Origin of the sequence: Sandarakinorhabdus sp., assembly GCF_040398665.1 — a bacterium.
Lineage (GTDB): Bacteria > Pseudomonadota > Alphaproteobacteria > Sphingomonadales > Sphingomonadaceae > Sandarakinorhabdus.
The window spans coordinates 489,332-596,137 of sequence record NZ_JBBATQ010000001.1 but is presented as its reverse complement, the minus strand read 5'-3'; the positions used below and the strand labels follow the sequence as shown (position 1 = coordinate 596,137).

Here is a 106,806-nt window from a genome sequence, read left to right as displayed (position 1 = left end):
CCCTCCAAAACAGGACAGAAGTGAATCATATCAGCAGAATAATGCAACGATCCCCCCTCAGGGGAGGTGGCGCCGAAGGCGACGGAGGGGTGGCGCCAGGCCCAAACTCAGTCGCTCACGCCGCGCTCTTCCTTCGCGCCGCAAACAGCTTCAGCGCATGGTCCAACCGGGTCAGCACCTCGCCATGCAGCGCCGGGGTTGCCGCTGCGATGCCGTGGATGATCGGGGAAGGCCGGTTGAAGGCCAGCGGCGCGCCGTGGCGGTCGGTGGCCAGGCCGCCGGCTTCGGACAGGATCAGGCTGCTTGCCGCGACATCCCATTCGGCGATGCTGCGCCCTTCCAGCCAGGCGTCGGCCTCGTCGGCGGCGATCATCGCCATGCGCAGCGCCAGGCTGTTCGGCTTGGCGACGATGCGGCCGGGCCAGGGGCTGGGCCAATAGCTGGCGGCCAGATTTGCCGCATCGATCGGCAGGCGCACGCCATCCAATGTGGGCAGGCCCGAAACGCGCAAGGCGCGGCCGTTCAGCACGGCGCCGCCGCCCAGGCTGGCGGCATAGAGGCGTTTTTGTGCCGGCGCGTTCAGCACGGCGACCGTCACCGCGCCATCCTCCACCAGCGCCACCGACACCGCCCAACCGGTGCGGCCGCGCAGGAAATCGCGGGTGCCATCGATGGGATCGACCACCCACACCCGGCGCTTGGCCAAGCGCGCGGCGCTGTCGGCACATTCTTCCGACAGCCAGCCGTCCGCCGGCCGCGCCGCAGCGATCACGCCTTTCAGAAACTGGTTCACCGCCAGATCGGCGGCGCTCACCGGGCTGCCGTCGGCCTTGTCCCAATATTCAAGCTGCTTGGCCGGGCTCTGGCCGAAATGCGCCATGGCGATATCGCCGGCGTCCGAAGCGATTTCGGCGGCGAGCGCCAGATCGGCGCTGCGGTCATCCATGATGCGTCCGCTTCAACTGCCGGCCACGGTCATGCCATCCACCCGCAGCGTTGGCGCGTTGCTGGCATGGCGGAAATGCAGATCATTGGCGGCGGCCAGATTCCGGAACATGGCGACCAGATTGCCGGCGATGGTGATTTCCGCCACCGGACGGGTGATCTCACCATTTTCGATCAGGAAGCCGCTGGCGCCCCGGCTGTAATCGCCGGTCAGGCCGTTGACGCCCATGCCGATCAATTCGGTGACATAGATGCCCTGCTTGATATCGGCGATCAGTTCGGCCGGCGTGACCGTGCCGCCTTCCAGATGCAGGTTGCTGGTGCCGGCACCGGGCGGCCCGGAGGTGCCGCGGCTGGCATGGCCGGTGGGCGCCAGGCCCAATTGCCGGGCGGAGGCCGAATCCATCAACCAGTTGGTGAGCACGCCCTGCGCGATGATCGCCGTGCGGTGCGCCGGCAGCCCCTCACCATCAAAGGCGCGGCTGCGAAGCCCGCGCGGGCGCAATGGATCATCGATGAGGCTCAAGGCCGTGGGCAAGATGGCCTGACCAAGCCTGTCCTTGAGGAAACTCGTGCCGCGCGCAATGGCGCTGCCGGTGATCGCACCCACCAGATGGCCAAGCAGCGAGGCCGATACGCGGGGATCGAACACCACCGGCATGGCCGCCGACGCCAGCTTCAGCGGGTTCAGCCGCGCCACGGCGCGTTCCCCGGCGCGACGGCCAATGGCTTCGGCCGATTCGACATCCGCAAGATAGCGCGCGCTGTGCCAGGCATAATCGCGCTGCATGTCGCCGCCGGTGCCGGCCAGCACCGAGGCCGACAGGCCATGGCTGGTCGAGCGCTTGCCGCCGCGAAAACCGGTGGAGGTCGCCAGTGCGGTGACCACCAGCCCGGCCGACGCGCCGCCGCCTTCGCTGTTGGTGACGCCAGGAACGCTGCGCGCTGCATCCTCGGCTGCCGTTGCCCGCTCCTTCAGTTCGGCGGCGCTGATTTCGGTGGCATCGTGAATATCGAGATCGGGCAGGAGGCCGGTGGCCAGCAGATCGGCCGGCGCCAGGCCGGCATAGGGGTCTTCCGGGGCGAGGCGGGCCATGGCGACGGCGCGTTCGGCGGCTTCGCGCAACGCGGGAATCGTGAGATCGGAGGAGGAGACACTGGCCGAGCGGCTGCCGACAAAGACGCGGATGCCGATCTCCTCGCCTTCGGCGCGGCCGATATCCTCCAGCTTGCCGAGTCGCACGGACACGGAGGTGGCGCCGTCGCCGACATACATGGCGTCCGCTGCATCGGCGCCGGCCCCGCGGGCGGCGGCAAGGGCGGCATCAAGGCGGATCAGGGCATCATCGGGATTGAGCATGATGATGAGATAGGCAGTGGCCGCCGCACTGTCACGGCCTATTCACGCGCAACGTTGCCGCGTGTGTGGCAGAGAGCATGGGCGCCCGCCAGCGCCGGATCGAGATGAGCGCGGGGCTGGGTCCAACCCGGTCCAGCCCCGCAGCCCTTCAGGCCAGCCCCACCGCCGCGCAAGCCGCGACCCAGAGCGCACCGGCGGCACGATTGCTGCGAAACAGGTGCAAGGCGATGGCGGGATCGGTGGCGCGCAATTTGGCCACCTGCCAGGCAAAATGCGCCGCCAGGGGCAGCAAGGCCACGACGGCCAGCCCTGCATTGGCCGCGGAATACAGCGCAAACGCCCACAGGGTCAGCGCGCTTGCATAAAAGATTGCCACCCCGGCGCGTGCGCGCCTGCCCAGCGCCCGGGCCGAGCTCTTGATGCCGGCGAGCGCGTCATCCTCCAGATCCTGCAGCGCGTAAATCGTGTCATAGCCCAGAGTCCAGGCGATGCCGCCGGCCCACAGCAGCAGCATCGGCAGCGACGGGTCTGCCACCGCCGTCCAGCCGACCAGCGCCCCCCAATTGAAGGTGAGGCCCAGCCAGGCCTGCGGCCACCAGGTGATGCGCTTCATGAACGGATAGGCGGCAACCGGGATCAGACTGGCCAACGCGACGAGCTGCGCAAGGCCGCGCAGTTGCAGCAGGACCAGCAATCCGATCAACGACAAGGCCACCGCAAAGGCCATCGCCGCCTTCACGCTGACCCGGCCACTGGCCACCGGGCGGTCACGGGTGCGTTCCACCTGGGCATCGAGATCGCGATCGACGATATCGTTCCACACACAACCGGCGCCGCGCATGGCGATGCTGCCGATGCCGAACCAGGCGATCAGTTCGGGATGGTGCGCGATGCCACCCGACAGCGCCAGGCCGGCAATGCACGGCCAGAACAACAGCCAGGTGCCCGCCGGGCGATCAAGCCGCGCCAGCCGGGCATAAAGCTGCGCACGCTGCGGCAGCCGGTCGATCCAGCCCTTGACGGCATCGGGCGTTGCGTTGGCAGAGGCAGGCGGCGTAACCACGGCGCCATGAACGAACATGCGCCCGCCTTGTCAACGCCCAGCTTGTCGTCAACGCCGCGGCTGCATGTGGCGCAGCCGCTGGCGGCCGGCGCTGCGGTGACGTTGGAGGGCGGGCAGGCGCATTATCTGGGCAGCGTGATGCGCCGGCAGCCGGGCGACTGGGTGCGGCTGTTCAACGGCCACGACGGCGAATGGGCCGCGCAGGTCACCAATGTTGCAAAGCGGTCGATCACGCTCAATCTCGGTCACCAGAGCGGCCGCCAAGAGATCGTGCCCGATCTGTGGCTGTGCGCAGCTCCCTTGAAGAAGGGCCGCATCGACTGGCTGGCGGAAAAGGCCTGCGAGCTCGGGGTGGCGCGGCTGCTGCTGGTGACGACGCAGCGCACGGTGGTGGACAAGCCCAATCTCGATCGCCTGGCCGCCCATATGGTGGAAGCCGCCGAACAATGCGGGCGCACCAGCGTACCGGACATCGCCGCCCCGGTGTCGCTGGAACGCCTGCTGCGCGACTGGCCAAGCGACCGTGCGCTGATCTTTGCCGATGAAACCGGCGGCGCGCCGCTGGCCGAAACCAAAGCGCCAGCGCCGGCCGCAATCCTGATCGGCCCGGAAGGCGGCTTCACACCAGCGGAACGCGCAGGGATCCGCGCCTGTCCGCAGGGCGTGGCCGTCAGCCTTGGCCCACGAATCTTGCGCGCCGACACTGCGGCCGTGGCCGCCATTGCGGTCTGGCAGGCGATTCAGGGCATTTGAAGCACGATCTTGCCGACATGCGTGCCGGCCTCCATCCGCGCATGGGCGGCGGCGGCCTCGGCGAGCGGCAACACCATGTCGGTAACGGCAAGCAGGCGCCCGGCTTCGAAGGCCGGCCAGATCGCCCCCTCCAGCGTTTCGGCAATCGCGGTCTTGAAGGCGATGGACCGTGGGCGCAGGGTTGAACCGGTCAGGGTCAGGCGCTTGCGCATCACAATGCTCAGATTGATCTCCGCACTGAGGCCGCGCTGGAAGGCGATGGACAGGTGGCGGGCATCATCGGCCATGCAGGCCAGATTCTTCGGCACATAATCGCCGCCGACCATATCAAGCACGAGGTCCACGCCGCGCCCGCCGGTAAAGGCCAGGGTTTCGGCGGCGAAATCCTGCGTCCGATAATTGATGGCATGGGCGGCGCCATGTTGGCGGGCGGCGGCGCATTTTTCATCGCTGCCGCAGGTGGCGATCGCCGTCAGCCCGATTTCCTGCGCCAGTTGCAGCGCCGTGATGCCGATGCCGCTGGTGCCGCCGTGGATCAGGATGCTTTCCCCGGCGCGCGCGTGGCCGCGGTCCATCACGTTCGACCAGACGGTGAACCAGGTTTCCGGCAGGCCGGCGGCATCCACCATCGCCATGCCGGCGGGCACCGCCAGGCATTGGCCCGCTGGCGCCGTGCAATATTCGGCATAACCGCCGCCCGCCACCAGCGCGCAGACGGCGTCGCCGATGCGCCAGCGCGTCACCTCGTCGCCCACGGCCACCACGGTACCGGCGATTTCCAGCCCCAATATGCTCGGTGTGCCCGGCGGCATCGGATACAGGCCGAGCCGCTGCAACACATCGGGGCGATTGACGCCGGCCGCTGCCACCTTCACCAGCACCTCGGCTGGCCCCGGTTGCGGCACCGGGCGGGTGACGGGCACCAGCACCTCCGGCCCGCCGGGCGCTGCGGGATCGATGGCGGTCATGGTGGTTGGGATGGTCATGCCGACGAACATGGCAGGGACAGGGCCTCGGCGGCAAGACCAGTTTCATCTTTCGACCTGCGGGTGATCGCCCGGTTCGTGTCGGCCATGCTTGCATCATGCCAGCGCAGCGCAGCCGCCACAGCGATTGACAGTGCCGGCCGTGGCGCGGCAGCGTGGCGGCCATGTTCGATGACAATGATCTGCCGAAACGCAAAGCCGATGTGATCGCCGATCTGGCGCGCGAGGATCTCGACCGCTTGTCGATCGCGGAGCTGGATGCCCGCATCGCCGCGCTGGAAGCGGAACTGGCGCGCAGCCGCACCAAGCGTGCCGGCGCCGCCGATTTTCGCGCTGCCGCCGATTCGCTGTTCCGCAAATAGCCGCTAGAGCCTGACCGCCACGACCAGGCTGCCATAGCGGTGGATGCCGCGCTGGCCGGTGAATTCGCGGCTGCGCCAGTTGTGCAGATAGGAAATCTGCGCGCCGCGCCAACGGGCGACCAGGCCCGCGCGGGCCTCACCCACCAGCGTTTCCCGCACCGCACCGCGGCCATCGGTGAAGCTGTTGCCATCGATGAACAGATTGCGCGCCACCACGCGGCCATCGATTCCGGCCACCAGATGCAGCGTCAAGCGCCGCGATCGGGGCAGGCCCGGCACACCCGATTGCACCGGATCGATGGCACCGGGCAGCAGATCGCCCAGCCCGGCGCCGATGCGCAAGGTGGCGCCGGCTTCGGCATGGATATGGACATTGCCCAGCGCCGCGCCGGCGTGCGGTGTCAGATCAAACTGCCGCCCACCGAACCGCCAGCCCCGCCGCCAGGCCAGGTTCACCGCTGGCTCGGTGCCCAACTGGCTGCCCCAGCCCAAGGGTTTGGTGAAACCGCCGATGCGGTGCACCAGCCGCTGCGCTTCGCCAGACAGCGCTGCCGGCCCGATAATGCCCAGGGTCAGCGTGAGTTGATCGATGCGCTGCGCGCCAGCATCGGCACGCGGCGCGATGGCGGTATAGCCCATGGTCAGCGCCGTGATGCCGGCATAGGGCCGATCGCCCGGGGCCGGCCGCAACCGATTGATGCGGAAGGGCACGAACATCAATTGGGCCAGGCCGGTTTCGGGAATCAAGGCGGCACCCGGCGCAAAGATCGGCATCCGGTCCAGCCCGAGGCCGCCCCAGAATGGCCGGCTGCCGGGGCTGCCGCGCAGCGCAAAGCGGGTGCCGTGCGTATAATATCGATCGGTGGGCTGATAGCTGAACCGGTCATTGTCCAGGGCCAGGGCCAGCACCGGGCGATCCTCGCTGGCCGCTGCCGGCGCCGCCAGCAACAGGGCCAGCCCGATCATCCTGTTCATGGCAATTCCGATCCGTGCGACAGCTTGCCATGGCGATATCGACAGGACAATTGAAGGCTACAACACCGGCGGAGGCATTATGGCCCAAGGCACGCATGATTTCATTCCCGATCCGCGCAACGAAACCATCCTGATCAATGTGAACGGCCAGTTGCTGCGCCGCGCCGATGCGATGGTCAGCGTGTTCGATTCGGGCTTCATGCTGGGCGACGGCGTGTGGGAAGGCCTGCGCGTGCATGCGGGGCGCGTCGCCTTTCTGGATCAGCATCTCGATCGGCTGTGGGAAGGCGCCAAGGCGATCTTCATGGATATCGGCATCAGCCGTACCGAACTGGAACGGCGGCTGCATGAAACGATCGATGCCAACGGCATGACTGCCTGCCATGTGCGCCTGATGGTGACACGGGGCCTGCGATCCACCCCCTATCAGGATCCGCGCGTGGTGGTATCGCCCGCCACCATCGTCATCATTGCCGAGCACAAGGACCCGTTGCCCGCCACCATCGAACGCGGCATCCGCCTCGCCACCGTGCATGTGCGCCGCGGCCATCCGGACGTGCAGGATCCCAAGCTGAACAGCCACAGCAAATTGAACTGCATCACCGCCTGCATCCAGGCCACCCAGGCCGGCGCCGACGAGGCGCTGATGCTCGATCCGCACGGCTTTGTCGCCACCTGCAATTCGACGCATTTCTTCATCGTCAAACGCAATCGGCGCGGGGTGGACGAAGTGTGGACCAGCAGCGGCGATTACTGCCTGGCCGGCATCACCCGCGGCAATGTGATCGCGCTGTGCGAGGATCATGGCGTCCCGGTGTTCCAGCGCAATTTCTCGCTGACCGACGTCTATTCGGCTGATGAGGCGTTCGTGACCGGCACCTTTGCCGGGGTGGTGCCGGTGACCAGCATCGACGGCCGCAAACTCACCGACGCGCGCGGGCCGATGGTGGAACGCTTGCAGGGCCTGTATCGCGCGCTGATCGAGGCGGACGTGGCGCGCCGGGGCCGGCCGTGACGATGCGGATTGCCCAGCCCCTTCGCATTGCCCAGCCTCTTCGCATTGCAATGTGGTCCGGCCCGCGCAATCTTTCGACGGCGATGATGCGCAGTTTCGGCAGCCGCGCCGACACTATTGTCAGCGACGAGCCCTATTACGGCGCCTATCTGCAACAGACCGGCGATGATCACCCGATGGCGGCCGAGGTGATGGCCAGCATGGACTGCGATTGGCACAGCGTCACGACGGCGCTGTCCGGGCCATGCGACCGGCCGATCTGGTATCAGAAGCATATGGTGCATCACATGGTCGGCCCGGTGGCGCTGGCCGACCTGACCGGGTTTCGCCACGCCTTCCTGATCCGCGCGCCGGAACGGGTGATCGCCAGCTATACCGAGAAGCGCGAGACGGTGACCGCGGCCGATCTGGGCTATGAAGTGCAACGCGACTGGTTCGACCGCGAGGCCGATCGGCTCGGTCGCGCGCCGCCGGTGGTCGATTCGGCCGATGTGCTGGCGGACCCTGCCGGCACATTGTCCCGCTTGTGTGCGGCGCTGGGTATCCCATTTGATCCGGCCATGCTTGGCTGGCCTGCAGGGCCGCGCAGCACCGATGGCGTGTGGGCCCCGCACTGGTATGGCCGGGTGCTGGCCTCCACCGGCTTTGATGGCCGGGAAGGGCCGTTGCCCGGGCTGACGGGGGAGCAGGGGCGGGTGCGCGATGCGTGCCGGCCGCATTACGAACATCTTGCGGCGTTCAAATTCTAGCCGTCACCCCGGCGAGCGCTTGTCATGTGGGCGCACCGGGTCAAAAGCGACAGGTTGCCGAAGGCCGGCGCGCGCGTAATCTCCGCCGCAACCAGAGTACCGGAGACCCCCCATGAATTTCGATTTTTCCGACGAAGCCAAGGCGCTGGGCGATCAGGCGACACGATTGTTCGCCGAGAAGGCCGGCACCGGGCCGGCGCGCAAGGCGATGGCGGCCGACGCGCCGGCCATGGACGCTGCGCTGTGGGCCGAAATCGCCGAACTCGGCTGGACCGCGGCGCGCGTGCCGGAGGAACATGGTGGCCTGGGCCTGACCATCGAGGAAACTGCGCAATTGGCGCAGGCCGCCGGCGGCGCGCTGGCGCATGTGCCGCTGGTCTCCACCCTACTGGCCACCGAGGCGCTGGTGCTGGCCGGTTCGGCCGAACAGCAGGCCAAGTGGCTGCCCGGCATTGCCAGCGGCGCCGTGATCGCCACGGTGGCGTGGAGCGAGCCGGGCGCGGTGAACCCGGCGACGGTGAAGACCGCCGCGAGCAGCAACGGCCTGACCGGCGTGAAGCAGCCGGTGCCTGATCTGGCGGTGGCGCATCTGGCCATCGTGGTCGCCGCCGGCGCCGATGGCCCGTCGCTGTATCTGGTCGATCTGGAGGATGCCGGCACGGCTGCGGTGGAAACGCTCGATCTGGTGCGCCGCCATGGCACACTCACGCTGAACAACACGAAGGCTGAGGCGCTGGGCGATTCCGGCACGTACCAGGATTGGCTGGACCGTGCGGCGGTGATCCTCGCCTATGAAGCCATCGGCACCGCCGCCGCCGCCATGGCGATGAGCGTGGAATATGCCAAGACCCGCGTCGCCTTCGGCCAGAAGATCGGCCGTTATCAGTCGGTCAAGCACAAGTGTGCAGACATGTATATCAAGCTGGAGCTGGCCCGCGCCCACGCGCTGCACGGCCTGGCCATGATCGGCACCAACGGCGCCGAACTGCGCCAGGCCGCCGCCGCGGCACGCGTCGCCAGCCTGGATGCGCTGGCCTTCTGCGCCGAAGAAAATGTCCAGCTGCACGGCGGCATCGGCTTCACTTGGGAAAGCGACTGCCAGTTTTTTTATCGCCGCAATCGCACCTTGGTGTCGGCACTGGGCCCGCGCGGCTGGTGGGCGGAGCGGCTGGTGCGCGCGCTGGAGCAGCGCAACCGCCCAGCGGCTTGAGGTTTGGCGTGACGTTTCGCGCGCTCGACACGGGCGCGCTGCCTGATCGAAGATACCCAGCAACGGGAGAGTGACCATGGATTTCAACGACAATGCCCACGAAGCCGAATTTCGCGCCAAGGTGCGCGCCTGGCTGGAAGACGCCGCCGCCGATTATCGCGAGCCGCCGCCGGAAGGCATGAAGCTGCCGGAATTCATCGCGCGGTCAAAGGCCTGGCAGGCGAAGAAGCACGCCGCTGGCTATACCGGGATCACCTGGCCCACCATGTTTGGCGGCCAGGGCCTGACGCCGATGCATTCGATCATCTATGGCCAGGAAGAAAGCCGCTTCCACGTGCCGTCGGGCCTGTATTCGATCGGGCTGGGCATGTGCATCCCCACCGTCTTCACCCATGGCCAGCCCGACGCCATCCAGCGCTATGTGCCCAAGGCGCTGCTGGGTGAGGAAGTCTGGTGCCAGTTGTTCTCCGAACCCGCCGCAGGCTCCGATCTGGCCGGCATCCGCACCAAGGCGGTGCGGGATGGCGATGAATGGGTGATCGATGGCCAGAAGGTGTGGACCAGCTTTGCCCACGCCTCCGATTTCGGCATCGTCGTGACCCGCACCGATCCCAGCTTGCCCAAGCACAAGGGCCTGACCATGTTCATTGTCGACATGAAGGCGCCGGGCGTGACGGTGAAGGGCATCAAGCAGATGTCCGGCGGCAGCGATTTCAACGAAGTCTTCTTCGACGGCGTGCGCGTGAAGGACACGCACCGGCTGGGCGCGGTGGGCGATGGCTGGAAGGTGGCGCTGACCACGCTGATGCACGAGCGCCTCGCCGTGGGCGGCAAGCCACGTTATGCGCCGGGCTATGAAACGCTGATCAAGCTGGCCAAGGGCGTCGATGCGCCCGACGGCAATCCGGCCATTGCCGCGAGCGACGTTCGCCAGAAGATCGCCCAGACCTATATCAACGATCAGGGCATCAAGCTGACCCAGATGCGCGCGCTGTCGGCGCTGTCCAAGGGCCAGGTGCCGGGGCCGGAACAGTCGATTTCCAAGGTGGTGGTGGCCAAGACCATGCAGGATCTGGCCAGCTTCGCGCTCGACATGGCCGGCGGCGATGGCTTTGTGGCCGGCGCCGATGCCGATCCGGAACTGGCCAAGTTGCAGGGCAGCTATATCGGTTCGGCCGGCTTGCGCATTGCCGGCGGCACCGATGAAATCCTGCGCAACATCATCGCCGAACGCGTGCTCGGCCTGCCCGGCGACATGCGGCCGGACAAGGACACGCCGTTCAACCAGGCGGTGCCGGCCTGACCCTTGTTGCCCGGCGATTCACGTCGCCGGGCAGCCTTCCGGCACCGGCGCCAGCGTCAATTCCGCCTTCGCCTTCAACAGATCGGCCTTGTAATCGGCGGTATCGGCGATCTGCTGATAAAGCGCCGTCGCCATCAGCCGGCCGCCGGTGACGTCTGATGCCCAGTGTACCCGGCAGGCGATGCGCAGATCGCCGGTGGCCTTGCCGAATTTCAGCACCTCGGCGCTGCGTTCGGCGCGCACATCGGCCAGGATCAGCCCCCACAACCAGCCGACACCGGCATGGCCCGACGGATAGGCAAAGCCCAGCCGCTTGCCGCCATCGACGGCGGATTCCGGATCGCAGGCCTTGCCCCGATCTGTGGTGAACGGCCGTGGCCGCTTGTAATAGTCCTTGGCCGCCGTGACCGCGCGGGACAGATCGGCACCGGCGCGGATCAGCAAGGTCATGGTGGCGGGGGTCGCCTTATAATTGATCGTGGCCCCCACCGCGCAGGCCACCGCCTTTTGATATTCGGCGCTGCCGATGCCGAGCTGGCCCTGCGCCTTGCGCCATTCCGGGCCGCCGATGCCGCGCCGGCTGTCGCGATACAGATAGTGATCGGCCTTGGCTTCGCTGCTGCCGGCATCGGGCGGCGGCGGCAGCAGGCGTAGCAGCGACAGCAGCGGCCGATCCGCGACATAGCCGGGCAGCGGCAGCGGCGTGGCGGGCGCGGCCTGCACCGTCATGGCTTGCGGCGCAGGCTGTGCGGCCAGTGGGGCTGCGGCCAGCAGCAGAACGGAAAAACAGGGTCGCATGATGGTCTCCAATGGGCGCCATCATGGCCCGCCCGCCGCGTCGGCGCAAACCGGTTCAGCAATTGGAGGGCGCCGCCGCCCCGGCCAGTCCGGCCTTTGCCTTGCGAAGATCGACCCTGTCGGCCGGCGTGGCCAGGTTCAACGTGCAAATCATGCCCGCCAATTGCGCAGCATGATGCTGCATCACCGGCTGACGTCGCCAGGTTCAATTTCCAGCGGTCGCGGTCAAATGATCAGTACATCCCCACCTGTGCGTCGATGCCACATACAATAATCGTAGGGTGGGCCGTTTGCCCCTTGATGTTTGCCAGTGCGAGGCAGACATTCCCCAGAGGCCGAGCAACAGGCCCGGCCGGCAAACGGTGCGTCTTCGTCCCACGAAGGCGGCGCCCCGGAGAATTTGATGCCTTCGTTCACGCGCGAACTCGAAAAGACCCTGCACAATGCGCTGGCCGAAGCTGCCCGACGCACCCATGAATACGCCACGCTGGAACATCTGCTGCTGGCGCTGACCACCGACAATCACGCCGCCCAGGTGATGAAGGCCTGCAATGTCGAGCTGGAAGAACTGCAGAGCCAGTTGATCCGCTATCTGGATACCGAGCTGTCGGCCCTGAAGGCTGATTCCAGCGTCGATCCGTCGCCCACCGCCGGGTTCCAGCGCGTGGTGCAGCGCGCCATCCTGCACGTCCAGTCGAGCGGCCGCGAGGAAGTGACCGGTGCCAACGTGCTGGTCGCGCTGTTTTCCGAACGCGAAAGCCATGCCGTGTTCTTCCTGCAGCAGCAGGACATGACCCGCCTGGATGCGGTGAGCTTCATCAGCCACGGCATTGCCAAGTCCGGCCAGTCCGAAGCCAAGCCGCCGAAGGGTTCGGCCGGCGGCAATGAACGCGAGGAGCCGGAGGAAAAGCCGGCCAAGGCCGAGAAGGCCGACAAAAAGGGCAATGAAAGCGCCCTCAAGCAATTCACGGTCAATTTGAATGAGAAGGCCAAGCTGGGCAAGGTCGATCCGCTGATCGGCCGCGGCCCAGAGGTTGATCGCACCATCCAGATCCTGTGCCGGCGTTCGAAGAACAACCCGCTCTATGTCGGTGATCCCGGCGTCGGCAAGACGGCGATTGCCGAAGGCCTGGCGCGCAAGATCGTCGAAGGCCAGGTGCCCGACGTGCTGCTGCCGGCGGTGATCTACAGCCTCGACATGGGCGCGCTGCTGGCCGGCACCCGCTATCGCGGCGATTTCGAGGAGCGGCTGAAGAATGTCGTGAACGAGCTGGAAAAGCTGCCGCATGCCGTGCTGTTCATCGACGAAATCCACACCGTGATCGGCGCCGGCGCCACGAGCGGCGGGGCCATGGACGCCTCCAACCTGCTGAAGCCGGCGCTGTCTTCGGGCGCGATCCGTTGCATCGGTTCGACCACCTACAAGGAGTTCCGCAACCATTTCGAAAAGGATCGCGCCCTGCTGCGCCGGTTCCAGAAGATCGACGTGAACGAGCCGAGCGTGGAGGATGCCATCAAGATCCTGATGGGGCTGCGCGCCAGCTATGAAGAGCATCACAAGCTGAAATACACGCCCGACGCCATCAAGGCGGCGGTCGAGCTTTCGGCGCGCTACATCAATGATCGCAAATTGCCCGACAAGGCCATCGATGTGATCGACGAGACCGGCGCTTCGCAGATGCTGCTGCCGGAAAATCGTCGCCGCAAGGTGATCGGCGTGAAGGAAGTGGAAGCGGTGATTGCCACCATGGCACGCATTCCGCCGAAGAGCGTTTCCAGCGATGACAAGGCGCAACTCGCCACGCTGGAAGCTGATCTGAAGCGGGTGGTGTTCGGCCAGGATGCCGCCATCGACAAGCTGGCCAGCGCCATAAAGCTGGCCCGCGCCGGCCTGCGCGAGGCCAACAAGCCGATCGGCAGTTATTTGTTCAGCGGCCCGACCGGCGTCGGCAAGACCGAAGTCGCCAAGCAGCTGGCGCATATCCTGGGCATCCCGCTCACCCGCTTCGACATGTCGGAGTATATGGAGCGGCATTCGGTCAGCCGGCTGATCGGGGCGCCTCCGGGCTATGTCGGGTTCGATCAGGGTGGCCTGCTCACCGATGCCGTCGATCAACAGCCGCATTCGGTGCTGCTGCTCGACGAGATCGAGAAGGCCCACCCGGATCTGTTCAACATCCTGCTGCAGGTGATGGACAACGGCAAATTGACCGACCACCACGGCAAGACGGTCGATTTCCGCAACATCATCCTGATCATGACCACCAACGCCGGCGCGGCCGACATGGCCCGCGAAGGCATCGGTTTCGGTTCGACCAACCGCATCGGGGAGGACGAGGAAGCGATCAAGAAGATGTTCAGCCCCGAATTCCGCAACCGCCTGGATGCGATCGTGCCATTCGCCTATCTGCCGCCATCGGTGGTGGCGATGGTGATCGACAAGTTCGTGCTGCAACTGGAAGTGCAGCTCGCCGATCGCGACGTGCACATCAGCCTGACCGAAGACGCCAAGGCCTGGCTGATCGAGCGCGGCTATGATCGGCTCTATGGCGCCCGCCCGATGGGCCGCCTGATCCAGGAGAAGATCAAGCAGCCGCTGGCCGAGGAACTGCTGTTCGGCAAGCTGGTCGGCGGCGGCGAAGTGCGCGTGCACATGAAGGACAATGAACTGGCCTTCGAGATCGTGTCGGCGGTGAAGAAGCCCAAGGCCAAGAAAGCGCCCAAGGCGTTGCCGGCCCCGAATGAAGCCTGATCACCAAGCCTGATCAACCCGAAAACGAAAAAGCGGGCGGTGCCATCTTGCGCCGCCCGTTTTTCGTGAGCGTCAGTAACGCACGGTCACGCCGCCTTGCAGCATGAACGGCTGGCCGGGCAGCGCGCCGCGGGCACGATCGATCACGAACAGCCGACCCGTCAGATTGCGCGCCGAGACAAAGACCTCCCATTTGCCCTGCGGCGGACCATAGGCGAGCGCGACGTTCAACTGCGCCCAGCCGCCGATGCGACCCCGCTGGCCATCGGGCGTCACCGGAATCAGGTTCACATCGTCGGCAAACATCGAAGATTGGCCAACCAGCTCGACCTGGCCGGTGAAGCCCCGGTGTTCGACCCCGACCGCGCCGGTGACCAGCCATTCCGGCGCGTAAGGCAGGCGGTTGCCGCGCACATCGCGGGCCTGGCCGCAGGGCACCGGTCCCGATCCGGTGAGCACCGGCGTGCCGGGGGTCGCGCCGTCAAAGCAGGGCGCAATGCCGATGCGCGTGCCGCTGTAGCGCGCATCGGCAACCCAGGTGGTGGCCAGCCGGGCATAAAGATCCGTCTCGGCACCGGTCCAGCCGGCGTCGCGTGACGACAGGGTGAGCGAGACTTCGCCGCCACGGTGCAAGGTGCGCCCCGCCGACGTCAGCGTCGTGCCGACACCGCCGGCCACCGATTGCGGCACGATCTGGTTGGAAAAATCCATGACAAAGAAGGTCGCGTCGGCCTTCAGGCCCTTGATCAGGCTGCCGCGTACCCCGGCTTCCCAGTTCCAGCTCAGCTCGGCATCCAGATCGACCCCGCCGCCGGTGGCCGTGATGATGTCCTCGACCCGCGGCGGTGCAAAGCCGCGATGCACCCCGCCATACAGCGTCACCGACTTGGCGACGTCCCAGGTGACGCCGACTCCCGGCAAAAGCTTGTCGACACTTTGGCGGGCGCTGCTTGGCGCGGTCTGGGCGCCGGTGGGGCGACCCCCGGCGATCACATCCAGCGGCAAATTGCGCCGTTCATAATCGATGAATTCGCCGCGCAGGCCAGGAATGATGGCCACCGGGCCGAATTCCAGCCGCGACTGCACGAACGCCGAGAAGGCCGATGCGTCGCGTTCATTGTTCTCGCGCACGCCGCCGTTGACGCCGATGCCGGGCGTGCGGGCCGTGGGCGTGTCGCCATTCCATTGGCGCCGGCGCTGACGCTCCTCGTGGAACCGCACCCCGAATTCGGTTTCGCCGCCAATGCCCAGACCAAGCAGGTCGTGATCGAGGCTGACCCGGCTTTCCACGCCCCATGTATCGTAATCGCGCAGCCGGCCTTCGTTGCCGCAGGTCGTGGCCAGATTGGCAAGGCCGCCGCAGGCCGGGTCGCTGGAATCGTTGGGGCGCTGGCCGCTGTTCGACGATTGCCGCCACCAGTCGCGGGTGAAGTGATGATAATAGGCTGTGGTCTTCAATGTCGCGGCGTCGGCCAATCGCCAGCGGTGCGACAGCGTGGCGTTCAGGCGCGCGGCCTGGAAATCATCGTTCACGAACGCATTGCCGCGCGGATCGGCGGCAAATTCGGCGCGGGTCAGGCCGGAATAGCTGACCTGGCTGTCTTCGCGGAATCGCGAGAGCTTCAGCGTCAGGCCATGATCGGCGCCCAGTTCCCAGCTGCCTTTCAGGAAGATGTCGGTGAAGCGCAGGTGCTGGTTGTCGCGGTTGCCGTCGGTCTGCTTGTGGTTGACATGCAGCAGCAGGCCGCCACCGAGCGCGCGGCCGCCGACAACCGCGTCCACATTCGCCGTATCGCGATTGCCGACACTACCGGTGACGCGCGCGGTGAAGGCCTCCGGCGCGTCGGGGGTGATATAGTTGATCACCCCGCCGATCGTCTGCGGTCCGAACCGGACCTGGGCGGCACCCTTCAACACTTCGATGCGACGGAACCGCTCGATGGGCGGGTGATAGTAACTTGCATTGTCGCCATAGGGTGCGAAGCCGAGCGGAATACCGTCTTCCAGCAGCAACACCTTGGTGGACCGCACCGGATTGAGGCCACGGATGCCGATGTTCGGCCGGGCACCGGCGCCTTCTTCATCGCGTGGAAACACGCCGGCGACCTGGCGCAGGGCGTCGTTGACGGTGAACACCCGGCTGCGCTGAAGATCGGTTTCACTGACCAGCGCGGTGGAGCCGGCGATGCGGCCGGCGCGGATCGCATCCCCCACCACGATGATTTCGGCATCGGGAGCAATCGCATCGGCGGTATCGGCGGCCGATGCGATCACCAGGGATGCGACTGGCGCGGCCGCACAGACGGGTGCAGCGAGCGCCGTGGCACCGGCCAAAGCCAAGCGACGCAAGCGCCTTGTGAACAGGGCGGTTTTTGCCAAACCAGCATATGTCACCTGCACGCCAGATTTCCTTACTGCAAATCATTCGCAATCTCCTTAGCAATCGGCGTCCCGCTAATCAATATTGCAAATCATTCCTAAGTGCAGTTTCCGAGGCGGCCCTCAGCCCCGTTCATGCGTCGCTCAGAATATGGCCGGCATAGGATCGGTGGTTGCGGTCGCACGCTTGGACGGGTGTGGCCGCAACGATCGGGGCAATTCGGGCGAAAGACGACCGGGAGCGGGGCGATGGTGAACGGGTGGACAGCGCAGCTTGGCATGGCGCTGCTGGTGATCGCGGCAATTGTTGCAGCGCAGCCGCGCCTGCATCTGGCGCTGGAAGATCAAGGCGACCCACGACCCCGCCAGTTCGCCCTCTCTGGCGAAATCATGGGCCAGGCGCTGGGCCTGGTGATCAGTTGGTCAACGGGCGACCGTCGACAACTGCATTGAGGCCATTGTTCAGCCTGGCTCATCCACGCTGAGGGCTTCGGCGGCGGCCACGGACCCGGCGGCGAGCACGCGCCGGGCCACATCAAGGCTGTGGCCGGCGCGCAGCATCGCCGCCAGCGCCTTCTGGCGCAGTTTCTGATCATCACTGACGGTGCGGGCAAAGGGGCCCAACCGCTTGCGCCGCGCGAAGGCGACCGCAATTTCCAGCGCCTGCGGTGCATCAGGCCCGTCACCGCGATCATCGGGCGCCACCCCGGCCGCCGCAAGCGCTTCGGCTACGCGCCGCGACCCCAGCCCGCGCGCCGCCATGGCGCGGCCCTTCATCGCCGCGAAGGCCGCATCATCCACATAGCCCAGCGCAGCCAGCCGATCGATCAGCGCCGCAACATCGGCCGGTTCTGATCCGGCCCAGCCGCGCGCCTTCAGCTTGCGCGCCAGATAGCGCGCCAGCTTGGCCCGCGTGGTGGCAAAGCGCGCCGCATAGCCCAGCGCGAGATCGTTCAGGCGGGCCTGATCGAGCGGCGGCGGCTCTTGCCGTACCCGCGCTTTCGTCGGCTTTGGTGGCCTGCTGCTGTCACTTTCACCCTGCATGCCACGTTCCTGCCACTTTCGGGCCGGAATTTGAACGCCCCGTTGTGCAACAGCCATAGTGTAGAAATTTGCCGTCCTCTGCCAGACGGGTCGCTTCAGGCAGAGTGGAAGGGAGAAAATCATGGCTGAAACAGCACCGCAAGGCGCGCTGCGCTCCACCCCAACCGATGATGGCCGGCCGATGCGCAACGCCGATTTCGGCACGCTGGTGGAGGCATTGGATTATGCCGCCCAGGGGCTGAAAGGCTTTAACTTCCACGATGCCCGCGCCGATCTGGTGCGCGTTTACCCCTATTCCGAACTGGCCGCCGATGCCCGCCGCCATGCCATGCACTTCATTGCCGAGGGCGTACAGCCGGGGGACCGCATCGCCCTGATCGCCGAAACCGGTGCTGATTTCATAGCGGCTTTTTTCGGCGCCGTGTGTGCCGGCGCCTTGCCAGTGCCGCTGCCGCTGCCTACCAGCTTTGGCGGGCGTGAGGCTTATGTTGGTCAGATCCGCGTGCAATTGACCAGCTGCGATCCGGTTATGGTGCTGTCGCCATCCGGCCTGTTCCCGATGGTGGCCGAATCCGCTGCCGGCCTTTGCGCCGCGCACGATTGGTCGATCCGGTTTCAGGGCGATGCCCCGGTGGTGGCGCTGCCGCAGGCCAATCCGGGCGATGTCGCCTATCTGCAATATTCGTCGGGTTCCACCCGCTTCCCGCACGGCGTTGCCGTCACCCACGAAGCCCTGCTCGCCAATCTGGCTGGCCATGGCATCATGATGAAGGTGGGCGAAGGCGATCGCGGCGTGAGCTGGCTGCCCTGGTATCACGACATGGGCCTGGTGGGCTGCGTGCTGTCGCCGCTGGCCAACCAGATGTCGGTGGATTTCCTCGCCACCGAAGATTTCGCCCGCCGGCCGCTGTCGTGGCTCACGCTGATCAGCCGCAACAAGGATGCAACGCTCAGCTATTCCCCCACCTTTGGCTACGACATCTGCGCCCGCCGCATTTCGCCGTCGATTCCGGTCGCTGAACGCTATGACCTGTCGCGCTGGCGGCTGGCCGGCAACGGGGCCGACATGATCCGCCCTGAAGTGATGCAGGCCTTTGTCGACATCTTCGCGCCGGCCGGGTTCAAGGCATCGGCCTTCCTGCCCAGCTATGGCCTGGCCGAAGCCACGCTGGCGGTCACCATCATGCCGGTGGGCGAAGGCATTCAGTGCGACCTGATCGACGAGCGCACCCTGTCGGGCGCCACGGAACCGCGCGCCGATCATCGCTTGCCCACCCGGTATCGCGCCATCGTCAATTGCGGCAAGGCCATGCCCGGCCTGACCATCGAAGTGCGCGGCGAACAGGGCCAATTGCTGCCCGAACGCAAGATCGGCCGGGTGTTCGTGCGTGGCCTGGGCGTGATGGCCGGCTATTTCCGCGATCCCGAAGCCACGGCGGCAGCGCTCTCGCCCGATGGTTGGCTGGACACCGGCGACATGGCTTATCTGAAGGACGGCTCGCTCTACATCGTCGGCCGCGCCAAGGACATGATCATCATCAACGGCAAGAATCACTGGCCACAGGATATCGAGTGGGCGATCGAGCAATTGCCCGGCTTCAAGGCCGGCGACATCGCCGCCTTTTCGATCACCACGCCGTCGGGTGAAGAGGCTCCCGCCGTGCTGGTGCAGTGCCGCACCAGCGACAATGACGAGCGCCTCAAGCTGCGCGACGCGATCCGCACCAAGGTGAAGGCGATCACCGGCATGAGCTGCGTGGTGGAACTGGTGCCGCCGCGCACACTGCCGCGCACCTCTTCGGGCAAGCTGTCCCGCTCGAAGGCGCGTCTGCAATATCTGTCGGGCGAAATTCAGCCCTTCGAGGTCGCGGCTTGAACCAGCCCGCCCCCCCGCGATGCGCCGCAGGGGAGGTGATCGCCATCACCGGTGCCACCGGGTTCGTCGGCAGCCGCGTGGCGGCGCTGGCCGGGCAGCCCGTGCGCGCGCTCACCCGCCGGCCGCGCGCCGCGCAGGCCGGCATTGAATGGGTGGTCGGCGATCTGGACGATGGCGCGGCGTTGGCCCGTCTGTGTGCAGGCGCATCCGCGGTGATCCACATTGCCGGCGTGGTGAATGCGGCCGATGCGGCCGGGTTCCGGTCAGGCAATGTCAGCGGCACCGGCAATGTGCTGGCGGCCGCAACGGGCGCAGGCGTGACGCGATTTGTGCAGGTCTCCAGCCTGGCAGCGCGAGAACCCGGTCTGTCGCTTTATGGTGCTTCGAAAGCGGAAGGCGATGCACGGGTGATGGCAAGTGGGCTGGATTGGGTGATCGTGCGCCCGCCCGGCGTCTATGGGCCGGGTGATACCGAGATGCTGGAGATTTTCCAGGCCGCCGCCTGGGGGTTGGGACTGGCCCCCGGTGGGCCGGATGCGCGGATCAGCCTGATCCACGTCGATGATCTGGCGCGGGCGTTGCTGGCGCTGGCCGAGGGCGGTCCGGTGCACCAGATCCTGGAGCTTGATGACGGCATGGGAGATCGCGGCGGGTACAGCCACAAGGAATTTGCCGGATTGATCGCGGCGGCATTGGGACGCCGTGTGTGGACGCTGCCAATTGCGCCGTCTGTGCTGATGGCCGGCGCCGTTGTGGCAACGCTGGTGGCCAGGCTGCAGGGGCGCCTGCCCAAGCTCAGCCGTGACCGGGCGCGTTACCTGGCGCATCCGGACTGGGTGGCGCGCGGCGGCAATGCCCGGCTTGCCGGCCGCTGGGTGCCGCAGATCGACGCACCCGACGGGCTGGCGGCGACCATCGCCCATGCCCGCAGCCAGGGGCAGTTCACGGCCTAGGTTGCAAACTCGATCAGCAACGCGGCCAGCGTCAGCACGATCCCCAGGATGAAAATCCGGTAGGCATAGCCGAGGAACCGATATTTCTTTGTCTTCAGCACCAGCCCCTGCTGATGCACATCGCGCAGCATAGCCTGATAGATTGATTCGTCATCGCCCATGATCGTGCGCATCTGCGCCTGGAATTCCATTTCCGACAATTCGGCAAAGACACCGAAAAACAGCATGTTGGGCTCGAACCCAGGCGCCACGATCTTGGTTGGTGAGCGACCGAAGGCCGGCACCACGGCCAGCATGCAGCACAGGGCGGCGAGGAAAGCAGAGACCGATAGGATCAGCATGGGCGGCTGCAGATTGACCAGCGTGCCGTTGCGCACCACCAGCGCCAGCATCACCGAGCACACGCCCAGCAGCATGTTGGCCTTCTGGTCAGCCATGGCCGACAGGGACGTGTGCTGCTGCTGCATCGTGCGCAGCAGATAGATGGAGTGACCATGGGGCTTCGGCAACGCGTCGTTCATGGTGCCAATAATAGCATTATCATGACGGATTGATTGCAGCGATTGACGTGTGTGGCCTGCGGGCCCGGATTGCCCCCATTTGGCCACACAGTGGTGCAATAGGGCGGCAACCAACACGGAGCCCTTATGACCGACCGCGCCAGCGTTTATGCCCGCATCATAGAATTGATCGAGCCCTTGAACGCCAAGAAGATCGCCCTGGCCGAATCCACCAGCTTTGCCGGCGACATGGAAATGGATTCCCTGACGGTGATGGATCTGGTCGCCAGCATGGAAGACGAATGGGACATCATGATCCCGTTGAACATGCTGCCCGATCTGGAAACCATCGGGCAGGTTGCCGATGCGGTGCACGGCCTGGTTGTGAAGAAGGGCTGATCATGATCGATCTGTTGGCAAAATATGATCCGTTGATCGCCGAGCATGCCGGCCTGCTGGCCACCGGCGTCCGCGACCCGTTCGGCATCGTGATGGAGCAGGTGCTGTCTCCCACCGAGGCCATCATCAAGGGGCGGCATACCATCCTGCTGGGCACCTACAATTACATGGGGATGACGTTCGATCCCGATGTGATCGCCGCCGGGCATGTCGCCTTGCGCGATTTCGGCGCCGGCACCACCGGCAGCCGTGTGCTGAACGGCACGTATCAGACGCACAAGTTGTGCGAAGACGCGCTGAAGGACTTCTATGGCATGTCCCACGCCATGGTGTTCTCCACCGGCTATCAGGCCAATCTCGGCATGGTCTCCACGCTGGCCGGCAAGGGCGATTTCATCATCCTCGATGCCGACAGCCACGCCAGCATCTATGACGGCTGCAAGATGTCCAATGCCGATATCGTGCGGTTCCGCCACAATGACGCGGTCGATCTGGAAAAGCGGCTGAAGCGCCTGCCGCCGGAGGCCGGCAAGCTGGTCGTGCTGGAAGGCGTCTATTCGATGCTCGGCGACATCGCGCCGCTGCCGGAACTGGTCGCCATCGCCAAGGCACATGGCTGCATGGTGCTGGTTGATGAAGCGCACGGCATGGGCTTTTTCGGCGAGCATGGCCGCGGCGTCTATGAGGAAGCCGGCGTTGCCGACGATGTCGATTTCGTGGTCGGCACCTTTTCCAAATCCGTGGGCACTGTTGGCGGCTTTTGCGTGTCCAACCACCCCAAATTCGAAATCCTGCGCCTGGTCTGCCGGCCCTACACGTTCACGGCGTCGCTGCCGCCCGCCGTGGTTGCCTGCGCCGCCACCTCCATCCGCAAGCTGATGACCGCGCACGACAAGCGTGCCCGGCTATGGGACGCGACGCGGCGCCTGCACGGCGGCCTGAAGACGCGCGGTTTCAAACTGGCCACTGATACGCCGGAAAGCGCCATCGTCTCCGTGCTGATGCCCGATCAGGAAACCACAGCGCGCATGTGGTCCACGCTGATCGAACTGGGCGTGTATGTGAACATGAGCCGGCCGCCGGCGACACCAGCGGGTGTGTTCCTGCTGCGCTGTTCGATCTGCGCGCTGCACCGCGACGATCAGATCGATACGGTGCTGGCACGCTTTGACGAAGCGGCGCAAATCTGCGGCCTGCCGCTGGCCGTGCCCGCCTGACCGACGCCACCCACGTTTTTCCATGACCGGCGCAGGCGGGGCGGCTATAGGCTCTGCATCCGGTCGCCCGCCTGACGCCCGGCAGGGAAGTTTGCTGCGGCGTGATCAAGCGCATTGACCGATATTTGTTCGGCCTGATTCTGGTGCCGTTGATTGGCACTCTTGTCGTGGCCGCCATGCTGCTGGTGCTCGATCGCATGCTGCGGCTGTTCGATTTCGTGGTCAACGAAGGCGGGCCAGTCTCCGTGGTCTGGCGCATGCTGGGCAATCTGCTGCCGGAATATCTGTCGCTGGGCATCCCGATCGGCGTGATGCTGGGGATCTTGCTCGCTTTCCGGCGGCTGGCGATGTCGTCGGAACTGGATTCGCTGCTGGCGGTGGGCGTTTCCTACGGGCGGCTGCTGCGGGTGCCGTTCCTGTTTGCCGTGGTGTTTGCCGTGGTGAATTTCGGCATTGTCGGCTGGCTGCAACCGGTTACCCGCTATGCTTATGAAAATCTGCGGTTCGAATTGCGGTCCGGCGCCTTGGGCGCGTCGATCAAGGTCGGCGAATTTGCCGATCTGGGCGGCGGCATGACCTTGCGGGTGGAGGAATCCCGCAAGGGCGGCGCCGATCTGCGCGGCCTGTTCGTGCGGGCGGTGGCGCGCGACAAGGATGGCAAGATTGGCCAGACCATCGCCGCCACGGCCGCACGCGGCACCTTCCTGGCCACCGACGATCCCGAATATATATTGCTGCGTCTCCAGGACGGCACGCTGGTGCACAGCCCGGCACCGGGATCAACACCGCGGGTGCTGGCCTTTGCCCAGCATGACCTGCCGATCCGGCTGCCGGAAATGGCGGCGTTCCGCAAACGCGGCGAAGGCAATCTGGAGGCCGTGCTGCCCGAATTGCTGCACACCATGCTCCATTCCGAAAGCGCCGCCGAACGCCGCGGCGCCAGCGCCACCTTCCATCGCCGCATCATCCAGTGCCTGGTGATGTTCACCTTGCCCTTCCTGGCGCTGGCGATGGCCGTGCCGCCCAAACGCTCGACATCGGCGCTGGGCGTATTCCTGTCGATCATTGCGCTCGTCACCTTTCACAAGTTCACCGAATATGGCGAGCGCATGGGGCAATTGGGCCGCATCGATCCGGTGCTGGCACAGTGGGTGCCCTTCGTCTTGTTCATGGGCGGCTCGCTCTGGCTTTATCACGTGCTGGGCCGACCGGGTGGCCAACCGATCGGCGCGCTCGATCGCTGGTTCGGCAAGATCACCGCCTTCGTCTCCGGGATTGCCGGCAAGCTGGTCAAGCGGCAACGCTGGTCCGACGACGTGCTGTCGGCTGGGTAACCCTGAACATGGCAATTTTTCCTTCGCGCACCATTGCCTGGTACACGGCACGGATGTTTCTCGTGCGGGTGGCGGCCTTCATGATCGGCCTGACGGTGATCCTGCAGGCGCTCGATCTGTTGTCGGAAAGCGGCAAGGTGCTGGCGGCGCCCGGCAACACCGAGGCCGATCTGTGGCTCTATGTCTCGCTGCGCGCGCCGCAGATCATTCAGTTGTTCCTGCCGTTTTCGGTGCTGTTGGCCACGCTGGTGACCCTGGCGACGCTCAATCAGAACAGCGAGGTGGTGATCTTCAAGGCCGCCGGCCTCTCCGCCCACCATATCCTGGCGCCGCTGATGCTGGCAGCGCTGGGCGTGGCCATCGCCAATTTTGCCTGGAATGAACGCGTAGGCACCAGGGCAAGTGCCACGTTGAAGGCGTGGCAAGACAACGAATTTCGCAAATTGCCGGTGGCCGCAGCCAAACCCGGACAAAGCTGGGTGCGTGGCGGCGATGATCTGTTTCATGCCGAACGGGTGACCGGCCGCGACAATGCCACAAATCTGTCCGGCGTCACCATCTATGACCGGCGCGACAATCGTCTGGTGCAGGTGGTGATGGCCGCCAGTGCCGTGCCGATGCGCGGCGGCTGGCGGCTGGCCGACGTGCGGCTGTTCGATGTGGCCAGCGGCGGGCTGGAAACCCGGCCGCGGCTGGATTTCGCCACCGATGTTGTGCCGCGGCAGTTCACGACGATCAGCATCAATCCCAATTTCATCGCCCTGTGGGATCTGTGGCCGCAAATCAGCGAGCAGCGCGCCGCCGGCAAGCCGACCGACGTGCTGGAGGCGGCAGCCTGGCACAAGATCAGCGGACCACTTTCGGCTGTGCTGATGCCATTGCTCGGCGCAGTGGCGGCCTTTGGGCTGGCGCGATCGGGCAAATTGTTCGTGCGCGCCGTGATCGGCATGGCGCTGGGTTTTGCCTTCTTCGTGGCCGACAATTTCATGCTGGCGATGGGCAATTTCGGCACGGTGCCCCCGGTGATGGCCGCGTGGGCGCCGTTTCTGCTGTTCCTGCTGATCGGCGAAGCCGTGCTGATCCGCACCGAGGAGTGATCGCCGCCAATTTGCCGCAAATCGCGATTAACGGATCGGCATGACCAGCGCCATCATCATCAAGCCCGTCGAAACCAAAGCCGACCACAAGGCGTTTGTGGAGCTGCCCTGGCAGCTTTATGCCAAGGATCCGCACTGGGTGCCGCCGCTGAAATCGGAAATGCACGGCCTCATCGGCGGGCTGAAGACCAATCCGTGGTTCGAACATGCCGAAGCCGCGTTCTGGCTGGCCTATCAGGGCAACAAGCCTGTCGGCCGCATTTCGGCGCAGGTCGATCAACTGGTGCTCAAGCACATGGGCGCCGGCACTGGCCATTGGGGCATGTTCGAATGCATCGATGATCCGGCGGTGGCAGACGCCTTGATGAATACTGCCGAAGCCTGGCTGCGCACGCGCGGCATGACCCGCGCGCAAGGCCCGTTCAGCCTGTCGATCTGGGATGAGCCCGGCCTGCTGGTGCAAGGCTTCGAAGCGCCGCCGACGGTGATGATGGGCCATCATCTGCCCTATTACGAACGGCTGATCACCGCGCATGGCTATGCCGGGGTGAAGGACCTGCACTGCTGGTCCTTGCCGATCAAGCAGCCGCTGCCGGAGATCGTGCAGCGCATCGTGGCGGCGTCCGAACGCAATGCCAAGCTGGTCACGCGCCCGGTGGACAAGACCAACTTCGACGCTGAAGCCGCCTTGATCCTCGACATCCTGAACGATGCCTGGGCGGACAACTGGGGATTTGTGCCGCTGACACCGCTCGAAATTGCCTATGTCGGCAAGAAGCTGAAGCCGATCATCTTCAACAATCTGGTGCGCATCGCCGAATATGAAGGCGAACCCGTCGGCTTCATGATCACCCTGCCGGATGTCAACGAGCTGACCCGCGATCTGAATGGCGAACTGTTTCCATTCGGTTGGGCGAAATTGCTGTGGCGCCTGCGCAAGCCGCAAGTCAAACGCATGCGGGTGCCGTTGATGGGCATCCGCAAATCCCTGCAAGGCCAGCGCGTGTCCAGCCTGATGGCCTTCCAGATGATCGAATATATCCGCCGCAGTTCCATCGCGGATTTCGGCGCGTCCGAAGGGGAGATCGGCTGGATCCTTGACGACAACGGCCCGATGCGATCGATCGCCGATGTCATCGACAGCCACGTGACCCGCACCTATCGCGTCTTCGAACGGCCCTTGTAGACTCGATTGCGCTTTGATTGAGGCACACCGGCTCCCTCCCCCTTGCGGGGAGGGCGACACGACGCCAGCCGAGCAGCCTGCCCCGGACCTGATCCGGGGGGGTGGGGGTTCCTGCCTTTGGTAATATAGAGCGCAACCCCCACGGGCCTCGCCTTCGGCGTCTCTCGCCTTCCCCGCAGGGGGGAGGGCGTTGAACGCTTCAGCTTGAGCGCAATCCACCCCAAGCAAAAAAAGGGGGGCGGTCTCCCGCCCCCCATTCCTTCATGCGTCCGGGCTTATTTGGCCGGCTTGTCAGGCAGCAGCTTGATCCCGCGATAGGTGGGCGGGGTGTTGCCGCGCTGCACCAGCATCAGCACCGTGTCCTTGCCGGCCTTGCGCTCGGCATCCACCGCGGCGGCGGCTTCGGCCGGGTTGGTCACCGGCTTCTGGCCGATCTTCACGATGATATCACCGCGCTGCAGGCCCTTGGCAGACGCGTCCGATGCGGGGCTGATGCCCGCAACCACCACGCCCTGCACCTTGTCGTCGATCCGCAGTTGCTGGCGCAGTTGCGCGGTGAGCGGTTGCAGCGTGATGCCCAGGCTGGCGCGCGCCGATTCGATGCCCGGTGCCTTGTCGTCTGCGGCCGGGGTTTCATCGTCATCGGTCGGCAGGCCGGCCCGTGCCTGGACGATATTCTCGGCCGGGCGCTGCGCGATGGTCGCCATCACCTTCACCCGCTTGCCGTCGCGGATCAGTTCGATCGGCACGGTGGTGTTGATCGGCGTGGTGGCCACCAGATACGACAGGCTGTTGTCATAATTGACCTGGCGCCCCGCCACCGACAGGATCACGTCGCCCTGGCGGATGCCGGCGCGCGCCGCCGGGCCGTTCGGTTCGACATTGGCAACGATCTCGCCCGTGTCCTTGGGCAGGCCCAGGCCGTCGGCGATGTCAGAGGTCAGCCGCTGGATGGCGACCCCCATGTAGCCGCGCTTGACCGCACCGCTGGCCTTCAGCTGATCGATGACCGGCTTGGCCAGTTCGGCCGGAATGGCAAAGCCAAGGCCGACGTTGCCACCGGTCGGTGAGAAGATCGCGGTGTTGATGCCGATGACATTGCCAGCCAGATCGAACAGCGGCCCGCCGCTGTTGCCCTGGTTGATCGACGCATCGGTCTGGATATAGCGATCATATTGGCCGGAGCCGATATCGCGGTGCAGCGCCGAAACGATGCCGGCGGTCACCGTGCCGCCAAGGCCGAACGGATTGCCGATGGCGATCGCCCAATCGCCGACCCGGATCTGCTCGCTGTTGCCGAACTGCACGAAGGGCAGGCCGGTGGCTTCGATCTTCAGCAGCGCCAGATCGGTGAGCGTGTCGCGGCCGACAACGCGCGCCTTGTATTCCCGCCGATCCGACAAGGTAACCGTGATCGATTCGACCGGCTTGTCACGACCCTCGCCAGCCGAAATCACGTGATTGTTGGTGACCACATAACCATCGGCACCGACGATGAAGCCCGAACCCAGGCTGGTCGCCTCGCGCGTGACCGGTTCGCCACCGTCCTGCTGCTCCTGGAAGCGGCGGAAAAATTCCTCCAGCGGATTGCCGCCGGGCTGCCCGGGCATGCGGCGCATGCGGCCGACTTCCACTTTCTGGGTGGTCGAGACGTTGACGACGGCCGGTGCCAGCCGTGCGGTCAGATCGGCAAAGCTGCGCGGTGCGCCGCCGGGCGGCTGGATGGCGACGGCCGGTGCCACCGCATTCTGGGCCTGCGGCGCGGCAGGCGCCTGCGCCACAGCGATGGCGGTGAGGCCGGTGGCAAGCACGGCGAGCGGAACCAGGTGACGGAAGCGCTTTGACGACATGTGTCTCTTTCTACTGATCGTGCGACGGACGGACGAAGACCCGGCTTATGCGAACAGCACGACTAACCGTGCATGAACGAAGCTCACCGGTTGGTGCGACGCCCTTCGAATTCGCGCAGGAATTCATTGTTCGGACCCAGGATCACCGTGCCGGTGCCATCATCGAAGGTGGTGCGATAGGCCTGCATGGCACGGTAGAAGGCATAGAATTCCGGATCCTTGCCAAAGCTTTCGGCATAGATCTGCGCCGATTGGGCATCGGCCTGGGCGGTCACCAACTGCGCCTGCTTGTTGCCCTGCGCGCGAATGGTCGCAGCTTCCTGCTGGCGCGCCGATGCCATGCGGGCATAGGCGGCTTCCAGCGGCGGCCCCGACGGCAGATCGGCGCGCTTGATGCGCACATCGATGATTTCCGCACCATATTGCTTGGCTTGGCGGTTCACCGTCAGCTGGATTTCGTCCATCAACTGGCCACGTTCCGGGCTGAGCAGCGCCGCAAAGGGCTGCTTGCCGAGTTCGTTGCGCAGCTTGGACGCCAGAATGCGCTTCAGGGCATCGGCGGCGTTCTGTTCGCTGCCAACGGTTTGCACCATGCGCAGCGGATCGACGATGCGGAACCGGGCAAAGGCATCCACCACCAGCCGCAACTGATCGGTCGACAGCACGGTCTGGGCATCCATGTCGAGATCGAGGATGCGCTTGTCGATGAACTTCACATCCTCGATGAACGGCACCTTCATCGTCAGGCCCGCACCGGTTTCCCCCAGGCCCGCCTTGGGATCATAGGCATTGACGATCCGCTCCGGCTTGCCCAGCCGCAGCACGACCGCCTGCTGGGTTTCGGGGACGGTGTAGAAACTGCCCATCGCGAGCACGACCAGGGCAAAGCCGAAAGCCGCCAGCAAGGCAGGATTGCGCATCAGAATCGCCATCATTCAGTCCTTAACGCTGCGGGGCGGTTTCGGCGGCCGGCGCGGCCGCGGCCGCGCGGCGGCGCACTTCAGGCAACGGCAGATACGGCGTGACGCCGGGAGCATCGATCACCGTCTTGTCAACCTTGGCCAGCACTTTTTCCATGGTTTCCAGATACATGCGCTTGCGCGTCACTTCGGGGGCCAGGCGATATTGCGCATAGACGGCATCAAAGGCCGCCGCATCGCCCTGCGCCCGCGCCACCAGCGCCTGGGCATAGGTACGCGCGCGGTTCAGATATTGCTGCGCATCCTGCTGGGCTGCCGACACATCCTTGAACGCACTGTCGATGGCGACGGGCGGATCGGCCTGCTTGATGTCGACACCACGCACTTCCACCCCCGACCGATAGCTGTCGAGCAATTCCTGCATGCGTTCGCGCACCTGTTCGGCAATCTGGGCCCGCTGCGGACCCAGCGCATCGTTCAGCGTCGCGCTGGAAACTTCGGCGCGCATGGCGCTTTCCGCCACTTCGCGCACGGTCTTTTCCGGGTCCGACAGTTCATACAGATAGGATTCGGGCGCCTTGATCTTCCAGCGCACCGTGTAGGCCAGATTGATGATGTTCTGATCGCCGGTGAGCATCAGATTTTCACTGGCGCCCTCGCTGGATGAAATGTCGATGATGTTGATCTGTTCGACCTTGCGGCGCTCCACCGCATCGATCGGCCACGGCAGTTTCAGGTGCACGCCCGGGCCGGTGGTGTCCTGATAGGCGCCAAAGCGCTGCACAACCGCGCGTTCCTGCGCATCGACCCGGTAGAAGCTGGTAAGCAGCAACCACGCCGCGACGATGGCACCGCCGGCCCACACCACCCAGCGACCATCGCCGATATCCATGCCGCCGCCGCCGCCCGGGCCGCCGCCGAACTGGCTGCGCAGGCGTTCCTGGCTGCGGCGGATCAGATCATCGAAATCGCCGCCGCGACTTGGACCCTTGTTGCCCATGGGACGCCGCACCGGGCCTTCGCCCCACGGATTGGCCGGCCGGTTCTGCGGCCCGCGTTCGGGCGGCCGTTCGGGCGGCGTTTCATTGCCTTCGCCGCCACGATTGCCCCAGGGGCCGTTGCCGCTATCGTCGGAGTTGTTCTGCCAGGGCATGGGAATGCTGTTCCAGACCTTATCACGCATCAAGAAACCACTATATACGAAGCTCGAACCGCGATTGCGAGGGCATGCGGCACCGCAGCAGCGTTTGTTGGCCATTGCGCTTGTCGCATCGGGCGCAATTTGGGGAAAGCAGCTGGGAATGTCGTTGAAAGACAAGGTCACAATCGCCCTGGCCGCCGTCGCGGACCCCGCAGGCGGAGATGTGATCGCATCGGGCCGCGCCGCCGGCATCGTGGTGAAGGATGATGGACAGGCCGGGCTGGTGCTGGCCATCGATGGCCTGGATCGCACCGCCGCCGAACGGTTGCAGGCGGCTGTCGAAGTCGCCGTGAAGCGCGTGCCGGGCATCACCGCAGCGCGCATCATCCTGACCGCCGATCGCACATCCGCCCCCGCCAGCGCGGCGCGCCCGGCCGAATCCACCGTGCCCGGCATCCGCAAGCTGGTGGCGGTGGCCAGCGGCAAGGGCGGCGTCGGCAAATCGACCGTGGCCGCCAATCTGGCCTTTGCGCTGGCGCGGGCCGGCCAGGCGGTCGGCCTGCTGGATGCCGATATTCATGGCCCCTCGGTGCCCACCTTGCTGGGCATCACCGGGCGGGCGCGGGTCGAGAATGACCGGCTGCAACCCGAAACAAGGTTCGGCATCAAGGCGCTTTCGATGGGCATGATGACCGATCCGAACAAGGCCATTGTCTGGCGCGGGCCGATGGCATCGTCGGCCCTGGTGCAGATGGTCGAACAATGTGATTGGGGCGCATTGGATGTGCTGGTGATCGATCTGCCGCCCGGCACCGGCGATGTGCAGTTGACCCTGGCGCAGAAGCTCAAGCCCGATGGCGCGGTGATCGTATCCACGCCGCAGGATCTGGCGCTGATCGATGCCCGCCGCGCGGTGGCCATGTTCAACGATGTCGGCGTGCGCGTGTTGGGCGTGGTGGAAAACATGGCCGGCTATTGCTGCCCGGCGTGCGGCCATGTGTCTGATCCGTTCGGTCGTGGCGGCGCCGAGGCCGAAGCCGCGACCATGGGCGTGCCCTTCCTGGGCCGCATCCCGCTGCAGATGACCGTGCGCGCCGCCGCCGACGCCGGCCAGCCGGTGAGCGGCGACAGCGCGGCGATTTTCGACGAGATTGCCGCCGGCGTCATCGCCACGACCGGATTGTAAGCCGTGCCGCTGACCCGTGATGCCGATATCGCCCGGCTGCTGCGCGAAACCCGCACCATCGCGCTGGTCGGCGCCAGCGACCGCCCCGAACGCGCGGCGCACGAGGTGATGGCGGTGCTGCTGGACCACGGCTATCACGTCATTCCGGTCAACCCGCTGCTCGCGGGGCAGACCATTTTGGGGCAGGCCGTCGTGGCCCGCCTTGCCGACATTGCGGCGCCCATCGATCTGGTCGATGTGTTCCGCCGCAGCGAATTTGTTGCCGAGGTGGTCGATGAGGCGATTGCCGCCGGCGCCAGGGCGGTGTGGACGCAATTGGGCGTGATCGACTTGGGCGCGGCGGCGCGCGCCGAGGCGACAGGGCTGCAAGTGGTGATGGACCGCTGTCCCAAGATCGAGCTCAGGCGGCTGGGCCTGCCCAGCATCAACTGAACCTCACCTCTCCCCGCCGGGGAGAGGTCGAGAGACGCCGCAGGCGGCCCGGGAGAGGGGCCGGGCGCACCTTGCTGCCACACGCGACCCCTCTCACGCCGCGCGTGCCGCGCGAGTCGACCTCTCCCCAAGGGGAGAGGTGAACATGTGAGCTGGTGTCGTCTAAGCTGCCATAATGCGTCCAACCCCGGGGAATTTCATGCGCCACGCCATTTTCGCCGCCTTGCTGCTCACCGCCGCGCCGGCCGCTGCCGAAACCATCGCCATCCGCGCCGCGCGCGTGATCATTGATGCCGCCAAGCCGGCGTTGGGGGCGTCGACCATCATCGTCACCGATGGCCGCATCACCGCCATCAATCCGGCCAGTGCTGCTATCCCAGCCGGCGCGCGGGTGATTGACCAGTCAACGCGCACGCTCAGCCCCGGCCTGATCGACGCCCATGTCCACCTGACCGGCGATCCGGGCACGCCGTTCTGGCGCGAAGCGATCGACAGCGCCGAACTGTCGGTCGCCTATGGCCTGAAAAATGCGCGGGCAACCGCCAAGGCCGGGTTCACCACGGTGCGCGATCTGGGCAGCGCCCGATTGGCTGGCTTTGCCGTGCGCGATGCCATCAACAGCGGGATGTTCCCCGGCCCGCGCATCCTGGCGGCCGGCACCTCGCTGTCGATCGTTGGCGGCCACGGCGATGTGTCGGGATTCGCGCCGGCAGTGAACGACGCGCTCGACCAGGGCAACACCTGCACCGGCGCGGTCGAATGCGCCGCCCGGGTGCGCGAAGCCAGCCAGCGCGGCGCCGATGTCATCAAGTTCACCGCCACCGGCGGCGTGCTCAGCCAGCAGGGCCGCGGGCTCGACCAGCATTTCAACGACGAGGAAATGCGCGCCATCGTCACCACCGCACACAGCCTGGGCCTGAAGGTCGCCGCCCACGCCCACGGCCCGCGCGGCATCGAAGCCGCCGCCCGCGCCGGAGTCGATTCGATCGAGCATGGCACCTTCGCCGACGAGGCCGGCGTGAAGGTGATGGCCGCCAACGGCAGTTGGATGGTGCCGACCCTGCTGGCGTTCCGCGCCACATCCGAACAATTGGGCAGCGGCGCCTACACCCCGGTGGTCGAAGCCAAGATCCGCGCCATCCTGTCGCTGCGCGGCAAGCAGATCATCGCCGCCCGCAAGGCCGGCGCCCGCATCGCCTTCGGCACGGACAGTGGCGTTTCCGCGCACGGCCGCAACGGCGAGGAAGCCGCCGACATGGTGGAGTTTGGCGGCATGACCCCGCGCGAAGTGCTGATCAGCGCCACCAGCGCCGCCGCCGAGCTGCTCGGCCTGGCCAGCGAGACCGGCACGCTGGAAGCCGGCAAATCCGCCGACATCATCGCCACCGATGGCGACCCTTCGGTGGACGCCAAGCAACTGGCGCAGGTGCGCTGGGTGATGGCGCGCGGGAAGGTGGTGGAGTGAGCGGTCTGTTGAGGTAGAAAGGCGGCCTCCGGCGGGCAGGGCCTGAGGCCCTGCACCCACTTTCGTCTTCGGGCGCGCTGGTTGGAAGTGTGTCCGCTTACGCCCTAAATTCGGTCATTCACGCACGATCAAACGCTTCATGGTAGCAGCCGTTCGTTCATCTTCGACCGGTTGTAGTGCAATGGCCGCCTTTGGGACTTTTCGGTCATTCCGCACGATGACTTTAAACTGAGCAATGCTGGCCGGTGGCCTGCTGACTGGCATTGCATGAGAGACGGGAAGAGCCGTCATCGAACAGATGATCCATAACCATCAGGCCCTGTTTCAAACTAAAATCGCCTAACCCTATCCAACGCTGCAAATGGATGCGCCACCTGCATCACTTTATCAGCACGCCCACGATGATGCCGGCGATCGCGGCCAGAGCGACCTGGATGGCATTGTTGCGCTTGGCCACCATCAATGCCACGAGCTCACGGATCTCCTGCCGCAACCCGACGATCGGGTCGGGCATCGGCTCGACGTAATCGTCATCGTCCCGATCCTCGTCGGCGAACCAGTCAGGATGCTTGGCCTGCAGTTCCTCGATCCGCTCCTCGTAGAAGCCAATCGTCACCAGTTCGTTATCCTTTTTCGACCCATGCCACAGCATGCTGTTGAGGTTAGACCGACCCCGCGCCGAGGCCCAGACCTTGTCGTTGACTGAAATGTCGAAATATATCTTAGGGTCCCGGTCAATCCACTCATTCCAGTCGAGTTCGCGAAACGCCTTCGCATCCGGGTCGAAAGACCGATAGAAGGCCTGGCGGAGGGAGGGGTCGGCGTGGTTCAACTGCTCGACCGATGGCTTCATGAACCGCGCAGCGATGGCCTCACGGACGTAGCGGGTGGCTGCATATTCACCCTCATCCGCCGGGCGCCAGCGATCCAAGACGGCTTCAAGATCACTGATGCAATCCCACGGTGCGTATAGTTTGACGTACAGTTTGGCTAAAGCGTTCGCCCAATCTGGCGTAACCGGCGCTTTCTCGGTGAGTTCCCACGCTCCCATATAAAATTCATTATAATTATACTCGGCGAACCCATCCAGGTAGTGCCGCTCAGTGCTTTCCTTGCGGCTTTGTGAGATGCGAGGGTTTGCGGAAAGAAAGTTAAGGACCGCGATGTAGCGATCCTCAGGGAGGTAGCGCTTGTCCTCCTTACGGTCATCCTCTGGCTGCCATGCACCGATGAGCGCACCATAGAAGCCGGCACTCAGCCCTGGATTCTCGCAGATGGCTCGCAGTTGGGCGATCGGACCGTCGAAAATGAGGTCCCAGAGCAGATTTTCTTCATGTCGCTGGAAATCGGCGAAAGGATTCTCGTCATGTCGCCAGAAATTGGCGAGGGAGCCGCCGTTAAAGAGCGAAGCGTTTGTGCAGGCAGTGACCCTGACGGCGTCTGAGGAACGGCGATACACGCGGCGGAGGATCGTCTGGGAGCGACCATACTCGGCTAAGGCGAGATCGATTGCGGCGCTCCGCCGACGGAACAAGATGTATTCGAGGATATGGGCGTCAAGTGGCGTGTCGACGGTGCCTATTACCGAAGAGATGGTGACAGGCCGATCACGCAACCAAGCTACGGCGGCGTCCTCGCTGCACGACGCCAAGAATGCCGCGTTCCGATAAAGAGCCGGTGCCCGCGTGGTTCTAGTGTTCATGTGCGACAAGCCATCTTCCTCAGCCCCTCGCCATCAAGGGCCGCCGTTCGTTGGCTACCACAGATAAAGCCGAACAGCAGTTCCTGAAAATGACCGGGTTCCGGCGAGCAGCCGACCGTCCTTGGACCGAGAAATGGCTTGAACTCGGTTGATTCCCGCCATTCGCTTGTCAATCTGAGAGGCTGCGCTGCCGATTCAGTCACGCAAAAGCAACTAGTCTGCAAGCCACCCCATAGCTGCCCCCAGCCACATAGCGCAAGCGACAGGTGTGGGCTGCACTGCCGCCCTGTCCTACACGGGCAAAGCCTGACATCCTGTTGTTGACGGCTGCTGATGCGCAGCCCCAAAAAAGAGGAGAAAAAAGCCTGAATCCCGCCGGATTCGTCAAAGGCGTCAAAACTGGTGCGGAACAATTTGTCATGGGATGCCGCAAGTTCGGGCCATCCGCGCGACAATCTGCTCGTTCTCAGATCGGGAATGGCCACATCGCAAAGGCCGCCCGAAAACTTATCGGGTGCGCAGGTCTGCGACCCTGCCCACGTCACCCCGGACTTGATCCGGGGCGGAGGCCCTTCTGACTCCTCTTCAGTGGCATTGACTACACCGCCCAGCGTCTTATTGCAGCAATACGGTCCCCTTGGAGTTTTGATGATGCGCGTTGCCGTTGCCCTTCTGCTCGCCACCAGCCTGTTCACCGCGCCGCTGGCGCTGACGCCTGCCGCCGCGCAGCAGGCCGCCGCAGCGCAATCGCCGTCCGCCCGGTTGAGCAGCTTGTTTGCCGCCAGCGATGCGGACAGTTTGAAGCGCAATCCGCTGAACGCGCTGTTTCGCGGGGACACGTCGCGCGCCGATCAGTTGGGCGAACTGATCACCGATGCCGCCTGGATGGCCGAGAAGCGCGCCGCCGAGGCCGAGCTGAAGGCGCTGGCCGGCATCGACCGCGCCGCGCTGACGCCCGACGAGCAGGTGAGTTACGACACGTTCAAATGGCAGCGCGAAACCGATCTGGCCGGCTATGCGCCGGCGCTGCTGGCGGCCACGTTGCCACGGCCGATCGATCATTTCTTCGGCTTCCACAATTTCCTCGCCGAGTTGCAATCGGGCGAAAGCGTCGCACCGTTCAAGACGCTGAAGGATTATGAGGATGCGTTGAAGCGCAGCGACCAGTTCGCGCTGCTGATCGATCTGGCCATTTTGCGCTTCCGGCAGGGCATGGTCAGCGGCGTGGTGCAGCCCAAGCTTGTGGTGCGCAATGTCGTCGATCAGCTCAACAACCTCACCGCCGGCGGCACTGACGCATCGATCATGATGAAGCCGGTGCAGAAATTCCCCGAAGGCTTCAGCGCCGCCGATCAGGTCCGGTTGAAAGCCGCCTATACCAAGATGATCGGCGAGCGGGTGAACCCGGCCTTGCTGCGGCTGCGTGATTTTCTGAACAATGAATATCTGCCGGTGGCGCGCGACAGCGTCGGCCTGGCGGCGATGCCGGGCGGGCCAGAGCTTTATCGCTATCTGGTGGCCAGCACGACCACCACCGATCTGACGCCGGACGCGATCCACAACATCGGCCTGAGCGAAGTTGCCCGCATCCTGAAGGGCATTGACGAAGTGCAGGCCAAGGTCGGCTTCAAGGGCGACCGCAAGGCGTTTTTCGACTATTTGCGCAGCGATCCGCGCTTCAAGTTCGCCTCTGCACAGGCGATGGGCGATGCCTTCCGTGCTACCGGCACCCGCATCGACAAGGTGGTCGGCAATTTGTTCGCCACCCTGCCCAAGGGCGGCCTGGAAATCCGCCCGGTGCCGCCGCACCGCGAGAAGACCGATGCCGCCGGCAGCTATCAGAACGGCACGCCGGACGGCAGCCGCCCCGGCGTGTTCTATTACAACGCCTATGATCTGCCATCGCGCAGCACCACGGGCGTGGAGACCTTGTTCCTGCACGAAGCCGTGCCTGGCCATCATTTCCAGATCAGCCTGGCGCAGGAGAATGAGAAACTGCCGGCATTCCAGCGTTTTGGCGGCAATACCGCCTTTGTCGAAGGCTGGGCGCTCTACGCCGAAAGCCTCGGGCCGGAACTGGGCATGTTCACCGATCCCTATCAGTTGATGGGCCGGTACAACGACGAGATGCTGCGCGCCATGCGGCTGGTGGTCGATACCGGCCTGCATTCCAAGGGCTGGGGTCGTGACCAGTCCATCGACTATATGCTGGCCAACAGCAGCATGAGCCGCACCGATGCCACCATCGAGGTCGAGCGCTATATCGCCATTCCGTCTCAGGCGCTGGCCTACAAGATGGGTCAGCTGACGATTCGCCGGCTGCGGACGAAGGCGGAAGCGGCACTGGGGCCGAAGTTCAACATCAAGGGCTTCCACGCCCAGGTGCTGATGACCGGCGCGCTGCCACTGGCAGTGCTGGAGGCCAAGATCGACCGCTGGATCGCAGCGGGCGGGCCGGCGTAAGGCGTTACGCCTTCACCAGCCCCTTTTCGATCAGGCTGTTGGCGCAATCGAGGATGGTGGTTTTCTCGTCGCGGGTTTTCCAGCCCAGCCGCTGCAGGGCGTGGGCGGCGCTGGCTTCGCGGCGGCGGCCGAGTTCGGGCACCACCATCTTCACCGTGGCATCGAAATTGGCGAGCAGTTTCAACAACCAATTGGGCAAGCCGCGGCTGGGCACCCGGCGCGCTTGGCTGCCCAGCCCGGCCTGCAACACTTCGGCAACTTCGCGCATCCGCAGGAAGCGGCCTTGCGCGATGAAGCGTTCACCATCCAGGCCAGGCTCGGTCATCGCCCGCACATGCAGATCGGCGACATCGCGCACATCCACCACGCCAAAGCCCAAGTTCGGCAGGCCGGGCAGTGCGCCATCGAGCAATTTCTTCACCACTTCCAGGCTGGTGGAAAAATCGGCGCCCAGCACCGGGCCGAGCACGGCTGCCGGGTTGATCGAGACATATTCCATGCCCTTCCCGTTTGCCGTCATCCAGTCGCGCGCTGCGCGCTCGGCCAGCGTCTTGGACTTGATATAGGCATAGGCATCCAGGCTGTTGACGTTGGACCAGTCGGCTTCGGTGAACGGCGTGTGGCCGTCACCATGACCATAAGCGATGGCCGCCATGCTGCTGGTCATCACCACCCGCTTCACGCCGGCGGCGTGGGCAAAGCGCAACGCCCTGAGCGCGCCTTCGCGGGCCGGAATGATCAGATCGTCGGGGTTCTTGGGTTCACCGGCGGGAATTGGCGAGGCGATGTGCTGGACATGGTCGATCCCGGCCATGGCTTCGGCCCAGCCGGCATCGCTCATCAGGTCACAGGCCACCAGTTCCAGATCGGGCAGCCCGAGCGTGGCCCGCACTTCCGCGGCCCGCGCCAGATTGCGGATGGTGCCGCGCACCTGCCAGCCATCGCGCACCAGCGCCTGAATGATGAAACCGGCGATATAGCCCGATGCGCCGGTGACCAGCACCTTGCCCTGCGTTTGTGACATTGCCACGCTCCTGCTTGTCGATTCCCGCTTGATCGTGATACAAACTGACAAATGTCGTCTGTTTTGTCAAACCTGCCGATTGAAGACCGCCGCGCCCGGGTGGTGACAGCGGCCATCAGTGCCTTTTCCCGTCATGGTTACCGGCGTTGCACCATGGCCGATATTGCCGCGGCTGCCGGCATGTCGCGGCCGGCGCTCTATCTGCTGTTTCCCGGCAAGGAAGCGGTGTTCCGCGCCGTGGCCGAAGCGCTGCTGGCCGATGCCGCCATCGCCGCCGAACAGGCATGGCCCGAAGGGGCGGATCCGGTGGACGGTCTGTTCGGTGCCATCGTGGCCAAAGACCTGCCAATCCACCGCCTGTGCCACGCCAGCGACCATGCCGATGAAATATTGGCCGTTGCCGCCAGCCTGACCGCCGATCTGCACCATGCCAGCGCGGCCCGGTTCGAAGCGTTGCTGGCAACGCGGTTGGCCAGGGCGGGGCAGGCGGATGCGGCCGGCCTGGCGCGCATGCTGGTTGCCGCCGCCACCGGGCTGAAACATGCTGGCCTGCCCGAAACGGATTATATTGCGGATGTGCAGCGGTTGGCCGGGCTGATTGCGAAAAAGTAACGGGTTGGCAGCGGCGCGCCGGCAGCCCATTAGCGAGCTGTGCAAACCCGAAATCCTTTTGCCGGTCTTGGCGCCTCTTCACTGCCGCGTCGCGAATTCGCGGTGGTGTTTGCCGCGCTGTTGACCGTGGCAGCCGGCAACACCGCGCTGCAGACGGTGCTGCCGGCCATCGCCCGCGTCATCCACTTGCCCGACATGCTGGTGGCGGTGATCTTTTCCTTTTCGGCCCTGTTGTGGACGTTCAGCGCCCCTTATTGGGCCCGGCAGAGTGACATCCGCGGCCGGCGCCGGCTGATGCTGGTCGGCTCGCTGGGATTCATGGTGTCGATGGCGGGCTGCGGCATCGCCATCTATGCCGGGCTGAACGGCTGGCTGGCGCCCATCGCGACCTTTGCGCTGTTTGCCACATTGCGCAGCCTGTTCGGCATCTTCGGTTCGGCGGCCAACCCGGCGGCGCAGGCCTATGTGGCCGGCCGTACCGACGAGCAGGACCGCACCGCGGCCCTGTCCAGCCTGTCATCGGCGTTCGGCCTGGGCACCATCATCGGGCCGGCCGTGGCGCCGCTCTTCATCCTCGCCCCGCTCGGGCTTTCCGGGCCGATGTTCGCCTTTGCCTTCATTGCCCTGATCGTGATGGTGGCCGTGGCCCGTGTGCTGCCGGATGATGATCCGACCCACGGACCGGGCCAGGTGCAGAAGGGCAGCGGCGCGCCATCGTCGGAGCCGAATCTGGCCGGGGCTACGACCGGGGCCAGCGTGCGCGCGGCGGCCGCCGGCCGGCCCCAGCGGCTGAGCGTGAGAGACAGCCGCATCCTGCCCTTCATGATCTTCGGTTTCGTTTCGGGTTCCATCCAGGCCGCCACCGGCCAGGCACTGGGCTTTCTGGTGATCGACACGCTGGGCGGCGATGCCTTGGCCTCGCAACATTCGATCGCGCTGATCTTCATGGCTGGGGCGTTTTCAACCCTTTTGGCGCAGTGGGCGCTGATCCCGCAATTGCGGCTCACCCCGCCGGCCCTGATGCGCTGGGGCACCGTGATTGCGGCCGCCGGCACGGCTGGCATCGCCCTGTCGGGCAGCCTTTATGCGCTGGTGCTGGCCTTTGCCCTGATGAGCATGGGCTATGGCCTGGCGCGGCCCGGCTTCACTGCGGGGGCCAGCATCGCTGTGTCCCGCGCCGAACAGGGCGGCGTGGCGGGGGCGGTCACATCGGTCAACGGCAGTTGCTTCATCTTTGCGCCGGCCATCGGTATCGGACTTTACCAGATTGGCCACACTGTCACCTATTGGCTTGGCGCTGCGGCACTGGCCTGTCTGGCGGTCTATGCCTTCACGCAACCGGCGCTCGGCCGTGAACCCGGTGACCACGCCGAGGAATAGGCCGTATCAACGCGGCTGGCTGAGCGCGATGCGATTGCCTTCGCTGTCTTCGAATTCGGCCACCCAGCCGTTGGCGCCGATAGCCTTCTTCGCATAAAGGCTGCGGCCGCCGGCGGTCAGGGCGCGTGCCAACACCGTATCGATATCGGGCACGCGGAAATAGAGAATCGGACCGGCCTTGCCGGGCACATAGACATCGCCCTTCACCAACGCCCCACCCGGCGTTCCGTCGCCGGGGAAGATCGCCATGTCATAGCCGTCAACCGTCTCGACGGTCATGGCAATGCCGAACACCGCCTCGTAAAAGCGGCGGGCACGGGCCAGATCGGTTGCCGGGATTTCGAACCAGCTGATCATCGGTCGGATGGCGGCTTGCGGTGCAGTGGTCATGGATTGTGCTGTGGCCGGGGTCGCTGCGATCAGCGCCCCGGCCAGCAAGAACCAGCGGCTCACGCGCCGGCGGGTGCCTCACCCAGACCGGTGCCGCGGCGGCCGGCCTTGGGAATGGCGGATGCGCCAGAGGTCGGGCGCGCCACCGGGGTGGTGGTGGCGGAACCGCGATCGATCGAGCCGCCGTCCATCACCTTCTTGATCTCGTCGCCCGTCAGGGTTTCATATTCCAGCAGGGCACCGGCAATCGCGTGCAGTTGATCGATATGTTCGGTCAGCAACTGCTTGGCGCGATAATAGCCCTTGGTGACGATGGAGCGCACTTCTTCGTCGATGAGCTGCGCGGTCTGCTCGGAGATATTCTGGGTCTTGCTCACGCTGTGGCCCAGGAAGACCTCTTCCTGATTTTCGGTATATTTCAGCGGGCCCAGCTTGTCGGACATGCCCCACTGCGTCGCCATCGAGCGGGCCAGATCCGTGGCATAGCTGATGTCGGACGACGCACCCGAACTGACCTTGTCATAACCGAAGATGACTTCCTCGGCGACGCGGCCGCCCATCGACACCGCCAGATTGGCGTACATCTTGTCACGGTGATAGCTGTACTGGTCCCGCTCCGGCAGGCGCATCACCATGCCCAGCGCGCGGCCACGCGGGATGATCGTCGCCTTGTGGATCGGATCGGATGCTTCCTCGTGTAGCGAGACGAGTGCGTGGCCAGCCTCATGATAGGCGGTCATCTTCTTTTCGTCTTCGGTCATCGCCAGCGTCTTGCGCTCGACACCCATCAACACCTTGTCCTTGGCGTCTTCGAATTCGCGCATGGACACAAGGCGCTTGCCGCGACGCGCCGCCAGCAGCGCGGCTTCGTTGACCAGATTGGCAAGATCGGCGCCGGCAAAGCCGGGCGTGCCGCGCGCAATGGTGCGGGCGTTCACATCCGGCGACAACGGCACCTTCTTCATGTGCACGGCCAGGATCTTTTCGCGGCCGTCGATGTCGGGGCGGCCAACCACCACCTGGCGATCAAAGCGGCCGGGACGCAGCAAGGCCGGATCGAGCACGTCGGGGCGGTTCGTCGCGGCGATGATGATGATGCCTTCATTGGCATCGAAGCCATCCATTTCGACCAGCAACTGGTTCAATGTCTGTTCGCGTTCATCGTTGCCGCCACCCAGGCCGGCACCGCGGCTGCGGCCGACCGCGTCGATTTCATCGATGAAGATGATGCACGGCGCCGATTTCTTGCCCTGTTCGAACATGTCGCGCACGCGGCTGGCGCCGACACCGACGAACATTTCAACAAAATCGGAACCGGAGATCGAGAAGAACGGGACATTGGCTTCGCCGGCGATGGCGCGGGCCAGCAGCGTCTTGCCCGTGCCCGGCGGACCGACGAGCAGCGCGCCCTTGGGGATCTTGCCACCCAGGCGGCTGAAGCGGCTGGGGTCTTTCAGGAAATCGACGATCTCCTGCAATTCCTCGCGGGCTTCATCGATGCCGGCGACATCGTCGAACGTCACGCGGCCTTCCTTTTGCACCAACAGCTTGGCGCGGCTCTTGCCGAAACCCATGGCGCCACGGCCAGCGCCATTCTGCATCTGGCGCATCACGAAAATCCAGATGCCGATCATCAGGATGAACGGCAGCATGTTGAAGAACAACTGTACCAGCACCGACCGGCTTTCTTCGGGGCGGGCATCGAAGCGCACACCCTTGGTGCGCAGGCGTTCGATCAGCTGGGTATCGCCGGGATTGAAGGTGCGGAATTCTTCATCATTGCTGGTGCGGCCGATGATTTCATCGCCGCGGATTTCCACCGATTTCACTGCGCCATCATCGATGCGGGCGAGGAAATCCGAATAGGCGACGGCATCGCCGCTGCGTGTGCTGCTCGGCCCCTGCATCAGGTTCACGACCACGGCCAGGCCGAGCAGGATGACGACCCAGAGGCCGAGATTCTTCATCCACGGACTGGGGGGGCGTTTGTTGGGACCTTCGGACATCAACACTTCATCCTGCACACGCAATCGCGCCCGTCAGCGGCACGAATTCCAACCGCCAAGATAAGCCGGTTTGCCGTGGTTGCAATCAGCCTGTGCCATTCTGCCTCTATCCTGAGCCGAATCAGACACTTTGGTAACCATTTTTTCCAGCCCCGTTGCCGCTTTGCACGACATTGTGGCGATTTGCCGGCCCCAGCCGCCACACCGGCCCCGGCCGCGCCACCACCCCGGCCAGCGTGCCGGCTTTGCCACCACTGAGTCGTGCCGCCAGCCGCGCCACATCATTGCCGCGCGCGGCGCTGGTGCCGAGTTCGGCCACGGCACGCGCCAGGAGGCGCTGCACCAGCGCCGCCGGCAGGCCACGCACGTCGAGCAGCAACGCTGCGCCGTCACCCGCATTCTGCGGCTGCACCCGCCCCTGCCAGGCCAGATCGGCCGCCCATTCCAGCGCTGCCGCATCGTCGGCCAGATGCGCCGCCGCCTGCGCCAGCGCCGGCACATCAAGGCCGCTGCCCGCCAGCGCCGCCCGCATCCGGCTGCGATCATGGCGCGGATCCTGATTGGACGGATCCTCCACCGCCTGCCAGCCGGCTGCAGCCGCGATGGCGACCAGTTCGGCCTTGCGCCGACCAAGCAGCGGCCGCACCAGCCACACGCCGGATGCCAGGCACCGCGCCGCGCGGATGCCGGCCAGGCCGTCACTGCCACTGGCCCGGTTCAGCCGCATCAGCAGGGTTTCGGCCTGATCATCAGCATGGTGCGCGGTGAGCAGCAGGCCATGGCCATGCGCCGCACACCAATCGCCGAGCAAGGCATAGCGGGCGGCGCGGGCCTGCGCCTGGACATTGCGACTGATGGCGGCATCATCGCGCCGCAGCGTCACATGCGCGATGCCGCGGCCGGCGCATTGGGCCGCCACCCCGGCTGCTTCAGCGGCCGAATCGCTGCGCAGGTCGTGATCGACGGTGATCGCCGTTACGCGCCCGGCAAAGCCTGCCTGCGCCAGATGCAGCAGCGCCAGACTGTCCGGCCCGCCCGACACCGCCACCGCGATGCGATCGGCCGCACTCACCGGCCGCCCCAGCGCCGCAAGAATCAGTTCGGGCAAATCCGGCAGGTTCGGCGGATCAGGCCGCACATTTGGCCCTTGTGCGCTGGCGGCCCGCATCGGCTTTCTGCGTGTCGGTCAACTTGGCACCATAGGCGGTGTCGAGTTCCCCGAGCACTTCGCAGGCCTTTTGCGGTTTGGCCATGGCATTCAACGATCCCGCCAGCCCGATGAGCGCATCGGGTGCGGCGGAGGCCCGCGGCGTCGTCTGATAGACTTCCAGAAACGCCTGTGCTGCCTGCGCATGCTGGCCCCGTGCGGCATGGCTGCGGCCGATCCAGTATCGGGCCTGACCCACCCGCGTCGATTTCGGCCAATCCGCAACGAATTTGCCCATCAGGCTTTCCACCGCCGGCCAATCGCGGCCGGTCACCTTGGGATAGGCCAGCGCCCACGCCGCATCTGCGGTGGCGGGGGGCGCAGTGGCAGGAGTGACGGCCGCGGGCTTGGTTGCCGGCGGTGGCGCGGCGGAGGTCGCGGGTGCGGCCGCTGGCACGGCCGCCGGTGCATCGCCGGGCGCAGCGCCGCCGGGATTTTCCCCGGGGCTCTCCAATTTGTTCAGCCGAAATTCGACATCGCCCTTCAACCGGCGCTGGCCGTCTTCCAACTGGCGCAATTTATACTCGATCGCCTCGATCTGGCCGGTCAAGCCGCGCACGCTGGATTCCAGCGCATCAACCCGCGCAGACAGATCGGCAATCGGCGTGGTGGCCGGCGCCGCCGCCGGGGCCGGTTCCGGCACGGCGGCCTGGGCCGGAATTTCGGGTTCAAAGAACCGCGCATCGCCGCCGGGGAACACCTTGCGCTGCACGGCGCGCATTTCCGATTCGAGCTTGCCGACCCGGCGATCGAGTTTGCCGACGTCCACCGCCTGCGCGGCCACTGGCAGGGCCGTGACACTCGCCAGCACGGCACAGACAAGGGCAAGATCAGCCAAGCGCACCACGTCAGTCTCCGTTCGAATTGCCTGTCGTCTAACCCTGTGCCCCGCCCTGGCTTGCCGGCGGCTGAACGGGCCGCCGCGCAGCCGGACCGGCCAGCGGCCCCGCAGCAACAACTTCGGCGGGCGGCGGCGCAAAGCGGGCAGCCAGCGCCGGCGCAGTCAACACCACGCCATCGATGGTCGAGACCGACCCGCCAAGCGATGGCAGCACCACGCCGGCCACCTGCACCTGCACCACACCAGCGCGGCCGGCGCGCATGGTGAGCGGCGGGCCATCGGCCGGCACCGCAAAGCGTTGCCCGGCAGACAGGACGCCCATGAAGGCACGTCGCCCGGTGACGCGATCATAGATTTTCAGCCAGACATCTTCCTGCGCCACCAGCACGACGGGGCCGCTGAGGGGTATGGTGGGCGCAGCGGCGGCGGCGGCGGGCGGCACCGGCAAGTTGCCAGCGGCAGGGTTGGCGGGCAGCGGCGCGGCCAGGGCCGGATCAGCCGGGGCGGCGCCCGGTTGGGGCGCAAGCGCAGCGTTGGCCGGATTGGCGGCGATATCGGCCACAGCGGTTTCCGGCGCAGCCGTTTCAACAGGCACGGGCGCCGGATCGAACACGCCGGCACCATAAAGGCCCAGTGCACCGATCAGCACCACCAGCAGGGCAACACTGCCCCACGCCAGCCCGCGCGACGGCAGCCGGGATTCGGCCAGCGGCTCCATGATCAGTGGCGTCGGCACATGCGGGGTGATGCTGGTTTCAGAGCGGAACTGGGCTGCCACCGCTTCGGAATTCAACCCCAGACAGCGCGCATAGCTTTTGACGAAGCCCAGCGCATAGGGCAGCGCCGGCAGGCTGCGATGATCATCGGCTTCGATCGCCATCAGGTGGCGCAGCGGCACCCGGGTTTCGCGGCTGAATTCGACCAGTTCGCGACCGGTGGCGCTGCGTGTTTCCGCAAGCAGTGCGCCAACGCTGAGACGCGCAGCCGGCGTTACATGGGGAACGGCATCGGGCAACTCCGATGCCGACAGGTCGTCGCTGTCTACCGGCATGTTGCTTGTCCTATGCGTAACCGACATCAGGGTTCCCCTCCCGCTGATTGCGGCGACATGGCCCAGCATGGCATGATGAGTCAATCGTTCCTGGCGTCGCGGCGACCATAGATTATCGATGGACGCCGCATTGCAGCAAACGGGGCCGCAAAAGGGGCGGCATGGGCGGGCGCGTTGCCGGCTTGCCGAATGGCCCCCCTTAGCCTATGGCGCGGCTGTCTGGCCGGCGCGTTTTCGGCTTGTCCCTCCCTGTCCTTGCCCTTCGGAACCCCCGCATGTCCATCCGCAACATCGCGATCATCGCGCACGTCGACCATGGCAAGACCACATTGGTCGACCAGCTTTTTCGCCAATCCGGCACCTTCCGCGACAACCAGCGGGTGGCGGAACGCGCGATGGATTCGAACGATCTGGAAAAGGAACGCGGGATCACCATCCTGGCGAAATGCACGTCGATCGAATGGGCCAGCCCGTCCGGGGAAAACTTCCACATCAACATCGTCGACACCCCCGGCCACGCCGATTTTGGTGGCGAGGTTGAGCGCATCCTTTCGATGGTCGATGGCGTCATCCTGCTGGTCGATGCCGCCGAAGGACCGATGCCGCAGACCAAATTCGTCTGCGGCAAGGCGCTGGCGCTGGGCTTGAAGCCGATCGTGGTGGTCAACAAGATCGACCGCCCCGATGCGCGCGCCGACGAAGTGCTGAACGAAGTGTTCGATCTGTTCGTCACGCTGGAAGCCAATGACGAGCAGCTCGATTTCCCGACCCTCTACGCCTCGGGTCGCAACGGCTATGCCGGCCTGGACGAAAATGTGCGGTCCGGCGATCTGAAGCCCTTGTTCCAGACGATCGTCGATCATGTGCCGCCGCCGGCCGGCGATCCGGATGCCGAATTCAAGATGCTGGTGTCGTTGCTCGATCGCGACTCGTTCGTCGGCCGCATCCTCACCGGCCGGGTGATTTCGGGCACGCTGAAGGTCAACACGGCGATCCATGCGCTCAACCCGGATGGCACCATTGCCGAAACCGGCCGCGCCTCGAAGATCTTTGCCTTCCAGGGCCTGGAGCGGGTGCCGGTGGAAGAAGCCAAGGCCGGTGACATCATCGCCCTGGCCGGCCTGACCAAGGCCACCGTCGCCGACACCATCGCCGACGTCAGCGTTTCGGAGCCGCTGCATGCGCAGCCCATCGATCCGCCGACGCTGTCGATGACGTTCAGCGTCAACGATTCGCCTTACGCCGGCCGCGATGGCAGCAAGGTGACCAGCCGCATGATCGCCGATCGGTTGATCCGCGAAGCCGAAGGCAATGTCGCCATCAAGATCACCGAAAGCGCCTCCAAGGACGCGTTCGAAGTTGCCGGGCGCGGTGAATTGCAGTTGGGCGTGCTGATCGAAACCATGCGCCGCGAAGGCTTTGAGCTGTCGATTGCGCGGCCGCGGGTGATTTTCGGCACCGATGACAATGGCAAGCGCACCGAGCCGTATGAAACCGTCGTCATCGACGTGGATGAGCAATATTCGGGCACGGTCGTCGAGAAGATGGCCGGCCGCAAGGCCGAGATGACCGACATGCGCCCATCGGGCGGCGGCAAGACCCGCCTGACCTTCTCGGCGCCGTCGCGCGGCCTGATCGGCTATCACGGCGAATTCCTGTCCGACACGCGCGGCACCGGCATCATGAACCGGCTGTTCGAAAAATATGGCCCGCACAAGGGTCCCATTTCGGGCCGCGCCAACGGCGTGCTGATCTCGACGGAAAGCGGCGATGCCGTCGCCTATGCGCTCGGTTATCTGCAGCCGCGCGGCACGTTGATGATCGCGCCGGGCGAATCCGTCTATCAGGGCATGGTGATCGGCGAGAATGCCCGCGACGACGATCTGGAGGTCAACCCGCTGAAATCCAAGGCGCTGACCAACTTCCGCGCCAGCGGCAAGGATGATGCCATCGTGCTCAGCCCGCCCAAGAAGCTGACGCTGGAACAGGCCATCGCCTATATCGACGAGGACGAGCTGGTCGAGGTGACGCCCAATTTCATCCGCCTGCGCAAGATCCATCTCGACCCCAACGAGCGCAAGCGCGCCAGCCGTGCCCGCCAGGCCGGTTGAGGCCCCGGAATGAGGCATATGCCGGCGGGGCTGCGACAATGGGTCGGTTGCCGCGCGGGCCGGGCAGGCTTTAGGGCGCGCTTCCCCCGCTGGTCATGGCAGGGATTGTTCAGCGGCCGCAGCGGGCCAGGCTGGCGCGCGAAGCGGGAGAGATTTGCCCATGTCCGATGAATCCGATTTCATTCATGATGACGATGCCCCGCTTGATGCGCCGGCGCCGGCAAGCTTCGTCACCATCCCGGCTGCCGAAGCCGAAGCCGCCATCCGCACGCTGATTCGCTGGACCGGCGATGATCCCGACCGTGAAGGTCTGCTCGATACGCCGGCGCGAGTGACGCGGGCCTGGCGCGAATATACCAAGGGCTATGCCGAAGACCCCGGCTTGCACCTGTCGCGCACCTTCGCCGAAGTCGGCGGCTATGACGAGATCGTCATCCTGCGCGACATCCCGTTCCAGTCGCATTGCGAACATCACATGGCGCCGATCATCGGCAAGGCGCACATCGCCTATCTGCCGCGCAGCCGGGTGGTGGGCATTTCCAAGCTGGCGCGCGTGCTGCACGGCTATGCAAGGCGGTTGCAGGTGCAGGAACGCCTCACTGCCGAAGTTGCCGATTGCATCCAGCAGCATCTCGATCCGGTGGGCGTGGCTGTGGTCATCGAGGCGACCCATGCCTGCATGTCGGCGCGCGGCGTGATGACGCCGGGCGTGGTGATGACCACCAGCCGCATGATGGGCGTGTTCCGCGAGGATGCCAGCAGCCGTTCGGAAGTGCTGCGGCTGATGGGTAAAGGCTGAAGCGGCACGAACCAGCGCCTGGGTAGTTTCCGCCGCATGCGCCAGCGCAAGCCAGAGCGCATTTTGGCCGCATGAATTGCAATTTTGTCGTCTTGCTGCTCGCTGCGGCCAGTGCCGCTGCGGCGCAAACCCCGCCCAATCCGCGTACTGGTGCCGAGGCCGTGGTCATGCCCGAAAAGGGCGACACGGATGAGCAGTTGGGGCGGGCCGCCAGCCGCCCGCTGCGTGACCTCAACATCATGAAGCCCAAGCTCGCAGCCGCGCTGGAAGCGATCATGGCCAACCCGTATGAGCTGGCGGGCCTGAAGAGCTGTCGCGGGCTGAACGGCGAAGTGAACCGGATGACGGCGCTGGTTGGCTCCGATGTCGACGATCCCGGCCTGAAGGCCCGCAAGAACCGCGACCCGGTGGAGTTTCTGCTCGACAGTGCCGAAGGCATCACCGGCAGCCTGGTGCCGGGCCAGGGCATCATCCGCGAGATCACCGGCGCCAACAAGGCCGCGCGCAAAGTGGCCGCCGCCCGTCTCGCCGGCCAATTGCGGCGCAGTTACATCAAGGGGATGATGAAAGCGCGGGGCTGCCGGCTGCGCGGCGCGCCGGCGGCCGTCAACTGACGATCAGGCCCGCTGCGCGCGCTTCTGACGGCGCGCGGCCGAACCCACCAGGCCAAAGCCGGCGATCAGCATCGCCCAGCTCGACGGTTCCGGAACGGCGTTGATGGCCTGTGCATAATTGGTGCCGTTGCTGCCGAGCGCGGTGAAGTTGCTGACCGGCGTTCCATTTTCATCCAGCACCTGGTTGATGCCGCCCCAGGTGATGGTGTGCGAATAATCGCAACCGGAACTGGAGCTGTCACCCTGCTGGAACGTGCGGGCATTGGCTCCGCACGATTGCGTGATGGTCACCGTCTGCCCGATCAGATTTTCAAACGGGATGGTGAAGGTGAACGCACCGGTAAGCGGGCCAGCATAGGGCGCACCCAGACGGCTGCGCGTCAGGGTGGCCGAGCCGCCGACAAACCCATTGTAATTCGATTGGTTGACCTGAAAACTGAACACCGGATCAGCCAGGCCGGCAACCTCCACACGGGTTTCCGAATTGCTGAAGGCGACCACGCCGCCAGCACCGGCCGCCGCGGACGACAAGGCGCCGTCGATCAGGATGGTGGCCACAAAACTGCCCGATGTCAGCCCCGGTGCGTTGACCGTGATCACATCGCTGAAGCTGACGGAAGCACCGATCCCATTGACCAATTGGGTGCAGCACGCCCCGAAGTTGAAGGGCCCAAGGGTACTGGCCTGCACCTTGAGCACCCCCGGTGCCGCCGAGGCGAAGTAGGTGTGCGGGCCCGGTGATCCCGAAACGCTCTGCGCGCCGCCGGTCGTGCTGTCGACCAACGTTGCATCGACGCCGAGCGAGCTGGTTTCCACCTTGATGCGGGTGCTCGGCGCTGCCAGCACTGGTGCGGCCGCAAGCATCGCCAGCACAGACGCAAACCCGATACGCATGTCAAATCCCCCCGTCGCGACTGGCTGCACCGCCCACCAGCGCGCCCGTTCATTAACCAAAGTGGCGCAAATGCCTATCTGAAGTCAATGGCCTTCAGCCAGCCGATTTGCGGCAATCGGGGTGCGCCTGTATGGCGTTGCCGCCACCTTCATCACAAAGGCCAGAACCATGTCCGCGGGGACCGCCCCCGAATCACTTGATGCTGCCGGCAACGGCCCCGGCGTGCTGCTGCGACTGGCGGCGCCGGTGGTGGCGTCGCGTCTGGGCATCATGGCGATGGGGCTGGTCGATACGCTGGTGGTCGGCCGCTACAGCTCGGCAGAGCTGGGCTATCACACCATGGCCTGGGCGGTGACCGGCGTGGTGCTGACCACGGCGCTCGGCCTGATGTCGGGCGTGCAGGTGATGACCAGCCAGGCCATCGGCGAAGGCCGCGAGGCCGATACCGGCGCAATCCTGCGTCGCGGGCTGGTTTATGCCGGCTGGATCGCGCTGGCGGCGGCGATGTTCCTGGCGCTGACCGGCGGGGCGATGCTGCATGGCTTCGGTCTGGCGGCGGGGCTGGCGGATGGCGCCACCCCGGTGCTGCAAGTGCAGGCGATATCCCTGATCCCCATCATCATTGCCGACGCCGGCCTGTTCTGGCTGGAGGCGCATGGCCGTGCCGTGCCGGGCATGGTGGCGATGTGGGCGGCCAATGTGGTCAATCTGGTGGTCAATCTGTGGCTGGTGCCGGACGGCAATTTGCTGGGCGTCCATGGCGCGGTGGCCAGCGGCTGGGCAACCTTTGCCAGCCGGATATTCCTGCTGGTCGTGCTGGCGTGGATCATCCTGGGCTGGCAGCGGGCGCGCGAGCTGGGCGTGCTGTCACCGGCGCCGCGCGATGCAAAGGCCGCGCGCGACATGCGGCGGGTCGGTTATGGCGCGGCGGGCAGTTATTTCATCGAAAGCCTGGCGTTTTCGGCGATGGCGGTGTTCGCCGGCTGGATCAGCGTGACCGCGGTGGCAGTGTGGGGGGTGGTGATCAATGTCGCCGCCATCGTGTTCATGGTGCCGCTGGGCCTGAGCGTGGCGACCAGCGTGCTGGTCGGCCGCGCCTATGGTGCGCGCGATTCTGCCGGGATGCTGCGCAGCGCCGGGCAGGGATTTGCCTTCACCATGGCCGTTCTGCTGGCGGTGTCGGTGGGGGTATGGCTGTTCCCGCAAGCCATTGCCGCGGCCTATTCGCAGGATGCGGTGGTCATCGCCGGCATCGCCAGCGCCATGATCCTGTCCAGCCTGTTCTTCGTGGCCGATGGCTTGCAAGTGGTGGCGGCGCAATCGCTGCGCGCACGATCGGATATCGTGGCCCCCACCGCAACGCACCTCGTGTCGTATGTGGTGGTGATGATGCCGCTGGCCTGGTGGCTGGGGGTGCGGCAGGGCGGCGGCGTCGATGGGCTGATCTGGGCGATCGTGCTGGCCAGCACGATGTCGGCCGTGTTGCTGTGGGGCCGCTTTGCCTGGCTGGCGCGGCGCCCGCTCAGGCAGCCTGGCTCAGACGCGTCGGCCGCTTCGCACCCCGCCTGATTTCGGCCTGCAGATCGGCCACATAGGGTTCGAAATTCACCTGCATCGTGTGGCGGCGGCTGGCGTAATAATGGCCCTGATAGCGTTGCTCCTCGGCGACGATGGTGCGGCGCATCGTGTCGGGATCGGGCAGCGCATAGTGGCCGGAAAGCCAGGCAACGAGCAGTTTTGATTGCTGCTCGGCCAGATTGACCAGCGTCGGCAGCGTCTGCGCCAACCCCATGAACCACAGACCGTGCAACGCCGGATCGGCCTGCACCATGCGCTTGTAGAGCGGGATGTGATTGTCGGTCACACACGCATCGGCGGTATCCAGAAACGGGAAATCGATGTTGTAACCGGTGGCGGTGATGATCGCGTCCACCACCTCGCGGCTGCCATCGGCGAAGATCACGCCGTCCCCGTCCAGCCGGGCGATGCCGGGCTTGATGGCGATATCGCCGCTGCCCAGCCGGGTCAGGAACTCGCCGCTCACAGTTGGATGGGCATCCAGCGGTTCGTGATCCGGGGTGGGCAGGCCATAATCCTCCATGCGCCCCACCAGGCTCTTCACCTTGCGGCGGCCGATCCAGCGCGCCAGCGGCAGCGGCAGCCATGGCGGCGCGGCCTGTTTGTCGGCGGGCACCCCGTTGAAATATTTGGGCAGCACCCAGACGCCGCGCCGGGTGGAGACCCAGCATTTTTCGGTGATGCTGCGCTGGCCGAGTTCGGACGCGATATCCACCGCACTGTTGCCGAGCCCGACCACCACCACGCGCTTGCCGATCAGATCGATCGGCGCGAACGGCGTGCGATAATCATGGGCGTGGATGATCCGGCCGTTGAACTGGCCTTCCCACACCGGGCGATTGGGGCTCCAGTGGTGGCCATTTGCAACGACGACGGCCTGATAGGCTTGGGTGCCATGGCGGGTCGTCACATCCCAATGGCCATCCGCCCGCCGCGCCACCTTCAGCACCGGTGTGTCGAACTGTACCAGGCCACGCAGTCCGAAATGATCGACATAGTCGTTGAAATATTGCGCGATCAGGCTGTGGTGCGGGAAATCCGGCCAATCGGCAGGCACCGGAAACTCCTCGAACTGCAAACGCCATTTCGACGTGTCGATATGCAGCGATTGATAGGCGCTGCTCATGCCATTGGGGTTGTTGTAAGCCCAGTTGCCGCCAATACGATCCGAAGCTTCGAACCAATCGAAGGCAATCCCGGCATCGCGCAGCCGTTTGGCGGTGGTGAAGCCGGAACAGCCGGCCCCGATCAGGGCGACAGTGCGTTGCGGGGCGGTCTCGGCAGGCATGGCGCAGCTCCTTTCCGCTCACATGGTACGCAGCATCGCCGGTCGCGCCACCTGTTGCTTTCAAGGTGCCGGCTTGCCCCGACAGCCGCTTTCGGCTTGAACGGCAGACATGAGCATTATCGCCACGTCCCTGCTGCTGTTTGGTGCCACTGGCGATCTTTCGCGGCGGATGTTGATCCCGTCGCTGTTCGGGCTGGCGGCCGATGGCCTGCTGCACCCGGATCTGCGCATCATCGGCACGGCGCGATCGGCGCTGGATGTGGCGGAATTCCGCAGCCTGGCCGCCGCCGCGCTGGAGCAGGGCATCGAAGCCGATCGCCGCCCGGCCGCCGCCGTCGCCGCGTTCCTTGATCGGCTGGCTTATGTCTCGCTCGATGCGAACCAGCCCGACGGTTTTTCGGCGCTGGCGGCCGAAGTCGGCGATCCGGCGCGACTGGCCATCTTCCTGTCCACCGCGCCCAGCCTGTTCGGCCCGACCATCGCCGGCCTGGCCGGGGCCGGTCTGGCCGCGCAAGGTGCGCGCCTCGCGCTGGAAAAGCCGCTTGGCCACGATCTGGCCAGCAGCTGCGCCATCAACGACGCCGTGGCCAGCGCCTATCCCGAAAGCCGGATTTTCCGCATCGATCATTATCTCGGCAAGGAAACCGTGCAGAATCTGCTGGCGCTGCGCTTTGGCAACATATTGTTCGAGCCATTGTGGAATGCGGCGGGCATTTCATCGGTGCAGATCAGCGTGGGCGAAACGGTCGGGCTGGAAAAGCGTGGCGATTATTATGACGGCATGGGCGCGCTGCGTGACATGCTGCAGAATCACATGCTGCAACTGCTGGCGCTGGTCGCCATGGAGCCGCCGGCGCGGCTGAACCCTACTGATGTGCGCGATGAGAAGGTGAAGGTGCTGCGATCGTTGCGGCCGATCACCGCGGCCGATGTCGAAAGCCATAGCGTGCGCGGGCAATATGCGGCCGGCGCCATCCATGGCCAGCCGGTGCCTGCCTATCTGGATGAACTCGGCCGCGCGTCCGACACCGAGACGTTCGTGGCCCTGAAAGCCCATGTCGATAATTGGCGCTGGAAGGGCGTGCCTTTCTATCTGCGCACCGGCAAGCGCATGCCGGAGCGGGTGAGCGAGATCATCGTGCAGTTCCGCGCCGTGCCGCATTCGATGTTCGGCAGCGCGGCGTTGCAGCCCAACAAGCTGATCATCTCGATCCAGCCCGATGAGAATGTCGGCCTGATGATGATGGCCAAGCTGCCGGGGCTGGACCGTGACGGGCTGAAGCTGCGTGCGGTGCCGCTCGATATCGGCCTGCCGGGCGCCTTTGCCGATGTGCGCCGCCGCATCGCCTATGAACGGTTGTTGCTCGATCTGATCGAAGGCCGGCAGACCCTGTTCGTGCGCCGCGACGAGGTGGAAGCGCAGTGGCAGTGGATCGATGCCATCCGCGCCGGCTGGGCCAGCACCGGCATGGCCGCAAAGCCCTATGCCGCCGGCGCCTGGGGGCCATCGGCGGCGATCGCGTTGACCGAGCGCGACGGCGTGAGTTGGCATGACTGAACTTGTCGCTGCCGATATCGGCGGCACGCATGCGCGTTTTGCCCTGGCACGCATCGATGCCGGGCAGGTGGCACTGGAAGAACCAGTCGTGCTGCGCTGCGCCGATCATGCCAGCCTGGCCGAAGCCTGGGCCACGTTCGGCCGCATGATCGCCCGGCCGTTGCCGCGCGCCGCCGCCATCGCCGTGGCCTGCCCGGTGGCCGGCGACACGCTGAAACTGACCAACAATCCCTGGGTGATCCGTCCGGCGGTGCTGGGCATCGAACTCGGCCTGGATTCCTATATCCTGATCAATGATTTCGAGGCGGTGGCGCATGCGGTGGGCGCTTGCGGCCCGGACCAGTTCCAGCATGTGTGCGGACCGGACGTGCCGCTGCCCGGCAGCGGCGTGATCTCGGTGATCGGGCCCGGCACCGGGTTGGGCGTGGCCATGCTGCTGCGCGATGGTGGCAAGGTGTTGGCCAGCGAAGGCAGCCACGGCGATTTTGCCCCGGTCGATGCCATCGATGATGCGATCTTGGCGCATTTGCGCCGCCAGTTCGGGCGGGTATCGACCGAACGCGTGGTATCGGGGCCGGGCCTGGCGGCGATCTATGCGGCGATGGCCGCAGAGGCCGCCCCGCCAGATGACACGGCGCTGTGGCAACAGGCGCTCAGCGGCACCGCTGCGCCGGCGGTGGCGGCGCTGACCCGCTTCTGCATGGCGCTGGGCAGTTTTGCCGGCAATATGGCGCTGGCGCACGGGGCCGGCGGCGTGGTGATTGCCGGCGGGCTGGGCGCGCGGCTGGCGGGCGTGCTGCCGCAATCGGCATTTGCCGAACGCTTCGTGGCAAAAGGCCGCTTCCTGCCCATGCTGCAGGGTCTGCCGGTGAAACTGATCCGCCACGCACAGCCGGGCCTGCTGGGCGCCGTTACCGCCTTTGCCCGCCACAGGAATATGCCATGATCGATATTGATAGGCTGCTGGGTCTCGCGCCGGTGATCCCGGTGCTGGTTGTCGATGATGTTGCCCACGCCCGGCCGCTGGCGCAGGCGCTGGTCGCCGGCGGGCTGACCGTGCTGGAGGTCACCCTGCGCACGCCGGCCGCGCTGGCCGTGATCGCCGAAATGGCCAAGGTGCCCGGCGCCATCGTCGGGGCCGGCAGCGTGCTCAGCCCGGACGATCTGGCCGCGGCAACGTCGGCCGGCGCGCGCTTCATCGTCTCGCCGGGGCTGACGCCGAAACTGGGCGAAGCCGCCATTGCCGCCGGCCTGCCGTTCCTGCCGGGCGTGGCCACCGCCGGCGAGGTGTTGGGCGCCATCGAAATGGGCTTTTCCCGGCTGAAATTCTTCCCGGCAACCGCGGCCGGCGGCCTGCCGACCCTGCGGGCGCTGGCGGCGCCGTTCGGGAATGTGCGGTTCTGCCCCACCGGCGGCATCACCGCGGCCACCGCGCCGGACTGGCTGACCGAACCGATGGTGGCGTGCGTGGGCGGCAGTTGGATCGCGGCACGCGGCGATACGGATTGGGCAGCGATCGAAGCCCGCGCGCATGCTGCCGCCGCACTCAAAGCTCGGGGCGCGGCCTGAACAGATAGATGCCGCCCATCAGCAGCCCGGCCAGCAACAGCGGCGCCGGCGCCCACCAGCTTGGCATCAGCAGCAGCCGTGTGGTGCCGGCAAAACAGCCCAGCAGCAGGAATTCGCCCATGGCGGTGAGCAGCGAGGATTTGTAGCGTTGGCGAAAGGCACTGCGCTTGGCGGGCGCGCGGGTCCACAACTGCATCATGGCCGCTGCCAGCCCGGCCAGCGCCGCCATCGGCAGCATCAGCCAGGCCGCATTGGCGTCGCGTGTGGCCACCACCACCGCCAGTGCCAACACCAGCAGCATCGGCGGTGACAGCGCAGCGGCCAGCTTGGCGCGCAACACCTGACCGGCCGGCACCGGCGCCGCCGCAATCAGATCGGGTGCATCTTCGGCGGAAATCACCAGCCAGGCCAGCGAGGAGGCGAGCGCACCGCCCAGAAACACCCCGGCGGTGGCCATGCGCACCGGCGTGATCTGGCCATCGGTGAAGATCAGCGCCAGCACCGGCACCATGAACACCAATTGCTGGCCGATCTGCGAGATCAGTTCGGGATCGCGGCCCAGCAGCTTCATTTCCTTGCCGAACATCACGCTGAACGGACTGCCGCCAAAATAAGCCGCGCGGGTGGGTTTTTCCGCCGCCGGGCCGGCCGGCGCGGCCTCGATGTGCGTGGCAGCAAAGCGCGCCGAGACAAATGCAGCAGCGGCCGCCAGCGCCAGCACGGCCAGCAGCGGGCCCGGATCGCCCAACAACGCCCGCGCCGGCCAATCCAGCGGGGCCGGCGGCACGCTATCCAGTGCACGCATTCGCGCCTCGAACCAGGCGGGCGCAAAATTCGGCGTCTGGCCCAGCGCGAACATGCTGCCGCCAAGCAACACGCCGGCCAATTGCGCCGCTGTCTTGGCGCGCGCCGGGCCGAGCAGGCGTTCCAGCGCCGTCGCCAGCACCAGAGCAATGGCCGTGGCAATCACCGCAATGGCCGCAACGACAAACGGCCCGGCCAGCCAGAAGCCATGGCCGAACAGCGCCGAGAACGCGAAGAACGGCAAGGTAAGCAGCAGGAAGGGCAGCGCCACCACCGCCTGGACACCCGAAATGCGGGCGGCAATCACGCGGGCAGCCGGGATCGGCGCGGTCAGCAACAGTTCCAGTTCACCACGATCATGGCCCAGCCGCAGCACGTGCGCGAAGGCCGAACTGATCATCACCAGCAACAGCACGGCGAGCGCAGCGGACACTTGGCCCAGCACGGCCAGCGGGATCATCGGCGCGGCGCGCACATGCCAGGCCGCCAGTGCGCCGCCGATCAGCGGCAGCAGCGCCAGAACGCCAATGGCGATGATGCGCCCCCCACGGCCTTCGCGGCCACGCGCCTTGATGCGGATGTCGTTCCAGATCAGCCAGGCCAGACTGGCTTGGCCCATTCTGCCGGGCCGCAGTCTGGCTGGTGCGGCCATCGCGGTCATGCGGCGGCCAGTTCCAGAAACACGTCTTCCAGCGTGGTGCCGGCGGCGCGGCCCACCGCCAGTTCGGCCATCGATCCTTCCGCCACCAACCGCCCGCTGCGGATGATGCCGATGCGCTGCGCCATGCGTTCGGCGACTTCGAGGATATGTGTCGTCATGATCACCGTGGCACCGGCCGCAACGCGCGCCAGCAGCAGATCCTTCACCAGCCTAGCGGCGGCTGCATCAAGGCCGGTAAGCGGTTCATCGAGGATCAGCAGCCGCGGTTCGTGGATCAGCGCGCCGGCCAGCGCCAGTTTCTGCTTCATGCCGCGCGAGAAGCCTTCGCAGCGGATGTCGCGCTTGTCCCACAGGCCCAGTTGCTGGAGCAAGGCGGCGGCGCGCGGCTGGGCATCGGCCGGCGGCACCCGCCACAGGCCGGCGATGAAGGCGAGATATTCCGCCGGGGTCAACTTGTCATACAGCAAGGGCTCGTCGGGCAGCCAGGCGGTGATCTGTTTGGCCGCAATGGGTTCGGCCAGCACATCGATGCCGAACAGGCTGATCTGACCGGCGTCGGGCCGGGCCAGGCCGGTGACCATGCGCAGGGTGGTCGTCTTGCCGGCGCCATTGTGGCCGAGCAGCGCATAGATCTGACCGGCCGGCACGGTGAGATCGAGACCATCGACGGCCGGATGGCCCCCGAAGGCCTTGGTGAGGCCGCGAATCTGCAGGGCGGGAAGACACAGGGGATTCGGGGCATGCATGCCATCACGCTAACAAAGCCGATCGATCATGGCGATGAATGGGCGTTAACGACATGCCGCAGGGACACAGGCGGGTGCTTTTGAGGGCTTGAGCCGCGACGATATCGCGCAGACACTGGCGCCTCATTTCAGGCAAGGATCACGTCCCATGCGCACTGCTCTGTTTCTTGTGGCTTTGCTGGCCTCTGCTGCCGGCGCCAAGACCATCCATGTCGGGCCGGGCGGCGATGCACATGAAAAATTGCAGACCGCGCTGATCGAAGCGCAGCCGGGGGACACGGTGCATATCGCGGCGGGTCGCTATGCCCTGGCCGACGGCTTGTCGCTGGATGTCGATGGCGTGACTGTGAAGGGCGACGGGCCCGGCGCGACCATATTGGATTTCACCACGCAAAAGGGCGAGGGCGAGGGCCTGTTGATCACGTCGGACAATGTGGTGGTGCGCGATCTGGGCATTGAGAATGCGGCCGGCAACGGCATCAAATCTAAGGGCTCGGATGGCATCGCACTGGTGGGGCTGCGGGTGGAATGGACTGGCGGGCCCAAATCCACCAACGGCGCCTATGGCCTGTATCCGGTGAGTTCGAAGAATGTGCTGATCGATCGCAGCATTGTGAAAGGCGCATCCGACGCCGGGATTTATGTCGGCCAATCGGTCAACATCATCGTGCGCAACAGCCGCGCCGAACAGAATGTCGCCGGCATCGAGATCGAGAACAGCTATGACGCCGATGTGGTGGACAATGTCGCCACCAACAATGCCGGCGGCATATTGGTGTTCGATCTGCCCGATCTGCCGCAACAGGGCGGCCGCAATGTGCGGCTGGTGAACAACCAGGTGCTGGCCAACAACCATGTGAACTTCGCCGCGCCGGGCAATATCGTCGCCGGGGTGCCATCGGGCACCGGCATCATGGTGATGGCCAACGACAATGTGGAAGTGACGCGCAACGATATCACCAGCAACCACGGCAATGGCGTGATGATCGTCGCCTATACGCAGGCCTTCACCGACAAGGCCTACAACCCGTTGCCGCGCAATGTGCGGGTGGTGAACAACAAGTTCAGCGGCAACGGCACCGCCCCGGCCTTCAAGGGCGGCAAGGAAATCGCCGCGGCACTGGGCGGCACGGTGCCGCCAGTGATGTGGGATGGGATCACCCGCTATGCCGTGCCGGGTGGTGGCGGCGAGCGCGCGGCGAACGGCGGCATCAGCAGCGATGCGCCAGGGATCACGCTGGGCCTGGGCCTGCAAGGCACACCGGCCACGCAAGCCCGGCCGGCCCCATTGCCAAACGTGGTCGCCAGTGGCACCCGCCCCGCCATCATTCTTCCGGCCGCACTGGAAGCGCGCAGCCGATGAAGCGGGCGGTTGCGGCGCTCTTGCTGCTGGGCGCAGCGCCGGCACCTGTGGTGCAGGCCGATCTGTTAATGGGCAGCGATGCGCCCCGGCTGGCCGATTACGGCCTGTTCGATGCCAGTGGCCAACCTGCGCCGGGCGTGCAGGCCTATACGCTCAACACGCCGCTGTTTTCCGATGGCGCGGAGAAGTTCCGTTACGTGTGGCTGCCGCCCGGGACCAAGGCGGATTATCGTGCGTCCGGCGTGCTGGCATTCCCGGTGGGCACGGTGCTCATCAAGCGCTTTGCCTTTGCCGCCGATGAGCGGCAGCCGGCACAGAATCTGACCACTGTGGAAACCCGGCTGCTGATCCACCGCCCGGCCGGCTGGACGGCGCTGAGTTATGTCCAGGACGGCACGGACGCTGTGCTGAAGCGTGCCGGCAAGCGCATTCCGGTCGCCATCATCAATGCCGCCGGGCAGCCGCAGCACATCGATTATGCGGTGCCCAATCAGAACCAGTGCAAGCAATGCCACCAGGCCGGCGAAGCGATCACGCCGATCGGGCCGACCGCCGGCAATCTGAACGGCGGCCTGCACCATGATGGGCCCAATCAGCTTGCCACCTGGGCCAAGGCGGACCGGCTGGCCGGGCTGCCGGCATCCGGCCTTCCGCGCCTGGCGCGCTGGGATGATGCGGCCGAACCCTTGGCGGCGCGGGCGCGGGCCTATCTCGCGGTCAATTGCGGCCATTGCCACGACCGCGCCGGCTTTGCCTCCAACAGCGGGCTCTATCTGAATCCCGATGAGCAGACCCCGGCGCATCTGGGCATCTGGAAACGCCCGGTGGCCGCCGGGCGCGGATCGGGCGGACGGGAATTTTCGATTGTGCCCGGCCAGCCCGATCAATCGATCCTGCTGCACCGCATGACATCGTCGGAACCCGGCGTGATGATGCCGCAGTTCGGCCGCACCCTGGCGCATGCACAAGGCATCGCCCTGATCCGCCAATGGATTGCCGCTATGCCCGATCCAGCTGGCGCAGCGCCGGCAACAGCGGCAGCACCGTAATCCCGGCGAGCATCAGCACCAGCGACACACCCAGCCCGGCCCCGACGGCCGCGCCGGCGCCCAGCACCGCCGCCACCTGGAACAGGCTGTTGATGATATTGTTGGCCGCGATGCTGCTTGCCCGGCTGCCGGCCGCACCCGCGGTCTGCAGCACGGCATAGAGCGGCACCGAAAACACCCCGCCGGCCACCGCCATCACCACGAGATCAGCCAGCACCCGCCAGCCGGCCATGGTTGCGAAGAAAGCCGCCATGCCCTTGGGCGCAGACCCAACGCCCGTCACCGCAAACCACAGATCGATGCCGGCCAGCGCCATCACCAGCCCGGCCGGCGCACACAGGCGCGTCGAAATCCGCCCCTTCAGCCACCGCCCCACCAGCACCGACCCTGCGGCAATGCCCACCGAGAACGCGCCGAGGAACAGCGTTGCCACGGCCTCATCACCGCCCATGCTGTTGCGGGCCAGCGGCACGAACTGGCTGGTGTAGATGGCGCCCAGCGCCCAGAACCAGCTGATCGCCAGTGTCGCCCGCCACAGTGCACGATTGGCAAAGGCACCCGCCAGCGCGGTGCGCCCGCTGGAGATGGGGTTCCAGTTGATCGGGCCCCCACCCTGTTGTTCCTCTTCGGGCGGCGCCAGCGGAATGGCGCGCGCGGCCAACCAACCGATCACCGCCAGCGCGCAGGCCACCGGTCCCACTGCAGCGGTCGCCAGCAGCCCGCCGGCCACCTGGCCGAGCAGGATGGCCACGAAGGTTGCCGCTTCGACCAGGCCGGTGCCGGCCACCAGCTCCTGCGGTTTCAGATGCTGGGGCAGGATGGCATATTTCACCGGGCCGAACAGGGTGGAATGGCAGCCCATCAGAAACACCACGGCCAGGGCCAGTTCCAACGAGCCCATCAGCAGTGCCGCCCAGCCCAGCGCCATGAAAATGATTTCCAGCAATTTCACCAGCCGGGCGATATCGCCCTTGTCGCGGCGGTCGGCCACCGAGCCGGCGATGCCGGAAAACAGGAAATAGGGCAGGATGAACAGCCCAGCCGCTACAGACGCCAGCATGGCGGCGCGGGCCGGATCAGCCGCCGCCACGTCAAAGGCGATGATGAACACCACCGCGGTGCGGAACAGATTGTCATTGAAGGCGCCCAGAAACTGAACGGCAAACAGGGGACCGAAGCGCCGCGTGGCCAGAAGTTGGAACATTCGGCATTTGCCATGCCAGCAAGCGGCACTGCCGTCCAGACTCGCATGACGCCGTCCAATGACGTAGAACGAGCCTGAGAGGGAGAGCCGCCGTGGCACGCCAGCGACGCAATGATGATTGGGGTTTCCCGCGCTGGCGGGATTATGGCAGCGACCGCGCCGCCGCCAATGTGCGCCTGTGCGACCGCGACGGCTGCAGCAATGTCGGTGACCGCCCCGCGCCCAAGGCCCCCAACAGCCCGGAACGCTGGTGGTTTTGCCTGGATCATGCGGCGCAATACAACGCTGAATGGGATTATTTCCGCAATCTCACGCCCGAAGAAGCCGCCGCCCGCGCCAAGGCCGAGGAAGGCCAGCGCCGTTATACCCGCGCCAATCATTGGGAATGGGGCGTTGAGGGCGACGGCAGCCGCAGCCGTGCCGAACTGGATGCGCTGAAATTGCTGGGGCTGGGCAGCGATGCCGACATGCCGGCGATCAAATCCGCCTGGCGTGCCGCCGCCAAGGCCAGCCACCCCGATGTCGCCGGCCCTGGCGCTGAGGCCGCCGAACAGTTTCGCGCGGTTCAGGCCGCCTGGGCCGTGCTCGAAGCGGCCGATGCCGTGCGCACCGCCGCCAAGCAGGCCTGAAGCGCCCGCCGATCTTCACCAAAACGGCGGCAGGCTTTCCTCGGTCACAACAGGCGCGCGCGCCAGCTGCGGAGCGCGCCCTTTTCTTTTGTCACCATGCTTTCAGGCGTGCGTGCCCCCTGCTAAATCACCACCATGCAAGGCCCGATCCGCATCGCCCCGTCCATATTGTCTGCCGATTTCGCCCGGCTGGGCGAGGAGGTGCGCGCCATCAGCGCCGCCGGGGCGGACTGGATCCATGTCGATGTGATGGACGGGCATTTCGTACCCAACCTGACCATCGGGCCGATGGTGGTGAAGGCGCTGCGCCCGCATTCCATCCTGCCGTTCGATGTGCATCTGATGATCAGCCCGGCTGATCCCTATCTTGAAGCCTTTGCCGAGGCTGGGGCCGATATCCTGACCGTGCACCCCGAAGCCGGGCCGCATCTGCACCGCACCGTGCAACGCATCAAATCGCTTGGCAAGCAGGCCGGCGTGTCGCTCAATCCGGCCAGCTCGGTCAGCCTGATCGAGGATGTGCTGGGCGATATCGATCTGATCCTGGTGATGAGCGTCAACCCCGGTTTTGGCGGCCAGGGCTTCATCACCAGCCAGCTGAAGAAGATCGAGCGCCTGCGCCGGATGATCGACGACAGCGGCCGCACCATCCATCTGGAGGTCGATGGCGGGGTGGACGCCGGCAACGCCGCCACGGTGATCGCCGCCGGCGCCGACGTGCTGGTGGCCGGCACCGCCAGCTTCAAGGGCGGCGCCGCGCATTATGCCGCCAACATCGCCGCACTGAAGGGCCTCAAGCGCTGATGGCCAAGGCGCCCCCGTCACCGCCGCAGGACGAGGACGCCAACCTGCGCCGCACCGGCGGTGACCGCGGCCTGTCATTGACGGAGCGTTTGTCAGCCGGGCTGCGCAGCCGGCTTTATGCGACGCCGCTGCACAGCTTGCGACTGCGCGGGCGCTTTCCCCTGAAATTGCTGGGCGTGCCAACCGATCCGGTGCCGGGCGATCCGCACATCGGGGAGCGTATCTTGGCCGGACGGCTGATCCACGCCGGCCACACCGCCATGATCCGCGACCTCTGCTTTGCTGCGGCCGGCACGCCGGTAGCGTGGCAGGATTGGGCACATGGCTGGCAATGGCTGCGCGATCTGGCCATCCAGCCCGACAAGAAGGCCGCCACGCAGGCCGCCGAGGCGCTGGTGCAGCGCTGGCTGGACGAATTTGCCGCCTTCGACGCTGCGGCCTGGCGCGCCGATCTGACCGGCATGCGGCTGCTCATGGCGTTGGGCCATGCGCCGCTGATCCTGTCGTCATCCGACCAGATTTACCGATCGGCGCTGCTGTCGGCCATTGCCACCTGGTCGCGGCATCTCGATCGCTCCGCGCGCCGCCTGCCGGAAGGGCTGGGCCGCGCGCAGGCGCTGTGCGGTCTCTACGCCGCTGGCATCCTGATCCCCGGCGGGCAGGTGCGCGCCGAACTTGCACTCGCCGGTTTGCAAACATTGTTGCCGGCACTGGTGCTGCCCGATGGCGGCATCGCCAGCCGCACACCGGTTGATGCGCTGGCGCTGGCCGATCTGCTGCTGTTCACCGCCGCCGCACCCGAAGCGGTCGGCAACCGCGCACCGCCGATCTTTGCCGACACGCTGGCGCGGCTGGTGCCGGCCTTGCGCGGGCTCATGTTGGGCGATGGCCAGGTGGGGGCGTGGCATGGCGGCGCCGTGATCAATGGCGATGCGCTGGATCGGGTGGCGCGGCGCGCTGCCACCGGCATCGAACTGCGGCGCGGCGGGCGCTGGAGCGGCTTTCACCGGCTGTCGGCCGGGCGATCGGTGGTGGTGGTCGATGCCGGGCCGCCGCCATCGGCGCGCCTGTCCAACCATGGCCATGCCGGCACGCTGGCCTTTGAAATGAGCGACGGCGACGAGCGGCTGATCACCAATTGCGGCGGCGCGATCGGCCTGGGGCGCAGCAGCGCCGCACCGCTGGCCCCGGCGCTGGTCGCCGGCCTGTGCACCACGGCGGCGCACAGCACGTTGGTGATCGCCGACACCAACAGCACGCGCATCCGGGCCGATGGCACGCTGGGTGCCGGTGTGGAGCAGGTGATGCTGACGCTGCGCACGGCCGAGGGTGGCCAGTATCTCGATGCCAGTCATGATGGCTATGCAAGGCGCTATGGCGTGATCGTGCGGCGGCGGCTGCTTCTGGCGGTGGATGGCACCGAACTGGCCGGCGAAGATCTGATCGAGGCCGGCCCATCGCGCCTGCTGCGCCGCCGCGGCGACCGCGCTTTCGATCTGCGCTTCCATCTGGGGCCGGGCGTGTCGGCCACGCCCACTGCCGACGGCCTGGGCGCGCTGCTGAAATCGCCGGCCGGGCGCATCTGGGCGTTCAAGGTGCGGCGCGAGGATGGCTCGGCGGCCCTGTCCATCGATCCTTCGATCTGGGTGGATGGCGACGGAACGCTGCACCGCACCCAGCAACTGGTGGTGTCGGGCCGCACCGAAAAGCTGGCGGCCGATCTGCACTGGAGTTTAAAGCGGGCCGGGAAATAGCGCGCGTTCCCATCAAATCTGGTCGCCACCGCTTCGAAGGGGTCGCCCGCCAGCCTTCTTCTTGGGGGGGATGACGGTGATCAAATTTGGTTGGCAGGCGCTCCGGGGCTGACAAGGCCGCTGCAAATCGTTACGCGCTCCCCCATGACCGATCTCGTTCCCATCCGCCGCGCCCTGCTTTCCGTATCGGACAAATCCGGGCTGGAACCGCTCGCCGCTGCCTTGGTGGCGCGCGGGGTGGAGCTGGTTTCAACCGGCGGCACCGCGGCGGCACTGCGCGCGCTGGGGCACCATGTGCTGGATGTCGCGGCGCTGACCGGCAGCCCGGAAATGATGGACGGCCGCGTGAAGACGCTGCACCCGCGCGTGCATGGCGGCTTGCTGGCACTGCGCGATGATCCGGCGCATGTCGCCGCGATGCAGACGCATGGCATCGGCGCCATCGATCTGGCGGTGATCAATCTCTATCCCTTTGCCGCCACCGTGGCCAAGGGGAGCCCGCGAGCCGACATCATCGAGAATATCGACATCGGCGGGCCGGCAATGGTGCGATCGTCGGCGAAGAACCACGAATATGTCGCGATCCTGACCAGCCCCGATCAATATGGCGACGTGATCGCGGCGCTGGACGCGCATGACGGTGCGACCCCGCTGAGTTTGCGCCGGCAACTGGCCGCTGCAGCGTTTGCGCACACCGCCGCCTATGACGCCGCGGTCGCCAGCTGGTTTGCCTTTGCTGATCAAGGCGAGCAATTCCCGGCCGTGCTGCCCATCGCGCTCACCCGCAAGGAAACGCTGCGTTACGGCGAAAATCCGCACCAGCAAGCCGCACTTTATGTGCCGCAAACCGGCGCGCGCGGGCTGGCGGCAGCCACGCAGTTGCAGGGCAAAGAACTGAGCTACAACAATCTGAATGATGCCGATGGCGCGCTCGATCTGATTGCCGAATGGCGCGACAGCGGCCCGGCCTGCGCGATCATCAAGCATGCCAACCCCTGCGGCGTCGCCACCGGCACCACCCTGGCCGAAGCCTATGGCAAGGCATTTGATTGCGATCCGGTCTCGGCGTTCGGCGGGATCATCGCGGTCAACCAGCCGCTGGATGGCCCGACGGCGGAGGCCATCACCCAGATTTTCACCGAAGTGGTGATCGCGCCAGGCGCCGATGACGCCGCGAGAGCGGTATTTGCCACGAAGAAAAATCTGCGCCTGCTGATCGCCGATCTGCCCGATCCGCGCCGGCCCGGCCTGATGCTGCGCCCCATATCGGGCGGCATGCTGGTGCAGAGCCGCGACAATGGCGCGGTGGGCCGCGACGCCGTCCAGGTGGTGACGCGGCGCGCGCCGACCGAAGCCGAATGGGCCGATCTGCTGTTCGCCTGGACCGTGGCGCGCCACGTGAAATCCAACGCCATCGTCTATGCCCATGGCGGCGCAACGGCGGGCATTGGCGCCGGCCAGATGAGCCGGCTCGATTCGACGCGCATTGCGGCGCGCAAGGCCATCGATGCGGCCGAAACCGCCGGCTGGCCGCAGCCCCGCACCATCGGTTCATGCGTGGCATCCGACGCCTTCTTCCCCTTCCCCGATGGCTTGATCGCCGCGGCGGACGCGGGCGCCACGGCCATCATCCAGCCGGGCGGATCGATCCGCGACAAGGATGTGATCGCCGCCGCCGACGAACGCGGACTGGCGATGGTGTTCACCGGCATGCGTCACTTCCGGCATTGAGGGGCGCGGGGGAACTCCCACGCCCACCCCTCCCGCTTGCGGGAGGGGCCAGGGCTGGGCATCCGGCCTAAGCTGTCCGCATAACAGGGAGGCCATATGCGCGACCGCATCATCACTGCACTCGAGGCCGCGCTCGCCGCCGGCAATATTCCCGGCGCCGTGGCCATGGTCGGCAATCGCGCCGGCATTGTTGCCGAGGCCGCGATCGGGCAGAAATCCCCCGGCGGCACGGCGATGCCGGTCGATGCGCAATTCCAGATTGCCTCGATGACCAAGGCCATAACCTCGGTCGCAGCAATGCAACTGGTCGAGCGCGGCAAGCTGGCGCTTGATGCCCCGCTGGGGGCGTTGCTGCCTGATCTGGCGGAGGTACAGGTGCTGACCGGCTTTGCCGATGATGGCACCCCGCAGTACCGGGCACCCAAACAGGCCGTCACGCTGCGCCACCTGCTCACCCACACCTCTGGCCTGGGCTATGAATTCATGGCTGCCGAACTCGTCCGTTACCGCGCTGCGGTGCCGGCCGCGCCGTTCAGCCGCGCCGCGCTGGTCACGCCGTTGCTCGCCGATCCCGGTGAGGCCTGGCTGTACGGCACCAGCACCGATTGGGTGGGGCTGGCAGTGGAGGCGGCATCGGGGCAATCCCTGGCGTCGTGGTTCAACGACCATATCACCGGCCCGCTCGGCATGGCCGAAACCGGCTTTTTCGCGCCGCAGGCCGTGGGGGATCGGCTGGTGCCACTGCACGTCCGCACCCCCGATGGCGGCCTGATGCCGTTGCCGATCAGCTTCAATGGCGGCGGTGAATATGATTCGGGCGGCGGCGGCCTGACCAGCACGGCGCGCGATTACATGCGGTTCGTGCGGATGCTGCTGAACGGCGGCAGCCTGGATGGCGAGCAGATCCTGCAGCCCGAAACCGTTGCGGACATGACCCGCAACCAGATCGGCGATTTGCGGGCCGGCGTGCTGGAAACCACCGTTCCCGGCATGTCGAGCACGATGGAATGGTTCCCCGAGATGACCGCCAAGTGGGGCCTGGGCTTCCTGATCAACCCCGAAACCACGCGCGACGGCCGCACCGCCGGTTCCTGCGCCTGGGCTGGCATCGCCAACAGCTATTACTGGTTCGATCCCGCCCGCGATATCGCCGGCGTGCTGATGATGCAGTTCATGCCGTTCGGCGATCCCGCCGCGCTTGCCACGCTGTCGGCGTTCGAGCGGGCGGTCTATACCGATTAAGCCAGCAGCAGGATCGGCACCAGCGCACCCGCCGCCAGCATCAGCAGCGAAATCCGCCGCGTCGATTTCGTGCCGATCGCAATGGCCGCGCCCAGCAAGGTCGAAAGCGCCAGCGCCATCGCCAGCGCCGCGGTGAAGATCTTCATCGGCAAGGCCTTGGCCGCCTTGGCCTTGCGCTCCGCCAGCTTGGCCGGGTCCACTGGCGGCTTCGGCTTGGCGGCTTCGGGCTTCTTCTCCGGCTCGGCCTCCGGCAGGCGCTGATCGATGTGCACACTGCCCATCGTTGCCATCCATTGCGGCGGTTCGGCGCCGTCCCACCCACTCGCCTGTTGCAGGCGGAACGACTGCAACCCGCCCGAGATCGCGAAGAACAGGATCGCCGGGGCGAAAAACACCGCGATATAAAGGTGAATCTGGCGGATCGTGCGCAGGGTCTTGGGTGTCATGGTCTCTCCAATCGCAGCCGGATCGACGCTGCATGCGCCGCCAGCCCTTCCACGTCGGCAATCGCCGCCCCGGCCGGGCCGATCGCGGCCAGGCCGCGCGGGCCGCAATCGAGGAAGGTCGTCCGTTTCATGAAATCCGCCACGCTGAGGCCCGACGCAAAGCGCGCGCGCCGCCCGGTGGGCAGCACATGGTTGGGCCCGGCGAGATAATCGCCCGCCGCTTCCGGCGTGTGCCGGCCCAGGAACACCGATCCGGCATGCCGCATCCGCGCAAACAGCCAATCGGGATCATCCACCATCAATTCCGCATGCTCCGGCGCCAGCGCATCCAACAACGGCAGCGCATCGGCCAATGCATCCACGACGATGATCGCGCCATAATCCCCCCACGACGCACCCGCCACCGCTGCGGTGGGCAGGGTTTCGAGCTGCCGCGCCACCGCCTGTTCGACTGCATCGGCTTCCGCCGCACTGGTGGTGATCAGGATCGATTGCGCCACCGGATCATGTTCGGCCTGGGCCAGAAGATCGGCGGCAATCCAGTCGGGGTTGGATTTGCCGTCAGACACGATCACCACTTCCGATGGCCCAGCCACCATATCGATGCCGACAACGCCATAAAGCTGGCGCTTCGCCTCGGCGACAAAGGCATTGCCCGGCCCGGTGATCACATCAACATGGGGAATATGCGCAGTGCCATGGGCAAGCGCCGCAATTGCCTGCGCGCCGCCGATGCGGAAAACACGGCTGACCCCGGCGACACGCGCGGCGGCCAGCACCAGCGGGTTGATCACGCCATCGGGGGTCGGCGTCACCATCACCAGATCGCGCACGCCCGCCACCACGGCGGGAATGGCGTTCATCAACACCGATGACGGATAGGCCGCGCGCCCGCCCGGCACATACAGCCCGGCGGCATCCACCGGCGTCCAGCGCACCCCCGTCCGCACCCCGGCCGCGTCCACCGCATCATTGCCCTGCGGTTTCTGGCGTTCGTGGAAATCGCGGATGCGCGTCGCCGCCAGATCGAGCGCGGTGCGCAGGTCCGGTGCCAGCCCGGCCAACGCGGCATCGAGATCGGCCGGCGCAAACTCCCAACCGGCCGCATCCAGATCAACCCGATCGAACTTCGCGGTCAGTTCCGCCACCGCCGCATCGCCACGGCTGCGCACATCGGCGACGATGCCGGCGACCACATTGGAGACATCGCCGGCATCGTCGCGCTTGGCATCGACCAGCGCGGCGAATGCTGCCGCAAAGCCGGGCGCGTGCGCCTCAAGCCGCTGCGGCATCTGCATTCTCGGTGAGGCCGCGCATGGCATCGATGATCGGCACGATGCGCGGATCGGTCTTGAAGGCGGCGCGGTTGGCGATCAGCCGGCTGGTGACCTGGGCAATCACTTCCACTTCCTTCAATCCGTTTTCGGCCAGCGTCTTGCCGGTGGAGACCAGATCGACGATACGGCTCGACAGGCCGACCAATGGCGCCAGCTCCATCGCACCATTCAGCTTGATCACCTCGGCCTGGATACCGCGCGCTGCAAAATGCCGTCGCGTCAGGCCGGGATATTTGGTCGCCACCCGCACATGGCTGAGCCGCGACAGATCGGGATCGAGATCGGCCGGTTGCGCCACCGACAGCCGGCAATGGCCGATGCCAAGATCGACCGGCGCGTAAATCTCCGAAAAATCGAACTCCATCAGCACATCATTGCCGGCAATGCCCAATTGCGCTGCGCCGAACGCCACGAAGGTCGCCACGTCAAAACTGCGCACCCGGATCACCTGCACATCGGCGCGGCTGGTGGCAAAGGTCAGCTTGCGGCTGTTCTCGTCATGAAAATCGGCTTCGGGCACGATGCCGATGCGGGCGAGCAAGGGCAGCGCCTCTTTCAGGATGCGGCCCTTGGGGAGAGCGAAGGTCAGTGGCGCGATCATGGTGGCGCGGGGCATAGCGCGGGCGTCAGCAAAACGCCACAGCGCGGGCGCCGCATGCCACACACGCCGGCTGGCGGCATGACTCTGTCGGTGAGAAAGAGCATCAGGATTGCAGCAACCGCTGTCCAGTTTTGACCGTTTGGACGAATCGGGCGGGATTCAGCCTTGAAATTGCTGCGTTAAGGAAAAAATGCCGGCGTCAACAGCCAGGGATGTCACCATCATGCCAGCATCGGTGCGTGTAGGACAGGCCGCAGGCCGCCCGCCGTTGGTTGGCGGTCACGGCGCCGGATCGGGCGGATTGTGCTTTTCCAGGAACGCCACCTGCGCCTCCAGCATGGCGATGCGGGTGGCCGGGCGGGACAGAAAATGGTCTTCTCCGGCCAGTTCCAGCCACTCCACCGGCTTGCCGGCCTTTTTCATCGCATCGAGCATCAGCTTGCTCTGCGCGATGGGCACCACCGTATCGTCACGCCCATGGATCAATTGCAGCGGCACGGTCACGCGGCTGGCCAGCGTGGCCGGCGACCAGGCATCGATGCTGGTGTCATCCACGCCCTTCGCACCCATGAAGCGCTGCCAGAAACGCAGCGTGCCGTTGCGGTCGTCGCCGGTGTCGCGCACTTCCTGCCGCAGCATGGCGCGCAGATCGGACACGCCAGCCACCGCCGAAGCGCAGCGATAGACGCCGGGATCAAGCGTCACCCCGGCCATCGCTGCATAGCCGCCATAGGACGCGCCGACGATGCAGACGCGCTTTGGATCGGCAACGCCCTTGGCAACCAGATCGCGCACGCCATCGGACAGATCGGTCTGCATCTTGCGGCCCCATTGGCCATTGCCGGCATCGCGGTGCGCCTGGCCGAAACCGGTCGAGCCGCGGAACTGTGGCTGCAGCACGGCATAGCCGCGGCTGGCCAGGCCTTGCGCCCACCAATCGAAGCCGGGATAATCACGGGCAGCCGGGCCGCCATGGGCAAACACCACCAGCGGCAGATTCTTCGCCGGCCGCCCGCGCGGCAGGGTGAGATAGGCCGGAATTTCCAGGCCATCGGCGGCCTTGTAGCGGTAGGTGGTCACCGGGCCGAGCAGTTCGGGGCCGATGCCTTCGTAGCGATCGGCCATATATTCCACCGCGCCCTTGGCGCGATCGACCCTGAACAGCGCGACGCCATTCTTCTCGCCCTGCACGTCCAGAATGATCGTCTTGCGGTCGTCGCTCCAGCTTTCCAGCCGCACCTGTTCGCCGGGGAAGGCCTTGATGATCCCGCGCCACAGTTTCTGGTCGTCCGGGTTGAAGAAGTTGTAATCGGTGCGGTCCAGCTTCACATCGATGGTGCCGATCACGGTTTTCGTGCGGCGATCGGTGAGCACATTGTCGCCATCATAGGCGTCGGTGGGGCCGGACACGCTGCCATCGGCCACCTTGATCTCATAATCCTCCCATTCGCCGCTCTTGCGGCTGGACATCAGCAGCGTGCAGGCATCGCGGCCAAAGCTGTAGACATTGGGCCGATCAAGCAGCGCGGTTTCGCCATAGACCTTGCGAAACCCATCCTTGCCGTTCAGCAGCAGCCGCCATTCGCCGCTGCGGCTGCCATAATCCTCGCGCGCCACCGGCTCACCATCGGGGCCGATGATGAAATCCACCGTATCGGGCGTGCCGATCCTGGCCACCCTGCCGACGGCCCGATCCAGCCGCAGCTCCACCAGCGCCAGCACACCGTCCAGGGACGGAAAATGGATGGCCGGCACCACCAGCATGGGTTCCCCATCGCGGATCACGGCGCGCGGTGTGCCGGCGGCGACATTCATCGTCTTGTCGATGCCCGACATCAGCGGCTTCCAAGTCTTGCCCTTGGTCAGATCGAGCGCCAGCAGCAGATACCATTCGCGCTTTGGCCCCTGCAGCCCGATCACATCCGTGGTCTTGGAGATGGTGGTGACGACATGGTTGTTGCCCACCCACATCACATCGCGCACCTTGGCCTTTTCCGCCGGGGTGACCGACAGGATCTTGTTGTCGGCCACTGTGCGCACCTGCACCTGCGCGGATTTTTCATCGCCCATCACCGCGGCCCATCTGGTGCCATCGGGGGACAGTTCAATCGTGCTCAACGTGGGCAATTGCCCGAACAGGGTGACCGGTGGCGGGGCCGCCAATGCGCTGGAAGCCAGCAGCGCCATCGGCACTGCGCGCGCAATCACATGTGGCAGCCTGGCCATGCTTCGCCCCCCGCTATGTGACCCTGAAGCCCCAAACAAGCCGGGGCAGCGACCCCTGTCAACCGCGCAGCATGCGGATGATGCCGGAAAAATCGTCGCTGCCGAAGCCGTTGTTGACGAGCAATTGGTAGAGGCTTTCCGCCTGCCCGCCCATCGGCGTTGACGCGCCGGCGGTGGCGGCGGCCTGGGCGGCGAGCTTCAGATCCTTCAGCATCAGGGCGGCGGCAAATCCGCCGGCATAATCGCGGTTGGCCGGCGATGTCGGCACCGGGCCGGGCACCGGGCAGTAACTGGTCATGGACCAGCTTTGCCCGCTGGCCTTGCTGCTGATATCGAAGAAGGTCTGCGCCTCCAGGCCGAGTTTTTCGGCCAAAACAAAGGCTTCGGCGGTGGCGATCATGGTGGCGCCCAGGATCATGTTGTTGCAGATCTTCGCCGCCTGCCCCATGCCCGCCCCGCCGGCGTGGATGACCGCCTTGCCCATATTCACCAGGATCGGCTGCGCCGCCGCGAACGCCGCCGCCGGGCCACCGACCATGAAGGTGAGCGTACCGGCATCGGCCGCCGCGGTGCCGCCCGACACCGGCGCATCGACCATGGCGAGCCCGCGTGCCGCCGCCGCTTCACCGAGGCTGCGGGCGGTTTCGACGTCGATGGTGGAGCAATCGATCAGTACGGCATCGGCGCGCGCGGCGGCGAACAGCGTGGCTTCGTAAGCGGCGCGGACGTGGGTGCCGGCGGGCAGCATGGTGACGATGACGTCGGCCCCGTCTGCGGCTTCGCCCGCGCTGGCGGCCGCAGTGGCACCGCCGGCCGTCACCCGCGCCAGCGCATCGGCGGACAGATCGAAGGCGCGCACATCATGCCCGGCCTTGACCAGGTTGAGCGCCATGCCACCGCCCATGTTGCCGACGCCGATGAATGCGATGTGCATATGCTCCCCTCCCGCTTGCGGGAGGGGCTGGGGGTGGGTCTGCCCGCCCGGACCACTCTCGCTCTTGAAGAAACTCCCACCCCCGGCCCCTCCCGCAAGCGGGAGGGGAGAGCTTAGGCGCCGGTGAAATTCCCCGGGCGCTTTTCCACGAACGCCGCCATGCCTTCCTTCTGGTCGGCGCTGCCGAACAGGCCGTGGAACAGGCGGCGTTCGAAGCGGACGCCCTCTTTCAGGCTCATTTCGAACGCCGCGTCGATTTCTTCCTTCACCGCGATGCTGGCGAGCGGTGCCATGGCGGCGATGCTGGCGGCGAGCTTCAGCGCTTCATCGAGCAGGGTTTCGGTGGGCACGACGCGGGCGACCAGGCCTGAGCGTTCCGCCTCAGCCGCATCCATCATGCGGCCGGTGAGGCACATTTCCATCGCCTTGGCCTTGCCGATGGCGCGCACCAGCCGCTGCGATCCGCCCATGCCCGGCGTGACGCCCAGCTTGATTTCGGGCTGGCCGAACTTGGCGTTTTCGCCCGCGATGATGATATCGGCCATCATTGCCAGTTCACAGCCGCCGCCGAGCGCAAAGCCGCTGACCGCCGCGATCCACGGCTTGCGGGTGGCGGTCACATGGTCATAGCCGGCGAAGAAATTGCCGCCGTACATTTGCGCGAAGCTTTGCCCGGACATTTCCTTGATATCGGCTCCGGCGGCGAAGGCCTTTTCGCTGCCGGTGATGACCAGGCAACGCTGCGACGCATCTTCATCATAGGCCGCAAACGCCGCGATCAGATCGGCCAGCACCTGGCTGTTCAGCGCATTCAGCGCCTGCGGGCGGTTGAGGCGGACGAGGGTGACGGCGCCGTGCTGTTCGATCAGGAGGGTTTCGTAGGTCATATCTCACTCCAACTCCCTCCCCCTTGCGGGGAGGGCGTTTGTTAACCCATCGTCGGAATGACAAAGGCACTGCCGGCATCCATACTGCCATCCGGCCAGCGGCCCGTCACCGTCTTGCGCTTGGTCCAGAATTGCACGCCTTCCATGCCGTGCTGGCCGATGTCGCCGAAAGCGCTGCGCTTCCAGCCGCCGAAGCTGTGATAGGCGACCGGCACCGGGATCGGCACGTTCACCCCGACCATGCCGACATTCACCCGCGCCGCGAATTCGCGCGCCGCGTGGCCGTTGCGGGTGAAGATGGCGACGCCATTGCCATATTGATGCTGGCTGGGCAGCGCGAGCGCGGCTTCGAAATCGGCGGCGCGCACGATCTGCAAGACGGGTCCGAAAATCTCCTCGCGATAGCTTTGCATCGACGGCGTGACATGATCGAACAGCGTCGGCCCGACGAAGAAGCCGCCTTCATGGCCCTGCAAGGTGAAGCCGCGGCCATCGACGACCAGCTCGGCGCCTTCATCAACGCCCATCTGGATATAATTCTCGATCTTCGCCTTGTGCGCCGCGGTCACCACCGGGCCGTAATCGGCTTCCGGATCGGTGCTGGTGCCCAGCCGCAATTTGGCGATCGCCGGCAGCAGCTTGGCGCGCAGCGCATTGGCGGTGTCTTCGCCCACCGGCACCACCACCGGCAGTGCCATGCAGCGTTCCCCGGCGCTGCCGAACGCCGCGCCAGCCAGATCGCGCACCACCGCATCAAGATCGGCATCGGGCATCACCACGGCGTGATTCTTCGCGCCGCCCATCGCCTGCACCCGCTTGCCGCGCGCGCAGCCCTGGCCATGGATATATTCGGCGACATCCGATGAGCCGACAAAGCTGATCGCGGCGATATCCGGGTGGGCGATGATGGCGTCCACCATTTCCTTGTCGCCGTTCACCACGCTGAAAATGCCGTCGGGAAGGCCAGCGCGGCGGAACAGATCGCCGAGCATGTGCGGCAGCGTGGGATCGCGTTCCGATGGCTTCAGGATGAAGGCATTGCCGGTGACGATGGCGACGCCAGCCATCCACATCGGGATCATCGCCGGGAAATTGAACGGGGTGATGCCCGCGCCGATGCCGATGGGCTGGCGAAACGCCGTGATGTCGATGCCGGGGCCGGCGCCGTGGCTGTATTCGCCCTTCATCACATGCGGGATGCCGCAGCAGAATTCGATCACCTCCAGCCCGCGCTGGATATCGCCCCTGGAATCGGCAATCACCTTGCCATGTTCGGAGGACAGCACGCGGGCCAGTTCGTCCATTTCGGCTTCGACCAGCGCCTTGAAGGCGAACATCACCCGCGCGCGGCGCTGCGGGTTGGTCGCGGCCCAGGCTGGCTGGGCGGCGCGGGCTGCTGCCACGGCGTGCTCCAGCAGATCGGCGCCGGCCAGCCGGACCTCGGCCTGTATTGTGCCGTTGTTGGGATCAAACACCGGGCTGGTGCGGGTGCCGTGGCTGACGCTGCGGCCGGCGATATGGTGATCGATGATGCGCATGACCGTGCCTTACGCCGCCAGGCGCAAGCTCGCCACCCACAGATGCATCAGTGCAGGCATCCGTCGGCAACGGCCTGACGGCAATGTTCGGCGCCGGTTTCCACCTGCAAGGTCGCATGGCCGATATCAAAGCGGTGGTGCAGCGCGTGGGCGATGTTGGCCAGCGCCTCGTCACCCGGATGGCCGCCCGGCATCACCAGATGCGCCGTCAGCACCGCGCCCGTCGTGCCCTGCGGCCAGATATGCAGATCATGCACCGCCGCCACCCCGGTCAGCCCGCCCAGCCATTCGTGCACCGCCTGCGGATCAATGCCCGGCGGCACCGCATCCAGCGCCAGTGCGGTCGATTCCTTCAACAACCCCCAGGTGCCGCGCAGGATCACCGCCGCCACCGCCAGCCCGAGCAGCGGATCGACGAAGCTCCATCCGGTCTGGCGGATCACCAGGCCGCCGATCACCACCGCCGCCGACACGCCGGCATCGGCCAGCATGTGCAGATAAGCACCGCGGATGTTCACATCGCCCCCACCTGGACCTGATTTCCGGCCGCGCATGAACAGCAAGGCCGTGCCGCTGTTCACGATGATGCCGATGCCCGCGACGATCATCACCACATCGCCCGACACCGGCAGCGGATCGAACAACCGGTGGATGGATTCAAACGCGATGCCGCCGCACGCCGCCACCAGGATCAGCGCATTGGCCAGCGCCGCCAATATGGGCGAGCGGGTCAGGCCCCAGGTGAAGCGTGGGGACGGCGCCCGCCGCGCCAGCGCCAGCCCGCCCCAGGCGATCAGCAGGCCCGCAACGTCCGACAGATTGTGGCCGGCATCGGCCAGCAAGGCCATGGATTCATACCAGAGGCCGGCGGTGGCCTCGATGGCGACATAGGCCAGATTGAGCGCCACCCCGATGGCAAAGGCGCGGCCGAAATCCACAGGCGCGTGGGTATGGCCGTGGCCACGATGATCATGGCCGCCCAGTGGATGGCTGTGGGCGTGGCTGTGCATGCGGGTGGTTGTACGGGCGGGGTGTGGGCGAGTCGAGTGGGGGGAATGGCCGTGCAGCGGCATTGCCCGTGCCGCCGGGCTTCTGTCAGATGCCGCACATCCAATACAGGCCGCAATTATCTGATTTTGTTCACTTTATCGACACGATCCATGAATTCATTGAAAGATCCCACAACAAGATCCCGCAATTCCGATGTCAGATCCGCTTCACCCAACTGGGGCGGAAGTATGTAACCGCTCGATGCTTTTATAATGATCTTCTTCTCTACCAAAGACACCAATTTACGCCGAACTGTTTCCCGAGGGATATGCAGATTCGACACAATGTCTTTCACGGAGACGCCAATACGTTCACTTTCAGGCAAGGCATTTTCTTCATAGCCATAGATTTTGGCTTCGTCTCGGTTGTTCAAGACAGATTTCATATTTCGAGATGCAATAAAACAACTTATGATAATTTCATCATTGTCGATATCAAGACTTGTTCGGGCCTTGTTCACAAAATTGCAGAAAATTTCGGTAAAGAACAAAGCTGAAAGACGGGTTGGAAGCCGATTGACTTTTGGGTTTGCCATTTCATCCTTGCCCCGAATATATGGTCTTGTGACTGAACGATCCTGTTGCCGTTTCTGTCTTTATCAGAGAATTTGCTTTTGCAAATTCCCGAAACAACAGCATCGAACGGCCTTGAATCTCGGCCAGATCAACAGCGATAAGCGCATGGGATGTCCATATCGATTTGATCAATCAATCATTATTCTTGCCGCAAGCTGCAACTGATCACGTGATTTCCCCTGCTGTTCCAAAACAGCCACGGATTGTATCGGGCAATATCAACTGCTGCATCTATGCCTGTGGCGCGGACCGGACCATGAAGCCCCTGCCATTGCCCTTTTCCAGGAAACACCTGCCCCGAACACCATTTGTCCAACAATTCCAAATCCCGAGGGCAACCAGAATTACAACAACGATGCCCAAACGCACTCCCAGATAGAACCTCATGCGGTCGTAATTGCGCTGTCCTGCTGCGCGTTTCCGGGTCCGTGGCTCGCCGAGGGCCCGACCATCGACGATACCGGCGCAACGCCGATGCTCGGCGGCCGCGGCCGTGATCAAGGCGTCCCGAGCCTGAATTCGCGACCGCGCGCTCGCGGTTGGATCGATGATCGCCCGCCGATTGACGGCGCTCGAGCGTTTTCCGATCAAGTTGGGTCGCCGGCACGGCGGCGGATTTGGTTCAGGGCCCAAGGAATCTTCGGGAGCGAGGCGGGCGCGTTGCCCTTTGCATCCTAACCGACGAGGGACGCCGCCCTGGGCCAAAGACGCCCCGCCCCGAAGGGGTCGCCCGATAGGGCGATGACGCCGATCCAACTTGGTCGGAAAACGCTCTAACCGGTGCGCCGCGGCGTCTTCAAGGTTCGATCGCCATCGCGCCCGGCCGGCGCGGATCCGTTCCGCCCAGAAACACGCCCTTCTCGATCATGATCGATTGGGCGCTGCCCATTGTCTCGTCACGTTCGACCGGATGGCCCATGGCCTCGAGCAGCCGCACCGTATCGGGATTGAAATTGGGTTCCACCCTCAGGCTGTTGCTGGCGCTCTGGAAGATGCGCGGCTGGTGGGTCGCTTCGGCAATGTTCAGGCCGTGATCGACCACATTCACGACGATCTGGACCACAGTGGTAATGATCGTGCTTCCGCCCGGCGTGCCAGTGACCAGCCAGGGCTTGCCGTCCTTGAAGACCAAGGTCGGCATCATGGTGGACAACATGCGCTTGCCCGGCTGCATGCCATTGAGCGGCGGCCGCTCACCCGTCGCGCGCACCCGCCACGCCTCTTCGTGGCTGAAATTGTTCATCTGGTTGTTCAGCAGCACGCCCGTGCCGGCAATCATCACGCCAGAGCCGAAGTCCGAGCCGAGCGTGTAGGTGGTCGACACCACATTGCCATCCTTGTCGGCCACGGAGAAATGGGTGGTCGACGGGCTTTCGAACTGCGTCGGATCACCAGCCGGCAGGTCGCGCATCGGCCGCGCGCGGGCCGGATCGATCATGCTGGCGCGTTGGGCGGCATAGTCCTTGGAAATGAAGCCCTGCACCGGGGCCTTCACAAAGGCCGTATCGCCCAAGACCCGGTAGCGGTCGACATACCCCAATTTCATCGCCTCGGCCATGACATGCAGCGCGGCCGCGGAATTGGCGCCCATGGCCTTGATGTCGAAATGTTCGAGTATATTGAGGATGTTGAGAAGCGTGGCACCGCCCGCGCTGGCCGGCGGCATCGTCAGGATCCTGTGGCCACGGTAAAGGCCTTCCAGCGGCGCCCGCTCCACCGGGCGATAGGCTGCAAGATCGGCCTCGGTGATCAGGCCACCGTTGGCCTGCATGTCGGCGGCAAATTTGCGGGCCACCTCACCCTTGTAGAAGCCGTCGGCGCCCTTTCTGGCGATGATGTCCAGTGTGTTGGCGAGGTCTGGCTGCCGCAACAGCTCGTCCTTGGCATAAGCGGCGCCATCGGCCTTGTAATAGGCGGCCAGCGCGGCCTTGCTCTTGCTCAGCCGCTGCCGACCCCAATCGAACACGAACGCTTCGTCAGCGCTCAACCGCACGCCATCACGGGCCAGTGCCACCGCCGGCGCCACCAGCCGCGCCCACGGCAGCAAGCCCCATTTGCGATGCGCCTCGGCAAGCCCGGCGACCGTGCCCGGCACCGCCGGTGCCAGATAGCCATAGCTGGCTTCGGCGCGCTCCTTGCCGGCCGCATCCACAAACTGGTCGATCGTGGCACGGGAGGGTGCGACACCACGGAAATCAAGCACGCGTGTCTGCCCGGCCTTGGCGTCGTAAACGATCATGAAGCCATCGCCGCCAATATTGCCGGCGCGCGGCAACGTGACCGCCAGGGCAAAGCCCACCGCCACCGCAGCATCCACGGCGTTGCCGCCGTCGCGCAGGATCTTCGCTCCCACGTCGCTGGCGATGCTGTTCTGGCTGACGATCATGCCCCTGGTCCCGATCGTCGGCGAATGAATAGACGGATATTCCAGCAGGCTGCGCGATTGGGCGGCCAATGGCGCCGGCAGCACCAGTACCAGCGATAGAATCAAGGCGAGCAGGCGGCGAAGGATCATCCTGGTTTTCCTGTCAGTCATCCTGGTGGACGGCGGCTGCGGCGGGCGACCGGCGGCCGTCCTGCCCACCGGGCCTTGATCTGCGCCAGCCGGGTCGGCTCCACGCGGGCACCACGCGCGACCACGATGCTGCGTGACGTATCCGTCATGTGCAGGCCCGGTGGCGGCGCCCCTTGCTGCCGCCGGATGGGCAGCAAGGGGACCGTGCCCGCGATCGGGTCAGGCCTTAAAAGTCCTTGCCGATCTGGAGATAGATGAAGCGGCCGATCGGATCATGCAATCCACCAAGGAAGCCGAAATTGTTCGATGCCAGTGGCGGTGCCTGGTCGAACAGGTTGCGGGCCCCCACCCGGAAGCGCGTGTCCTTCAATGCACCCCAGCTGTCGGCGGTCCGATACTGAACAAAGGCATTGACCGTGGTGTAGCTGGCGATTTCCCAGAATTGACCATCGACCAGCGCGGTGCCGGTATCGGAGACCGGGCTGACATAGTTGACCAGTATGTTGGCGCTGACCGGGCCCGACCGCCAGTTGATGTTGGCGGAGTAACGCCAGCGCGGGTTGCCGTTCAGCCGCACCTGATCGCCTGCCAAGGGAATATTGATGCCCGTGCCCAACTGACCGGCGGCATTGGCCGCCAGCAGCGCGGCCTGCACATCCGATGGCGACTGGAACAATTTGTTCAGGCGCGACGCGGCCAGATCAATGTTGAACCGGCCCAGCGGGGTTTTCGGCAGGTCGACACTCATCATCAGATCGTAACCGCTCAACGTGCGCGGGCCGAGATTGAAGTAATCATCCTTCACGAACTGAAGGTCGCCAACCACCTGGCCGGCAATCGGGGCAAGGCGCACCACGTTGGGGTTGCTGCTGCCCTGCTGGCGCAACAGCAGGTCGAACAGGATCTGGTTCTGCGCACCTTGCAGGCCGATCACGCCATTGCTCTTCAATTGCCAGTAATCGGCGGTGAAGGTGATGCTGCGCACCGGCTGGAAGATGAGCCCGGCCGACAGATTCTGCGAATATTCCGGTTTCAGGCGCTGGTTGCCCGCGCGCTCTTCCAACGTGCCAAGTCCCGTGCAAGCGGTGTTGTTCAGCCGGCAGGCTGCCCAGTCCGTGCGCGTGTTGGAAACCTGGGTGCCCGCGCTGTAGAACTGCGCCAGGTTGGGCGCGCGGAAGCTTTGCGACCAGGCGCCACGCACCGAAACGCCTTTCAACACTTCCCAGATTCCGGCAACCTTCGAACGCAGCACATTGCCGAAATCCGAATAATATTCGTCGCGGCTGGCCAACTGCAGATCCAGGCTGCGCACCAGCGGGATGTTCATGTCCTCCGAAACCACGGGGACGGCCAACTCAAGATAGGCTGAAGCGACATTGCGGCCCGCCGAGACGTCCGGCGCCGGGCTGGCACCCATGACGTCGGTGCCATAGATGATGCCCGTCACGCTGTCCCTGTAGGTGATGCTGCCATCAAGACGCTTGTCGCGATCGTCGCTGTAGGTTTCGCGCCTGAATTCGACACCGGCCGCCATGCCGACATTCCCACCGGGCAACGAGAACAGGCGTGGGTTGCTGATGCGGAAGTCGCCGGTCAACAGGCTCGTCTCGCTGACGCGGGCGACGTTGACGAGGAAACTGCGGATGGTGGCCTGGCTGTTGGGCGTAGCGTCACCGATCGAGAAATTGGTCTGGTTGCCACCATTGAACGGGTTGTAGGCGTCCGGCGTGGAGAGCGCCAAGGCGTTCTGGAACAGCGTGTTGGAAATGGCGTTGCGCGTTTCATCCTTGGTGCGCGCCCAGGAATAACTGATCGCCGAATCCCACTTGAACCCGCCAAACTGGCCGCGCAGCCCCATCAGGGAACGAATGGAATCGTCGGACACCGTGAACGTGCGTGGCCCCGTATCGACGGGGCGATAGGTGGTGATGCGCAAGGGCAGACCCGTGGTCGGCACGCCGGTCAGATTGGCGAGACGGTTGGGATTGGCGGCCGTGCCAAAGGTCGTCGGGCCAAAGGGGTTGTAATAGTTGCTGGCCGGCACGGATATGGGCGCGCTGGAAATGGGCGCCGACTGCTCACGCTGCCCGGTCAGTTGCGCGCGATAATAGCCCAGTTCGGAGAACAGCTCGACCGCGCCCAGATCCTGCGTGAAGCTGGCGAAGAAATTGAGCCTGTGAAGCCCGCCGCGGGCCGTGCGATCAGGGTTCTCATCGTACCGCAGAACGCGGCTGGTGGTGCCCGTGATGGTGCCACTGCGCACGCACAAGTTGGTGTTGATGGGTGTGCTGGAACAGCCGGCAGCCGTGTTGGCGACAGGCTGGATGTTGAACACGCCGCTGGTCGTCAGCGCCGTGCTACCCTGGCGCACGGTCGTGACCGGAATGGTGGTGAAGCTGCCCCACGGTGAGGCGGTCGAACGGTTGTCGAACGCGGTGTCATTCTCCCACGGCGTGCCCACCAGCCCGGCCCGATGGTCTTCACTTGCCGAAAAGGCGCGCTCGCTGGCGAACAACGGGGTGCGGCGCGTGTAGCTGCCGAACACGACAAGTCGGCCACCCGATTTGGTTTTCAGGCCGCCTTTCGCCGACAAGGTGAACTCGTCCGTACCGTCGGCAAAGCCATAGCGCGCGTCTGCCCGCAGACCCTCGTACCGGTTGTCCAGCGTCAAGTTGACAACGCCGGCCACCGCATCGGCGCCATAGATGGCCGCAGCGCCATCACGGAGGATTTCAACCTGTCGGGTGGCACCGAGCGGGATCGCATTGGTGTTGACGGTTTGGACCGGAACGAAATTCTCGGTTTGCGTCCCCGGTGTGACATTCATGCGGCGACCGTTGAGCAGCACAAGCGTGTTGCCGGTTCCGACACTGCGCAGGTTGATCGAGGCATTGTCGCCGCGCGCGTCGTTCAAGTTGCCGGTGGTGCGCGATTCCTGGAAGTTGACGTCGCCCGCCTGCGGGATCGAACGGAAGAGATCATCCCCGTTGACACTGCCCGTCGCCTCGATGCGCTCGCTGTCCAGCACGGTGACCGGCAATGCGCCCGTGGTTTTCGCGCCCAGAATGCGCGTGCCGACGACAACCAGCTCTTCGGCCGCCGTTTCGGCCTTTGCAGCCGTTGCTTGCGCCAGCGCCGCACCTGGCACACACAAACACGCAGCACCGAGCAGCAGCGCCAGCTTCTGGCGCTCAGAGATGTTCAACATTTTCCCCCCCATTTTGCAATTTTGCTGCGTCCCTAGTTGCCCGTGCGCGACGCATCAAGTCCAAGCTCAAACGCTCCAACAATTTTCGGCATGCCATAGCCAATACCCATGCGCTGCGGGCCGCTTTGGCAAAGCCGGCGGCCTTTACCTGAAGATCCGCGATGGCGGCCACCATCTTGCGCGCCAGCCACGGTCGGCAGCTTGGCCTTGATGCCGGCAAGGTGGCCATTCAACAGTTGCCGAACAATCTTCACGTCCGGCGGGTCGTTCACGCCGCCGTTGCCAACCCGGTGCTCGATCGCCAGCGTCATGCCGGCCTCCCGCCTGCGCCGTGCGGCTCGCCGCGCGCTGGTCCGGTTCGGCAGCAGGGCCAGCAGGTTGCGCCTGCAGCGCCATGTTAAGACCGGTTTCTGTGTGGTTACCAATCTGTCAATTGCAATCTTGCAAAGCTACTGGCACAAGCAACCGGTTCGAATGCGTCGGCAAAGTGGAACTTACTGGCAACCGCGCGGTATTACTTTTGGATCAAGAAGGACTCAGGATTTCATGGCCAGCGTGATCATTGCAGACGACCATCCTCTCATGCTTGCCGGGATCGAAACCGTATTGACCGCGGCGGGGCATCAGATTGCCGCGAAGGCACATAGTGGTGAAGCAGCGCTGGCAATTGAAGGCGGCGATTTGTTTCTTGTCGATCTGAAGATGTCTGGCGGGTCCGGGCTGGATGTGCTGCGGGCCCTGCGCGAGCGCGGCGATCCGCGGCCCTTGATCCTGCTGACCGCGGCAATCGACACGCCGTCCTTGCGCGAAGCGCTGAGCCTTGGGATCAACGGCGTGGTGATGAAGGCCAGTCCGCTGGCGCAACTGTTGCTGTGCATCGATCAGGTGTTGGCCGCGCAGCGGTGGCTGGACCCCAGCCTGATCGATCAGGTCATGGCCGCCAAGGCAACGACGCCGGAAAACATGCTGACCAACTTGTCGACGCGCGATCAATCGATCGTGCGGCTGGTGGTGTCGGGCCTGCGCAACCGCGACATCGGCGAGCGGCTGTCGATGACGGAGGGCAATGTGAAGGTCACACTGCACCGCATCTATGAACGGCTGGGGGTCGCCAATCGGGTCGAACTGGCGATGATGGCCCGCGATGCGATGGATGCGATGACGATTTCTGGCTGACGCCGCAACCAGCGTCCCGTCACCGCCTACCCCCTTCGTCCCGGCTTCAGCGCGTGGCCGGCGCAAACAGCCGCTGCACGTCGGCCTGCTCTTCCACGGTCTGCACCAGGCGGGGCACCAGCTTCATGTCGGGCGCCGCCTGTTCAAACGCATAACCATAGGCCAGCAGCCGCGCTTCGCTCCACGCCGCGCCGATGAACGACAGGCCCACCGGCAGCCCGCGCACCCCGCCCATCGGCACGGTGAGGTGCGGATAGCCCGCAACAGCGGCCAGACCGCCGGCCCCGCCACCGGGCGATTGATCGGCGTTGACCGGATCGATGAACCAGGCCGGCGCGGTGGTGGGCGCCACCAGCACCGTCACCTTCGCTTCAGCGAGCATCTTGTCGATGCCCTCCTTGCCGGCCAGCCGCAGCGACGTTTCACGCGCCTTCAGATAATCGGGATCGGCCAGCCCCTTGGTGGCTTGCGCCTTTTCGAACGTGTCCTGCCCGAACAGCCCGAGTTCGGCAGCGGCATTGGCCTTGTTGAAGGCGATCAGATCGGCCAGCGTGCGCGCCGTCACCGTGGCCGGGGTCGAGGCCAGATAGGCGTTCAGATCGGCCTTCAACTCGGTCAAGAGCACCTGAAATTCATTCCCGCCGATCTCGCGCCGGTTCGGCCCGGTGGTGATGTCCACCAGCACGGCCCCTTGCGCCTTCAGCACGGCCAGCGCGGCTTCGAAACGGGCATCCACGCCGGCGTGCCAGCCGGTGGCCCAGCGCAGCACGCCGATGCGCGCGCCCTTCAACGCATCGGGGCGCAGCGCCGCGACATAGTCGGTCTTGCGGGCGTCCGCTTCACGCGTGGCAGGATCGGCAGGATCGCTGCCGGCCAGCACGGTCAGCAGGCGGGCGGCGGTGGCGACATCGCGCGTCATCGGCCCGGCGGTATCCTGGCTGTGGCTGATCGGCACGACATGCGTGCGGCTGACCAGGCCCACGGTGGGCTTCAGGCCGACAATGCCGTTCATCGCGGCCGGGCAGGTGATGCTGCCATCGGTTTCGGTGCCGATGGCGGCATCGACCAACTGCGCCGCCACGGCTGCACCGCTGCCCGACGAGGAGCCGCAGGTGTTGCGCGACAGCGCATACGGGTTGCGCGTCTGCCCGCCGACCGCGCTCCACCCCGAAATCGAGGCATCGGCGCGGATATTCGCCCATTCCGACAAATTGGTCTTGCCGAGCATGACGGCGCCGGCGGCGCGCAGCCGGGCCGCAAGCGGGGCGTCGCGCCCCGTCACATTGTCTTTCAGCGCCAGGCTGCCCGCGGTGGTCGGCAAGCTGCCCGCCATGTCGATATTGTCCTTCAACAAGATCGGCAGGCCATGCAGCGCCCCGCGCGGGCTGCGGCTGAGATCCAGCGCACGCGCCTGTGCCAGCGCGGCCGGATCGATGGCGATCACCGCGTTCAGCCGGGGATTATAGGCCCGGATGCGGGCGATGGCGGCGGCGGCGTTCGCTTCGGCCACGCCCACCCGCGGTGGCGCGGTGGCTGGCACGGCCGGCTGCGCTGTTGCCGGCAGTGCCAGCATGGCCGCCGCTGTGGCCATAAGAATCCGCATGAATCTTGCCCCCATGATGATGTGATCGAAAAAGCTGCGCATTCTCTTGCCACCGTGGGCCTGATTTGCAACTGCAAGACGTGAAAGGGGATACGGGCGTGGCCGCGGCAGAGACGGGCAGGACGAAGCCGAGCAGCGAAGACGGGCGCGCAGCACCGTCCAGGCCGCCACGCGGTTCCGAGGTCGATCTGGCGGCGCGCATCGCCGCGCTGGAACAGGCCCGCGCCGTTGCCGAAGCCGCCAACCAGGCCAAGACCCGGTTCCTGATGGGCCTGAGCCACGAAATCCGCACGCCGCTCAACGCCATCCACGGCTATGCGCAGTTGCTCGAACGCGGCGCCGCACTGTCGCCGGCCGAAGCCGGCCGCATCATCCGCCGATCGTCGGAGCATCTGGCCGATCTGGTCGAAGGCCTGCTCGATATCAGCCGCATTGAATCGGGCGTGCTCAAGCTCAACCGCGAAACCGTGGCGCTCAGGGCCCTGCTGGAACAGGTGGCGGCGATGTTCCGCATCGAAGCGGGCAACAAGGGGCTGGATTTCAATTACAAACCGGCCGCCAATCTGCCGACCTGGGTGCTGGCCGACGAACGGCGGCTGCGCCAGGTGCTGATCAACCTGCTGTCGAACGCCATCAAATACACGCCGGCCGGCAGTGTCACCCTGTCCGTGCGCTATCGATCGATGGTGGCGGAATTCGAAGTGGCGGATACCGGCATCGGCATAGCGCCCGAAGATGCCGAACGGATTTTCCAGCCGTTCGACCGTGGCGGCGGCCGCGCGGCCGGGGTGGCGCCGGGCATCGGCCTGGGGCTGGCACTGTCGCGCATGCTGGCCCACGTGATGGGCGGCGACATTTCGGTGAAGGCCGCGCCCGGCGGCGGCAGCATCTTCGTGCTGAAACTGCTGTTGCCGCAGCCCAATGCCCAACCCGAAGCCGAAGCGCAGGGCCTGCCCATCGGCTATGAAGGCCGGCCGCGCACCATCCTGGCCATCGATGATGATCCGGGCCAACTGGCGCTGTGGCAGGAACTGCTGCGGCCGATCGGTTTCAATCTCTTTGTTGCCGGATCGGGCGGCGCGGGCCTGTCGCTGGCCGAACTGGGCAAGCCGGATGTGGTGCTGCTCGATGTGTCGATGCCGGGCCTCAGCGGTTGGGATGTGGCCCGGCGGCTGCGCGAACGCTTTGGCCGCAATCTCGTGATCCTGATGGTTTCGGGCAATGCCAGCGAACTGGTCGGCGCGGTGGGGGACGGGCTGCACGACGGGTTTGTGTTGAAGCCGGTGGATCAGCAGCAGTTGTTCGCCATGCTGCGCCGCCATCTCGGGCTGGTGTGGCGGCACGAGGCGGCGGCGGCGGCACCAATCGCCAGCCAGATGCTGCCGGCCGCGGCCAAGGCGTATCTCATCGAATTGGCACGGTTGGCGCGCACCGGCCGGGTGCGCGACCTGTCGGCCAGCCTCGCCCAGCTTGCCGCTGCCGTGCCGCAAGCCGCCGCGCTGGTGGCACGCTTGACGACGGTGCTGGATGACTATGATCTGGCGACATTCCAGAAGCTGCTCGCCGAACAGCAGGCCGATGGCGCGCCAGAGGGGCCAGAGGGAGACCCGATATCATGACCGAAACCGCCCATGCGACCATCCTGGTGGTGGATGATGCGCCCGATTCGCTGCGCTTTCTCACCGACGCCCTGGAAGGCGAAGCCTATGGCGTGCGCATCGCCCGCGATGGTGCGGCGGCGCTGGATTCCCTGCGCGCCGAATTGCCCGATCTGGTGCTGATGGACGCGGTGATGCCCGGCATCGACGGCTTTGAAACCACGCGGCGCATCAAGGCCGATCCGGCGCTGGCGCGGGTGCCGGTGATCTTCATGACCGGCCTGTCGGAAACCGAACATGTGCTGGAAGGTCTGGCCGCCGGTGGCGTGGATTATGTGAAGAAGCCGATCGTGCTGGCCGAATTGCTGGCACGGCTGCGCGTGCATCTGGGCAACGCCCGCATCGCGGCGGGCGCACAGGGCGCGCTCGATGCCAGCAACCGGCCGTTGGTGGCGCTGGACAGTGCCGGGCGCATCCTGTGGACAACGCCGCGCAGTGCCGACATCCTGGCCCAGCGCTTTGGCGCCGCCGCCGGTGATCAACTGGCCCCGGCGCTGGTGGCGCAATTGTCGCGGCTGGGCGATGGCGAAGGCCGGGTGAAGCATGATTTCGCCGGCGGCCGCGTGGAGTTTGCCGCGGTGGCAACTGTCGGCGAAGAGCGGCATTTCCGGGTGACGGAGACGCTGGAAGGCGCCGAAGAACGCCTGCTGGCGCAGCGCCACGGCCTGACCGAGCGCGAGGCCGAAGTGCTGTTGTGGATCAGCCGCGGCAAGGCCAATCGCGAAATCTCGGAGATCCTGGGCATCAGCCCGCGAACGGTGAACAAGCATCTGGAACAGATTTTCGAGAAGATGGGCATCGAGAACCGCGCATCGGCGGCCGCTGCGGCGGTGAAAACCCTGTCGCAATAAGGCCGCGATCCGCGCGCGCCATATCGGGTCCAGGAATGCCCGGCCACCTGGCACCGCCGCGCCGCAGGCGTGAAATCCGCCGCTGTTGTGCAGTTCTGCGGCCTGATTCGTCGAAGTGATCGGCGGGCGATCAGCGGGTGATTCGGCCGATTCGGGCGGGCTGACCGGAGGCAAACGGCTTTGCTGGCCGATTTTCGTCCGTCGCCTGCTGTTCATCGCGGCTGGGCCAAAATTTTTTCAACCCTGCAAAGCCGCAGAAATTTACAATTTTTTCAGCGCGTTCGCGCCCGCCAAACGCCTGGCGGAAACGCTGGAACCCGCCCCTCGATCCAAAGGACTTTTCAATTTAATGCATTGAAATAGCAGCAATATTTTCATTTCAGAGAAATATATACGTGAATTACCGGCCCGTAAATTTCAATGCACAAGTCATTGCATGCAAAAGCGCCAACAGGCGTAAACAGCATCCGTAAATACGTGCTAAATTGCTTTAATAATAGTGATCATACATGAAAACAGGTCATATTTCGTCAACCATTATGGATGTTGTTCATTCCAAATTGGCTGTTTATCCGTAGTTCTGGGATACCGGCCGGAGGAAGCAGAGGTTTTCATCCGACCGGCGTCAACGGTGATCCCTCCGGGGCGAAGTTGTTCGTGCCGGGATCTTGCAATCGGCTGCGGCCGCAACAATGGGAACTTAACGATGATGAAGGTCCTCAACAATCTGAAGAACAACAAGTCCGGCGCTTCGGCGGCCGAATATGCCCTGATCGTGGCCGTGCTCGGCGGCTTCGTGGTTGGCGGCGCCAGCCTGTTTGGCCAGAGCCTGACCGACACGATGGCGCAAACCGGCGGCGCACTGGAAGGCGAGTCCGACGCCACCTTCGAATCGAAGGCTGCGACCAAGTAATGACACTGATCGGGGCAGCTGCTGTGCTGCCCCGATCATGGTTACTGTGCTTTGGTCGTAGCCCGGCTTTCTTGACTGATCACTTTGCACGAAGAATCTGAACCACACCACAAGAGCCCGTCCTTTGTATGGACCGACCAGGGTGCGTTTCTTGACGGCGGCAGATCCCGCCGAGGGCTGAGGTTTCGGACAGCGACATCCTGACCCGGCAGTACCGGGTGAACAATGTCGACTGCGGCAGCCATGGTTCCCACCACCGCATGCCGGCTTCGATGGTCACGGCCAGCCCGTGTGGAGCATGCAGCCTGATGCGTCGGTCTTCCATCATCATGTTGATTGCCGCCCTGGTGCTGGGCCTGGTTGCCGTGCTGTTCGCGCGCAGCTTCCTGGGCGGGGCCAGGCGAGCCGGCAGCGAGCGCGCCGCCCTGCGCACCGTTCCGACCGTGGTGGCCGCAGGCGACATCAATTTCGGTGAGAAGATCACCCCCGACATGCTGAAGATCGTGCAATGGCCGGCCGACACGCTGCCCGTTGGCAGTTTCCAGCGCATCGACGAACTGACCAGCGGTGAAGGCCGCACCGCCATGCGCCCGATCATCACCAACGAAATCCTTACGCAGCAATCCCTGGCCATCGGCGCCAACCGGTTGTCGACCGCGCCGCTGCTGAACCCGGCGATGCGCGCCGTGGCGGTGCCGGTGACCGAAATCGCCGGGGTCGGCGGCCTTATCTACCCTGGCGACCGCGTCGATGTGTTCTTCACGCGCCAGCCCGAAGAGGCGCAGCCTTATGTCGAGTTGCTGATGCAGGGGGTGCGCGTGCTCGCTGTCGGCCTTGACATGAATGTCGGCAAGGACAAGCCGGGCGTCGTCAAATCAGCCACATTGGAAGTGTCGCCGTTGCAGGCGCAAAAGCTCACCCTGGCCAATACGGTCGGCCAGCTCAGTCTGGCGCTGCGCCATTTCAGCGATGAAGCCCGGGTGCGCTTGCAGACAGGCCAGGTCATGGACCTGAACGACGGCACCGTGACCCGCCTGGTGCGCAAGCCGACAACCGGTGGATCGTCCTCCAGTTCCGGCGGCAGCGGCGCGGCAGCAGCGCCGGCGCAAAAAGGCGTTACCGTTATCCGCGGCGCCACCAGCAAATTCGAACCGGTGATCGGCCCATGATGCAGATGACGTTTCGCTCCATCTTGATGGTTCCTGCCATGCTGGTCGCGATACCGGCGATGGCGCAGGCGCTGGCCAGTCGGGGGGGAGGCATCCAGCCGGTGGCCAGCTTTGAAGCGCGCACCGGGCTGGCGCTGACCCTGCCGATCAACAAATCGCAATCGCTGCGGGTGCCGCGGCCGTTTGCCCGCATTGCCATCGGCAATCCCAAGATCGCCGATGTGACGCCGGTGACCGACAATGTCGCCTATCTGATCGGCATTGCCATCGGCACCACCAACCTGACCTTGTATGACAAGGCTGGCGCAGTGATCGCAGTGGTCGATGTGGCGGTGGTGCCCGATGCGCAGGGCCTGAAGCAGAAATTGGCCGACATCCTGCCGACCGAAAGCCTGGGCGTGCAATCGGCCAATGATGCGCTGGTGCTGCAAGGCACCGCCAGCAGCGCCGTTGCCGTGCAACGCGCCATCACGCTGGCCGAGGCCTATGCGCCCGGCAAGGTGATCAACATGATGAGCGTCGGCAGCGCCCAGCAGATCCTGCTGGAAGTGCGCTTTTCCGAAATGCAGCGCGGCACCGCCAAGGCGCTGGGCATCGATACCGTCGCCTTTGGTGCCATCGGGCGCAGCTTCAATCCGGCCGACGGCAGTTTCGCGGCCGAAACCGGCGGCGCCGTCGTCACGCCGGGCGTCGGGATCGCCGGTGGCTTTGCCGCGGCCTTCGGTTTCCCTGGGTTCAATGTCACCCTGGAGGCGCTGGAGCGTCAGGGCCTGGTGCGGACGCTGGCGCAGCCCAACATCATTGCGCTGTCGGGAGAGACCGCGAATTTCCTGGCCGGTGGCGAATTCCCGGTGCCAACCGGTGTGGCCATCAACGGCCAGGTGTCGGTCGAGTTCAAGCAGTTCGGTGTGGCACTGGCCTTCACGCCGACCTTGCTGGAAGACGGGTTGATCAACCTGCTGGTGGCACCAGAAGTGTCCAGCATTGATGTGTCAGCGGGCATCCAGTTGAACACCCTGCGGATCCCCGGTCTGAAGGTGCGCCGCGCCCGCACCACGCTGGAATTGCGCGATGGCCAGACCTTTGCACTCGCTGGCCTGATCCAGAGCGATTTTCGCGACACGGTGAACCGGGTGCCGATGCTGGGCCGCATCCCGATCCTGGGGGCGTTGTTCCGGTCCCAAAGTTTTGAGCGGCAGGAAACCGAGCTGGTGATCCTGGTGACGCCGCGCATCGTGCGGCCGGTGAAGGCCGGAACGGCGATGCAGTTGCCCACCGATCGCGTGAACGAACCGAGCGACGGTGATTTCTTCCTGTTCGGCGAATCCGAACGGCTGGCCGTGCCGGGCACCATGCTGCCGCTGCCGGGCCCGGCCAGCACCATCAACAAGCCCGGCGGCGTCGCGGCCGACCATGGCCATATCGTGAGGTGATGAAGATGATCGGCACATTGTCACCACGCACCTGCACCCGATCGCTGCTTCTGGCCGGCGCCGCGCTGCTTGGCGCCCCTTCGCTGGCCCAGGATCGTGGGCTGGGCCTGATCGTGCAGAACAACATATATGCCCAGCTCGTCGATCCCAACCCGGATTATGCCGGGGTGCCGATCGAAGGCGGCAATGGCCTCAAGGCCGATACGGCCCTCACTCGCTATCGCACCGGCCGTGTGCAGCCGCTGTTGCCGTTGTCGGGCACGGTCAACATTGGCGGGGCCGGCGGCGGCGGCGGCACGTCGGGTGCCGCGCAGCCTGCCAGCGGCCCGCGCTGATGGCATTGCTCGCACGCCTTGGCACGCTGGCGGGGTTGGCGGCAGGATCGGGCGACGACAGCCCGGCCTCTGGAGCGGACCTGTTCGACGGCCCGGCCCTGCGCGTCACGCTGGTGCTGGATCAGGTCACGGCCAGCAAGCTCGACACGGCGCGGCTGAATGCCATCAATGCCGAAATCCGCGCCTTTGATGGCGGGCTGGAGGCCTTTGCGGCCAATGCGCCGCTGATCCGGCGCACCGACATGGTGGTGGTGGAGATCGATCCGGAGAATGCCAAGGCGCTGACGGCACTGGAACAATTTGCCAGTGGCGCAGGCGGGCGGATGCCGGTGGTGGCCGCGGTGCATGATCTGACGATCAATGCAACGCGCCGGCTGCTGCGATCGTCCATCGCCGATGTGCTGCCGATCCCGTTCAGCCTTGAAGAACTGGGCCAGGCCGTCGAATCCGGGCGGGAACGCATCACCCAGACGCGCACCGGCCAGGGCCCGGCGCGCATGGCGCACATCATCGCGTTCCAGGGCGCGCTGGGCGGCATCGGCACCAGCATGGTCGCCACGCAAGCCGCCCAATATTGGGCCAAGGATCGATCGGTGTTGCTGATCGACATGGATGTGCAGCGCGGCAATGCGGCCTTGTACCTCAATCTCAAGCCGCGCCTGTCCATTGCCGATCTGATCGAGGCGGAAGACCGGCTGGATGGCGAATTCCTGCGCATGGTGGCCGAACGCCATCAATCGGGCCTGTCGGTGATCGCGGCGCCCGCCGACATGACCCCGCTGGATTCCCTGACGCCGGAATTCATCGACCGGCTGATGGACATGGCCGCCCAGCAATATGATCTGGTGGTGCTCGACATGCCCGGCGTCTGGACGGACTGGACGGCCGCCGCCCTGCAAAAGGCCGACATCATCGCGCTGGTGGCGCAGATCACCGTTTCGGGCGTGCAACAGGCCCGCCGCCAGATGAATGTGTTCGACGCCAACAATCTGGGCGACCGGGTGCGTCTGGTGATGAACCGCATGGCGCCGGGCCTGTTCGGCAAATATGACATGGCGGACGCCGAAGCCGTGTTGCGCCATCGGGTGCATTTCCCGTTGGCCAATGATTACCCCACGGTTTCGGCCGCGCTGGATGAAGGCCGCGCGCTCAGCCAGATCAAGATGAAGTCGCGGATCGAGAAGGACGTCCGGCGGCTGGCGACCGCCCTGATCGACGAGATGGCCGCGCTGGGGGCGACGGCATGATTTTCCCCACACGCCGCAAGCCGCTGGCGGCCGACATGCCGGCACCGGCCCCCGTGGCGGGTGGCGCCCCGGCCGGGCCGGCCCCGGCGCCCGCGGCACCGGTGATCAGCATCCGCGACCGCCGGCGCGACGATTATACCGAACTGAAGGTGATGCTGCACCAGCAGTTGATCGACCGCATCAATCTGGCCGCGCTGGAAACCATGACGCGTGAGCAGATGCAGCGCGATATCGGCGACATCGTTCAGGAAATGCTGAAGGAAAACAACCAGGCGCTGAACGCGGCCGAACGGCGCCAACTGGTTGAGGACATCCTGGACGAACTGCTCGGCCTGGGGCCGCTGGAGCCGTTGCTGAAAGACCCGACGATTTCCGACATCATGGTGAACAGCGCCACCAAGGTGTTCGTGGAACGCCGCGGCCGCATCGAGGAAGTGGGCACGCGCTTTGCCAGTGACCAGCACCTGCTGCGCATCATCGGCAAGATCGTTTCGGCCGTGGGCCGGCGCATTGATGAAAGCTCGCCGATGGTCGATGCGCGCCTGCCTGATGGCAGCCGCATCAATGCGATCATCCCGCCGCTGGCGCTGGACGGGCCCTGCCTGTCGGTGCGCAAATTCCCGCCCAGCCGCACCAGCATCGACAAGCTGGTGGAATATGGATCGTTGACCGGCGATTGCGCCGCCATGCTCAAGGCCGTGGTTGCCGCGCGGCGCAACGTGATCGTTTCGGGCGGCACAGGTTCGGGCAAGACCACCATGCTCAACGCGCTGTCCGGCTCCATCGGCAGCCACGAGCGGGTGGTGACCATCGAGGATTCGGCCGAACTGCAATTGCAGCAGAGCCATGTCGTGCGCCTGGAAACCCGCCCGCCCAATATCGAAGGCCGCGGTGAGGTGACCCAGCGCGATCTGGTGAAGAATGCGCTGCGCATGCGCCCCGATCGGGTGATCCTGGGCGAAATCCGTTCCGGCGAAGCCTTCGACATGTTGCAGGCGATGAACACCGGCCACGATGGATCGATGACCACGCTGCACGCCAACACACCGCGCGATGCGCTGTCGCGCCTGGAACAGATGATCGGCATGTCGGGCATCGACATCAGCCCGAAATCCGCGCGCGCCCAGATCGCTTCGGCCATCAATGTGGTGTTGCAGCTGGAGCGTCTGCAGGATGGCACCCGCCGCGTCACATCGGTGGCCGAGATCACCGGGATGGAAGGCGACATCATCCTGATGCAGGAAATCTTCAAGTTCGTGCGCGAGGGACTGGACCCCGAAGGCCGTGTGATCGGCGAAATGCGGCCGATGGGGGTCAGGCCCAAGTTCATGGAAGTGTTGAAGTCGCGTGGCTTTGATTTGCCGTCGAACATGTTTGATCCGTTCCGGCGGCGGGAGGGCTGAGTATGTGGCCCTCCTATCTCGATCCCGAATATGTGCTGTATTGCATCATCTTCCTGGCCGTGGTGCTGCTGGCCGAAGGGGGCTTCCTGTGGTGGCGCGACACGCACGGCCCCAGGAAACGCGTGTCCAAACGCATGGAGATGCTGGAACGCGGCGCGACGTCGGAGGAAATCATCACCGCCCTGCGTCGCCAGACCACCGATGTATCGAAATCGCTGCTGCCGTCGGCGATCCGCTACCTTGACGTGCGCATGAGCCAGGCGGGCTTCCGGATCAGCGCGCAGCGCATGCTGAGCATCATGGCCAGTGTCACCTTGCTGATCGGCTTTCTGTTCCCGCTGCTTGGCGGCATCACCGGCCAGATCCAGTCAGCGGGTGCGGTGCTGCTCATCGTGCTGTTTGCCGCCGGCATCGGCATTGCCCTGCCGGTGCTGTCGATCAATTACATGGCGGCGCGGCGGCTGAAACTGCTGGAAAAACAATTCCCCACGGCGCTGGATGTGCTGGTGCGCGGGCTTCGAGCCGGTTACCCGATCACCGGAGCGCTGGAACTGGTGGTGTCGGAACTGCCGGACCCGCTGTCGTCCGAACTCGGCCTGGTGCTCGCCGAGATGAACTATGGCTATCCGCTGCGCGATGCACTGGTCAATCTGTCGGATCGGGTGCAGACGCAGGATATCAACATGTTCGTGGTGTCGGTGTCGATCCAGACCGAAACCGGCGGCAGCCTGAGCGACATATTGGATGGCCTGGCGCGGGTGATCCGCGACCGCGCCGCCATGGTGCTCAAGGTGCGGGCGCTGGCATCGGAAGGCAAGATGACCGGGGCGCTGCTGACGGCGATGCCGATCATCACCTTCATCGGCGTGTTCTCGTCAAAGCCGGAATTCTATCTCGATAACGTCGATGATCCCTGGTTCATGCCCGGCGTGATCGGCGTGATGTTCATGTATGTGCTGGGCGTCGTGATCATGCGCAAGCTGATTTCGATCAAGGTTTAGGATCCAAACCCGATGATCGGTGGTGACCTCGTCAACTGGATCGTGCTCGGCCTGGTGTTTGCCGCGGTCGTGCTGGTGGTGATGGCCCTGGCGCCGCTGGTGCTGGGCCGCACCGACATCAAGGCGCGGCTGGCAGCGCAAGGCGGCGGCGCCGTCAGCAACGCCGGGCCCGGCAGCATCCGCAACGATCATGCCACAGGCGTGTGGGCAAGGCTCGTGCTGGAAGTGGAGCGGCGCGGCATGAGCCTGACCGATTCCACATCAGACAAGCTCGCCGAAAAACTGGCGTTGGCCGGCTTCGACCAGGGCTATGCCCCGCGCGCCTTCACCCTGGCGCGTGCCACGGGCACGTTGGTCCTGCCATCGCTGTTGCTGCTGGTGTTTGCCGCATCCGGCAACTGGCCGAACCCCGGCAAGCTGTACGTCATGGTGATCGTCGCGGCGCTGGCTGGCCTGTATCTGCCGGGCATCGTCATTTCCTCGCGGGCCGAAAACCGCGCCAAGGAAATCCTCAACGGCTTTCCCGACACGCTCGATCTGATGCTGGTCTGCCTGGAAGCCGGGCTGGGCATCGATGCCGCGTTCAACCGCGTCGGATCCGAAGTCACCACGTCGCACCCGCTGCTGGCGCGGCTGTTTGCGCAGGTCAGCCTGGAACTGCGCGCCGGGCGCAGCCGCGAAGTGGCGCTGCGCATGCTGGCGCGCAAAAGCGGCGTGGCGGAAATCACCGCGTTCACCACCCTGATCATCCAGTCCGACCGGCTGGGCGCATCGGTGGCGACGGCGCTGCGCATCTATGCCGCCGAAATGCGCGAGCAGCGCCGCATGCGCGCCGAGGAAAAGGCGCACCGCATCCCGGTGCTGCTGTCGATCCCGCTGGTCTGTTTCATGTTGCCGGTCATGGTTGCCGTGCTGATGCTGCCGGCCGCGATCGGCATGAAAAAACAGATGGCCAAGGCCGATGAACTGAAGAACGCCCGGGCAACGGCGCAGGCGCAATGACGGCGGCGACGGGCCTTGTGCTGGCACTGGCCATCGCCGCCCCGGCGGCGGCGCGCGGCGAGCACATGCAGCCGCGCACCACCGGGTTGCCGGCCAGCGCCATCGCCGTGGGGCAGACCAGCGCCGGGGCGCTTGATGATGGCCGCCTGGCGCTGGCCGGCGGCAATCCGGCGCAGGCAATTTCGGCATTTCGCATCGCCCTGGCACAGGCGCCGCAATCGGTGGCGGCCTTGAATGGCCTTGCCATTGCCTATGATCGGCTGGGCCGCAGTGATCTGGCCCGCCAGCATTTCGAAATGGCGCTGGCCCTGGTACCGGGCGCGGCCGACATTGCCTATAATCTCGGCCTGGCGCTGGTGCGTGCGGGCATGGATCGCGCCGCCATCCCGCACCTGCAACGCGCCGCCATGGGGAACGATGCCCGCGCTGCGGCGGCCGCCCGCCGCACCCTGGCCCAGGTGGCGGCCCGACTGACAACGCCGCCGGCGCCGATCGTGCCGCTGCCTGCGGCACCAACGTTGGCGACGGCCGGATCGCGGATCGACATGGCCAGCAGCGGCGAAGCCGTGCTGGTGCTCGCCCCTGCGATCCCGTCCCCGCCGGCTGCGCCCCATCCGAACCCGATGCCCCAGGCACCAATGCGCCTGGCGGCCGTGGAACCGGCACTCGCCGCCCGGTTGGGCGAAGCGGCGGTATTGACCATCCCGCTTGCGCCGCCACCCCAAGCCCCAGCCGAAGCGTCCACATCCGCCGCGCCCGCGCCAAGCCCGGAACCACGCCGGGTCGCCAGCCGGACGCCGGCACCTGCCGCGCCTGCGCTGTCTGAACGGCTGCCGCCCAGACATGGGCCGCCTGAACAGCCCGCGCCAGCCTTGCCGGCCATCCTGCCCGCGCTGGCCCAGGCGTCGCCGCCGCGTCTGCCGGCCATCGCGGCCCAGTCGTTGCGCGGATGGCGGGAGGCTGCGTTTGGCCGGCTGTTGATGGCCGGACGCCGCAAAACGCCCAGGCCCGCGCCGTTTCCAGAGCAATTGCCGGCGCAATTGCCTGGCGACAGAACGGTGTTGATCCGGCAAGCCATCGCACGGCTGGAGATTCTGGTGGCCCTGATCGAGGTGCGGCATGGCTGAGGCGGATGATCTGACGCCCGGCATGGCCGAGGCCATGGTCGAAGCGATGGTGGAGCCGCCGGCACCCGCCGCGCCGACCGGATTGATGCGACAGTTCCATCGCATTGCCTTCGTGGTGCTGCTCGCTGCGCTGGTGGTGGCGTTGGTGTCGCCGGCGTGGGCCGCCCGCCGGCCGCCGCAGCCCGATCCGGCTGCTGCACTCGCCGCCGCATCGGCGCCGCCGGGGCCACAAGCCCTGGCCATGCTGGATGCCGCCATTGCCGAAGGGCGCATGGATGATGCGCGCAGCCTGATCGCCCGGATGTGGGCGAGCGGCGCCCCGGAGGTCGCCTTGCGCGCCGCCGAACTGGCGCTGGCGTCGGGATCGCTGCCCGAAGCCGCCGAAGGCTTTTCGTCGCTTGCCACCGGGCCATTGGCCAATCCGGCACTGCAGGGCCCGGCGCTGCAAGGCCTGGGGATCACCCGTCTGAAACAGGGCCGCATCGCCGAGGCGGCAACGGCGCTCGACCAGGCGGTGGCGGTGGATGCCGGCCTGGCGCGCGCCTGGAATGCCCGCGCCGTGATTGCCGATCGTCAGCGCGATTGGGCGACTGCCGATGCTGCCTATGCGCGCGCCATTGCCGCGCAGCCCGGCGAGGCCGCGTGGCTGGCCAATCGCGGCTGGTCGCATCTGCTGCGCGGCCATCATGTCGCCGCCGAACAGGATCTGGTGGCGGCGCTGGCGCTGAAAGCCGATCTGGTGCCGGCGCGCACCAACCTGGCGTTGGCGCGAGCCATGCAGGGCCGCTATCAGGATGCGTTCCGCCAATCCGACAAGAAGACGCTGGCGGCCGATCTCAACACCGTTGGCTATGCCGCCATGGCGCGCGGCGACCTCAGCGTGGCCGAGGCCTATTTCAACCGCGCGCTCAGCCTCAATCCCCAGTTCGACCGTGCGGCCTGGGCCAATCTGCAATATCTGGTGGCGTTGAAGGGCGAAGGCGGAAGAACGCAATGAACCTGGCAGACATCGGCCTGCTGCTGATGGCGCTGGCGGTGCTGGCCGCAGCCGGCTTCGATCTGTGGCGCTTTGAAATTCCGGACACGCTCACCATCCTGATCATCGCTGGTGCCATGTTGTTCGGGCTGGGCACGCCGGCGTTCGATTGGGCGCGGCATGCCGCGGCCGGTGGCATCTGCTTTGCCTTCGGCTTGCTGGCCTTCACGCGCGGCTGGCTGGGCGGCGGCGATGTGAAGATCATGACCGGCTGTGCCTGCTGGGCCACGCTGGGCACACTTGTCGAACAGGCCGTGCTGATCGCGCTGGCGGGCGGCGTGCTGGCGCTGGTGCTGTTCTTGTTGCGCCGCTCGCTGGCATTGGCCGGCGTGACCGGCGACAACGCGCCGCGGCTGATCCGGGTCGGCGCCGATCTGCCCTATGCGGTGGGCATCGCCGGCGGCATGGCGGTGTGGGCGATGCGGCATTTGCCTTTGTTCTGAAGGCGGATGGCCGGTTGGGCCGGCGCAGCGCATTTCAATCCGTTGACCAAAACCTGTGGCCCGGCAGCCACATCGGATGCCGCATGGCGCCGCGCAACAAATATGTCATGGGAAAGCAACACGGTCGTCACCTGAGCCGCATACGGCCCAGCGCGTTTACCCAAGCGATCGGGCTTGGGGTTCGGGGGACATTCACGCATGATCCGCGTCATTTCGCATCGCACTGCCTTTCGCATCGCCCTGCTCACTAGCCTGGCAGCCACCCCGACCATGGTTGCGGCGCAGGCCGTCGCCGAGGCTGCAGCCGATGCTGCCCCCGCCGCGTCCGACGAGGAAATCATCGTCACCGGCAGCCGCCCGATCCGCGAATCGGAACGCGCCGCCTTGCGGGTGCAGAAGAACAGCGATCAACTGGTCAGCGTGCTGTCGTCCGACTCGGTCGGCCGCCTGCCCGATCAGAACATCGCCCAGGCCGTCAGCCGTCTGCCCGGTGTGGCTGTGCAGCGCGACCAGGGTCAGGCCCGTTATGTCAACCTGCGGGGTTCGCCGCTGAACTGGACGACCCTGTCGTTCGACGGCATCAACGTCATCTCGCCGGAAGGCCGCGATGCGCGCTTTGACTCGATCCCGTCGGCCATCGCCACCCAGGTGATCGTGCGCAAGGCGGTCACGCCCGACATGACCGCCGAAACCATCGCCGGCAACATCAACATCATCACGCGCTCGGCATTTGACTACAAGGGCCTGCACATCGCGGCACGCGGTGGCATCGGCTATGTCGATCTGGGCGGCGGCAAGGAATATGAAGCCACCGGCGTGATTTCCGATCGCTGGGAAACCGGCATCGGCGAGATCGGCGCGGTGGTTTCGGGCAGCTTCTATCAGCGCACGATGGCCACCGACAACATCGAAACCGATTGGGAAACCGTCAGTCGCGACCAGCGCCCGGTCGGCGTCAACGAAGACCCCAACGGCCTGATCAACGTTGGCGGCACCAACCGCCGCGTGTGGGCACGTGAAACCGAAAACAAGCTGTATCGCCTGACCCGCCGCAACTACAGCGTGTCCGGCAAGCTCGAGTGGGCGCCGGACAGCGACAACAAGCTGTTTGTCACCTCGATCTACTCGGCCTTCACCGACAACGAGCTGCGCAGCAATTTCATCTTCGATCTGGATGACCGCGAATCCGCCACGCCCAACGCGGCCACCGCCTGCGCCAACAATCTGCTGGCTCCCAACACCACCGGCTATGCCGATGCCTGCGTGAATACGCCCTACAAGGGCACCGTTTATGGCGTGGACATCAACGCCAACGTGTTGAGCCGCGAGTTTCTGCAATCGGTGTTCATCAACACCATCGGCGGTGATCACAAGTTCGGCGGGTGGACCGTCAGCTGGCGCGGCAACTATACCCAGTCCAAGGATGATCGCAGCTTCCCGGCGCAGTTGAACTATGAAAGCCCGGGGTTCGGCACCAACGGTGCCACCGCCACCGGCCGCCCGACGGTGTTCTATGATCTGACCAACCCGCAGAACCAGGTGGTGGAACTGTACCGCACGCTGCGCGCCGCCGATGGCACGCTGTCACGCGGTGATCGTGTGCAGTCCATCACGGATTTCGCAGCGCCGCTCAACCGGATTCGCGCTTTGCAGGCGGTGGACACCACCAACGCCTACACCGGCCGCATCGACGTCAGCCGCGAAACCAGCCTGTTCGGCAACACCAAGTTCAGTGTTGGCCTGCAATACGACAACCGCGTCAAGGAAGTTGACGAGAGCCTGCTCGATATCAACAACAACTCGACGTTCAACGGCAACAATATCTTCAACGCCGCTGGCGTGCCTACCACTTTGCAGGGGGTGGCTGTCCCTGGCAATTACATCGGCCAACTTCCGCTGGGCTACACCTTCCCCTATCATGGCAAGCAGAACATCATCGGTGTCGTGAAGCAGGTGGAACCCTTTGCGACTTACACGTTCCAGAACGCCAACTATTACAAGGTGCGTGAAGAAGTCTTGTCCGGCTATGCGATGGCCGTCACGAAGGTTGATTGGGGCAGCATCGTTTATGGTGCGCGCTTCGAACAGGTGAACAACCAGGCCACCGCGTTCCGCGCGGTTGCTTCGGGCGGCCAGCCCACCTTGCTGAACACCATCGATCGCAGCTTCACCCAGGTGTACCCCAGCCTGCACTTCAACTGGAACGCCACCGACGACATGAAGGTGCGCCTGTCGTTCAACACCGGCGCGGCGCGGCCGGATTATCCGGTGCTGCGCCCGAACTTCACCTTCAACGATGCCAACCAGACGATTTCGGGCGGCAACCCCGATGCCACCCCGGAAAAAACCCGCGGTGTCGATCTCTACTGGGAATATTATCCCAGCCGCGGCGGCTTCTTCTCGGTCGGCGCCTTCTACAAGGACGTGCGTGACGTGCTGTTCGACTTCACCCGCCAGTTCGGGTCGGACGCGCTGGATTTTGGCGGCATCGACCGTTCGGGCTATGTCTTCTCAACCGAACTGAACGGCGGCAAGGGCAAGATCTATGGCTTTGAAGCCGCTGCCCAATTGCAGCTCGACAATTTCCTGAGCGACGACAGCTGGATCGGTGGCTTCGGCATCCAGACCAACGTGACGGTCAACCGCGGCAGCGCCACCACGCCGGGCGGCGACAAGGTGCGCTTCCCCGGCACGTCCGACTTCGTGCTGAACGTCGGGCCCTATTATGAGAAGTACGGCTTCTCGGCGCGCGTGTCCTACCAGTATCGTTCGAGCTGGATCGATGGCCTGGGTGATGCTGCGTCGGCGGGTGGCGATTTCTATTGGGCCCAGGATGGCGAGCTCGATGTGTCGGCGCGCTATGCCATCACCAAGAACCTCGAAGTCTACGCCGATCTGTCGAACCTGATCAACGGCCCTGGTCGGCGCTTCGTCGGCACCGACCGTCGCAGCATCGAGCGGGAAACCTTCGGCCGGCGCTACACCGGCGGCGTGCGCATGAACTTCTGATCGGCGCGATCGCTTTACTGACCTGCTGGCGGCGCCTTGACCCAAGGCGCCGCCAGTTTTTTAAGGAGACCATCCATGCGTTTCGCCACCCGTGCCACCATCTCCGCCCTGCTGGCGGTGCCGGCGTTCGCCCATGGCAATCACGGCGGGCTGGCCGCGCAATATCAGAACAAGCCGACCGCCGGGGCCATCCCCGCGCCCGGCCGGCAATGGCTGCCCGGCGATCACCATATCCATTCGCAATACAGCGCCGATTACGAAGCCAATCCGGCCAGCCCGCAGACCGCGCCGATCCCGCTGATCGGCAAGGACGGCCGCTATTCGATCGTCAAGAACGCCGAAATGGCCCGCCAGTTCGGCCTGCGCTGGATGGTCAGTACCGATCATGGCGGGCCGAACCACAGCAAGCTGAATTACGAACAGGCCTGGCCGGAAGTGAACCAGGCGCGGGCTGCCGTGCCGGAAATGCTGATCTTCTATGGCATGGAATTCGATACCCCGGCCGGCGATCACTCCAGCCTGATCATCCCGTTCACCGGCGATGAGCGCGAACAATTGCGCAGCATCGAATCCGGCTTTTCCAAGCGTGAGCCGTGGCCGGCGGACAAGGCCTGGGACACGGAAGGCCGCATGATCGACGCGCTGAAACTGATGCGCGACCAGAAGGCGCCGCCGGTGCTGATCGCCAACCACCCCAGCCGCTCGGCACAAGCGCCCTATGCCTGGGGCCTGTACACGCCGGCCGAGTTCCGCAACTGGAACGACACCGCGCCGCGTGTCGCCATCGGCATGGAAGGCGCGCCAGGCCACCAGGCCGGCGCGATCAAGGCGGATGGCAGCCCCGATCCCACCGGCGACCGCGGCGGCTATGGCCGGGCGCCGACCCTTGGCGGGTTCGATCAAATGACGGCGACGCTGGGCGGCTTCTGGGATTCGATGCTGGCCGAAGGCCGGCGCTGGTTCATCACCGCCACGTCGGACAGCCATGCCAACTGGCGCGACGGCGGCAATGATTTCTGGCCCGGCGAATATGCCAAGACCTATGTGCAGGCCCGCGCTGAGCACGCCGATATCGTCGATGGCCTGCGGTCGGGCCGCATCTTTGTCACCACCGGCGATCTGGTATCGGAAGTGGATATCATCGCCAGCAGTGGCGGCAAGCAGGCCGGCATCGGTGGCACGCTGACCGTGCGCAAGGGCCAGACGGTGGCGGTGACCATCCGCCTGCGCGATCCCGCCGCTGCCAATGCCGGTGGCCGCACGCCCAGCCTGGCGCGCGTCGATCTGATCACCGGGCCTGTTGCCGGACCAGCAGTGAACCGCAGCACCGACCGCGCGCCGGAAACCCGCGTTGCGCAGCGCTTCACCGCCAGCGAATGGCAGCGCAATGGCGAAATCATCACCATGACCGCCAGCCTGCCCGCCGTCACCGGGCCGCTGTACCTGCGTGTGCGCGGCACCAGCACCGCCGATCTGGAACCCGGCACCGATCCCAAGGGCGAAAATCCCTGGGATGATCTGTGGTTCTATGCCAATCCGATATTCGTGAGCGTCAAATGAGAATCAGCCTGCTGTGCGGTCTGGCGTTTGGCCTGTTGCTCGCCGCCTGCGCGCCGCCGGCCGTGGTGCCCGGCGTGCCGACCGCCAGCGTCACTGCCGATGCCGAAACCGTGGCGGTGCGCAACAGCGATGATGCCGCCGATGATCCGGCGATCTGGCGCAACGCCGCCAATCCCGCCGCCAGCCTGATCGTGGGGACGGACAAGCAAGCCGGGCTTTATGTCTATGATCTGGCCGGCAAGGTCCGCGATTTCCGCGATGCGGGGCGGGTCAACAATGTCGATCTGGTCGAAACGCCGGCCGGCGTGATCGTGGCGGCCAGCGACCGCAGCGATGAGGCCAACGCCCATATTGCGCTGTTCCGGCTCGATACCGCCACGGCGCGACTGGTTCCACTCGGCCGCGTGCCGGCGGGGAGCGGCGAAGCCTATGGCATGTGCCTGTGGGCGACGCCCGGTGCGCTGACCGCCTTCATCGTCATCAAGGATGGCACCATCCGCCAGATCGCGCTGGACACGGCAAACGTCAGCGGGCGCATCGTCCGCACCCTGAAGCTCGCCACCCAATCCGAAGGTTGCGTTGTCGATCCGCGCACCGCCCGGCTCTATGTCGCCGAAGAGGATGTCGGCATCTGGCGTTGGGATGCGCGCGCCGGTGGCAGCACGAAGCCGGTGAAGCTGGCCGGCGTGGACGGCAAGCGGCTGGTGGCCGATGTCGAAGGCCTGGCGATTGCCGCGGATGGGGCGGCAAACGGTGGCTGGCTGGTGGCGTCTTCGCAGGGCGACAACGCCTATGCCGTCTATCGCCTCGCCGATGAGCACTATATCGGCCGCTTCCGCATGATCGACGGCGTGGTCGGCGGCACCCAGGAAACCGATGGCATCGCGGTGATGACCGGCGATTTCGGGCCAGGTTTCAACGGGGGCTTTGCCGGCGGGCTCATGGTTGCGCAGGACGGCGAGAATGTGCCGACCCAGAATTTCAAGCTTGTCGGCTGGGGCAAGGTGACGACGGCGCTGAAGCTGCGCTGAGGCCCACTCCCAGCCCCTCTTGGCTGCGGGAGGGGAGCAGAAGGTCGGCTCCCCTCCCGCTTGCGGGAGGGGCTGGGGGTGGGCGGTTGACCGGGATGCCACCCTGCTTCACGCTCTCGTCAGGATCATCGGGAGAGACGCGCCATGGCGCTCGACGGATATAAACGCTTCAGCTTCACGCGTGGCCAGTTCGGCCATGAACGCGTGCTCACCGCCACCATCACCGGCAACAATCCGGTGAACGGTGTCGATGAACAGATGCACCATGAACTGGCGCGGGTGTTCACCGATCTTCAGCACGACAAGGACAGCGACATCATCGTGCTGACCGGTGCCGGCCGCGCCTTTTGCGCCGGTGGCGATTTCGATTGGTTCGAGGAACAGATCGCCAATCCGGCGCAGTTCCGCGACATCGGCTGGGATGCCAAGCGCATCGTCACGTCGTTGCTCGACATTGAAAAGCCGGTGATCTGCCGGATGAACGGCGCTGCCGCCGGGCTGGGCGCCACCATCGCCCTGCTGTGCGACATCATCGTCGCCGACGAACAGGCCGTGATCGGCGATCCGCATGTGAAGGTTGGGCTGGTCGCCGGCGATGGCGGCGCGGTGATCTGGCCACAACTGATCGGCTATGCCCGCGCCAAGGAATTTCTGATGACCGGCGATCTGATCAAGGCGCCGCGCGCCGAGGCGATGGGCCTGATCAACTACAGCGTGCCCACCGATCAACTGGATGCCAAGGTCAGCGAACTGGTCGGCAAGTTGATGGGTAACCCGCGCTTTGCGGTGCGCTGGTCGAAGGTGGTGGCCAATCAACCGCTGCGCGTGCTGGCGCAGCAATTGATGGATGCCTCCATCCCGTATGAGACCTTGTCCAATCTCGCCGCCGATCGCGCCGAAGCCGTGCGCGCCTTCCGCGAACGCCGCGCGCCGAAGCTCACCGGCGAATGAGCGCCCCCGCCCTGCCGCCGGTGACCTTCATCGATGAGCCCGAACATGTCGGCTATTTGCGCGACTCCATCCGCAAGTTCGTCGCCGCGCACGCGCCGCGCGAGGCGCGCATCCAGTGGGACCGCGACCATCGCTGGCCACGCGATGTCTATGCCGAGCTGAACAAGCTGGGCCTGACCGCGCTGACCGTTCCCGAAGCCTATGGCGGTGTCGGGC

At 65.5% G+C, this 106,806-nt stretch carries 92 protein-coding genes (1 of these 92 running past the window's edge); 54 read left to right on the top strand and 38 right to left on the bottom strand.

The features are described from left to right. Positions 1–115 precede the first annotated feature (115 nt). The 3 genes from ABWP22_RS02790 to ubiA all read right to left on the bottom strand — a co-directional run bounded on the left by ABWP22_RS02790 (position 116) and on the right by ubiA (position 3,386). Positions 116–946: a 3'(2'),5'-bisphosphate nucleotidase CysQ gene (locus tag ABWP22_RS02790; protein ID WP_353198399.1), complete on the bottom strand. Its 831-nt coding sequence runs from the start codon at positions 944–946 to the stop codon at positions 116–118. 12 nt (positions 947–958) lie between these two features. Continuing rightward, positions 959–2,305, bottom strand: coding sequence for a TldD/PmbA family protein (locus ABWP22_RS02785; protein ID WP_353198398.1), 1,347 nt, complete (start codon positions 2,303–2,305; stop codon positions 959–961). 148 nt (positions 2,306–2,453) lie between these two features. Continuing rightward, positions 2,454–3,386 carry a 4-hydroxybenzoate octaprenyltransferase gene (gene ubiA, locus ABWP22_RS02780; protein ID WP_353198397.1) on the bottom strand — a complete coding sequence of 311 codons (933 nt, stop codon included), beginning with the start codon at positions 3,384–3,386 and terminating at the stop codon, positions 2,454–2,456. Here ubiA and ABWP22_RS02775 point away from each other — a divergent pair. Further along, on the top strand, positions 3,375–4,121 hold the full coding sequence (locus tag ABWP22_RS02775) for a 16S rRNA (uracil(1498)-N(3))-methyltransferase (RefSeq protein ID WP_353198396.1): 747 nt from the start codon (positions 3,375–3,377) through the stop codon (positions 4,119–4,121). The two genes, ubiA and ABWP22_RS02775, sit on opposite strands and share 12 nt — an antisense overlap. Here the strand turns inward: ABWP22_RS02775 and ABWP22_RS02770 are convergent. Continuing rightward, on the bottom strand, positions 4,109–5,107 hold the full coding sequence (locus ABWP22_RS02770) for an NAD(P)H-quinone oxidoreductase (protein ID WP_353198395.1): 999 nt from the start codon (positions 5,105–5,107) through the stop codon (positions 4,109–4,111). The genes ABWP22_RS02775 and ABWP22_RS02770 overlap by 13 nt on opposite strands. A gap of 164 nt (positions 5,108–5,271) precedes the next feature. On the opposite strand from ABWP22_RS02770, the gene ABWP22_RS02765 reads away from it, so the two are divergent. Then, on the top strand, positions 5,272–5,469 hold the full coding sequence (locus ABWP22_RS02765) for a DUF1192 family protein (protein ID WP_353198394.1): 198 nt from the start codon (positions 5,272–5,274) through the stop codon (positions 5,467–5,469). Between the two features lie 3 nt (positions 5,470–5,472). On the opposite strand, the gene ABWP22_RS02760 is transcribed toward ABWP22_RS02765, so the two are convergent. Next, complete coding sequence (locus ABWP22_RS02760; protein WP_353198393.1) at positions 5,473–6,444, bottom strand: lipid A deacylase LpxR family protein; 972 nt, start codon at positions 6,442–6,444, stop codon at positions 5,473–5,475. A 79-nt stretch (positions 6,445–6,523) separates the two neighbouring features. Here ABWP22_RS02760 and ABWP22_RS02755 point away from each other — a divergent pair, with 79 nt between their 5' ends. The 4 genes from ABWP22_RS02755 (at position 6,524) to ABWP22_RS02740 (ending at position 10,721) form a co-directional block, all read left to right on the top strand. Next, the gene (locus ABWP22_RS02755) at positions 6,524–7,459 is read left to right on the top strand and encodes an aminotransferase class IV (RefSeq protein ID WP_353198392.1); all 936 of its coding nucleotides are present in this window, start codon (positions 6,524–6,526) and stop codon (positions 7,457–7,459) included. 2 nt (positions 7,460–7,461) lie between these two features. Next, positions 7,462–8,208, top strand: a complete 747-nt coding sequence (locus ABWP22_RS02750) for a sulfotransferase-like domain-containing protein (protein WP_353198425.1) — start codon at positions 7,462–7,464, stop codon at positions 8,206–8,208. A gap of 112 nt (positions 8,209–8,320) precedes the next feature. Beyond that, positions 8,321–9,418, top strand: coding sequence for an acyl-CoA dehydrogenase family protein (locus tag ABWP22_RS02745; protein WP_353198391.1), 1,098 nt, complete (start codon positions 8,321–8,323; stop codon positions 9,416–9,418). A gap of 76 nt (positions 9,419–9,494) precedes the next feature. Further along, the gene (locus tag ABWP22_RS02740) at positions 9,495–10,721 is read left to right on the top strand and encodes an acyl-CoA dehydrogenase family protein (protein WP_353198390.1); all 1,227 of its coding nucleotides are present in this window, start codon (positions 9,495–9,497) and stop codon (positions 10,719–10,721) included. 18 nt (positions 10,722–10,739) lie between these two features. Here the strand turns inward: ABWP22_RS02740 and ABWP22_RS02735 are convergent, their stop codons facing one another. After that, on the bottom strand, positions 10,740–11,519 hold the full coding sequence (locus tag ABWP22_RS02735; protein ID WP_353198389.1) for a phosphatase PAP2 family protein: 780 nt from the start codon (positions 11,517–11,519) through the stop codon (positions 10,740–10,742). Between the two features lie 403 nt (positions 11,520–11,922). Between ABWP22_RS02735 and clpA the strand changes: the two genes are divergently transcribed. Beyond that, positions 11,923–14,271, top strand: coding sequence for an ATP-dependent Clp protease ATP-binding subunit ClpA (gene clpA, locus ABWP22_RS02730; protein ID WP_353198388.1), 2,349 nt, complete (start codon positions 11,923–11,925; stop codon positions 14,269–14,271). Positions 14,272–14,343: 72 nt separating this feature from the next. On the opposite strand, the gene ABWP22_RS02725 is transcribed toward clpA, so the two are convergent. Then, positions 14,344–16,620 carry a TonB-dependent receptor family protein gene (locus ABWP22_RS02725; protein ID WP_353198387.1) on the bottom strand — a complete coding sequence of 759 codons (2,277 nt, stop codon included), beginning with the start codon at positions 16,618–16,620 and terminating at the stop codon, positions 14,344–14,346. Positions 16,621–16,929: 309 nt separating this feature from the next. On the opposite strand from ABWP22_RS02725, the gene ABWP22_RS02720 reads away from it, so the two are divergent. Beyond that, entirely contained in the window at positions 16,930–17,103 is a 174-nt protein-coding gene (locus ABWP22_RS02720) for a hypothetical protein (RefSeq protein ID WP_353198386.1), read from the top strand. 9 nt (positions 17,104–17,112) lie between these two features. On the opposite strand, the gene ABWP22_RS02715 is transcribed toward ABWP22_RS02720, so the two are convergent. Further along, positions 17,113–17,694, bottom strand: coding sequence for a regulatory protein RecX (locus tag ABWP22_RS02715; RefSeq protein WP_353198385.1), 582 nt, complete (start codon positions 17,692–17,694; stop codon positions 17,113–17,115). A 121-nt stretch (positions 17,695–17,815) separates the two neighbouring features. Between ABWP22_RS02715 and ABWP22_RS02710 the strand changes: the two genes are divergently transcribed. After that, positions 17,816–19,570, top strand: coding sequence for a fatty acyl-AMP ligase (locus ABWP22_RS02710; protein ID WP_353198384.1), 1,755 nt, complete (start codon positions 17,816–17,818; stop codon positions 19,568–19,570). A gap of 35 nt (positions 19,571–19,605) precedes the next feature. Further along, positions 19,606–20,523 carry an NAD-dependent epimerase/dehydratase family protein gene (locus tag ABWP22_RS02705; RefSeq protein WP_353198383.1) on the top strand — a complete coding sequence of 306 codons (918 nt, stop codon included), beginning with the start codon at positions 19,606–19,608 and terminating at the stop codon, positions 20,521–20,523. Here ABWP22_RS02705 and ABWP22_RS02700 read toward each other — a convergent pair. Further along, positions 20,520–21,161 carry a Pycsar system effector family protein gene (locus tag ABWP22_RS02700; protein WP_353198382.1) on the bottom strand — a complete coding sequence of 214 codons (642 nt, stop codon included), beginning with the start codon at positions 21,159–21,161 and terminating at the stop codon, positions 20,520–20,522. The genes ABWP22_RS02705 and ABWP22_RS02700 overlap by 4 nt on opposite strands. 9 nt (positions 21,162–21,170) lie before the next feature. Between ABWP22_RS02700 and ABWP22_RS02695 the strand changes: the two genes are divergently transcribed. The 5 genes from ABWP22_RS02695 (at position 21,171) to ABWP22_RS02675 (ending at position 26,256) form a co-directional block, all read left to right on the top strand. Then, complete coding sequence (locus ABWP22_RS02695) at positions 21,171–21,422, top strand: acyl carrier protein (protein WP_353198381.1); 252 nt, start codon at positions 21,171–21,173, stop codon at positions 21,420–21,422. Between the two features lie 2 nt (positions 21,423–21,424). Continuing rightward, positions 21,425–22,639 carry a serine palmitoyltransferase gene (spt, locus tag ABWP22_RS02690; RefSeq protein WP_353198380.1) on the top strand — a complete coding sequence of 405 codons (1,215 nt, stop codon included), beginning with the start codon at positions 21,425–21,427 and terminating at the stop codon, positions 22,637–22,639. Positions 22,640–22,740: 101 nt separating this feature from the next. After that, a complete protein-coding gene (locus ABWP22_RS02685; RefSeq protein WP_353198379.1) occupies positions 22,741–23,973 on the top strand; it encodes an LptF/LptG family permease in 1,233 nt (410 codons plus the stop codon). A gap of 8 nt (positions 23,974–23,981) precedes the next feature. After that, positions 23,982–25,070 (top strand): LPS export ABC transporter permease LptG, encoded by a 1,089-nt coding sequence (lptG, locus tag ABWP22_RS02680; protein WP_353198378.1) that lies wholly within the window; start codon positions 23,982–23,984, stop codon positions 25,068–25,070. A gap of 40 nt (positions 25,071–25,110) precedes the next feature. Beyond that, a complete protein-coding gene (locus tag ABWP22_RS02675; RefSeq protein WP_353198377.1) occupies positions 25,111–26,256 on the top strand; it encodes an N-acetyltransferase in 1,146 nt (381 codons plus the stop codon). A 275-nt stretch (positions 26,257–26,531) separates the two neighbouring features. On the opposite strand, the gene ABWP22_RS02670 is transcribed toward ABWP22_RS02675, so the two are convergent. From ABWP22_RS02670 to hflK, 3 genes are all read right to left on the bottom strand, one after another. Next, on the bottom strand, positions 26,532–28,106 hold the full coding sequence (locus ABWP22_RS02670) for a Do family serine endopeptidase (RefSeq protein WP_353198376.1): 1,575 nt from the start codon (positions 28,104–28,106) through the stop codon (positions 26,532–26,534). Between the two features lie 83 nt (positions 28,107–28,189). After that, complete coding sequence (gene hflC / locus ABWP22_RS02665) at positions 28,190–29,038, bottom strand: protease modulator HflC (protein WP_353198424.1); 849 nt, start codon at positions 29,036–29,038, stop codon at positions 28,190–28,192. Positions 29,039–29,048: 10 nt separating this feature from the next. After that, positions 29,049–30,179, bottom strand: coding sequence for an FtsH protease activity modulator HflK (gene hflK, locus ABWP22_RS02660; RefSeq protein WP_502951075.1), 1,131 nt, complete (start codon positions 30,177–30,179; stop codon positions 29,049–29,051). Between the two features lie 148 nt (positions 30,180–30,327). On the opposite strand from hflK, the gene ABWP22_RS02655 reads away from it, so the two are divergent. The 3 genes from ABWP22_RS02655 to ABWP22_RS02645 all read left to right on the top strand — a co-directional run bounded on the left by ABWP22_RS02655 (position 30,328) and on the right by ABWP22_RS02645 (position 33,250). Beyond that, a complete protein-coding gene (locus ABWP22_RS02655; protein ID WP_353198374.1) occupies positions 30,328–31,353 on the top strand; it encodes an Mrp/NBP35 family ATP-binding protein in 1,026 nt (341 codons plus the stop codon). 3 nt (positions 31,354–31,356) lie between these two features. Next, positions 31,357–31,785: a CoA-binding protein gene (locus ABWP22_RS02650; protein ID WP_353198373.1), complete on the top strand. Its 429-nt coding sequence runs from the start codon at positions 31,357–31,359 to the stop codon at positions 31,783–31,785. Positions 31,786–31,984: 199 nt separating this feature from the next. Then, positions 31,985–33,250 (top strand): metal-dependent hydrolase family protein, encoded by a 1,266-nt coding sequence (locus ABWP22_RS02645; RefSeq protein WP_353198372.1) that lies wholly within the window; start codon positions 31,985–31,987, stop codon positions 33,248–33,250. Between the two features lie 114 nt (positions 33,251–33,364). Here the strand turns inward: ABWP22_RS02645 and ABWP22_RS02640 are convergent, their stop codons facing one another. Further along, the gene (locus ABWP22_RS02640) at positions 33,365–33,541 is read right to left on the bottom strand and encodes a hypothetical protein (protein WP_353198371.1); all 177 of its coding nucleotides are present in this window, start codon (positions 33,539–33,541) and stop codon (positions 33,365–33,367) included. A gap of 88 nt (positions 33,542–33,629) precedes the next feature. Beyond that, complete coding sequence (locus tag ABWP22_RS02635; protein ID WP_353198370.1) at positions 33,630–34,865, bottom strand: hypothetical protein; 1,236 nt, start codon at positions 34,863–34,865, stop codon at positions 33,630–33,632. Between the two features lie 738 nt (positions 34,866–35,603). Between ABWP22_RS02635 and ABWP22_RS02630 the strand changes: the two genes are divergently transcribed. Then, positions 35,604–37,415: a DUF885 domain-containing protein gene (locus ABWP22_RS02630; protein ID WP_502951074.1), complete on the top strand. Its 1,812-nt coding sequence runs from the start codon at positions 35,604–35,606 to the stop codon at positions 37,413–37,415. A gap of 4 nt (positions 37,416–37,419) precedes the next feature. On the opposite strand, the gene ABWP22_RS02625 is transcribed toward ABWP22_RS02630, so the two are convergent. After that, on the bottom strand, positions 37,420–38,439 hold the full coding sequence (locus ABWP22_RS02625) for an SDR family oxidoreductase (RefSeq protein WP_353198368.1): 1,020 nt from the start codon (positions 38,437–38,439) through the stop codon (positions 37,420–37,422). A gap of 51 nt (positions 38,440–38,490) precedes the next feature. Between ABWP22_RS02625 and ABWP22_RS02620 the strand changes: the two genes are divergently transcribed. Together ABWP22_RS02620 and ABWP22_RS02615 are read left to right on the top strand one after the other, a co-directional pair. Beyond that, complete coding sequence (locus ABWP22_RS02620) at positions 38,491–39,051, top strand: TetR/AcrR family transcriptional regulator (protein ID WP_353198367.1); 561 nt, start codon at positions 38,491–38,493, stop codon at positions 39,049–39,051. Positions 39,052–39,090: 39 nt separating this feature from the next. Beyond that, positions 39,091–40,431, top strand: a complete 1,341-nt coding sequence (locus ABWP22_RS02615) for an MFS transporter (RefSeq protein WP_353198366.1) — start codon at positions 39,091–39,093, stop codon at positions 40,429–40,431. A 6-nt stretch (positions 40,432–40,437) separates the two neighbouring features. Here the strand turns inward: ABWP22_RS02615 and ABWP22_RS02610 are convergent, their stop codons facing one another. The 5 genes from ABWP22_RS02610 to ABWP22_RS02590 all read right to left on the bottom strand — a co-directional run bounded on the left by ABWP22_RS02610 (position 40,438) and on the right by ABWP22_RS02590 (position 45,926). Beyond that, a complete protein-coding gene (locus ABWP22_RS02610; protein ID WP_353198365.1) occupies positions 40,438–40,884 on the bottom strand; it encodes a VOC family protein in 447 nt (148 codons plus the stop codon). Continuing rightward, positions 40,881–42,827: an ATP-dependent zinc metalloprotease FtsH gene (gene ftsH, locus ABWP22_RS02605; protein ID WP_353198364.1), complete on the bottom strand. Its 1,947-nt coding sequence runs from the start codon at positions 42,825–42,827 to the stop codon at positions 40,881–40,883. The genes ABWP22_RS02610 and ftsH overlap by 4 nt, the downstream gene beginning before the upstream one ends. A 121-nt stretch (positions 42,828–42,948) precedes the next feature. Then, positions 42,949–43,965, bottom strand: a complete 1,017-nt coding sequence (gene tilS / locus ABWP22_RS02600; RefSeq protein WP_353198363.1) for a tRNA lysidine(34) synthetase TilS — start codon at positions 43,963–43,965, stop codon at positions 42,949–42,951. After that, a complete protein-coding gene (locus tag ABWP22_RS02595) occupies positions 43,955–44,881 on the bottom strand; it encodes a YbgF trimerization domain-containing protein (protein ID WP_353198362.1) in 927 nt (308 codons plus the stop codon). Before ABWP22_RS02595 ends, tilS begins: the two co-directional genes overlap by 11 nt. A 28-nt stretch (positions 44,882–44,909) precedes the next feature. Then, entirely contained in the window at positions 44,910–45,926 is a 1,017-nt protein-coding gene (locus ABWP22_RS02590) for a helix-turn-helix domain-containing protein (RefSeq protein WP_353198361.1), read from the bottom strand. Between the two features lie 275 nt (positions 45,927–46,201). Here ABWP22_RS02590 and typA point away from each other — a divergent pair, with 275 nt between their 5' ends. The 3 genes from typA (at position 46,202) to ABWP22_RS02575 (ending at position 49,450) form a co-directional block, all read left to right on the top strand. Continuing rightward, positions 46,202–48,037, top strand: a complete 1,836-nt coding sequence (gene typA, locus ABWP22_RS02585; protein WP_353198360.1) for a translational GTPase TypA — start codon at positions 46,202–46,204, stop codon at positions 48,035–48,037. Between the two features lie 160 nt (positions 48,038–48,197). Next, positions 48,198–48,836, top strand: a complete 639-nt coding sequence (gene folE, locus ABWP22_RS02580; protein ID WP_353198359.1) for a GTP cyclohydrolase I FolE — start codon at positions 48,198–48,200, stop codon at positions 48,834–48,836. Positions 48,837–48,907: 71 nt separating this feature from the next. Beyond that, positions 48,908–49,450, top strand: coding sequence for a hypothetical protein (locus ABWP22_RS02575; protein ID WP_353198358.1), 543 nt, complete (start codon positions 48,908–48,910; stop codon positions 49,448–49,450). A 3-nt stretch (positions 49,451–49,453) separates the two neighbouring features. Here ABWP22_RS02575 and ABWP22_RS02570 read toward each other — a convergent pair whose 3' ends face one another. Continuing rightward, positions 49,454–50,344, bottom strand: coding sequence for a PEPxxWA-CTERM sorting domain-containing protein (locus ABWP22_RS02570; protein ID WP_353198357.1), 891 nt, complete (start codon positions 50,342–50,344; stop codon positions 49,454–49,456). 169 nt (positions 50,345–50,513) lie between these two features. Here ABWP22_RS02570 and ABWP22_RS02565 point away from each other — a divergent pair, with 169 nt between their 5' ends. Next, a complete protein-coding gene (locus ABWP22_RS02565) occupies positions 50,514–51,914 on the top strand; it encodes an MATE family efflux transporter (RefSeq protein WP_353198356.1) in 1,401 nt (466 codons plus the stop codon). Here ABWP22_RS02565 and ABWP22_RS02560 read toward each other — a convergent pair. Next, on the bottom strand, positions 51,868–53,211 hold the full coding sequence (locus tag ABWP22_RS02560; protein WP_353198355.1) for a flavin-containing monooxygenase: 1,344 nt from the start codon (positions 53,209–53,211) through the stop codon (positions 51,868–51,870). The two genes, ABWP22_RS02565 and ABWP22_RS02560, sit on opposite strands and share 47 nt — an antisense overlap. Positions 53,212–53,320: 109 nt before the next feature. On the opposite strand from ABWP22_RS02560, the gene zwf reads away from it, so the two are divergent. Genes zwf through eda form a run of 3 tightly spaced genes read left to right on the top strand, consistent with a single transcriptional unit; the run spans position 53,321 to position 56,338 of the window. Continuing rightward, positions 53,321–54,769, top strand: a complete 1,449-nt coding sequence (gene zwf, locus ABWP22_RS02555) for a glucose-6-phosphate dehydrogenase (RefSeq protein ID WP_353198354.1) — start codon at positions 53,321–53,323, stop codon at positions 54,767–54,769. Then, positions 54,762–55,715 carry a glucokinase gene (locus ABWP22_RS02550; RefSeq protein ID WP_353198353.1) on the top strand — a complete coding sequence of 318 codons (954 nt, stop codon included), beginning with the start codon at positions 54,762–54,764 and terminating at the stop codon, positions 55,713–55,715. The genes zwf and ABWP22_RS02550 overlap by 8 nt, the downstream gene beginning before the upstream one ends. Next, positions 55,712–56,338, top strand: a complete 627-nt coding sequence (gene eda / locus ABWP22_RS02545) for a bifunctional 4-hydroxy-2-oxoglutarate aldolase/2-dehydro-3-deoxy-phosphogluconate aldolase (protein WP_353198352.1) — start codon at positions 55,712–55,714, stop codon at positions 56,336–56,338. Before ABWP22_RS02550 ends, eda begins: the two co-directional genes overlap by 4 nt. Here the strand turns inward: eda and ABWP22_RS02540 are convergent. Together ABWP22_RS02540 and ABWP22_RS02535 are read right to left on the bottom strand one after the other, a co-directional pair. Then, positions 56,316–57,761, bottom strand: a complete 1,446-nt coding sequence (locus ABWP22_RS02540; protein ID WP_353198351.1) for a hypothetical protein — start codon at positions 57,759–57,761, stop codon at positions 56,316–56,318. The genes eda and ABWP22_RS02540 overlap by 23 nt on opposite strands. A gap of 38 nt (positions 57,762–57,799) precedes the next feature. Continuing rightward, positions 57,800–58,549 carry an ABC transporter ATP-binding protein gene (locus ABWP22_RS02535; protein ID WP_353198350.1) on the bottom strand — a complete coding sequence of 250 codons (750 nt, stop codon included), beginning with the start codon at positions 58,547–58,549 and terminating at the stop codon, positions 57,800–57,802. A gap of 148 nt (positions 58,550–58,697) precedes the next feature. On the opposite strand from ABWP22_RS02535, the gene ABWP22_RS02530 reads away from it, so the two are divergent. Continuing rightward, positions 58,698–59,912, top strand: a complete 1,215-nt coding sequence (locus tag ABWP22_RS02530) for a parallel beta-helix domain-containing protein (RefSeq protein WP_353198349.1) — start codon at positions 58,698–58,700, stop codon at positions 59,910–59,912. Then, positions 59,909–60,961, top strand: a complete 1,053-nt coding sequence (locus ABWP22_RS02525; protein ID WP_353198348.1) for an SO2930 family diheme c-type cytochrome — start codon at positions 59,909–59,911, stop codon at positions 60,959–60,961. The genes ABWP22_RS02530 and ABWP22_RS02525 overlap by 4 nt, the downstream gene beginning before the upstream one ends. On the opposite strand, the gene ABWP22_RS02520 is transcribed toward ABWP22_RS02525, so the two are convergent. Then, a complete protein-coding gene (locus ABWP22_RS02520; protein WP_353198347.1) occupies positions 60,912–62,165 on the bottom strand; it encodes an MFS transporter in 1,254 nt (417 codons plus the stop codon). The two genes, ABWP22_RS02525 and ABWP22_RS02520, sit on opposite strands and share 50 nt — an antisense overlap. Positions 62,166–62,257: 92 nt before the next feature. Here ABWP22_RS02520 and ABWP22_RS02515 point away from each other — a divergent pair, with 92 nt between their 5' ends. The 5 genes from ABWP22_RS02515 (at position 62,258) to ABWP22_RS02495 (ending at position 68,325) form a co-directional block, all read left to right on the top strand. Next, positions 62,258–62,794, top strand: a complete 537-nt coding sequence (locus tag ABWP22_RS02515; RefSeq protein ID WP_353198346.1) for a J domain-containing protein — start codon at positions 62,258–62,260, stop codon at positions 62,792–62,794. A gap of 135 nt (positions 62,795–62,929) precedes the next feature. Beyond that, complete coding sequence (rpe, locus tag ABWP22_RS02510; protein ID WP_353198345.1) at positions 62,930–63,598, top strand: ribulose-phosphate 3-epimerase; 669 nt, start codon at positions 62,930–62,932, stop codon at positions 63,596–63,598. After that, on the top strand, positions 63,598–65,352 hold the full coding sequence (locus tag ABWP22_RS02505) for a heparinase II/III family protein (RefSeq protein WP_353198344.1): 1,755 nt from the start codon (positions 63,598–63,600) through the stop codon (positions 65,350–65,352). Before rpe ends, ABWP22_RS02505 begins: the two co-directional genes overlap by 1 nt. A 144-nt stretch (positions 65,353–65,496) precedes the next feature. Then, positions 65,497–67,083, top strand: a complete 1,587-nt coding sequence (purH, locus tag ABWP22_RS02500) for a bifunctional phosphoribosylaminoimidazolecarboxamide formyltransferase/IMP cyclohydrolase (RefSeq protein WP_353198343.1) — start codon at positions 65,497–65,499, stop codon at positions 67,081–67,083. 96 nt (positions 67,084–67,179) lie between these two features. After that, the gene (locus ABWP22_RS02495; RefSeq protein WP_353198342.1) at positions 67,180–68,325 is read left to right on the top strand and encodes a serine hydrolase domain-containing protein; all 1,146 of its coding nucleotides are present in this window, start codon (positions 67,180–67,182) and stop codon (positions 68,323–68,325) included. Here the strand turns inward: ABWP22_RS02495 and ABWP22_RS02490 are convergent. The 12 genes from ABWP22_RS02490 to ABWP22_RS02435 form a co-directional block, all read right to left on the bottom strand. Further along, positions 68,322–68,771 (bottom strand): hypothetical protein, encoded by a 450-nt coding sequence (locus tag ABWP22_RS02490; protein ID WP_353198341.1) that lies wholly within the window; start codon positions 68,769–68,771, stop codon positions 68,322–68,324. The genes ABWP22_RS02495 and ABWP22_RS02490 overlap by 4 nt on opposite strands. After that, on the bottom strand, positions 68,768–70,063 hold the full coding sequence (hisD, locus tag ABWP22_RS02485; protein WP_353198423.1) for a histidinol dehydrogenase: 1,296 nt from the start codon (positions 70,061–70,063) through the stop codon (positions 68,768–68,770). Before hisD ends, ABWP22_RS02490 begins: the two co-directional genes overlap by 4 nt. Beyond that, positions 70,047–70,709: an ATP phosphoribosyltransferase gene (gene hisG / locus ABWP22_RS02480; RefSeq protein ID WP_353198340.1), complete on the bottom strand. Its 663-nt coding sequence runs from the start codon at positions 70,707–70,709 to the stop codon at positions 70,047–70,049. The genes hisD and hisG overlap by 17 nt, the downstream gene beginning before the upstream one ends. Before the next feature lie 279 nt (positions 70,710–70,988). Then, positions 70,989–72,935, bottom strand: a complete 1,947-nt coding sequence (locus tag ABWP22_RS02475) for an alpha/beta hydrolase family protein (RefSeq protein WP_353198339.1) — start codon at positions 72,933–72,935, stop codon at positions 70,989–70,991. A gap of 58 nt (positions 72,936–72,993) precedes the next feature. After that, on the bottom strand, positions 72,994–73,869 hold the full coding sequence (mmsB, locus tag ABWP22_RS02470; protein WP_353198338.1) for a 3-hydroxyisobutyrate dehydrogenase: 876 nt from the start codon (positions 73,867–73,869) through the stop codon (positions 72,994–72,996). A gap of 113 nt (positions 73,870–73,982) precedes the next feature. Further along, the gene (locus ABWP22_RS02465; RefSeq protein ID WP_353198337.1) at positions 73,983–74,756 is read right to left on the bottom strand and encodes an enoyl-CoA hydratase; all 774 of its coding nucleotides are present in this window, start codon (positions 74,754–74,756) and stop codon (positions 73,983–73,985) included. Positions 74,757–74,797: 41 nt separating this feature from the next. Then, a complete protein-coding gene (locus ABWP22_RS02460; protein WP_353198336.1) occupies positions 74,798–76,294 on the bottom strand; it encodes a CoA-acylating methylmalonate-semialdehyde dehydrogenase in 1,497 nt (498 codons plus the stop codon). 47 nt (positions 76,295–76,341) lie between these two features. After that, complete coding sequence (locus tag ABWP22_RS02455) at positions 76,342–77,304, bottom strand: cation diffusion facilitator family transporter (RefSeq protein ID WP_353198335.1); 963 nt, start codon at positions 77,302–77,304, stop codon at positions 76,342–76,344. Between the two features lie 116 nt (positions 77,305–77,420). Continuing rightward, positions 77,421–77,879 carry a DeoR family transcriptional regulator gene (locus ABWP22_RS02450; protein WP_353198334.1) on the bottom strand — a complete coding sequence of 153 codons (459 nt, stop codon included), beginning with the start codon at positions 77,877–77,879 and terminating at the stop codon, positions 77,421–77,423. 836 nt (positions 77,880–78,715) lie between these two features. Continuing rightward, complete coding sequence (gene ggt / locus ABWP22_RS02445) at positions 78,716–80,434, bottom strand: gamma-glutamyltransferase (protein ID WP_353198333.1); 1,719 nt, start codon at positions 80,432–80,434, stop codon at positions 78,716–78,718. 226 nt (positions 80,435–80,660) lie between these two features. Continuing rightward, a complete protein-coding gene (locus ABWP22_RS02440; RefSeq protein ID WP_353198332.1) occupies positions 80,661–83,642 on the bottom strand; it encodes a TonB-dependent receptor domain-containing protein in 2,982 nt (993 codons plus the stop codon). Positions 83,643–83,674: 32 nt separating this feature from the next. Further along, the gene (locus ABWP22_RS02435; RefSeq protein ID WP_353198331.1) at positions 83,675–83,953 is read right to left on the bottom strand and encodes a hypothetical protein; all 279 of its coding nucleotides are present in this window, start codon (positions 83,951–83,953) and stop codon (positions 83,675–83,677) included. Here ABWP22_RS02435 and ABWP22_RS02430 point away from each other — a divergent pair. After that, on the top strand, positions 83,952–84,818 hold the full coding sequence (locus tag ABWP22_RS02430; RefSeq protein ID WP_353198330.1) for a response regulator: 867 nt from the start codon (positions 83,952–83,954) through the stop codon (positions 84,816–84,818). The two genes, ABWP22_RS02435 and ABWP22_RS02430, sit on opposite strands and share 2 nt — an antisense overlap. A gap of 46 nt (positions 84,819–84,864) precedes the next feature. Here ABWP22_RS02430 and ABWP22_RS02425 read toward each other — a convergent pair whose 3' ends face one another. Continuing rightward, positions 84,865–86,463: an amidase gene (locus tag ABWP22_RS02425; RefSeq protein ID WP_353198329.1), complete on the bottom strand. Its 1,599-nt coding sequence runs from the start codon at positions 86,461–86,463 to the stop codon at positions 84,865–84,867. 38 nt (positions 86,464–86,501) lie between these two features. Here ABWP22_RS02425 and ABWP22_RS02420 point away from each other — a divergent pair, with 38 nt between their 5' ends. The 18 genes from ABWP22_RS02420 to ABWP22_RS02335 all read left to right on the top strand — a co-directional run. Then, the gene (locus tag ABWP22_RS02420; protein WP_353198328.1) at positions 86,502–88,040 is read left to right on the top strand and encodes a hybrid sensor histidine kinase/response regulator; all 1,539 of its coding nucleotides are present in this window, start codon (positions 86,502–86,504) and stop codon (positions 88,038–88,040) included. Then, entirely contained in the window at positions 88,037–88,930 is an 894-nt protein-coding gene (locus tag ABWP22_RS02415) for a response regulator (RefSeq protein ID WP_353198327.1), read from the top strand. The genes ABWP22_RS02420 and ABWP22_RS02415 overlap by 4 nt, the downstream gene beginning before the upstream one ends. 706 nt (positions 88,931–89,636) lie before the next feature. Further along, entirely contained in the window at positions 89,637–89,843 is a 207-nt protein-coding gene (locus tag ABWP22_RS02410) for a Flp family type IVb pilin (protein WP_353198326.1), read from the top strand. A 308-nt stretch (positions 89,844–90,151) separates the two neighbouring features. Beyond that, positions 90,152–91,012 carry a Flp pilus assembly protein CpaB gene (cpaB, locus tag ABWP22_RS02405; RefSeq protein ID WP_353198325.1) on the top strand — a complete coding sequence of 287 codons (861 nt, stop codon included), beginning with the start codon at positions 90,152–90,154 and terminating at the stop codon, positions 91,010–91,012. 38 nt (positions 91,013–91,050) lie between these two features. After that, the gene (locus ABWP22_RS02400; RefSeq protein WP_353198324.1) at positions 91,051–92,445 is read left to right on the top strand and encodes a type II and III secretion system protein family protein; all 1,395 of its coding nucleotides are present in this window, start codon (positions 91,051–91,053) and stop codon (positions 92,443–92,445) included. Next, positions 92,445–92,780 (top strand): hypothetical protein, encoded by a 336-nt coding sequence (locus ABWP22_RS02395; RefSeq protein WP_353198323.1) that lies wholly within the window; start codon positions 92,445–92,447, stop codon positions 92,778–92,780. The genes ABWP22_RS02400 and ABWP22_RS02395 overlap by 1 nt, the downstream gene beginning before the upstream one ends. Continuing rightward, positions 92,780–94,027 (top strand): CpaE/TadZ family protein, encoded by a 1,248-nt coding sequence (locus ABWP22_RS02390; RefSeq protein WP_353198322.1) that lies wholly within the window; start codon positions 92,780–92,782, stop codon positions 94,025–94,027. The genes ABWP22_RS02395 and ABWP22_RS02390 overlap by 1 nt, the downstream gene beginning before the upstream one ends. After that, positions 94,024–95,430, top strand: a complete 1,407-nt coding sequence (locus ABWP22_RS02385; protein WP_353198321.1) for a TadA family conjugal transfer-associated ATPase — start codon at positions 94,024–94,026, stop codon at positions 95,428–95,430. The genes ABWP22_RS02390 and ABWP22_RS02385 overlap by 4 nt, the downstream gene beginning before the upstream one ends. 2 nt (positions 95,431–95,432) lie before the next feature. Further along, entirely contained in the window at positions 95,433–96,431 is a 999-nt protein-coding gene (locus ABWP22_RS02380) for a type II secretion system F family protein (RefSeq protein WP_353198320.1), read from the top strand. A gap of 12 nt (positions 96,432–96,443) precedes the next feature. After that, entirely contained in the window at positions 96,444–97,433 is a 990-nt protein-coding gene (locus tag ABWP22_RS02375) for a type II secretion system F family protein (RefSeq protein ID WP_353198319.1), read from the top strand. After that, the gene (locus tag ABWP22_RS02370; protein WP_353198318.1) at positions 97,430–98,560 is read left to right on the top strand and encodes a tetratricopeptide repeat protein; all 1,131 of its coding nucleotides are present in this window, start codon (positions 97,430–97,432) and stop codon (positions 98,558–98,560) included. The genes ABWP22_RS02375 and ABWP22_RS02370 overlap by 4 nt, the downstream gene beginning before the upstream one ends. Continuing rightward, positions 98,553–99,557, top strand: coding sequence for a tetratricopeptide repeat protein (locus ABWP22_RS02365; protein ID WP_353198317.1), 1,005 nt, complete (start codon positions 98,553–98,555; stop codon positions 99,555–99,557). Before ABWP22_RS02370 ends, ABWP22_RS02365 begins: the two co-directional genes overlap by 8 nt. Then, complete coding sequence (locus ABWP22_RS02360; protein WP_353198316.1) at positions 99,554–100,039, top strand: A24 family peptidase; 486 nt, start codon at positions 99,554–99,556, stop codon at positions 100,037–100,039. Before ABWP22_RS02365 ends, ABWP22_RS02360 begins: the two co-directional genes overlap by 4 nt. Before the next feature lie 198 nt (positions 100,040–100,237). Beyond that, entirely contained in the window at positions 100,238–103,048 is a 2,811-nt protein-coding gene (locus ABWP22_RS02355) for a TonB-dependent receptor (protein WP_353198315.1), read from the top strand. Between the two features lie 75 nt (positions 103,049–103,123). Further along, positions 103,124–104,608: a CehA/McbA family metallohydrolase domain-containing protein gene (locus ABWP22_RS02350; RefSeq protein ID WP_353198314.1), complete on the top strand. Its 1,485-nt coding sequence runs from the start codon at positions 103,124–103,126 to the stop codon at positions 104,606–104,608. Then, the gene (locus ABWP22_RS02345; RefSeq protein WP_353198313.1) at positions 104,605–105,639 is read left to right on the top strand and encodes a phytase; all 1,035 of its coding nucleotides are present in this window, start codon (positions 104,605–104,607) and stop codon (positions 105,637–105,639) included. The genes ABWP22_RS02350 and ABWP22_RS02345 overlap by 4 nt, the downstream gene beginning before the upstream one ends. 144 nt (positions 105,640–105,783) lie before the next feature. Continuing rightward, positions 105,784–106,590 carry an enoyl-CoA hydratase/isomerase family protein gene (locus ABWP22_RS02340; RefSeq protein ID WP_353198312.1) on the top strand — a complete coding sequence of 269 codons (807 nt, stop codon included), beginning with the start codon at positions 105,784–105,786 and terminating at the stop codon, positions 106,588–106,590. After that, positions 106,587–106,806, top strand: the 5' end (the start) of a protein-coding gene (locus tag ABWP22_RS02335; RefSeq protein WP_353198311.1) for an acyl-CoA dehydrogenase family protein. Its footprint extends 962 nt past the window's final position; the window shows 220 of its 1,182 coding nt (coding positions 1–220); it begins with the start codon at positions 106,587–106,589; the stop codon falls past the right edge of the window. The genes ABWP22_RS02340 and ABWP22_RS02335 overlap by 4 nt, the downstream gene beginning before the upstream one ends.

Excerpts from the sequence above, each read along its gene's own strand:
- ABWP22_RS02790 (WP_353198399.1), bottom strand. The coding sequence starts at position 946 with ATGGATGACCGCAGCGCCGATCTGGCGCTCGCCGCCGAAATCGCTTCG.
- ABWP22_RS02785 (WP_353198398.1), bottom strand. The coding sequence starts at position 2,305 with ATGCTCAATCCCGATGATGCCCTGATCCGCCTTGATGCCGCCCTTGCC.
- ABWP22_RS02775 (WP_353198396.1), top strand. The coding sequence starts at position 3,375 with ATGAACGAACATGCGCCCGCCTTGTCAACGCCCAGCTTGTCGTCAACG.
- ubiA (WP_353198397.1), bottom strand. The coding sequence starts at position 3,386 with ATGTTCGTTCATGGCGCCGTGGTTACGCCGCCTGCCTCTGCCAACGCA.
- ABWP22_RS02770 (WP_353198395.1), bottom strand. The coding sequence starts at position 5,107 with ATGACCATCCCAACCACCATGACCGCCATCGATCCCGCAGCGCCCGGC.
- ABWP22_RS02765 (WP_353198394.1), top strand. The coding sequence starts at position 5,272 with ATGTTCGATGACAATGATCTGCCGAAACGCAAAGCCGATGTGATCGCC.
- ABWP22_RS02760 (WP_353198393.1), bottom strand. The coding sequence starts at position 6,444 with ATGAACAGGATGATCGGGCTGGCCCTGTTGCTGGCGGCGCCGGCAGCG.
- ABWP22_RS02755 (WP_353198392.1), top strand. The coding sequence starts at position 6,524 with ATGGCCCAAGGCACGCATGATTTCATTCCCGATCCGCGCAACGAAACC.
- ABWP22_RS02750 (WP_353198425.1), top strand. The coding sequence starts at position 7,462 with ATGCGGATTGCCCAGCCCCTTCGCATTGCCCAGCCTCTTCGCATTGCA.
- ABWP22_RS02745 (WP_353198391.1), top strand. The coding sequence starts at position 8,321 with ATGAATTTCGATTTTTCCGACGAAGCCAAGGCGCTGGGCGATCAGGCG.
- ABWP22_RS02740 (WP_353198390.1), top strand. The coding sequence starts at position 9,495 with ATGGATTTCAACGACAATGCCCACGAAGCCGAATTTCGCGCCAAGGTG.
- ABWP22_RS02735 (WP_353198389.1), bottom strand. The coding sequence starts at position 11,519 with ATGCGACCCTGTTTTTCCGTTCTGCTGCTGGCCGCAGCCCCACTGGCC.
- clpA (WP_353198388.1), top strand. The coding sequence starts at position 11,923 with ATGCCTTCGTTCACGCGCGAACTCGAAAAGACCCTGCACAATGCGCTG.
- ABWP22_RS02720 (WP_353198386.1), top strand. The coding sequence starts at position 16,930 with ATGGCGCTGCTGGTGATCGCGGCAATTGTTGCAGCGCAGCCGCGCCTG.
- ABWP22_RS02715 (WP_353198385.1), bottom strand. The coding sequence starts at position 17,694 with ATGCAGGGTGAAAGTGACAGCAGCAGGCCACCAAAGCCGACGAAAGCG.
- ABWP22_RS02710 (WP_353198384.1), top strand. The coding sequence starts at position 17,816 with ATGGCTGAAACAGCACCGCAAGGCGCGCTGCGCTCCACCCCAACCGAT.
- ABWP22_RS02695 (WP_353198381.1), top strand. The coding sequence starts at position 21,171 with ATGACCGACCGCGCCAGCGTTTATGCCCGCATCATAGAATTGATCGAG.
- spt (WP_353198380.1), top strand. The coding sequence starts at position 21,425 with ATGATCGATCTGTTGGCAAAATATGATCCGTTGATCGCCGAGCATGCC.
- lptG (WP_353198378.1), top strand. The coding sequence starts at position 23,982 with ATGGCAATTTTTCCTTCGCGCACCATTGCCTGGTACACGGCACGGATG.
- ABWP22_RS02675 (WP_353198377.1), top strand. The coding sequence starts at position 25,111 with ATGACCAGCGCCATCATCATCAAGCCCGTCGAAACCAAAGCCGACCAC.
- ABWP22_RS02670 (WP_353198376.1), bottom strand. The coding sequence starts at position 28,106 with ATGTCGTCAAAGCGCTTCCGTCACCTGGTTCCGCTCGCCGTGCTTGCC.
- hflC (WP_353198424.1), bottom strand. The coding sequence starts at position 29,038 with ATGGCGATTCTGATGCGCAATCCTGCCTTGCTGGCGGCTTTCGGCTTT.
- hflK (WP_502951075.1), bottom strand. The coding sequence starts at position 30,179 with ATGCCCTGGCAGAACAACTCCGACGATAGCGGCAACGGCCCCTGGGGC.
- ABWP22_RS02655 (WP_353198374.1), top strand. The coding sequence starts at position 30,328 with ATGTCGTTGAAAGACAAGGTCACAATCGCCCTGGCCGCCGTCGCGGAC.
- ABWP22_RS02645 (WP_353198372.1), top strand. The coding sequence starts at position 31,985 with ATGCGCCACGCCATTTTCGCCGCCTTGCTGCTCACCGCCGCGCCGGCC.
- ABWP22_RS02640 (WP_353198371.1), bottom strand. The coding sequence starts at position 33,541 with ATGACGGCTCTTCCCGTCTCTCATGCAATGCCAGTCAGCAGGCCACCG.
- ABWP22_RS02630 (WP_502951074.1), top strand. The coding sequence starts at position 35,604 with ATGCGCGTTGCCGTTGCCCTTCTGCTCGCCACCAGCCTGTTCACCGCG.
- ABWP22_RS02625 (WP_353198368.1), bottom strand. The coding sequence starts at position 38,439 with ATGTCACAAACGCAGGGCAAGGTGCTGGTCACCGGCGCATCGGGCTAT.
- ABWP22_RS02620 (WP_353198367.1), top strand. The coding sequence starts at position 38,491 with ATGTCGTCTGTTTTGTCAAACCTGCCGATTGAAGACCGCCGCGCCCGG.
- ftsH (WP_353198364.1), bottom strand. The coding sequence starts at position 42,827 with ATGTCCGAAGGTCCCAACAAACGCCCCCCCAGTCCGTGGATGAAGAAT.
- ABWP22_RS02590 (WP_353198361.1), bottom strand. The coding sequence starts at position 45,926 with ATGCCGGTAGACAGCGACGACCTGTCGGCATCGGAGTTGCCCGATGCC.
- typA (WP_353198360.1), top strand. The coding sequence starts at position 46,202 with ATGTCCATCCGCAACATCGCGATCATCGCGCACGTCGACCATGGCAAG.
- folE (WP_353198359.1), top strand. The coding sequence starts at position 48,198 with ATGTCCGATGAATCCGATTTCATTCATGATGACGATGCCCCGCTTGAT.
- ABWP22_RS02575 (WP_353198358.1), top strand. The coding sequence starts at position 48,908 with ATGAATTGCAATTTTGTCGTCTTGCTGCTCGCTGCGGCCAGTGCCGCT.
- ABWP22_RS02570 (WP_353198357.1), bottom strand. The coding sequence starts at position 50,344 with ATGCGTATCGGGTTTGCGTCTGTGCTGGCGATGCTTGCGGCCGCACCA.
- ABWP22_RS02565 (WP_353198356.1), top strand. The coding sequence starts at position 50,514 with ATGTCCGCGGGGACCGCCCCCGAATCACTTGATGCTGCCGGCAACGGC.
- ABWP22_RS02560 (WP_353198355.1), bottom strand. The coding sequence starts at position 53,211 with ATGCCTGCCGAGACCGCCCCGCAACGCACTGTCGCCCTGATCGGGGCC.
- zwf (WP_353198354.1), top strand. The coding sequence starts at position 53,321 with ATGAGCATTATCGCCACGTCCCTGCTGCTGTTTGGTGCCACTGGCGAT.
- ABWP22_RS02550 (WP_353198353.1), top strand. The coding sequence starts at position 54,762 with ATGACTGAACTTGTCGCTGCCGATATCGGCGGCACGCATGCGCGTTTT.
- eda (WP_353198352.1), top strand. The coding sequence starts at position 55,712 with ATGATCGATATTGATAGGCTGCTGGGTCTCGCGCCGGTGATCCCGGTG.
- ABWP22_RS02540 (WP_353198351.1), bottom strand. The coding sequence starts at position 57,761 with ATGGGCCAAGCCAGTCTGGCCTGGCTGATCTGGAACGACATCCGCATC.
- ABWP22_RS02535 (WP_353198350.1), bottom strand. The coding sequence starts at position 58,549 with ATGCATGCCCCGAATCCCCTGTGTCTTCCCGCCCTGCAGATTCGCGGC.
- ABWP22_RS02530 (WP_353198349.1), top strand. The coding sequence starts at position 58,698 with ATGCGCACTGCTCTGTTTCTTGTGGCTTTGCTGGCCTCTGCTGCCGGC.
- ABWP22_RS02525 (WP_353198348.1), top strand. The coding sequence starts at position 59,909 with ATGAAGCGGGCGGTTGCGGCGCTCTTGCTGCTGGGCGCAGCGCCGGCA.
- ABWP22_RS02520 (WP_353198347.1), bottom strand. The coding sequence starts at position 62,165 with ATGTTCCAACTTCTGGCCACGCGGCGCTTCGGTCCCCTGTTTGCCGTT.
- rpe (WP_353198345.1), top strand. The coding sequence starts at position 62,930 with ATGCAAGGCCCGATCCGCATCGCCCCGTCCATATTGTCTGCCGATTTC.
- ABWP22_RS02505 (WP_353198344.1), top strand. The coding sequence starts at position 63,598 with ATGGCCAAGGCGCCCCCGTCACCGCCGCAGGACGAGGACGCCAACCTG.
- purH (WP_353198343.1), top strand. The coding sequence starts at position 65,497 with ATGACCGATCTCGTTCCCATCCGCCGCGCCCTGCTTTCCGTATCGGAC.
- ABWP22_RS02495 (WP_353198342.1), top strand. The coding sequence starts at position 67,180 with ATGCGCGACCGCATCATCACTGCACTCGAGGCCGCGCTCGCCGCCGGC.
- ABWP22_RS02490 (WP_353198341.1), bottom strand. The coding sequence starts at position 68,771 with ATGACACCCAAGACCCTGCGCACGATCCGCCAGATTCACCTTTATATC.
- hisD (WP_353198423.1), bottom strand. The coding sequence starts at position 70,063 with ATGCCGCAGCGGCTTGAGGCGCACGCGCCCGGCTTTGCGGCAGCATTC.
- hisG (WP_353198340.1), bottom strand. The coding sequence starts at position 70,709 with ATGATCGCGCCACTGACCTTCGCTCTCCCCAAGGGCCGCATCCTGAAA.
- ABWP22_RS02475 (WP_353198339.1), bottom strand. The coding sequence starts at position 72,935 with ATGGCCAGGCTGCCACATGTGATTGCGCGCGCAGTGCCGATGGCGCTG.
- mmsB (WP_353198338.1), bottom strand. The coding sequence starts at position 73,869 with ATGCACATCGCATTCATCGGCGTCGGCAACATGGGCGGTGGCATGGCG.
- ABWP22_RS02465 (WP_353198337.1), bottom strand. The coding sequence starts at position 74,756 with ATGACCTACGAAACCCTCCTGATCGAACAGCACGGCGCCGTCACCCTC.
- ABWP22_RS02460 (WP_353198336.1), bottom strand. The coding sequence starts at position 76,294 with ATGCGCATCATCGATCACCATATCGCCGGCCGCAGCGTCAGCCACGGC.
- ABWP22_RS02455 (WP_353198335.1), bottom strand. The coding sequence starts at position 77,304 with ATGCACAGCCACGCCCACAGCCATCCACTGGGCGGCCATGATCATCGT.
- ABWP22_RS02450 (WP_353198334.1), bottom strand. The coding sequence starts at position 77,879 with ATGGCAAACCCAAAAGTCAATCGGCTTCCAACCCGTCTTTCAGCTTTG.
- ggt (WP_353198333.1), bottom strand. The coding sequence starts at position 80,434 with ATGATCCTTCGCCGCCTGCTCGCCTTGATTCTATCGCTGGTACTGGTG.
- ABWP22_RS02440 (WP_353198332.1), bottom strand. The coding sequence starts at position 83,642 with ATGTTGAACATCTCTGAGCGCCAGAAGCTGGCGCTGCTGCTCGGTGCT.
- ABWP22_RS02430 (WP_353198330.1), top strand. The coding sequence starts at position 83,952 with ATGCCGGCCTCCCGCCTGCGCCGTGCGGCTCGCCGCGCGCTGGTCCGG.
- ABWP22_RS02435 (WP_353198331.1), bottom strand. The coding sequence starts at position 83,953 with ATGACGCTGGCGATCGAGCACCGGGTTGGCAACGGCGGCGTGAACGAC.
- ABWP22_RS02425 (WP_353198329.1), bottom strand. The coding sequence starts at position 86,463 with ATGCGCAGCTTTTTCGATCACATCATCATGGGGGCAAGATTCATGCGG.
- ABWP22_RS02415 (WP_353198327.1), top strand. The coding sequence starts at position 88,037 with ATGACCGAAACCGCCCATGCGACCATCCTGGTGGTGGATGATGCGCCC.
- ABWP22_RS02410 (WP_353198326.1), top strand. The coding sequence starts at position 89,637 with ATGATGAAGGTCCTCAACAATCTGAAGAACAACAAGTCCGGCGCTTCG.
- cpaB (WP_353198325.1), top strand. The coding sequence starts at position 90,152 with ATGCGTCGGTCTTCCATCATCATGTTGATTGCCGCCCTGGTGCTGGGC.
- ABWP22_RS02400 (WP_353198324.1), top strand. The coding sequence starts at position 91,051 with ATGCTGGTCGCGATACCGGCGATGGCGCAGGCGCTGGCCAGTCGGGGG.
- ABWP22_RS02395 (WP_353198323.1), top strand. The coding sequence starts at position 92,445 with ATGAAGATGATCGGCACATTGTCACCACGCACCTGCACCCGATCGCTG.
- ABWP22_RS02390 (WP_353198322.1), top strand. The coding sequence starts at position 92,780 with ATGGCATTGCTCGCACGCCTTGGCACGCTGGCGGGGTTGGCGGCAGGA.
- ABWP22_RS02385 (WP_353198321.1), top strand. The coding sequence starts at position 94,024 with ATGATTTTCCCCACACGCCGCAAGCCGCTGGCGGCCGACATGCCGGCA.
- ABWP22_RS02380 (WP_353198320.1), top strand. The coding sequence starts at position 95,433 with ATGTGGCCCTCCTATCTCGATCCCGAATATGTGCTGTATTGCATCATC.
- ABWP22_RS02375 (WP_353198319.1), top strand. The coding sequence starts at position 96,444 with ATGATCGGTGGTGACCTCGTCAACTGGATCGTGCTCGGCCTGGTGTTT.
- ABWP22_RS02370 (WP_353198318.1), top strand. The coding sequence starts at position 97,430 with ATGACGGCGGCGACGGGCCTTGTGCTGGCACTGGCCATCGCCGCCCCG.
- ABWP22_RS02365 (WP_353198317.1), top strand. The coding sequence starts at position 98,553 with ATGGCTGAGGCGGATGATCTGACGCCCGGCATGGCCGAGGCCATGGTC.
- ABWP22_RS02360 (WP_353198316.1), top strand. The coding sequence starts at position 99,554 with ATGAACCTGGCAGACATCGGCCTGCTGCTGATGGCGCTGGCGGTGCTG.
- ABWP22_RS02355 (WP_353198315.1), top strand. The coding sequence starts at position 100,238 with ATGATCCGCGTCATTTCGCATCGCACTGCCTTTCGCATCGCCCTGCTC.
- ABWP22_RS02350 (WP_353198314.1), top strand. The coding sequence starts at position 103,124 with ATGCGTTTCGCCACCCGTGCCACCATCTCCGCCCTGCTGGCGGTGCCG.
- ABWP22_RS02345 (WP_353198313.1), top strand. The coding sequence starts at position 104,605 with ATGAGAATCAGCCTGCTGTGCGGTCTGGCGTTTGGCCTGTTGCTCGCC.
- ABWP22_RS02340 (WP_353198312.1), top strand. The coding sequence starts at position 105,784 with ATGGCGCTCGACGGATATAAACGCTTCAGCTTCACGCGTGGCCAGTTC.